Consider the following 114909-nt stretch of genomic DNA (forward strand, 5'->3'; position numbering starts at 1 on the left):
GCTGGACCGTCTGCTCACCACGGCGGGTCCGACCCGTGTGGTGGTGACCGGCCTGGGTGGGGTCGGCAAGACCGGCTTGGCGGTGCGTTGGCTCGACGCGCACCACGAGCGCCACGCCGACGGCGTGCTGTACGTCGACCTCAACGGCTGGAGTGGTCATCCGCCACCGACCGCATCGCAGGTCCTCGCCGGGTGGCTCCGTGCGCTCGGTGTCGCCGCCGATGACCTGCCAGGCGAGGCGGACGAACTGGTCGCCTTGTACCGGACGTTCACCGCCGACAAGGCAGTGGCCGTGCTGGTCGACAACGCCCGCTCCGCCGAGCAGGTGCAGCCCCTGGTACCCGCCACAGCGCGCGGCACGATCCTGGTCACCAGCCGCCACCGTCTCGCCGGACTGGCTCTTGCAGGTTTCCGCCACCTTGACCTCGACTGCTTCCCCGCCGCCACAGGTGCCGCGCTCCTGGCCGGCCTGCTCGACGAGGACCGACAACCTCCGGGCGAAGACTTCCTGCACGCTCTGGCCGCCCGCTGTCACGGGCACCCATTGGCCCTGACCATCGCCGGAGCCCACCTTGCCGCGCATCCCCGGCGCGACCCGGCTCGCCTGGTTACCCGCCTGAGCCACCTCGCCGAGGCGTCCGCCGCCTCGGACCCGCACGAGCTGTCCGTCGAAGGAGTGCTGCAGATGAGCTACGAGGACCTTGACGCCACCACCGCCCGGCTCTACCGCGGCCTGGCCGAACACCCCGGCGCCGAGTTCACCGCCGGGCCGCTCGCCGCCGGGCTCGACGTGTCGATCAGTGCGGTCGACCGCGGACTCGGACGGCTGGTGGAGGCCAACCTCGTCACCGAGACCGGCGACGAGCGCTACCGGCTGCACGACGTCCTACGCGAACACGTGCAGGCCATCGCCGACCAGGACGACCAGGGCGAGCGGCTGGCGGTCCGTCGCCGGATGATCGAGTGGTACCTGCGGCGCGCGGCAGCAGCCGACAAGGTCATCAACCCTTTCCCCCGCCGGTTCAGCGACGTCTACGCCGACCTTGACACGGGCGTGTTCGACGACGCGAAGGCCGCCTTGGACTGGGCCGACACCGAACGCGCCAACCTCCTCGCCGCTCAGCAGGTCGCCGCCGACCAAGGCTGGACGGAGCTGGTGTACCAGTTCGGCGAGGCCCTGTGGAACCCGCTGCGCCCCAACTACACCGCCGGTGAGCTGGTGCGCTCGCAGTTCCTCGGGGCCAACGCCGCCGCCGACGCCGGGCACATCCTGGAGGTCGTCTGCCACACCCGCCAGGGCTTCGGCCTGACCAACTTCGGCCACCACGAGGCTGCCGTCGACATCTGCACCATCGCCGTCGAGCGCGCCGACGAAGTCGGCGACCCGTGGCTGCAGTCCGGCGCGCTGTCGACGCGCGCCCGCGCCCACCTCAAGGCCAACGACCCGCACGCCGCCCTGCCGGACCTGCAGCGGTCCCTGAGCATCGCCGAGGAGATGAACGACGCCCGCAGCATCGCCCTGCGGCACCGCCGCCTCGGCGAAACCGCGCTACACCCCAAGATCGCCGACGCCCGGCTGGCGGTCCACCACCTGCGGCTGGCGGCGAGCATGTTCACCGGCATCGGCGACGACATCGGCCACGCCCGCACCGTCCTGCACTTGGCGCGGGCCCTGACGCTGAACGGGCAAGCCGCCGAGGCGCTGTCCGAGCTGGCCGCGATCGAGCAGGCCGTGCACGACTACGGCTCGGTCGGCTACCTCGCCGACCTGTGCGCCGTGCTCGGAGAGGTTCACGCCGCGCTTGGCGACACCGCCCAGGCCGATCGCCGCTACGGCGAGGCCATCGACTACTACACCGCCGCCGGCCCCGGTGCCGACAAGAGCAAGGCCGCCGTCATCGACCGGCGCGCCGCCCTCGACCAACCGACCGCCTGAACCGCGAACAGGAGCGACCGGCATGACCGCACACACCACGATCAAGGGGAAGCGGATCACCGGGGAGGCCCGCGTCAAGATGGCCGCCGACCTGAAGAAGAAGTACGAGAAGGGCGCCAGCATCCGAGCGCTGGCCGAGGCCACCGACCGCTCGTACGGCTTCGTACACCGGATCCTGTCCGAGTCCGGCGTGGTGCTGCGCGGGCGCGGCGGCGCTACCCGGACCAAAACCAAAGCCTCATAGCCCCGCGCCAGCGGGCACGAGAACGGCTCGCGACACCAGCCCAGCCGATACGCGAGCGGAGATCATGATGCCCAGACGGGTCTTGCGGGGCTACCGCCTGGGAACACCCACCGGCGAACCGGATCGCGAGGCTCGGCCGGCACCGCGGGTGCAGGTCCGCTTCGCGTGCCGCAGAGGGCACGAGTTCACCGTGCCGTTCTCGACCGACGCCGAGATCCCCGCCGTCTGGACATGTCCCCGACACGGCATCGAGCACTGCCTCCGCATCGACGACGATTCCGACTGGCAACCACCCAAAGGCAAGCCTCCACGCACGCACTACGTCATGCTGCTGGAGCGACGCAGCGTCGCCGATCTCGAGGTCCTCGTCGACCAGGCCCTCGCGGGCATCCGCCGACAGCGCAGCTCGCCCTACGGTCGCGTTCCCATCGGCGACCGGAGCTACGGCTTCCGCTTCGAGCCGTGACCCCGCGCTGCCCGAGGCGTCGCTCGGGCAGCGCGGATCGTGAAGTTGGTGCTGCGTTCGACATGCTCGCTGGTTGTCGGCGTGCGCGTTCGTACGGCACGCGCACGCCGGCCAGTTGGCATTACCCGAGCACTATGACCACGACGATGAGCGCGACGACCGCCAGCAGGAGCGCAACGAGCAGCGTGGCGTTCACCGAAGAGGTTGTTCGCGCACTCGTCCCGCTGGTCTCCTCGGCCCGCACCGGTCGATTGATCACCGGCGAGGGGATGCTGCGGCGGACAGGACGGTTGCGCTCGGAACGTAGACGTTCCCACGCCATCAGGAAGTGCTCGACGTCGTTCGGGCGTCCGGCGTGTTCACACAACACAGTCAGCAAAACCCGTACGCGGTCCTTGTTCGCTGGCAATGACGGCTCGTCCGCGTCGTTCGCGGACAGGTACCTGCTCAGAGTCGATCGTTCCCAGGTGTGCTTCGGATTCTGCTTCCGCATCTTCTCCGAGAGCTCCCGAAAGGTCAGCTCGTCCTTCATCGACCTCAGCGCGTCTCTGAACAGCGCTTTGGTGGTGAGAGCGGCGATGTCTGGCGGCAGCGCGTCGCGCCGCGGGAGATGCTCTGCCAGCTGTCGATATGTGCGCTGGCAGACGGCGACGTCATCCTCGTCGGCCCACAGCTCGCGCAGGATCGTGGCGTAGACCTCCCACTCGACCAGCGGCGGGGCGGCGGCGAAGGCGGCTCGCACGTCTTCGAGCGGAAGGCCGGTGCGATTGGCGAGCAGCACGTCGGTCCAGGTCTGCCCGTCCTTGGGCTGCTCGTAGAGGCTGTTCAGCACGGCCTGCAACGGCCGTGCGTCGGGCCATCTGCCGCCGCCGGCACCGAAGCCTCCGGGCCAACGCTGGTTGAAGTTCGATTCGGGCATGTCGATCGTGGTCACCTCGCTGCGCCGTCGCGCGCAGGGCCCACCTGCTTGGTGGTCGTCGATCGCACCGCCGTGGTGATGAGCCAGGCCGCGACACCGGCCGCGCCCGTGAGCGGTTGGCCGAGCAACACCAGGACGACGACGAACGCCGCGGCGATGGTGAAGGTGCCGATCTGGACGAGGGGGGTCGCGCCGCAGCTCGTGCGAGGCGTGATCGCCAAGGGTGCCGGAAGCACGGACATCGGATGGTCTCCAAAGGGTTGGACGTCGGGTGAACGGTGAAGTCCCGATCGCGAGGGCAAACCGACTGGTGGTGGCCGCCACCGCCCCGCGAGGGCTTCACCATCTTCACCGACTTTCCGGCGCCAACACCGACCTGGACCGAAATTCGATGTGCCGACATCAAGGTGGGCTGCCTCACACTTTCTGGGGCTTGGCGATGAGGGCGTTGGATGCGCCGGAAATGCGCCTCTACCTGGGAAAACTTGGGGCGGGCGCTGACCGTCTGCCCGTTACCGCTGCTCAGACGGGGTGCCTGGCCTGTCCCATGTGCCCTCGTTCAGGGGCGCCGACGGTGACGGCACGGCTTACTGTGGAGGCGCCCTCCGGACAGACCGATGGCCGTATGCAGGGCGAACAGGTTCCGAAGGCACTCTTCTCAAAGGACGTCGGGTGAACTTCGGGCTCAAGGGTTGGGCGTTCCTCGTGGCCGCGAGGGACGCCCAACCTGTCCCATTCCGCTGGTCAGATGGCCTGTAGCGAGCCGGACCGCATGTAAAGTGCCTGTTCAGCGCATTGCGTTCATCCAAAAAGGACGGTCTGAAGCCCGCATCACTGCTGGTCAATCCACTTCTTCGAGCGCGCATTCGGCGAGAAAGCCCTGGCCAAGGCTGGTCCGCTCTCCTCATCGGGCTTGTCGAGGTGCCAAACTACGCGCTCAGACCTCTCCGGACGCCCCGAAACCGCTGCTCACAGGCCATACCCGCCTTCTCGACGTGTGCCGCCTGCCGAACCGTGACGCCGGAAGAAGAGCCGTGTTTCCGCAGGTCACGATCGTTTGACTTGCTTTCGTGGTCTTGAGGCTTGCCGATCGAGGCTCGGCACGACGCGAACAGAACCCCGTCGCCGAAGGCGAACGTCCGATAAAACCGCTGTTCAATCCCGGTATACGGGTATCGGCAAGGCCCCGGATCGAGGTCAGCCGGCGCCGGGCTGAGGGCGAATAAGCGGGCGTTGCTCAGCCGGTCGCGGCATCAAGCCGCGGTCTGGAGCCGTCGATGGGCAGGAGGTGGAAGCATTCGCGGCGGGAGGCCGGGCCCAGCAGGTCAACGCCTCGGTCGGGGTCTACGTGGACTTCGAGAACCTGGTCTGCGGCGCGGGCCGAGGGCTGCCCGGTCGAGCCAACCCGGTGCCGTACGCCGCGATCACCCGGCTGTGCCGGGACTACGGCAACGCGGTCATCCGCCGCGCGTACGCGGACTGGGCGAATCCGCAGTTCGGGCGCTATCAGCAGGACCTGGCGATGAACGGCGTCGACTTGATCCAGGTGGTCCGTTTCGGCGCGGCCCGCAAGAACGCCGCCGACATCCGGATGGCCGTCGACGCGATGGAAACCCTGATCACCCACCCCGAGGTCAGCGTGTTCGTGCTGGTCGCGGGCGACGGCGACTACACCCCGCTGGTGCAGCGGCTACGGGAGTTCGGCAAGCACGTGGTCGGGGTGGGGACCGAGGCCAACGCCAGCCCGCGGCTGGTGTCGGTGTGCTCGGAGTACAAGTACTGGGGCACCCTGGTCGCGCAGGTCGAGCCCGAGCCGGGCGACCACCTCGCCGACGAGTTCGACATCGCCACCGCCGAGAATCTGCTGGTCACGGTGATGGAGCAGGCCACCGTCACCACCCCGACCGCCGGGTGGGTCAAGAACAAGATGACGTCCCTGGACCCGGCGTTCGACGAGCGCAACTACGGCTGTCGCAGCTTCCGCGACTTCCTGGCCCGTATGGCGCACCGAGTCACCGTGGTCGGCGCGTCGGGCGGCGACATCACCTTGGCACTCACAAGCCCTGACCTGGTAGACCAGCCGGAACAGCCCTGAACCCGCGCCGACTAAGACGCCGATCCGCCAGGGTACGAGGTCGTCGAGGCCGAAGCGCTGCTCGTCCCATTGCCGGCGCAGCTCGACGAGTCGTGCGCGGTCGGTGACCACGACCTCGGCGCTGGCTTCGTCGGACAGTCGGCTGATCAAGCCGAGTCCTTCCAGGAACAGCAGGGCCCTGCGCAGGCGGTGCGTGGCATAGCTGCCCTTCTGCCTGGCGGCGGTGACCTGCGCTGCCGCGGAATCCAGGAGGTCCGGGGTTCGCTGTTTCCACAGCTCGGCCAGTTCGGTTCGAGCACACGCGGGCCGGGTGTGATCGGTGACGTCGAGGAGCAGGTCGACGACGTCCACGGTTTCCCCGAAGACCGGTAAGCCCTCGAACTGGATGGGGTCCTCGCTCGCCCGGCGCGCGGGTCCGCGGCGAGCGCGTTCGGCGGCCACGGCATCGGCCAGGACGCGCCGCTCAGCGCCGGTGGTCGTCGGCCAGGGCAGTAACCGCAGCCTCGCCCACAGCGCGGTGTCAGCCAGCGATTCCTCCCCGGCGTGCGCGTCCTGGTGCTCTGCAACGGCGACGGCCAACGTGAGCAGCACCTCGCGCAACGACTCCGTGACGGCATCCCTGCGGGTGGCCCGGACCTTCTCAACAGCCAGGTCTAGGTACTGCCGCAGGACGCCGTCGAAGACCAAGGACCGTTCCCGCCACTGCGCGTACTCCCGGTACTTCTCGGCGTACCGTGCCGCGCTGATCAGGCCCGCGTCCCGGTCGGCTTCAGCCGACTTGATCGCCTCGCGGTGGTGCGCACGGGTCTGGGTCGCCCCGGACTCGATGCGTCGCAGCACCCGGTAGGTCTGCACCACACGATCATCGGCCAGCAACGCGAGCCAGTTACCACGCTGGGACCGACGCAGCGCCTCGCGCACGTAGATTTCGGCCGCGGGGTCATCGTCGGTGCCGTACGGCAAGGGCTTGCGCATCATGCTTTCCAAGAATTGGAGCGGGCAGACGTTCGAGGGTTCAGTAGTTCGAACTCGTGGGCTTCACGGTTGCGGTGGAGGCGCGGTGTCCCAGATGTGCACCCTGTCCGTCGTGACGAGAGGTTTGTCGGCGGGCCCTTTGATGTGGGCGGGCACGACTCGCTCCTCGTGTTCGCATCCGCCCTCGGCGTGGGCGCGCGGGTTGAGGCACGTGTTGCGCCGGTAAGGGCGAACTGGCCAGCGGCGGGTCCACTGCGGTGCCCGGCGGCCGTGGGAGGCTGCCGTGTCCTCGGCGCTGGCCTGCGCCGAGGGCCGGTGGCGAGTGTGCACCCGAACCAGCTGCACGGCGCCGGACCCGAGGATGTCGGCCCGCCGGTCGCGTTTGAGGCCGTGACGTGGACGAGGCACGGTTTCGGTCTCGGTGAGCTGGGCGTTACCGGTCTGTCCCATCAGTTGTCACGCGGTGTAAACCACGTGCGCCCACTGGCTGCCGTTGTCCGGATCGGGGCGGGGCAGTGGCTGGTCGAATCTCAGGACGAGTTCGTCGTAGGTCTGCAGCCGGGCGAGCCCCGCCTGAGCTTCTCGTGCGGCCATGTCTACAGCGGTGAGCGTTCCGCCCGTGTGCTTGTCGATGGCCAGCGGCCGGTCCAAGGGGAGGCTGTCCCAGCCGTTGCTGCCCGTGGTCCAGAAGGTCAGCCAGACGCCGTCGAACTCGGGCGTCAAGGGCGCCGCGCCCTGCGGTGTGCGGGGTGTCCAGCGGATCTTGCCGGGTTCTCCGTCCAGGTCGAGGTCGGCCGGGCTCCATCGCGACCACGAGACGCCCACGACGGGAAAGGCCAGCCGCAGTTCTTCGTCCAAGTCGGAGACCGCGGTGGTCCACGGGCTTGTCAACGCTGCTGCGAGATCGACATCGTGGCTGCCGATGGGCTGGGCGAAGAGCATCAGCCCCGCTTCGGCCGGCATTCGACGAGCTCGGACTGGCTCGTGGGACGGGGTGGCCGCTGCGGCGAGCGCCAGCGAGGTCATGTCCTCGTCGACCCAGTACAGCTGCGCCTGGCGCAGCCGTCGCTGCTCGCTGCGCGCCATCAGTACCCCGCCCATGATGCCGCTGGCGGCCGTCTCCTCGGGCGGGCCGGAGATCATCGGGACCAGCGGGCTGCTTCCGCCGACGATACGCATCATGAATTCGTGACAATGGGGTGGCTTGAGCACCTGCTCGCTCATCTGAATGCGCAGGTCGGGCAGTCCGGAGGGATGCGGCGCGACCCACGCCCCCACATGGGTGGAGGTGGTCACCTCACGGCTCGGACGTGCGGCGCGGTCGGCGTTCATGGAGAGCCCGTTCTGGTCAGATGCGACGCAGCGCCTCAAGGACGCGGTCCAGAAGCGCGAGATGCTCGTCGTCGGAGCGCTGTCCTTGTAGCGCGGCCCGGAGCGCCGCGGCGCGCTCCTGGTCGACGTCCAGTGGCTGAGCCAGAAGTCCTGCTGCGGGGAGGTCTCCCAGACTGGGTAGGTATTGCGTCAGCTCGCTGTGGTCGACGTTGGGCGCGGGAGTGTCGGCGGTTTGCGCCGGTACGGGCGGGCGCACTTCGGACGAGCGGCGCTGAGTCGGCAGGATCACCACGGCGGGCTCCCCTTCAAGGCAGCACTTCCGTTTCGAGAGGAGCGGCCCGGTGATCGAGGTCGTGCGGTTCGTTGTCGTCGGGCCAGAAGCGGCTACCGCGCAGCACCCGCAGGAGCGGCAACACCTCGTCCTGAAGCCCTGGCATCATCGCGATCGCGCAGCGCGACCTGGTCGAGTGCGGACTGCCGTCGGCGTCGAGCACGAGGGCACCGGCCTCGCGGGCGATGACGGCGCCAGCCGCGGTGTCCCAGGTGTGGTTGCCGAGCAGCACGCAGGCGTCCAGGGTGCCGTCCGCGACCCACACCAGGTCCAGCGCGGAGGAGCCGTACCGGCGCAGCCCTTGCGCTCGGGCGGTGAGTTCGCGGTCTACGGCGGCGCACAGCACGTCGCGCTAACCTTCGTCGGCACCGCTGCCGTAGTCGCTGAACCCGACCAGGGCCTTGTTGAGGACGTCGGTGGTAGAGGCCCTGATCGGGTCACCGTCGCGGTAGGCACCTTGGCCGTGGGCCGCCCAGTAGCGGTGGCCGAGGAAAGGAAGCGCGGTAACGCCGAGGACAGGCTGGTCGCGGTGGACCAGGCCGAGCGCGATAGCGCACAACGGGTTGGCGTGCTGGTGGTTGATCGTGCCGTCGATGGGGTCGAGCATCCAGTAGGTGTCCGGGTTTCCAACCGCTCCGGTCTCTTCCCCCACGAACCCGATCTCGGCGTGGCCGCGCGCGCTCAGTCGTTGCCGGACAAGGTGTTCGACGGTCTCGTCTACCTCGGAGACCGGGTTGCGGTCGCCCTTGTACTGGATGTTGCGTGGAGGGTGGCTGAGTACGTGCTCGACCGCGAGGTCGATCGCGACGTGGGCCGCCGGCAGGGCGGCGGTGAGGTCAAGTGCCGACGACATGGTTCCTTCGGGGCTTCTTGGCGGGACTTTGCGCCGGACGAATGTTCGGCGGACGTCCATCAGGGCAGGGCGGGCCACCACGGTTGCTCGCGGGTCGGTCCGCCACTGCGCAACCGATCTGCGAGGGCTGACGGCCGCAGGTCCAGGTGGCCGAGTTCGATGTCGGTGGCCCAGCGCGCTTCGCCGTGGTCAACCCGGACCGCACTGGGGTCGGTGAGAGTCACGTCGAACAGCAGGGCCAGCTCGAAGACGGTGGGTTGCGTGCCCGCGTACTGCTCGCGCAGTTCCACGACGGCGCAGAAATCCAGGTGGGCCGCGCAGGCGTCGAGCCCTGTCCGCAGGTTGCGCCGCAGGGCGTCCTCGACAGCTTCACCGGCTCGTACGAGGCCGCCCGGCAGCCGGTAGGCAGTGGCGTCGGGGTCGCGGACGACCAGAAGACGCTCGTCGTGTCCGACGAGGCCGTACACCCCGACGAGCGGGCCGAGGGCGGGCGAGGTGGTGGTCATGGTGCTCTCACGATCAACGGACGAGGGAGATGTCGAAGCGGTGCGTCAGGTCGGGCCTGACCGTGTTCGGCGGCGTGTGCCGAGGGGGCGTTCATCGCGTCGCCGCGGGCTCGTAGACGGCTGTGTTGAGCCGCGTCTCACGGACCAGGACCCGTTCGACCATCGCGCCGTCGGAGCGTGGGAGCCCGGCCAAGACGCTTTCGGCGACCCGGCCGAGTAAGACCGCGACGGCCTCCACGGTGGGCCACGGCAGTCCGTGGCCGTACTGCTCGGCAACGTCCGACGGGCGCTCGACCCCGAAGCAGAACACCCGGCTGCCCTCCGCGATCAGCGGCTCGATCAGCCGGTCGCGCGCGCCGAGCATCGTGGCGTGGTCGAGGTGCTCGTCGATCCACCGTCGTAGCCCGACCTTGAGCGCGCCGAACTCCACAACGGTCACCTCGGGGCTCAGCTCCGGCGCACTCACCGTCACCGCAGTCGACCAGGAGTGGCCGTGCAGATTCACGCACTTGCCACCCAGGTGCGGCAGCCGGTGCCCGGACTCGAACGAATGCTCGACGGTGATCTTGTGCGGCATCAGCGAACCACCGGGCTCGACCGGTCGATCGACAGGGGCGAGTGCGGCAGCATCACCTCGTGCATCTGCACTGAACCAAGCTCACTTTCCGCAAAGTCAGGCGGTCGGGATCAAATACGGCCCGCGGTGACCGGTCGGGGGTCGGCCACCGCAGGCCCGTGGCCAGTCAACGGCGTCGCCCACCGCGATCACCAGAGCGACCGTGTGGCGGCTGCGAGGCGTCCACGGGGCGGCACCCCGGCTGAGCAGGGTTTTCATGGCGAGAACGGGGGTGTCGTCGAACGAGTGCGGGGAGCGGGTGTTCGGCGTCCGGCCGTGGGTAGTTGCGGGGGTCGGCCGCAGGGCGACGGTGAGGCACGCATGGGGCGACACCGGCCATACGCTGCGAAAACGAGCGAGTACTGTGCGCTATAGAGGGACGGGAGGAAGCGATGGCGGCACGGCCACTCACTCCGCTGGCCGCTGCTCGCGAAGCCGCCGGATACACCCAGGAAAGCCTCGCCGTCACGCTGAAGGTCGAGCGCACCACCGTCGGCCGATGGGAACGAGGCGTCCAATCGCCCCAGCCGTGGCAGCGGCCCGGCCTCGCCAGTGCCCTGCAGATCGCCCTCGACGAGTTGGACGACCTGCTGCGCCGCACCGCTCGACACTCCACCAGGCCCACCTCGGCTGCGGTCCTGGCCTCGGCACCGATCGGCCTCGAGCTGGTCCCTCCGGCACCACCCACCGGCGACCGCCACGAGCGCGAACCCGTCGCCGAGATCGACGTCATCCACGCCGCGATCCCGCGCCTACGCCGCGCCCTCGACCGATTGGACCTGCCCGACGACGGGCCCACCAGGACCCCGGCTGACCTACACGGCGACATCGCCCGCGCCAGCGACGACCGACTGCAATCCCGCTACGGCAACCTCGCCCGCCGCCTACCCGACCTCATCACCGAACTCGCCCGCGCCGGCCAGCTCGGCGACACCGCCGACCGCCGCCACGCCGCAGCCCTGCTCACACTGGTGCTGCGCGCCGCCGACGGGGTCGCCTTCAAGCTCGGCTACCTGGACCTATCCGCGCGGCTGATCGACCTGATGCGCTCGGCTGCCCAGCTCGCCGAGGACCCACTGCTGCTGGCCGCAGTGGCGTACGTGCGCACCGAGACCTTCTTCGCCAACGGCGACCTGGACACTGCGGCCCGCGCCCTCGAACTCGCCGCCGACCACGTACCCGGCCTCGAGACCGCTTCCGCCTCGGCTGCCTTCGGCGCCCTGCACATGCGCGCCGCGGTCGTCGCGGGCCGGGCTGGCAAGCCCGATCGCGCCTCCGACCACCTGCGCGAAGCTCGCCGCGCCGCAACCGCCGTCCCCGAGGGCGTCTACCAGGGCACCGCGTTCGGCCCGGCCTCCCTACGCATCCACGAACTCGCTGTCTCGGTCGAACTGCGCGATCCCCCGGGCATCGAACGGGCGGCTGTCTGGTACCCGCCTGACACCCTGCCCGCCGAACGTCGCTCCCCACTACTTCATCGACCTCGCCCGCGCCCAGCTGACGCTCGGCCGTCACGAGGACGCCTACCTGTGCCTGCAAGCCGCCCGCCAGGCCGCGCCCATCCCCAGGTCCGCCGTTCGTTGTCGACCTTGCTGCGTACTCACGGCGCACCGAGCACGGGACTGCTCGACCTCGCTGCCTGGGCTCGTGCTCGTTGATCCCCTGCCGGGCTTTAGTGCGGCGCCAGCAAATTGGGAAGGTCGTGCAGGGAGTCGATCACCCAATCGGCGTCGCGACGCACCAGCGGGTCGTCAGCCCAGAGGTAGCCCCAGGGGCCGCGCCGGATCAACGCCGTGCGAAACCCCGCCGCCTTCGCCGCGACGACGTCGTTGTCCCGGTGATCACCCACGTACACCGTTTCGTCGGGGCCGTCGGGCACCATCTCAGCGACGCGGGTGAAGAACTCAAGCGAAGGCTTGGCGACGCCCCACTCACCCGAGGTCGCGACCTGGTCCACCGGCAGGCCCAGCGCACGCAGCAGCTCGGCTGCGCGGGCGGTCTGGTTCCCGGCCACTCCTACCCACAAGCCGAGCTCCCGCAGCCTCGCCAGGCCGGGCCTGACGTCGGGATAGAGGTCGCTGTCCTCGATGTGCTCACCCAGGCCGGCCTCTTCCCGGCGCCGCCGTTCGCGGGCGAGGTCGAAGCCAGGCTTGAAGTACTGGAACGTCTCGGCGTTGTCCCGACCGGCAGCGGTGACCGCACCCAGCACGGCAGAGAAGGTATGACGTGGCACGCCGATCCAGTCGGCCCACGCACCCCACTCGCGCGAGTCGTCCAGCAACGTCTCGCCCACGTCGAGCACCACCGCGGTCACCATGCTCCTACTCCTACGTCACCCACGAACGCCGCGCCACAGAGGGCCCCTCCGGCCCGCGCAGCTCTCGCTGACTTCGCCGCTGCGGAAGCCGGTCCGGCCAGCGCGTGGTCTGCCGCCACGCCGGACACGCAGCCTGCGCCGAAATGCGCAGACCGGGGCTGCCATCCTGAACCGATGAGCACCTCTGGTCCGGGCCGCGGTCGCGACGACTTGGGACGCGCGCTGTTGGCCCAGCACCCTCGTGGCGAGCAATGGCGCCAGCTCGATGTGACCATCGCCAACCTGACCTTCGATCAGATCACCCGTATGGGCTCCCTTGGTGAGGAGCACGCCTCCGATCGCCAGGCGGTTCGAGACAGGATCATCGCCGGGATCACCGACCCCGAGCTGGCCGGGCGGCTCGCCTCACGGTGGATCCGATGGAAGGACACCTTCGGGCTGCCGATGCCCGCCGAACTCGACGACCCAATCGCGGTGCTGCACCACCCCTACGTGCTGGCTCGGCAGGCTGCACCAAACCACTCCGGCTGGCACAAGGTGGTCCTGCCCGTGTTCGACGCCGGACTGGCGATCGCAGCGGCAGGCCACGACGACGAGGGAGTCGCCGACTACGAATTGCTCACCGCACCGTGGCGACAGACGTGCCTGCCCTCGCGATACACCGCAACTAGCGCCTACGGCCCTCGCAGCCAAGCCGCGCTGCGAGTCCTGCGCCATGCCGAAGTCACGTCGGCGACGGTTGTGCGCCGGATGGGCCGAGCGTGCGCCGCAATCGACGAGCAACACTGGGAAGCGGCGTGTGCCGCAGTCACCGAGGCATCAATCGCGTGGGGGTTCCCGCTCCGGGCGCGTTGCCTGTACTGGGAGACCGTTCCAGCCGCCGAAGACGCAGTCGGCGAGTCACCTACGGACACGTCGATCGTCAACGCACTGTGGGGCGCGGCAATCTCGCAGGCGTTTGCCGGACGACTCGACTCCGACACCAGCGCGCTGTTGGCCAGCCCGTGGCGGACGGCAGGACTTCCGCTCCCTGGATGACCCACCTCGCCGCGCTCCACGGCAACGGTTAAGCCGAGCCCCTGCCTAACAGCGAGATCGTGGGCCCGGCGACGAGATCACCCGGTGGGGTCGTAGGTGAGGACGAACCTGCTGTGGGTCTTGTCGATCGCGGGGCCCGCCAGTTCGCTGTCCGGAGTACCCGCCGGGTAGACGATGAGCGATGGCGTGTGCTGGTTCCGCTTGGGCGCCCAGGATCGGATCTCGTCGCAGAGGTACTCGGTCAGCTCGGAGGCGGCCGAACCGTGACCGATCGCGCCCAACTCCCAGCGCACCTCGTCGCCGGATTCCAGTCGGCGGGCGGTGAGGTAGACCAGCGTGTCGCCGTCGACCAGCGCCATGCGCCACCATCCCCTTACCGGGTCGCACACCTCGGGTGGGACGTCGGCGTGGACCTTGATCCGGCACACGCGCGGGTCGGTGACGGTCAGGCGGAGCCAGAGCCCGTCATGCGACTCGTTCCTGCCGATCGTGGTCCCGGACCAGGCGGTGACCCGCGACTGGTCAAGCACCCCGCGCAGCGCATCGAGGTCCACGGCCTGATCGCGGTCCCAGTGGAGCGACACCAGCTCGTCGTCGGTGATCGGACCGCTGAGTTCGCCCTCGCCGTCACCGACCAGGTACACGAAGCCGCACAGGTGGAGCGAGTCGGAGACCAGGCGGCCGTCGGTGTAGGTGAAGGCGACGCTGCGGCCTTGGCCGCGCCAGCGCAGTTCCCTATTGAATGTCCGTGTTGATCTACTTCGGGAGGGACGGTGGCGTGCCGGGCTGGCGGGTGTTCTGGGTGCCGCAGGATGCGGTGCGTGGTGGGGTGCGGCGAGCGATTTTGGCGGATTGGGCGGATCTGGCGGTGAGGGAGGACGAGGCGGGGGTACGAGCGGGGGATCCGATCTTCTTGTCGCCGGACCATCGCGTGGATCCGCTGTTGAGTCAGTACGGGCAGTCGAAGAGGTTCCGCGAGTACACGACGGAGACGCGGCGGAACTACGCCACGGACATCTGTTTGTTTCTGACGTTTCTGTCCGGTCGCGGTCGGGTGTGGACGGCGGCGACGGAGCGGGATGTGGAGGATTACGAGCATTGGCGCCGGTTCGCGGAGGGGAATCCTCACCGGGTCGGTGGCTCGAAGTGGGATCGAGAGCTGGCCGCGTTCGCCAGCTTGTACCGGTGGGCGGTCATCAACCATTACGTGCGGCGCAGCCCGCTGGCGATGAAGCAGGTGGTGGGTCGTGAGGGCGCGGTGTTGACGGTGCCAGCAGCCAGGGCCAAGGATGCGCGGCCGAGCAATGTGCACTGGCTGACGCCGCGGACGTGGCGGCGGTGGATCGAGGTCGGGCTCCGTGGTCACTCCCGTGATGGGGCTCCGGAACCGGGTTGGGTGGGGCGGCTGGAGGACCGCAATGTCGCGTTCGTGCGGCTGTTGGTCACCTCAGGTTTGAGGCGGGCGGAGGGCGGGTCGTTGCTGACGTTCGAGGTGCCGGTGCGTCAGGTGGACGGTGCCCGCTACTACCGCGGCAAGGTTGCTGCCGAGGTGACGCGGTCGAAGAAGCCACGCACGTTCTACGTCGCCGCTGACGCGGTCGGGGAGATTGAGGCGTATGTGGAGTCCTCGCGGGCGTGGGTGGTGCGGCAGGCGCAGAAGAAGGGGCGTTACGACCGATTACGGGGCAGGCGGGTGGTTACCGAGGTGACCAGGGGCCGCAAGCCGATGGTGCGCTGGCGTGACGAGACAGGCGTCACGGGTGAGCGGGCGCTGGATGATCTGACGGCACGGGAGCGGATGCGGCTGTTCGCTGAGGGGCCGCGGGGGCTGGAGCCGTTATGGTTGTGGCTCAACGAGCAGGGCCTGCCGTTCCAGGTGCATTCCTGGGAGGGGGTGTTCACCGCCGCGAACCGGCGCTGTGAGCGGGTGCTGACCCCGCCGAACCGGATGGGCTTCGACCCCCACCAGGTGTTCGCTCCGTACGCCACACCGCATTCGGCGCGGCACTCGTTCGCGCTGTTCATGTTGGTGGTGTTGAACACCTTCATGGATCTGAAGTACGGGTTAAGTCCGGAGGAGCGGCGGGATTTCCGGCAGCTGTACGGGGATCCGTGGTTCATGGTGCAGTGCTTGTTGGGGCACGCGTCGCGGGAGACCACTGTGGACCGGTACCTGGCGCCCGTGGCAGACCTGCAGCTGCGGTCGATGCTGGCCGGTGCTACCGAGGCTGCCGGCCCGACGGCGGCGCCGATGCCTGAGCTGGACGTGGTGTTCGCGCGGATCGCGCGCGAGTCGGAGGGCATCCAGGACCTCGACGATCGCATGTGGACTGCTGGCGGTGGGATCGCGTGAGTCACAGCGTGAGTTCCCGTGCGAGTCGCCGTGGGCGCAGTGCGTCCCTGCCGTCGGCTGACCATGCCCGCCCGGAGTATGTCGCGCCGGATGGCCTGGTCGTGCATCACCACAACAGCGCTGGCCGGGTCAAGGAGTACGACTTCTCCACTCTGCCGGTCGCCGAGCCGATGCAGCGCTCGCTGGCCACGCTGTTCGCGGCCCGCTGCATACCGCGCCGGTGGACTGTGCACGCCAGTTCCACGATGTACTGGCGGCAGCTGGAGATGTTCACGGCGTTCCTGTCCCGGCAGATGCGGCCACCGCGCGACGTAGACGAGCTGACCGCGAGTCTGATCGAACGTTGGCGGGAGCATGCGTTGGCCACTGTGGGTGGCTACACCACGTTCACCGCGGTGACGAGCCTGCTGCGCGGCGACCTCCGGCTGCAGACGGCGCCGGTCGCGGACACGCTGTCCCGGCGCGCCCCGCGACCCCGCAGCGGAATTCAGTCCTACAGCGAGGCCGAGTTCGACCGGATCAAGCTCGCCGCTCGGCGGATGTTCCGTGCTGCGTTGCTGCGGATCGAGCACAACGCCGCCCACCTGCACCGCTGGCAGGCGGGCGAGTTCGTTGAGGACAGCCGCGACTGGGCGCTCGGTGAAGCCTTGGACGTCCTCGCCCGCACCGGCGATCTCATCCGCCACCCCGGCCACCGCACGAGAGGCGGGCAAGGCATCGTCTACAAGTACCGGAAGGCGTTCGGGGGCATGGCCGCGGCGGTGACGTGGCAGCGGCTGTTTCTGTCCAGCATGGAGGCCACCGCGCTCGGGGTGCTGCTGCTGGCCGAGTTCGGTTGGAACCTCTCGGTGATCGACCGGGCCGCGATCCCGCGGGCGTTGCCCGACCCTGGGGAGGATGGCCGGCCGACGTACCGCATCCCGATCGAGAAACGGCGCTGCGGCGCGGGCCACTTCTACGAGACACGCAACGTCACCGACGACGGTGCCGCCTCGCCGGGCCGGCTGATCACCCACGCGTTGGCGGCTACCCGGTTTGCCCGCGCCATCGTCGCAGACCGGTCGCCCGAAACCGATCTGCTGGTGGTGTGGCGCACGCACGTCGCCGGTCGGGAACGCGCCGACGGTGACCGGCAGCCCCCGGTAGGTCCGTTCCATTTCGGGGTTCATCGCGACGCCGGTGCACGGTGGGCCCGCACGGTGGGGTTGCGCGGATCGCCGTTTCAGCGGGGACGGCAGACGGTGAACGCGCTCGACCGCCGTGAGCCGGGCCAAAACAGCCAGGACACGCACGACCGGCACTACGTGCTGGTCGACAAGCGAGTCCGGGCCGAGGCTGTCGCGATCGTCGCGGCCGGTGCGGAAGAAGCGACCGAGCACGCACGTCGAGCGGTGCTGGTGGCTGAACTCCAGGACGTGCCTGACCCCGGCGACGTGGAGACCGCGACCGCGGACTGCGCCGACATCGAGCACAGCCCCTACCCGGCACCTGGCGGTGGTTCTGGTGGTCGTTGCGGGGCGTCGTTCCTGATGTGCCTGGGCTGCGTGAACGCCCGGATCCATCCCGGCCACCATCCTCGGCTCGCCCATCTGCACGACGCGGTGGGCAACCTGCGCTCCGTGCTGGCCCCGACCGTGTGGGAGGTGGACTGGGGCGCGACCCACGCCCGCCTCGACGACCTGAAGACCAAGCTCGGCACCACCGGATGGACACGAGCGAAAGCCCAGCTCACCGACACCGACCGGGAACTGATCGACCTCATGCTGACCGGAGACCTCGACTCGTGACCGCCCCGGAGATCAACGCTGACATCAACTCCGGTGACCGGTATCTCCTGCCGCTGCCCGAGCCTGGCACTCCGGTGGTCCTGCCTCAGTTCGTCGTGGCGATGCACACCCACCTCAACGCCTGCTACGCCGACGCCGCCTGGCCGCTCGGCCCGCTGACGGCCAACCCCAGCACGTACCGGAGGGTGATCTACTGGCGCAACTGCCCGGCGGTGTTCGCCGACGAACTGCGGCTGGCCGCCTGGACGATGATCAACGGCCACCTGCGGCCCACGTTCCTGCAGACTCGCGGCGCCCGGCTGCGCTCCCGCCTCAGCGCCGCACAGATACACGAGACGATCTCGGCCTGGATACGACTGGCGATCTGGCTGCAGGCGCGCGGCATCCGCCGTCTCGCCGACTGCACCACCGGCGTCCTGCACTCCTACGGGCAACACCTCTTGAGCTACCACACCAACCGCAGCCACACGCACAAGATGTTGGGCGCGGTAACCCGGCTGTGGGCGTTCGACCAGCTCAGTGCCCGGCCCGCCGGGATCGGGCGGGCCCCGTGGGACGAACGCGGAGCCGATGACTACCTCCCCGCCGCCACGACAACCGGTGGGGAGAACGAGACCGAGCCACTGGCCGAACAAACGATGGGCCCGCTGCTTGTGTGGGCGATGCGCATGATCGACGACCTGGCCGAGGACATCCTCGCCGGCTGGGCCGAGACGCAGCGGCTGACCCAGGCCGCCCGCACCACCACCGGGACACCGCACGGGAAAGCCACATTGGAGGCGTTCCTCGCGCCGCTGCTCGCCGCCGGATCCCCGTTGCCCGCCGGCCGGACCCAGGGCGAGGTCTGTCTCGCCGCTACCTACCTCAGCGGCATCACCGGAGCCTCACGCTCCCAGATCGACAAGCTGAACCAGCGCGAGGGCCTCGCCGAGGCCGCCGCGCAGCGTCCAGGGCCGTGTCCGTTGAACGTCCCGGTCGCCGGCCGGATCGCCGGAGAGCCGTGGCGGCAGGCGCTGGACTTCGCCGAGGCCCCGGTGCTGATGCGACACCTCGGCACAGCGGCGTTCATCGTCTGCGCCTACTTGACCGGGATGCGCACCGGTGAGGTTCTGGGCATGCGCACCGGCTGCTGCCCCGACCCGAAACCCACTACCGGCGAGCACGCGGACGGCAACAACGCCGACGCGAACACGGGGCGGCACCTGATCCGCACCCACGAGTACAAGAACGCCGTCGACGCGGACGGCAACCACCAGTCCAGCGGCGTGGAACGCGACGTGCCCTGGGTGGCGATCACGCCCGTGGTCAACGCGATCCGTGTCCTGGAACGCATGGTCCCCGACGGGAGCCTGCTGTTCGACGGCCGGGCACATGATCTGCGCTACCACCGGCCCGGCACCGGGTCGCTGAAACCGGCGGCCATCCGGCACCGGATCGAGGACTTCGTGGCCTGGGCGAACACCGAGGCCCTCACACACCACATACCAGGCGAGGCGATTCCCGCCGACCCGCACGGCCCGATCGGCACCGCCCGGTTCCGCCGGTCGCTGGCCTGGCACATCGCTCGCCGCCCCAACGGACTGGTCGCCCTGGCCATCCAGTACGGCCACCTGCGCACCTCCGTCTCCGGCGCCTACGCCTCGCGCGGTCGCGGCGGCATTCACGAACTGCTGGACATGGAGACCGTCCGTGCGGTCGCTGACAGCGTCGCTGACCTGCACGACACCCTGGAAAACGGCGGCGGTGTCTCTGGTCCCGCGGCACGACGAGCCATCCGGGCCGCCGCGACGGCCCCGCGCTTCGCCGGCACCGTGATCACGGTCCGCACCGCACGGCGCTTGCTGGCCAACGAAGACGCCATGATCTACGACAACCCGCAAGCCTTCCTGCTCTGCCAGTACAAGCGCGAGCAGGCGCTGTGCCACCGCGACAGCGTCAAGCACACCGTTAAGGACACTCCCGGCCTGGACCACTGCGTCCCCGGCTGCGGCAACATCGTCCGCACCGACCAGCACGCCGCGCTGCTCCGCGACCGCGCTGCCTTCCTCGACACACGCGCACGCCACACCCCACATCCGGTCGCCGAGCGTCTGCGCACCACCGCCGGTCGACTCCGTGCCTACGCCGACACCCACGACCAGACCCGGACCACGCTGGAGGACACCACAGGATGAACCCCGCACCGAACGACGACGACAGGGAACGCGACCGCATCCGCGCCGCGATGGAACGCATCCTGGCCGGCACAGCCGAGAACTCCAACGGCGCCCTGACGATCGTCGCTCTCGCCCACGAGGCTGGCGTCTCCCGCAACGCGCTCACTCAACGCCACACCGACCTCAAGAACGAGTTCTACACGCGCGTCCGCGAACGCGGTGGCCCCTCCGAGGTGGAAGACCGGCTACGCAAGACCACCGCACGGCTCAAGAACACCATCGCCAACAAGAACACCGAACTCGAACAGCTCCGCGCGGACGTCCCGGCACTGGTCCGAACGATCAACGTGCTCACACTGGAAAACCAGCAACTCCGCCAAGCGCGCGAGCACAACCTCCCGACCGTCATACCGCTCCGGGATCGACCGCGCGCACCCCGCACGTGCGGATGATCCCCGCCAGGGACGACCCGTACAGCCCTTCAGCCCGTGGTTTCGAACCCCCACTGGCGTGCCAGTTCGAGTGCACCGGATTCGTGCCTGATCATCATGGTGGTGAGCCAGCGGTCGAACTGGGCGCCGCGGCGTGGCCGAGCGGCGCATGTTCTCGTGGGCCTCGCGCCGACATCGAGACGCCGCGATCCCATTCGTTGGCGTGGTTGGTGGTGGATTCTCGCGCGTCCCGTTGCCCTGTTGGCCACGGGGGCGAACTGAACGATCTCCTCGCTCAGGGTTTGGCGTGGCTTAGTGCGCGGTGCTTTCGGCGAGCGCCGTGGCGAGCAGGATGACGCCGAGTGAGCCGACCAGTGCGGTGATGGAGGCGGCTCTGGCCTTGCCGGGCTGGTGCCTGGCTTGGGCGATGCCGTGCAGCGCTGCGGCGACCATCACGAGGGTGAACAGGAGCAGCTTGGCGGCCAGGATGCGGCCGTAGCCGGGCTGCAGGAGCGTGGCCCAGGTGACGCCGTGTTGCCAGGCCAGCAAGACGCCGGTGGTGACCTGGTTGGGCAGGAAGACCGCCATGGTGATGATCGCGAATCGCTTGCCGACGGTGCGCAGCATGCCGGCTCGATCGTCCGCGGAGAGCATGCGGCGCACGGGCGGGAGCACCACGATGGTGATGGTCAACTGTCCGCCGACCCAGATGATGGCGCCGAGGACGTGCAGAAACCGCACGATGGTCCAGATGTCGATCACCGGTGTTGCTCCGTGACGGTGAACAAGCCGTGGGCGCCGTTCTCGGCGTGGCGCATGTCGTGGTCGACGAAAGGGTAGTGGCCGGGTTCGGGGAAGGTGAGTTCGACGAATCCGCCCTGGGCGGGGGCGAGGTCGAGGACCTGGGCGCCGCCAGCGGTCTCGGACGGGCGCAGCAGCCGGGCGCCCTCTTTGTAGACGGTGTCGAACTGGGCGCCGACGACGTGGAAGGCGGTGCTGTCGCCGGGGCCGGCGTTGACCAGCCAGATTCGGATGCGTTGGCCGGGGTGGGCGGTGAGCGGGGCGTGGTCGTACTGGGCGGCCATGCCGTTGAACATCCACCCGTCCGGTTGCCCGGCCTGGATTTTTCTGACCTGGTTGTCACTGCCGGGGGCGCCGAGGTAGAGCTGGGAGCTGACCATCAAGTACTCGTGGTCGACGGCGGGCAGATCGGGTGGGTCGATAATCACCGCGCCGTACATGCCGTTCGCGATGTGCTGGGACATGGGCATGGTGCTGCAGTGGTAGAGCCAGGCACCGGCGCGGGTCGCGGTGAACCGGTAGACCAGGCGCTCGCCGGGCCCGATGGTCCGCATCGGACCGTCGGGAGCGAGGGCGCTGGCGTGGAAGTCCATGCCGTGGCCGATAGTGGTGTCGTTGATCAGGGTGATCTCGAACTGGTCGCCGACCCGCCCGTGCAGGGTGGGGCCGGGTACGGTGCCGGGGCTGGTGTCGGCGAAGGTCCAGCGGCGTTCCCGTCGTCCGGGGGCGACCTCCAGGTCCTGTTCGGTGGCGCGCAGTTCGATCCGGTGCAGCGTGGCGGTCGTGGGGGCGAGGGTGGCGTCGCGGGGTACCCAACCGGGCGTCGGGTCGGCGGCCAGGTCGAGACCCGCGGTTGGCGCGGTGTCGCTGTTGTTGCCGTTGTCGTCGCTGTGGCTGTCCGGGGTGGTGTGCTGGTGGTCGCTTGGGGTGCGGATGGTCATGGTCATTCCGGCGGCGCGGTGTCCGGCCACGGTGCACCAGGCGTGCCGGGTCTCGCCCACTGGTCCGACGTCCAGCAGCGCGGTTTCGCCGTGGTGGAGCCGGGGTGTGTGCTGGCCGGTGTCCAGTCGCAGGTCGTGCGGCATCGCTTCCTGGTTGGTCACCCGCAGCACGAGGCGGGTACCGGCCGGGACGTCCACGGTGTCTGGGTGTACTCGCATCCCGGTCAGCGTCACCTCGACCGTGTGCGTCGGCGCGGAGACCGGGGCCGTGGCGGTGGTGTCCTGTCCGCTGCCGGCCACGGCCACGGCAAGCGCCACGGCGATCAGCCCGGCGAGGACCCCGCTGGTGGTGCCGTGGGCCTGCTTCTGGGCGGGTTCGAGGGGGAAGGCGCCGCGCCGCGCTACTGGGATCGCCACGCGCAACGCCAGCACGAGGAAGGTCGCGACGCTGAGCGCGGCCAGAGCCCATCCCAGCTGCGGCAGCGGGCTCGGCAAGCCGACGGCGACCAGCGGGACCGCGAGGTTCGCGGCGATGAGCCGCAGCTGCCAGCCGCGGGCGAGGATGTCGGCGATGGCTCTGTGTTCGGCCGGGCCACGCCCGAGCACGACCGGCAACAGCTTGGTGAGGGCGCCGACGAGCACCTGGGCGGCGAACCCGACGGCCAGAACCGGCATCACCGTGGTGACCACGCCGGGGAGGTCCTCGACGGACCCGGCGACGAGCAGGCGGACGGCGTCGAGGAGCACGGAGATGCCGAGCCAGGCAGTGGCGGCGGCGAGCATCCACGCCGCCGGTCCGTGCGGTGTGGTGGCGGGTCGCAGGGGGATGATCGTCAGGACGATCCCGGCCGTGTAGCAGAGCAGACCGGCGACGGTCACCCACACGGTCGCGGTCAGCATGCCGGCGACAGCGGCCAGTAGCCCCGCCGCGAGTGTCGGCAGCGCGCGGCGCGCGGCGGTCAGGGTGCTGTCGGTGATGCGGGTTCCGGTCGTGGTCGGCCACAGCGTGAACAGCGTGCCCAGGACGGACAGCCCGACCCAGCCCAGCAGGGTGAGATGCACGTGCGCGGTCCACAGCCGGACGTACCACTGGGCGGCTCCGATCGCCAGCGCGGCGCCCGACAGCGCCCCGAGGACCAGTGCGGCGCTCGCGGCTGTGTAGTAGCCGACCAGGTAGCCGAAGCGCCCTGGCAGGGCGGTGCGCGTCATCCGGAACAGGGCGATGGTGTGCACGGTCGCGATGACCGCGACACCCGCCCCGCCCGCCCCGGCCACGACCGTGGCGTCGGCGGCGACTCCGATGAGCGCGGCGGTGATGAACAGGTTCAGCACCGTCAGTCCGAGCGCGAGCCGCCGCGGCGGAGGACCGGGCACGCGACACAGCGTCACGACGAAGTGCTCCGACCAGATCACGATCGCGTTGGTGACCGCCCCGAGCAGCAGTGCGTGCAGTGCTACCCAGACCGGCAGGCCGAGCACGTCGTGCACGGCCAGCAGGGCGACGGCCAGCGCGAGCCAGCCGAGCACCACGATGTTGGCCCACACGAACACCGATCCCCGCGGACCGCTCCGGCGGCCCCGCGCCGGGGGCGGGATGAGGTCAACGAACTGCGTCACCGGAGCTCCCCACCGCGCCGACACTGCCCCGACCCGTGCCCGGACTGGTCCAGACGACAGGCCGTGATCCCGGCCTGGTGCGGCCCGCAGCGCGCCTGACCTGGCTTGTTACACCCGGTTTGGTTCACGCGTTTCAGGGAACCCGGTGATCGTTGCGCCGGGTAGGGACGTTGGTCCTTTCGAGTACCAGTCCCTCGCCCCTATATCGGCCGTGGGTGGATGATCCACGCTGGAGACGCTCACCGACCGGTGGGGCAGACACGAGTGCGCAACCGAGGGCCGAGACCGCCGATGACCTCGACACACCACACGACGGGGAGAACGCCAGCAGTGCAGCAGCCGGGCTCCCGACCGATGACCTCCAGTGGCCCGCCGACCGGGAGCCCGCCGACGAGTTCACCAGCGAGTTCGTCGGCGACCGGGCGGCGGGTGGTGATGCTGAGCCTGGCCACGGTCGGGTTCGCGATCAACTTCTGGGCGTGGGCGCTGCTGAGCCCGCTCGGGCCGCTGTTCAAGGACTCCCTGGGATTGAGCGCGTTCCAGCAGGCCCTGCTGGTCGCCGTGCCCGTGGTGGTCGGGTCGGTGGGGCGGATCCCGGTGGGGGCGCTGACAGACCGGTTCGGTGGGCGGGTGATGTTCCCGCTGATCTCGGCGGTCACGATCGTGCCGGTGCTGTTCCTCGGGCTCCTTGGGCATTCCTCATTGGTCGCGCTGCTCGTGGGTGGGTTCTTCCTCGGGCTGGGTGGTACTGCGTTCGCGGTGGGGGTGCCGTTCGTCAACGCCTGGTTCCCGCCCGAGCGGCGTGGGCTGGCGATCGGGGTCTTCGGCGCGGGTATGGGCGGGACCGCGATCAGCGCCCTGACCACCGTGCGGTTGGTGGACACCGGCGGGGTGGCGACACCGTTCGTGGTGACCGCGGTGGTGCTGGCCGTGTACGCGGTCGCCGCGGCCGTGCTGCTGCGGGACGCTCCGGGGCGGAGTGTGCCGACCGAGCCGGTGGCGCGCCGTCTGGCCGACACCGTGCGGCTGCCGGTGACCTGGCAGGCGTCCTGGTTGTACGCGGTGGCCTTCGGCGGGTATGTGGCGTTCTCGGTCTATCTGCCCGCCTATCTCAAGACCGCCTACGGGCTGGCCCAGGCCGACGCGGCCAACCGGATGGCCGGGTTCGTGCTGCTCGCCGTGGTGCTGCGCCCGGTCGGTGGCTGGTTGTCCGACCGGTTCGGCCCGATCCGGGTACTGGTGGCCGTCTTCGCGGTGGTCACCGCCGGTGCGGCGGTGCAGGCGTTCACCCCGCCGTTGATGCCGGTGGGCACGATCGCGTTCCTGTCCATGGCCGCCGCGCTCGGCGCGGGCAGCGGTGCGGTGTTCGCGCTGGTCGCGCTGCTGGCGCCAGGGAACAAGGTCGGCTCGGTCACCGGCGTGGTCGGCGCGGCCGGCGGCCTGGGCGGGTTCATCCCGCCACTGGTGATGGGCGCCCTCTACGGCGCGTTCAGCTCCTACGCGCTCGGGCTGGCCGCGCTGGCCGTGGTCGCCGCCATCACCCTCGCGTTCACGATGACCACCGTGCGGCGCTCGCTGCACGCCCACCAGCCTGGCGAATCGGCGGGAGCACGACGTGTGTGAGTACTGCGGGTGCCTGGCCCTGACCGCGATCGCGGACCTGACCCGCGAGCACGACCAGGTCGTCACACTGATCAGCCACATCCGCGCCGCGCACACAGGCGGTGACCTCGCCGCGATGGCCACCGCCGCGCGGCAGATCGCCGCGGTGCTCGGCCCGCACACCGCCGTGGAGGAACAGGGCCTGTTCCCGCCGCTGGCCGCCGAGTTCCCCGACCACATCGCCGACTTGACCGCCCAGCACCGGCACATCGAGAGTGCTCTCGGCGAGGCCACCGACGGGGTGCCTACCGACCCGACCTGGCCGGCGCGGCTGCTCGACGCCCTACACCTGCTGCGCGAGCACATCCTCGCCGAGCAGGACGGTGTGTTCCCCGCCGCCCTGAGCAGCCTCGACACCGCCGACTGGGACGCCATCGAGGTGATCCGAGCCCGCGTCGGCACCACGGCCGCCGCCACGACACCGGCCTCCGCCGGGTAGATCGACATGGAGGTCGACGTTCGGCCGACGCGGCCGGCGAAGCGATCTGCGACCCCGGCGGCCGGCAACTATGGTCGAACCCGGCCCTGTCGATCAACACTCCCTGCCCCGGATTGCCAGGAGGACCCACCCGGTGAGCACTGACACTGATCCCACCACCACCTCCAGCCACGCCGGCCTGGACAACGACCTGACAGACGCCCTGGTCCGCACCCGCCGATTCTTCACCCGCGCCGAGGTCTCCTCGGATCTGCGGACGTTGCACAAGATCGGCGGGCGGCAGGCGGACGAGTTCTACCGGGACCGGTGGAGCCACGACAAGGTCGTCCGCTCCACGCACGGGGTGAACTGCACCGGGTCGTGCTCGTGGAAGGTCTACGTCAAGGACGGGATCATCACCTGGGAGGCCCAGCAGACCGACTACCCCTCGGTCGGCCCGGACAGCCCCGAGTACGAGCCGCGCGGCTGCCCGCGTGGTGCGGCGTTCTCCTGGTACACCTACTCACCCACCCGCGTGCGCTACCCGTATGTGCGCGGTGTGCTGCTGGAGATGTACCGGGAAGCGAAGTCCCGCCTCGGCGACCCGGTGCTCGCCTGGGCCGACATCGTCGAAGACTCCGAGCGGGCCCGTCGCTACAAGGCCGCGCGTGGCAAGGGCGGGCTGGTTCGCGCGTCGTGGGACGAGGCGACCGAGATGATCGCCGCCGCGCACGTGCATACGATCAAGACCTACGGCCCGGACCGCGTCGCCGGGTTCTCCCCGATCCCCGCGATGTCGATGGTCTCGCACGCCTCGGGCGCCCGGTTCGTGTCGCTGCTGGGCGGGACGATGCTGTCGTTCTACGACTGGTACGCCGACCTGCCGGTCGCCTCACCACAGGTGTTCGGCGACCAGACCGACGTGCCCGAATCCGGGGACTGGTGGGACGCCGGCTATCTGATCATGTGGGGCTCCAACGTCCCGGTGACCCGCACACCGGACGCGCACTGGATGGCCGAGGCCCGCTACCGGGGCCAGAAAGTGATCGCGGTGTCCCCGGACTACGCGGACAACGTCAAGTTCGCCGACGAGTGGCTGGCCGCCCAGCCGGGCACCGACGGCGCGTTGGCGATGGCGATGGGGCACGTGATCCTGCGTGAGTTCTTCGTGGACCGGCAGGTGCCTTACTTCCTCGACTACGTCAAGCGCTACACCGACCTGCCGTTCCTGATCCGGCTCGACGAACACGGGAACGTGCACCGGCCGGGGAAGTTCCTCACCGCCGCCGACCTCGCCGACCACGCGGGCGCGGAGAACGCGGCGTTCAAGACCGTCCTGCTCGACTCCGCCACCGGTGGCCCGGTCGTGCCCGGTGGCTCTCTCGGGTTCCGCTACGGGGAGCAGGGCGCGGGCCGCTGGAACCTCGACCTCGGTGAGGTCGACCCGCTGCTGTCGGTCCACGGCGACGAGGCGGTGGTCGTCGAGCTGCCGCGTTTCGACTCGGCCGGCGGCGCGGACGGTTCGATGGCCGTGTTGCGCCGCGGTGTACCGGTACGCCAAGTCGGCGGTCACCTCGTCACCACGGTGTTCGACCTGCTGCTCGCGCAGTACGGCGTGCACCGCGACGGCCTCCCCGGCGACTGGCCCACCGGGTACGACGACCCCGAACAGCCGTACACGCCGGCCTGGCAGGAAGCCATCACCGGCGTCCCCGCGCAGGCAGCGGCGCGGATCGGGCGGGAGTTCGCCGCCAACGCGGAAGAGTCCCGCGGCCGGTCGATGATCATCATGGGGGCGGGCACCAACCACTGGTTCCACTCCGACACCATCTACCGCGCCTTCCTGACGCTAACTACACTCACCGGCTGTCAGGGCGTCAACGGTGGCGGCTGGGCGCACTACGTCGGGCAGGAGAAGTGCCGCCCGATCACCGGCTGGTCCCAGCTCGCGTTCGGGCTGGACTGGTCGCGCCCGCCGAGGCAGATGATCCAGACCGCCTACTGGTACCTGCACACCGACCAGTTCCGCTACGACCACTTCGGCGCCGACACCCTCGCCGCCGCCACCGCCGGCGGGCAGTTGGCGGGCAAGACCACCGCGGACGTGATCGCCCAGTCCGCGCGGATGGGCTGGATGCCCTCCTACCCGACGTTCGACCGCAACCCGCTGGACCTGGCCGACGACGCGGAGCGGGCCGGCGTCCCAGTCGGCGAGCACGTGGTGAGCGAGTTGAAAGCCGAACGACTCCGATTCGCCTGCGAGGACCCGGACTCGCCGGAGAACTTCCCCCGCGTGCTCAGCATCTGGCGGGCCAACCTGCTCGGCTCCTCGGCGAAGGGCAACGAGTACTTCTTCAAACACCTGCTGGGCACCGACCACTCGCTGCGCGCGCAGGAGACCCCGCCGGAGGCGCGGCCGAAGGACGTGGTCTGGCACGACGAGGCGCCGGTCGGCAAACTGGACCTGCTGCTGTCCCTCGATTTCCGGATGACGAGCACCACGATCTTCTCCGACGTCGTGCTGCCCGCGGCGACCTGGTATGAGAAGCACGACCTGAACACCACCGACATGCACCCGTTCGTGCACTCGTTCAACCCCGCCATCGCACCACCCTGGCAGACCCGCACCGACTGGGCCGCCTTCCAGGCCATCGCCCAGGTCTTCGGCACACTGGCGGAAAAGCACCTCGGGACGCGCAAGGACGTCGTGGCCACCCCGCTGCTGCACGACACCCCCGACGAACTGGCCACCCCGCACGGGCGAGTGCTGGACTGGAAGACCGGGGACTGCGAACCGATCCCCGGCGTCACCATGCCCAAGCTCACCGTGGTGGAGCGCGACTACACCGCGATCGCGGCCAAGATGGGGGCGCTGGGCCCGCTCGCGGACTCGCTCGGCGCCACCACCAAGGGCGTCACCTTCCAGGTGGAGCGGGAGGTGGAGTACCTGCGGCACAAGAACGGCGCCATCCGCGGCGGCCCCGCCGACGGCCGCCCGTCGCTGGTCCGCGACGTGCACGCCTGCGAGGCGATCCTCGCGCTATCCGGCACCACCAACGGACACCTCGCCACCCAAGGGTTCCGCACCCTCGAACAACGCACCGGCACCCAGCTGGCGGACCTCGCGGCCGAACACGAAGGCAAGCAGATCACCTTCGCCGACACCCAGTCAGCACCGGTCCCGGTGATCACCTCGCCGGAGTGGTCCGGCTCCGAGACAGGCGGTCGCCGGTACTCGCCGTTCACCATCAACGTCGAACGCCTCAAGCCCTGGCACACCCTCACCGGCCGCCAGCACTTCTTCCTCGACCACGACTGGATGACCGAACTCGGCGAGAACCTGCCGGTGTTCCGACCACCGCTGAACATGCACGCCCTGTTCGACGAACCCCGCATCGGCGAACAGGGATCACTGGGCATTACCGTCCGGTACCTGACACCGCACTCGAAGTGGTCGATCCACTCCGAGTACCAGGACAACCTGTTCATGCTCAGCCTCTCCCGCGGCGGCCAGACCATCTGGATGTCCCAAGAGGACGCAGCGAAGATCGGCGTGCATGACAACGACTGGATCGAGGCGGTCAACCGCAACGGCGTCGTCGTCGCCCGCGCGATCGTCTCCCACCGCATGCCCGAAGGCACCGTCTACATGCACCACGCCCAGGACCGGCTCATCGACGTCCCGCGCACCGAAACCTCAGGCAAACGCGGCGGCATCCACAACTCCCTGACCCGGCTGCTGATCAAACCAAGTCATCTGATCGGCGGCTACGCGCAGCTGTCGTTCGCCTTCAACTACCTCGGGCCCACGGGCAACCAGCGCGACGAGATCACCGTCATCCGCCGCCGCAACCAGGAGGTGCAGTACTGATGCGCGTCATGGCGCAGATGGCCATGGTCATGAACCTCGACAAGTGCATCGGCTGCCACACCTGCTCGGTCACCTGCAAACAAGCATGGACCAACCGCTCCGGCGTCGAGTACGTCTGGTTCAACAACGTCGAAACCCGCCCAGGGCAGGGATATCCACGCACCTACGAGGACCAGGAACGGTGGCGCGGCGGCTGGACGCTGGGCAAGCGCGGCAGGCTCAAGCTCAAAGGCGGCGGTCGGTTGCGCAAACTGCTGACCATCTTCTCCAACCCCAAGCTGCCCAGCATCAACGACTACTACGAGCCCTGGACCTACGACTACGACAACCTCACCAGCGCACCGCTGCAGGAACACACCCCGGTCGCCCGACCGCGATCGCTGATCAGCGGCGAACCCACCAAGATCACCTGGTCGGCCAACTGGGACGACAACCTCGGTGGCTCACCCGACCACGGCCACAAAGACCCACTGCTCAAAGGCATCGCCGACAAGGTGAAGTTCGAGTTCGAGCAGACCTTCATGTTCTACCTGCCCCGCATCTGTGAGCACTGCCTCAACCCCTCCTGCGCCGCGTCCTGTCCGTCGGGGGCGATCTACAAACGCAGCGAGGACGGCATCGTCCTAGTCGACCAGGACCGCTGCCGGGGCTGGCGGATGTGCGTGTCCGGCTGCCCCTACAAGAAGGTCTACTTCAACCACCGCACCGGCAAGGCCGAGAAGTGCACCTTCTGCTTCCCCCGCATCGAGGTCGGCATTCCCACCGTGTGCGCGGAAACCTGCGTGGGCCGGCTGCGCTACATCGGGTTGGTCCTCTACGACGCCGACAAGGTCCTGGAAGCCGCGTCCACACCGGACGAGAAGGACCTCTATGAGGCGCAGCGGCAGGTGTTCCTGGACCCGCACGACCCCGTCGTGGCACGCGAGGCCGAACGCGCGGGCATCCCGCGTGACTGGATCGACGCCGCCCAGCGGTCCCCGATCTACTCGCTGATCAACACCTTCAAGGTGGCGTTGCCGCTGCACCCCGAGTACCGCACCATGCCGATGGTCTGGTACATCCCGCCGCTGTCACCCGTGGTGGACATCGTCCGGGACACCGGCCACGACGCCGAGGACCACGGCAACCTGTTCGCCGCGATCGAGGCGCTGCGGATCCCGGTGGAGTACCTGGCGCAGCTGTTCACCGCCGGGGATGTCGAGCCGGTGAACGCGGTTCTGCGCCGGCTGGCCGCGATGCGCTCCTACATGCGCGACATCAACCTCGGCCGCGAACCCAGAGAAGCCATCGCGACCAAGGTGGGCATGACCGGCGAGCAGGTCTACGACATGTACCGGCTGCTCGCCCTGGCGAAGTACGACGAGCGTTACGTCATCCCGCCCGCCCACGCCGAACAGGCCCACGGCCTGGAGGAACTGGCCACCGAGTGCAGCCTGGACTACGAGGGCGGTCCCGGCATGGGCGGCTCCGGGCCCTTCGGCGAGAGCTCCGGTGGGGTGTCGCCGATCGCGGTGGAGAACTTCCGGATGCTGCGCGATCGGCAGACCAGCGACACCATGGCTGCACCGGTGGACAAGGGCGCGCGGGTGAACCTGCTCAACTGGGACGGCAAGGGCCGCCCGGACGGGCTGTTCCCGCCGAAGGAACAGCCAGGCGGCGGGGATCCGGCCGGTGAGGTGGACCCGAAGCCATGACCGTCACCGGCACCCACCGCGCCGCTGCCTGGCAGGTCCAGTCTCTGGCGATGAGCTACCCCGACGAGCAGTTCGTGGACCGGCTGCCGTTGCTGCGGGCCGCGGTCCGGACATTGCCGGAGCCGCTCGCCGCGCCGCTGACCGCGTTCTTCGACCACGTCGCGGCCACCCCGCTGACCGACCTGGCCGCGGACTACGTGGCGACCTTCGACCACCGCAAGCGGTTCAGCCCCTACCTGACCTACTTCGCCTACGGCGACACCCGCAAACGCGGCATGGCACTGCTGCGGTTCAAACACGCCTACCGCGCCGCAGGACTCGAACTCGACGACAGTTCCGACGGCGCTGAGCTGCCCGATCACCTCGCCGTTGTACTGGAGTTCGCCGCCACCGGTGACCCGGTCGTGGGGCAACGGCTGATGATCGAACACCGCGCCGGCCTGGAACTCATCCGCCTGGGCCTGCGCGAGACCGGCTCGCCGTGGGCGCACGTCCTGCAGTCCGTGTCGGCGACCCTTCCCCCACTGGGCCGCCACGAGCACGAGGCGGTCGCCCGCCTGGCTGCGGAAGGCCCGCCCGAGGAGGAAGTCGGTCTCGCGCCGTTCGCTCCTCCCGAGTACATGCCGCAACCGCAAGGAGGCCCCCGATGACGCCCCCGACGACAGCGACGGCGGCGACGACGCCGTGGCTCACGGCTCAGGAAGCGGGTACGACGTCGTCGAGCACACTGGACATCATGCTGTGGGTGGTGGTGCCCTACGTGTCCATCGCGGTGTTCATCGTCGGGCACGTATGGCGCTACCGCTACGACAAGTTCGGCTGGACCACCCGCTCCTCCCAGCTCTACGAGAACCGCCTGCTGCGGTTGGGAAGCCCGCTGTTCCACTTCGGCATCCTGCTCGTCGCCCTCGGCCACGTCGGCGGCCTGCTCGTGCCCAAGTCCTGGACCGAGGCGGTCGGGGTGAGCGAGAGCGTCTACCACGCCGTCGCCGTCGGGCTCGGCGTGCTGGCCGGGGTGTGCACGCTGGTCGGTGCGGCGATCCTGGTCTACCGTCGCCGCACCGTGGGACCGGTGTTCTCGGCCACCACCCGCAACGACAAGATCATGTACGTGCTGCTCGTCGGCACCATCGTCCTCGGCCTCGGCACCACCGTGCTGGGCAACCTCACCGACCACCCCCACGACTACCGCGAGTCGGTGTCACCGTGGTTCCGATCCATCTTCTACTTCCAGCCCGAACCCAGCCTGATGGCCGCCGCACCGCTCGGGTTCCAACTGCACGCGCTCGCCGCGTGGGCACTGTTCGCGTTCTGGCCCTTCAGCCGCCTGGTGCACGTGTTCTCCATGCCGCTGGGGTATCTCACCCGCCCCTACATCGTCTACCGCAGCCGCGACGAACGACAGTTGGGCAGCCGCGCGCCTCGACGCGGTTGGGAGCGAGCCCGATGAACAACCACACCACCGTCACCGCGGTCGACGCCCTCGCACCGGAACTACTTGCCGAAGCGCGTCAGCACGCCTCACACCGGGCCGCCCGGACACTGGTGTCCGGAACCTCGCAACGAGCCACGCTCATCGCCTTGACCCAGGGCGCTGAACTGGCCGAGCACGACTCACCGCCGGCCGCCACCCTCCACGTGATCACCGGAACGGTGCGCCTGCACACCCACGACACCGAGTGGACGCTCGACAGCGGACATCTCGCGGTCATTCCGCCGCAGCGACACGGACTGGCCGCCCTCACCGACGCCGTCGTCCTGCTCACCGTCGCCCTCCGCTAGTGCGATGACTACTCACGATCACCGGTTTGGCGACACGCCGTGGGATCAACAGTGGTCACCGCACCGTCGACGCCGCCTACCCTCGCAGGGCTCCCGCTAGGTTGGTGACGAACGCGATCCGGCCGTGAGGAGGTCTGGTGGTGCTTGACGATTCGGCCAAGGCGTTGATGACCTTCGGGATATCACGGCGTGCGGCGAAGGCCGCCTCGCGGCTGGTGCGCGGACAGTCACCACCTTGATGTGCTCGTTGCTTCCTCATGTCGAAAACAGCCCGGCACTAACGACCTTCGTCAAAGCGCAGGCCGGTCTCACTCCGGTGCTGCCCCAGCTGACCGGGAAAGTGGTTCCCCGCATGGTCGGCATGGAATCCCGGCCGAACTGGGCCAACGTCGCCACGGTGCCGATGCTGTGGTTGGAGGCGATCACGAGTGAGCTAATCCCACGCTCGCTCGCCAACCTGGAGTTGGCTGGCCCGATGACCAATCAGCGGCCGACCCCGGTGGGCGAGCTGGTTGATGCCCGGCGCGACGATGGCCGCCGCGCCATGGAGCAGTTGGCCGAGCATGCCGGAGAGGAATCCGCTCACCGGATCAAGACCAGGTGGGCCGCGTGCTTGCCTTCACCGCCTACCGCACCGGGCAGGCATTGATCACCACAGCTGCGCTGGACCTCATCGACATAGCCGAACGCGCACTCTAACCCATCCAACGACCCCACTCCTGGCACAAGCGGTTGCTGTGTCTTCGATGTGGTCCTTCGCCTCAGGCAAGGTCAAGAGTGGACCCGCACCACCCTAAGATCACGCGCCCACCCGGCGTGCGCCGCCCACCCGGTGATCGTCAGCGGTCACCGCAGTAGCCAACCAGGCCAATCATCCTGTCCGACGACCTCGCCCGCCAGGGCATGTCCGGCGCGGAGAACCCAAGGGCACACGCAGCTCGGCTGCCGGCTGGCCTGATCAGGCGGTAGCAGCCAACGGCGCATGCAGGCGACGCCCGGTCACCTTTTGGGTCTGGACGCGGATGAAATGGTCACGGCGGCCATCCACCCACGGCTGCAGCCACGTCCCGGCCACGTCCACGAGCTCGGCGACGTCGGTGATCAGGTTCGCGTGACCGACCACGGTCACGCTCCACCCGGTCCGCAGGTCGGGGTCGAGCTCGTCGGCCTGGAAGGCCACCACGATATTGCCGGTCGCGGCGGCCAGCTTCGCGCCACCGGCAACCCGGATCACCACCTGCCCCCGATAGAGCCGGAAGTTCACCGGCTGCACCGCCGGCAGGGCATCTTCGGTGAAGACCAGACGCCCCACCCGCACGGTCTGCAGCAGGCCCAGGCACTGCTCGCGGTCCAAGACCTCAAGCTGCTGTCGATCTGACACGACGACTCCACATACGCGACGGGACAACAATCACCCTTCGAGGATGCGCGCCGCGTCCCACTGCCGGTCAGGGCCAGAGGTCCCGCGCCGGGGAGCCAAGCGACACCAACCACCCATGACCTGAGTTCGGTGCGCCGTGACCAGACAGACACCACGGCCGCTGTCGGCACCGCGTTATGGCGGTTCTACCGCGGGTAGCCATGATAGGACCGTCATGCCGATCGTTGCGGTGGAGGCGAGTGTGTCTGAACACGGCGGGCAACCCGAACAGCCGCTGATCCCCACCGATCTTCTCCAGTTCCCCGACGCCGCCCGGCTGGAACTCGACCACGCGATCGAAGTCCTGGTCCACCACGCCCAGACAGTCCGCAACGCGCAAGATCGCCTGCGGGCGCTGCTGCGCGCCAACCACCTCGTGGCCTCCCACGTCGACCTGCCAGATGTGCTGCGCCACGTCGTCGACGCGGCCAAAGACCAACAACACCGGCTGTTTACCGTCGTGCGCAAACTCGACCAAATCGTCCGCGACATCCGCGGAACCATCTTCGACCTGCACTCCCAACCGGCACCAGGCGAAACAGCCGCGCCCAGCCTGCGCCGCACCCTCACCGAGATCGTCCGCACCACCACCGACTCGCTCGGCTTCACCCCCGCCCTGCGGCTCGACGGCCCACTGGACACATTCGTCCCGCCGACGATCGCCACCGACCTGTCCGCCGTCGTCCGCGAAGCCCTGTCCAACACCGCCCGCCACGCCCGCGCCGCCACCGCCACCGTCCAGATCACCGCCACCCCCACCACCCTCATCGCCCGCATCGAGGACGACGGCCGCGGCATCGGCGACACCACCCGCCGCAGCGGCCTGGCCAACCTCCGCGCCCGCGCGGAGAAACACAGCGGCACCCTCACCATCGACAGCGCACCCGAGCACGGCACCACCCTCACTTGGACAGTCCCGCTGCCCCAGAACGACCAGACGATGTAGCCCGGCTGGCTCGACGACCACGCTCAGACACCCCGGAACATCGACTCACCGCCCGCCTGGCAGAAACCTCAACACGCTGACTTGACAGGGAAGCGCAGCGGGGCGACCAGCCGTCCTCCGGGCGCGAGCTGTTGCCACCATTGGGTGGGGATGTCCCACGGTGAGACCGTGGCGATCATGTGGTCGTACGGCGCGTGATCGGCGTAGCCGAGGCCACCATCGCCGGTGATGACGTGTACGTCGCCGTAGCCGGTCGCGGCCAGCGCTTGTGAGGCTTTCGCGGTCACGTCCGGGTCGATGTCGATCGTGGTCACCAGGTCCGCGCGGCCGGTCAGCTGGGCAAGCAGGCAGGCGTTGTACCCGGTGCCCGCGCCGATTTCCAGGATGCGGTTGCCGGGTTGGACGTGAAGCTGGTCGAGCATCGCCGCGACCAGCCACGGCGCCGAGGCGCAGGACAGCGACCGGCCGTCCTCGAATCGGTGAGTGATCACCGCTTGCCACGGGTCGTAGGCGACCACCGGATCAGCTTCCGGCACAAACTCGTGGCGTGGCGTGTCCAGCAGAACCTGTTCGACTTCGCTGAGCTCCGCGTACCCCGATTTGCGGACCTTGGCGACCATCTCCGCGCGCAGTGTCTCCGGCGACAAGGTGGCGGTATCGCTATCCATCGCTTCCCTCCTCCTAATTGATCATCTTGGCGGCTGTCTGCCGGGCGAGGGGCAGTCGCCATTCAGCCCTGGAGGACGCGCACCCGCTCATGCAGGGCGGTGAACTCCTCGACGCGCTTGGTGCGCTGCTTCCACAGCACGGCGAGCCACCGCAGCGCGATGGTGCGCCGCGCGGCCTCGAACCGGGCTCGGTTGCCCGGCGTGACGCCGAGGTCGGCTTCGGCGCTGGTCCAGATGTTGTCGGGAACGACGCGGGCGCTGATGTGCTCAATGTGGTCGGCGGCGTCGACAGCGACGTCAGAGAAGCCGCTGAACTCGAAGTCCGCCACGTAGGTGGACTCGCCGTTCTGGAGCCAGTTGAGCAGATTCGCGTCGCCGCGGGAGTAGACGTGGGGAACTGGCTGGGCGAGCAGTTCGGCATCGCCGCTGTTCTCCCATCGGTGCAGGAGAGCGAGCATCTCGGGGGTCTGGGGATCGTCGGCGGCGTCGGCGAGCTGGCCGGGCCAGACATCGGTGAGCCGGGCGATGTAGCGGCCGATGGAGTCGACGCGCTCCAGGTTGGCCAGCGGCTCTTTCAGTGGAACGCTCTGCAAGGCGCGGGTGGTCTTGGCCAGCGACTTGATGGCCGACGCCGGGTCGAGAACGTCGAGGATCGGGGAGCCGGGCAGCAGCGTCATGCCGAGGGCAGGCTGTTCGAGGTCCTCGTCGAGCCACAGCGGTTCCGGCGCGATGCCCAGGCCGGCGGCGTGGGCGAGGCCGTGCCACTCGCGCTCGACGCGTTGCCGGTCGCTCTTCAAGAAGAGCTTGATGCAGGTCGGGCTGGGGGCTGCGGTCCAGGCGAAGACGTCGTTGTTGCGTCCACCGTCGAGTGCGTGCAACCCGTGCTCGTCGAGCGTGGCGGCCAGTGCGTCGCCTCCGGCCGCACGCGCGGTACGCAGGGCGTTGAGCAGGTCGATGGGAGCGGTGTGCTCGCGGTGGCCGGCCAACGTGGTCATCGTTTTGGACTCTCGGCTTCGACTCGACACAGGTGGACGGGCTCTGGCGTGGCCAGCCTAGGAGAGGGACTCAGCGCTTTCGTGGTGCCCCGCACACTGGCTGAGGCCGATGTCGCCCGTCTGGCTGACCTGACGCAAGGTGGCGCGTCGGGGCAATGCCGTGCACGTGTGAATGAGGTGTCACCTGGCTTGACCTGCATGAACATAGCGACTCGGGGCTGGCGATTCCGCCATTCGGGGTCATCCTGCCTTCGGGCTGTTCATTCGCGGACTGGGACACGACGGGCGGTGCTCTCCGCAATGTCCGTGGCGGCTGCGACGTCGGCTTAGGCTGGGTCAGGTGATTGACCAGTTGACCGTGGACGCGGCGGTCGCCGATGCTCGCCTTGCTGCAATGGAGTTCGATGACGCCCGGGTGTGGCTGCGCGCCCATCAGACGCTGATGGAGCCGCTCGCGGCCGAGGTTTGGGTCACCGACCCGACGTACAGCCACGTGTTGCTGGTGCAGCACCGTGTGCGCGGATGGGTGCCGCCTGGCGGCAAGGTCGAGCCGGGCGAGACGCCGCGGGAAGCCGCAGCCCGTGAACTCGTGGAGGAGGCCGGCGTAGCGGGCAAGCTGCTGCCTGTGCCGGCCGCGGTGGCTGTCCGCTCCTTCCGTGCCGACTGGGCGCCGACGCTGAGCCTGTCCTACGGCGCCGTCATCGACCGCGACGTGCCGCTCGGCGGGGAGACTGGGCAGCCCTCGAGATGGGTCGATCTGGACGAGACGTGGGAGAGCGTGTTCCCCGAGGACCGCGAACGTATCCGCGCGTACGTGCACCGATTGGCAACGGAGAACGTAGTGGGGGCGCGCTGAGGCCCGTTGTCGGTGCACGGTCAGAGGACCTCTTCGATCAGGCTCAGGATGTCGTCGGGCAGCGTCACCAGGTGGAGCTCGTGAAGGAATCGCACCCACACCGGCTCCAAGCCGGGGTGCGCGCTGAACTGCTCCTCGCTCAGCTGCCCTTCGGCGTAGGCCGCGGTGCGGTGCGCGTGCTGCTGGAGCTGGTCTTGGTGCAGCCATCGGGGTGTGCGCACCTCTTGGGCCGAGGGGCGGATCGGGCCAGAGGTCTGGGCCCGATAGATCCACCACTGATGGCCCACGCGGTCGCTGGTCGGTCGGCGGCCGTGGTTGGGTCGCCATGCGGTCAGCAGCAGGTCAAGTGAGGTGACGGTCAGGCCGACTTCCTCGGCGACCTCAATGCGGGCGGCGTGCTCGGGGCCTCCGTGTTGGTCGACATGACCGGCGACCGGTGCGATCCCGGCAGGGGGCCTCGCGCGTTCGAAGACCAGCAGCCCGTCCGGTGAGGAGATGAGCACGCCGACGGCCGCGTGGTCGCAGTACTTGATCCCGCTGCCGTGGCTACTGGTCGGCGGCGGGGCGGTCAACGTAGTTCCCTGGGTCGCTGTGCGACCACCACGAGCCAGCTCGTCACGGTCGGCGTGTCGGGCGTGGTCAGCGCGTACGCCTTGTCGAGGATGTCCATCCGCTGAGTGTGGGTGAAGTCCCCGTCGGGGCGGGCGAAGACCGGAATCGACAGCCACGCCTTCTTCTCGGCCATCGTGCTGTGATGGGCGACGACCTCGGTGTCGAGCACGGTCAGTCCGGCGACCGACAGGTGGTCGGCGATCGTGTCCAGCGGCAGCTTCGGAGCTGGCTCGGCGGCGGGAGGCGGGGCGTAGCCGTGGTCACGGGCCGCAACCTGACGGATCAAGGTGTTCAGCGAGGGTCCGGTGCGCACGTTGGTCTCGTCGGGGTGGCGGACGCCGGCAAAGCCGCCGCCGACGTTGAACACGAACCGGCCGCCGGGTCGTAGGACCTGGTGGACGGCGGCGAACACCTGGGGCACGTCGGTCTTCCAGATCGCGGAGTTGCACACCACGGCGTCCGCCGCGCCGGGAACGTGGCTGGCCAGGTCTTCGGCTGGTGCGGTGACCCAGGTCAGGCGCGGGTCGACCAGCGTGCGTCGGCCAACGCGCTGCATGGCAGCGGCATTGTCCAGGGAGATGACCTGGGCGTCGATCGGGACGTGTTCGAGGATTGCCTCCGCGGTCGCGCCGGCTCCGCCGCAGAGGTCGACCACCAGCCGGCTGTCGGTGAGATCGGCGCGGCGGGCAAGGTCCCGGCTGGTGGCCGCATACATGGGGAAGGCACGGGTGAAGGCTGCGTACGCCTGTGCGGTGGTGTCCTCGTCCCAGCCGAGAAGGGCGTCCAGGGGTGCCATCGCGGGTACCTCGCTTCAGGGGCGCAGGCCAAGCTCGTTGCGGACGGACGCGACGAGCCGGGCCGGGGTCGGTTAGAAGAGGGAGTTCTGGAAGGCGGCGGCGGGCGAGGTGAACGGGCCGAGCGTTATGCGGCGACCCTTGAGGGTGCCGAGGTCGAGCACGTAGTCCACCTCGTCGTCACCGTCCAGGGCGGCCAGCACCTGGGTGCCGACGCACGAGACGACGGTGAAGCCGTGCTCACCGTCGCGTAGATCGTGTGGATACAGCATCCGCACACCGTTGGCGACGCGCAGTCGGTCGCCTTCGGCAGGAGGAGTCCACGTCTCCAGCACTACCGGAGTGTTCATCGCGGCGAGCGCGTCCGCGGCGTGGGAGACGTGCCGGTCGTGGGTCGCGCTCGCGGTGGACAGGTCGGTCAGGTTGGCCAGGGCCTTGAGCTTGGTTGAGGCCCGGATGGTCTGGGGCACCTGCAGACCGCGGGTGATGGCGTCTTCGAGGTGGCGTACGGCGCGGCCGTCGGGACTCTTGGTGAGGTAGGTGGCGATCAGGGCGCCTTGTTCGTCGAGGCGGGATTGCTTGCGTGGTTCGGCTGCGGTGCCGACCTTGGTGGCGCCGTCGGCGAAGGTGGCGAGGTAGAGCCAGTGTGGTTGGTCCATGTACTGGCGCAGGGCCGCGGGAACGCTGCCGTCCTGGTGGAACTGGTGGGCGAAGCGGAACTCGTCCTGGCACAAGCACCGGGCGCACTGGTCGCCCTGCTCGGTCGGCGCGCGGTCGGGGCACGCGAGGGCCTCGACGCGCACAGTGTCGGCGAACTGGTACCGGCCGGTGCACCATCGGCCGGTACCAACCGCGAAGCCGAGTCGTTGGTTCATGATCTCGGCGTAGACCAGCGGCCCGTCGGGCAGCGGGGCCAGCAGCAGCCGGGGATCTCCTGTCGCCCAGGTGATGCCGTGGCACACGTACTCGCCGTCGGTTGGTCGGGCCGCTGGCATGGCGCGTTTCCTCGTGGTGGCTGCGGTCGGGGTCAGATGGCGAGCTGGAGGCGGTCGGCGAGCGCTTCGGCGGCGGTCTTGAAGACCGCGTCGCGGTCCATGTCGGTCACGTCCATCGACAGCCATCCGCCGCGCTGCTCGTGCTCGCGCAGCTTCGCGAGAACGGTGTCCTGGTAGCGGATGAAGTCCTCGTCCGCGCCGCCGGAGTGGCCGGTCTCCAGGGAGCTGAATTCGCCCTTGCGGGCGAGCGCGTCGCGAGCGCTGATGCGCAGGAAGAACACCAGGTCGGGTTCGGTGAGGTGGGCGAAGACCTGCTCGGCCAGGCTGGTGGAGACGTCGGGATTCACCGCGTAGCGAGCGAGGATCTTGTGGTGGGCGTTGTCGAGGATCACGTGGGTTCCGGCGGCGAGAGCGGGCTGGATGACGAGCTTGTCCTGGAGGGTGTACCAGGCGGCCAGCGCCAGCAGCCAGTAGTGGTCGCCGCACGCCTGGGCGACGCGCGCGTCGCGGCGGTAGACCAGGGCGTTGAGCTGATCGACGTAGGCGGACAACTCCGGGTCCATCGGGACTTCGGTGCTGTGCTTGCCGATCAGGATCGTTTCGTGGCCGGCCTCGTTGAGCGCGTGGTGCAGGCGGGTGGCGAGGGTGGACTTGCCCGCGCCGTCGATGCCGACGACCGTGATCTCGCGTCCACGCGCGGGGTTGAAAAGTGGTGCTGTGTTCGTCATGTTGGTGCGCTCCAAGGGATCAGATCGGCCGGGCGGCCAGTCGGTTGGCGACGATGTCTTGAATCTGTCTGATGAGGACGGTGCGTCGCCGGACAACGTCGCTGTGACGCTCGTTGGACAAGTCCGCCGGGTAGTGACGGGCGAGGTTGTTGGAAATGACATGCAAGTAGCCGAAATCGATCCCGGCATCGCGTGCTGCGACTCCCATAGGGCCGATCTCGGGATCGACGAATGCGTGCTCGGCGTGCTCGGTCAGCCAGTCCCTGTTCTCCAGCAGGATCGAGGGTGACGTGACGTGGATGCCGGTGTGCACGCCTGGTTGGGCGGTGGCGAAGTCGCCGAAGAAGTCGGGCCACGCGACGAGGCTGCCGCCGACGAGGCTGGTGTTTCCGGTGGCCAGCCGCGTGTTGGGCTCGATGTCGGGGTTCAGCGCGCCGACTTTGCCGACGTAGACGACGTCGCCGGCGCCGAGGTCGGCCAGGCGCGTGACCACGCGTCCGGCGACGTCGCCCCAGATGCTGTGGAGGAACCCGAGGTAGACCACTCGTCGGCCGTGGATCTGAGCGCGTTGCCAGGCGTAGCCGTGCCCGTAGGTCCATGCTCCGTCGGCCGGGGCGAGGTGCGCCAGGCCCCAGCCGACGATCACGAGGTCGCCATCGAGTTCGAGGTCGAGCTTCGCCACCGCCTCGCGGGACAACGTCGGGTCGGGCAATTCGTAGGTGACCGTGTCGGCCGGTTTTCCTGTCATGGAAAGGTATGTGGCGATGATCAGCGCGTAGTGGTGGACGTAGTCGGCACCGGGGAATGCCTTGACGATGAGGTGGCGGCCGTGGGCCTCGGCGGTGGGGCGCTCGAAGTTGAATAGCTTGCCAGTCTTCTCATGTGCGGAGATCACGGCTCTGCGGTCGTAGCCGCCGACGACATGGATGGTGTCCCAGTCGTGGCCCTGGATCAGGTGGTGCACCTTGATCTGCAGGTAGCACAGAAGGCGGTCCGGGGCCATCGTGTGCCTGTCCACCGCGATGGGGGACGTGCGCGACGCCGAGCCGGGGCACGCAGTCGGAGCGGTGTTGGCGAGAAGGCTCATCAGGCCGCCTCCGGGATTCGTACGCTGCTGCCGGCCGCTTCACGGACGACGGCGATGTTGCGGCGTATCAGGCCGAACCTCTCTTCGGGGATTGGCCCCAGGTCCTCAATCCGCGGGGTCGGGGGCTTCTCGTAGGGACCGTCGGGCAGCATCTCGATGCCCATCGCGCCGAGGATGACCGGGGCGGCGCCGTCGACCGAGGCGATCCATTCGTGCTCGCGCTGTTCGACGAGTTCGAGGTGCCCGGTTCGGCCGAGGCCGAGCAGTCGATAGACGATCCGGTCCTCGACCATGCCGTGGTCTTCCAGGTACCGGGTGGCCGCCCAGCGGGTGCGGCAGAGCTGGTCTTCGGGCGCGGGGCGCCGGGAGGCCGGTAGCGCGATCGCTCCGACGTAGTCGCTGGAAGCGAAGTAGTCGTAGCAACGCAGCCACTCGTGATCGTCTGCCGCGTGCAGCACGACGCACAGGCGGAACTCGTCGCTGAGGTCGAGGATCTCGCGGGCGGCTTCGTCGCTGGCCTTGATGGTGGCGAGCCCGTCGCGCATGACGTCCGGGAGGATGATCTCGCGGGCGTCCACGATGCGGGCCGCCGCGATCAGGTCGGCGGCCGGCAGGGCGTGGCCGAGATCGAAGACCCCGTTGTCGACAATGATCTCCGCACCCCGCTGCGCCTCGCGGTGGAAGAACGCGCGGTAGGCAGCGTCGGTCAGAACACGCTGGGCCGCCACGTGGTGGACGGTGGCGGGCTCCTGCGCGACGAAGGCGTCCAGGTAGTCGGGCGGGGCGATCGCGGAGAAGGCGATGCTCTTGGCCATCAGGCGACCCTCCACCTGTCCGTGGCGAGGGCGAGGAACTGTTGGGAGAGCACCGGATCACTCTCGAATCGGCCACCGGCCTGAAGTGTGGTGGTACGAGCTGCCTCCATTCGCACACCCCGCGAGCTCATGCACAGGTGCGTACCGCGGACCGCGACGGTCACGTCGGGACTGCCGAGCACGACGGCGATCTCGTCGGCTACCTGCCGGGTGAAGCGCTCCTGCACCTGAAGGCGGCCCGCGTACTGCTGCGCGATTCGACCGAGCTTCGACAGGCCGATCACCTCGCCGTCCGGTACGTAGCCGACGGCGACGTCGAGATTCATGGGCAGCAGGTGGTGCTCACACAGCGACCAGACGCTCATGCCGCCGATCACCACCAACTGACCGCTCACGTGTTGCTCGGGGAACGAGGTCGGTGCGGCCGACGGTTCCGGGGAGAAGAAACTGCGCCACCATGCGGCGACCCTGGCCGGTGTGTCCGCCAGGCCCTCCCGTCCGGGGTCCTCGCCGATCGCGGCGAGGAGCTGGCCGACAAGATCGGCAACGCGCTCGGTGTCGACCGGCCCCGGCGGCACCAGGTCCTGGCGTTCGCTGGGAGCAAGCTTGTTGAGGGTGTTGGTCACGGACTTCGCCTCGCTTCCGCGGGTGGTGAATGGGTCAAGGACGTCAGTGGCAGCTCCTGATAGCGCCACTGCCCGCAGGCGCGGGGACGACATGCCGGGCGCAGCGACAGAGACCGCGAGCGCCGCGATCCAGTGCTCGGTCTGGGAATCGGCGTCACCGCGCTCCGGTCAGGATGTGCAGGCGGGTGGAGACGTTCCATCCGCGTTCAGTGGCCCGGTCGTAGAGCGCGTCCATGCCGGCCAGAACCTTCTCCCTCGTGGTGCCTTCCGGCATCACCCACACCGGAGTCAGGCGGTGTTCCTCGACGAGCTGGGCGATCTCGTCGAGGTCGCGGTCGGGCTCGGTGACAACGAACTTGAACACCGCGCGGTCTGTCGCGACCAACGCCGAGAGGGCTTCGGGCTTGATGCGGGTGGAGTAGGTCATGCCGGAGTTCGCGAGTTTCGGACTCACCACCCACAGGTCGACCAAGGAGGCGAGTTCCGGTGTGGGTGCGACTGTGCCGTTGGTTTCGACCTGCACCCGGATGTCAGCCAGGCCGCGCGCGAGGGCGGTCATGGCGGGCTGCTGCAACATCGGCTCTCCACCAGTGATCACCATCATGTCCACGCCGCGCTCGCGCACCCACGACACCAGCTCGGTGACGGGGACTCGGTCGCTGACCTCGGCCGGGTTGTACCTGCTCCAGTCCCAGCTCTCCGGGGTATCGCAGAAGCTGCACCGGAGGTTGCAGCGGGAGAACCGGACGAACACGCAGCGCTGCCCTGTCCAGGGACCTTCGCCCTGGAACGACTCGAACTTCTCCGTGAGGATTGCCGAACCCTCTACCCGCTCGGGAGCCAAGGTCAGCGTGTTCACGAGGCATCGCCTCGTTCCCACAGGCCGGTGGTGGCCCTCGAGTCGACCCGGACCGATACGAGTCGACCACGGATCTCCGGCTCGACGTTGTCGACGAACCAGCCAGCCAGGTGGGCGACCAGCGCAGGCCCGGCGGCACGTAGCCCCGCGTCGGCGGCAGGGGACTGGAGGTAAGCCCCGAACGGCTTCAGGTCGCCGAAATCGGTGATGAACCCGAACTCGTCGAGCCCGTCCGCCCCCAGCACCAGCGTGACGTCGCCGTGGCTGGTCGTGAAGGTCTTCGAGATCGTGACCTCGCCGGTGACACCGTCACAGCGTGCCGAGGTGGTCGCGGTCTCCGAAACAACCATCGCGACCAGCGTGATCGACGTCGCGGGTTCAACGTTGTCTCGGAACCACTTGGCAAGGTGAGCAGCGAGAAGCTCGCTCGTCGGGTGGAAGGTGACCTGCTCGTTGAGCAACCGGTGATCAAAGGTCGCGGTCAGATACTCCCCAAGGGGCGACAGGTCGCCGGGGGCGTCATCGTGCACGAGCGCCGAGACGGTCACCGTGTAGTTGTGGCCGTGGTTGCGGCTGCACTTGTGGCTGGTCGGCAACAGCCTGAGCTCGTGGCTGGCGCTGAAGTCGAACGACTGCGAGATGGTGGTCTGACCGTCCGCCTCACGCTTCTCCTCAGCGGCCTTCATGTAGCCCTCCTTCGTCGGTCATGCCGAACAGCACTCGGACGACGTGCGCCGGCGGCGAACTGCTCGTGCCGGGCCGGACGACGCAGTGGCGAAAGGTCCTGGGTGTTGAACCCGAGTCGTGACGATCTGTATTACCTTCTCCGTCAATGAACCTTACTGCGATACACGAAAGGTGACAAGGTTGGAGTCTGAGCGTCGAAGATGGCCTTGCTGCCTTACGACTAAGGTCAACGGCGGGAGTACCCCACGCCACGAGACGCAAGGAGGGCGAGCGATGACCGACGCCGGCCCGTGGACCAGCGTGTCGATGCCGTATGTAAGCGGCCATCGTGGTGACACCTGGGGCGCTGAGGCGGCAGAGCACGGCGGTACGGGAACCCAGAAGCTGCTGAGCGTTGACGAGGTGACCGCCTCGGCGACGGTGGCCGACATGCTCGGCCTGGCTGCGGGCGAGCCGGTCGTCGCGCGGCGCCGCCTCATCCTGTTCAACGACCACCCGGTCGAACTCGTCGACTCGTACTACCCGGTGGACATCGCTCGAGGCACCAGGCTGGCCGAGCACCGCAAGATCCCCGGCGGTGCCGTCGCCCTCCTGGCCGACCTCGGACATCGGCCGCGCCGCGTCCGTGAGGACGTCAGCGCGCGGCTTGCCACGCCGTATGAACGGACCACGCTGGAACTGGACGACCCGTCTTGCGTGCTGCTGCTCGCCCGCGTGCTCCTCACCGGAGACGAACGGCCTGTCGAAGCCAGCGTGATGACGATGGTGGCCGACGGACGGCGGCTGCGATACGAACTGACGCCATGACCGCTCTGACGACGTCCGCAGGAGCCGGTCTTGCCTCGCGCGCGTGACAGCCGGCCCCGACACCAGCAGATCGCGGCGGAACTGCGCGATCTGATCATGCGTGGCGAGCTGAGCCCAGGTACGCAACTGCCGTCCACCGCGCAGCTCGTCGAGCGGTACGGCGCGGCGAACGCCACCATCCAGCACGCGCTGAAGGCGCTGAAGGACGAAGGCTTCCTCGACAGCCGTGTCGGCAAAGGCGTCTACGTCCGCGACCGGCAGCCGTTTGTTATCGACGCCTCCGCCTACATCCCGCCCGAGCCAGGCCGGTTCCGCTACCAGCTGCTCAAGGTCGACAACGTCGTTCCACCGGCAGACATCGTCGCCGGACTGCGGCTGGCGCCGGGCGCTACCGCGATCGTCCGCTCCAGAACCCTTCTCCACGACGACCAGCCCGTGGAGTTGTCCGCCTCCTACTACCCCGCCGAGATCGCCGACAACAGCAGCCTGGCGAAGCCCGCGAAGATCCGCGGCGGAGCACCCCAGGCCCTCGCCGACCTCGGGTTTCCTCAGCGGACCTTCGTCGACCGGATTTCGGCACGGTCACCGACGGTGGAGGAAGCCGAGACGCTGGACCTTCCGGAAGGAACGCCCGTGATCCGACAGTTGCGTGTCATCTACAGCGACAACGAACGCCCTGTCGAAGCCTCGGTCCTCATCAAAGGCGCACACCTGTACGAGCTTCTGTACCACCAGACCGTAGAGACCGATCGGGGCTAGAGCCACGATGTCAAGGATTTCGATTACGGACACGACAACTGCATTGATAACGACTTCCTCATGACAACGCCCTAGGATTACGAACCGGCCTGAGAGCTCAACGCGGTATGTCGAGTGTGTCCGCTAACATGTGCGCGTGAACGGGAACTTTAATTGATGGGAGGGTGATCTCGTCACCCGACATCCCCGGCGACGCATTCTGGTGAAGGCGCTTCGAGTTGCTCGGGCTGCCGCCGAGGACGGAAACTCGCCCAGGTCGCCGCGACCCGAGTCAAGTGGGGACGATCAACGACAGCCAGAGCGAGGAAGCGGCGGCAATCTACTTGAACTGAAAAAACACTCATTTCGGCGTTGGTCGAGTTCCAGGGATGGCCGCACTTCCCTGCGACCCCCAGTGCACCGGCCGCCGCGCTCGGCGCAGCCGTTTGGACTCAATACGAGACGACCTCGCGTAGCCACTCTCGGCGCTCCACTTTGCGCAGAATCCGACGCCAGAGCCGTTTGCCGCTTTTTCCGCTCTGGCGGCGCGCCTTGAAGGGGCGAACAGTGTTTCCGCCGTCGTCATACCACGGGTCGTCGACACTGTGGATTCCACGATTACGCCTGCTTGCCAACATGGTCTTCGGCTCCCGGCTTCGCGGTTGAATGTCGTGGTCGGACACGTCCATTGACACTCCGTATGCGACGGATGTCAAGGACAGCAGGCCGTTGGGTACCGTGCTCTGGACCGCCTTTCCGGCGAGTCCGTCTCGCTGCGGTGTTCCGGAGGTGGAGTGGAGAAGCACGGAAACAAGGGTGACGCGCGGCTCTATACGGCTCCGACCTGGACACGACAAGGCGAAACCGACAAGCGCTCGGCTCGTGGCTCCCATTGCTGCCGAAGTGTCACAGGCCGTCGACCGTGAAAACGGATCGTTTCAGTGTCCCGGCTCGGTGGGCTGTTCGTCGTCTGGCCGGATCTCGAAGAGGTCATGGAAGTCGAAGGGTGCGAGTGCGACGAGGGCTCCGCCGATGAAGGCGCGGCCGGGCTGGAGTTGGCCGGAGCGGACGCGGGTGACGGTGGAGCGGTTGAGTTTCATGGCTCGGGCGAGGGCGCAGTCGGACTTCAGGCCGGCGAGGTTGCGTGCTTTGGCGAAGAGGTCGCGGCGTAGGCGGACGGTGTAGGACACGGTGGTCACTCCCGGTGGTCGGCGTGGCGCGAGCGGTCGTCGAGTTCGTGGGGGGCGAGGGCCGCGTCGTGGAGTCGGGTGAACAGGTCGAGGTAGTGGCTGATGTGGGCGGGGTCGGTGAGGGTGGCGGTGCCGCCCGCCGTGCCGATGACCACGGCGTCGGTGTCGTAGATGGTGAAGCCGCAGTCGGGGCCGGGGGCGGTGAGAGGAAGGATCCGGAGGTCGACGGCGTTGCGGGAGTTCGCTTCCCGCAGGTCGGTGGTGGCGGTGGGGACGCAGTGCAGGACGGTCTCGGCGAGGACTGCGGTGATGACCTGGTGGGTGGGCAGGTCGTCGAGCAGGACGTCGGGTACGTGCGACAGGGCGACCACCCGGATGGCCGAGGCGGTGCGGGACAGGCAGGACGGGCGGGCGGGGTTACGAGCGGCGTCGATGTGTGTGATCCGTCGTCGTCGTGCTTCCTCGGCGACCCGACGTGCGAGGGTGATCATGAGTGTGCGTTCGTCGGCCGTGGTTTCGTAGACGTCGGCGAGTGCGGCGACGTCGGCCGGCTTGGGTATCAGGCTCCCTGTTTCCATTTTGGACAGTTTGGCCTGGCTGAATCCGGCTTGTCGGGCCGCTTGTTGTCCGGTCAGTCCGGTGGGCAGGCGTGCCTTCAGCAGCAGGGTGGCCAGTTGTTCGTGGTTCCCGCGGAAGTCGGGTTGGCCGTGCTCGGCTCGCGGGCGGAGTTCGACCCCTTCCCGGATGAGAGTCGATCGGACGGTGCCGTAGCCGCGGCCGGTGAGGTCGGCCAGTTCGCGGATCGTGGCACCGGCGCGGTAGCCGTCGACCACGGTCCCGACGAAGTCGCCGCCCGAGCGGGTGGACGCGGTGGTGCTGTCGGCGGTCATGTCGTCGTGGTTCCTTGGTGTGGAGGTGTTCTGCCCGGTCACAGGCGGTGTAGTGCCCGCAGGACGCGGGTGAGGAACGTGGTGTACTCGTCGGTTCGGTCGTGTCCCGGGGTCGCGGTCGTTCCGGGTCGTCGCCCGACCTGGTGGTACGGGGGTCCGTGGAGAGGCAGTCGTCCGACGGTGGGGAGGTACTCGGTGGGTGGGCCGCCGTGGCGGTGTCCGGCCTTCGGAGACCGTGTCGAGGTATGGGGGTCAACGGCCACGGGCGTTTCCCCACAGCAGGATGTGCAGTCGGGAGGTCGGGTTCCAGCCGCGGGCGAGCACGGGGTCGGCCAGTAGCCGCAGGCGTTGCACCACCACGTCGCCGTCGATCCCTTCGGGCATGATCCACACCGGGGCGAGTCCGTGGCGGTCGGCGAGGACGGCGACTTCGTCGAGGTCGGACGGGACCTGTGCGACGAACTTCCACGTCGCCTTGCCGGACGCGGCGAAGGTCCTCAGGACGTCCGGGCGAAGCCGTTTACGTTCGGGTTGGGCGGAGTGCGCCAGTTTCGGTGACACGACGAAACGGGTGACGGCATCGGTCAGCACGGGGCCGGGAGCGATCGTGCCGGAGGTCTCGACTTCGACCTCGTCGTCGAGCCCCGTACTTCGGAGGTGGTCGAGCAGGTGCTCCAGCCCCTTTCGCTGGAGTAGCGGCTCGCCGCCAGTGATCACCACCAGGTCGCCGGGAACGGTGGTCAGCCAGTCCACGATGTCGGCGACGTCGCACTGTCGTCGTTCGGCGGACAGGTCGAAGCGGCGGGTATCCCAGGTCTGCGGGGTGTCGCACCAGGCGCAGGCCAGATGGCAGCCGGACAACCGGATCAACCGGGCCCGTCGTCCCTGGCTGGGGCCTTCGCCTTGGAAGGTCGGACCGAACAGTTCGTTGACCAGCAACGACGTGACGGCGTTCATCGTGGTGCCGACGGCTCGTGGATTGCGCTGTTGAGCCGGGTTTCGCGTACCAGTACCCGCTCGACGCGTGCGCCGTCGATGTGGGAAATCCGGGACAGGACGTTCTCGGCGACCCGGCCCAGCAACACCGTGACGGCCTCCACGGTAGGCCAGGGCAGCCCGGAGGCGAACGCTTCGGCGTCGTCCTCGGGATCGTCGGCCCCGAACCGGAACACCCGGCTGCCGGCGATGGTCAGCGGGGTGATCAGCGGGTCGTCGGTGCCGAGCATCGTGGCGTGGTCGAGGTGGTCGTCGATCCATCGGCGGAGCCCGGCTTTCAGGTCCCCGAACTCCACGACGGTCGCGGCGGGACTCAACTCCGACGCGCCCACGGTCACCTCGGCGGACCAGGAGTGGCCGTGGAGGCTGACGCACTTGCCGGTCAGGTGCGGCAGTCGGTGCCCGGACTCGAACGAGACCGCGACGACGATCTTGTGTGTCATCGGCCGTCCACTCCCGACCGGCGGGATGAGGCGGCCGACGGTGGAGGCGGTATCCGTTGCATCGGAACACGACTCGCTTTCCGGGGGATGGCGGGTGATGCGGACGCGAACCAGTCAACGGATCGTCGCGGGTCGGTACCAGAGCGGCGACGCGGCGCCGATCCGGCGTTCACACTGCGATATCGCGTCCGAGCAGCGATTCTTCGTAGGCATGGCCTGACAGGGGTCGGGGCTCCCCACTGCCATGGGAAGCCCCGGTGCCGGTGCCCACGTCCTGGTCGAATGCAACGGAGAGCGCCGGAATCTTCGGTGTTAACCACTTCATGCCGGTCGGAGGGGCACATCGAGGTGTTCGTCGAGGTGCCGGGGGTTCCATGTCCGGACCGCTGTGCTCACACCCGCGGCACGGCGGTCAGGCCACGTCGGATGGCCGAAGTCGGAGTCGACCAACGTCTCGGAGGGGGCCAGCGGGCTGCCGGGCATGGTCTGCGACATCCGGTGGGCCTCGTCCGCACCGACCTGGTCCACCATCGACAGGATGGTGGCTGCGGAACGGAAACGTCGTCGTGCCGCCTGGTACGCCCCGGTTTCCCAGGATGTCCGGCCAGCGCTGACGAGCGTGAGGGCCAGGGTGCGGCGGGCGAGGGGGCCGGGGAGCGGGTCGAGGATCGCGCGGGCACGATCGAGGTGGTCGATCGCCGCGTCCGGCCGTCCGACTTCGCGCATGAGCACGCCTTTCGCCCGCAGGCACGAGGCGAAGAGAACGGGCGAGCACTCGGGATTCATGAGCCTGTCCATCGCGTCCGCGCAGTCGAGGACCCGGTCCAGGCGGTCGGCGGAGCGGAACACGCGCGCGGCCAACCGGAGCGCGGACATCTCACCGAACCGGTCCCCGGCCTCCGACCGTGTCCGCCGGGCGAGCAACGCGAACATCGCGGCGCGGCGGTGGGCCGAGTGCGAGGCCAGGAAGATCGCGATGTGGGCGCACGCATCGGCGACATCCGCGCAGCGCGGTGCACGACGATGGGCTTCGTAGCCCAGTTCCATAAGGAGAAGGACGTTCTCCTCGTCGCCGGCGGTGATCGTCCGCGCCACCTGGATGAGCGATCGCGCGGCTTCCGCGCACGACCGGGATTCGAGCATCGCGCGAGCCCGCACCACGGAGTGGGTGGACCGGTCGGAGGGGCGGCCTGCCTTCACGACGACCGGTGAACCCATGTGGCCGACCTCGTTTCCCTACCAAAATGCAACAGTTGCCCAGGCCAAGGCCGAAGACTCGGAACCGGTTCACTACTCGTTCGGCCGGACTTCTATGCGCGGCGTCCGTCGCCGAGACCGGAGGCGCCTCGATTCCTGTGGATCTCCCACGGGAAGTAGTTCCGGTAGATGCCCCGGCGGTTGCACACGGAGATCACGCCGCCGAGAGCGCGGACCAAGGCTTCGTCGTAGGGCTGGACCCGGACGTGCAGCCACTCGCCGTCCTGCCGCACCCAGCCGAACTCTCCGGGCGCCACCAGGTCAGCCGACGCGGAGTCCCACGAGGGCGCCCGCATCACGGATCGACCCCGAGGTCCCCGCAACGGTGCCGGATGGCATCGCCTTCATGCTTCGGGCGATTCGACGCATTCCGGGGCACCACTGCGACAACCTCCTGCCGGAACCTCGCGCGTACCGCTCCGCCGGGCGGTTGCGAATAGGAAGACAGTCCACCGCCGCCGATCATCCGCGACCAGGGCGTACGGGCGGCGCGGACGAGGCGTGAACACGGCGTCGAAGTCTCTGGCCTGCGAAAACAGGAATTTACGGTTCGTAGTCCGAACGGGTATTCCCCGTCGGGCAGGTGGCGGAACCGGCGCGGAGTCCGGCTATCGTGATATCGAAACGACCGGGTCGGGGTGTTATTCATGTCTTATCGACGAGATGCTCTTGTCGCGCGTCGTGCACTGATGGGCTTTACCCAGGAGACGTTCGCGGAGGCGGTCGGGGTGGAGTTCTCCACCGTCGGGCAGTGGGAGCGTGGGGCCCTGACACCGCACCCCTGGCGACGCCCTCGGGTAGCGCGGGTGCTGAAGGTTTCCCTCGAAGAGTTGGACGATCTGCTCGGCCCCGGCTCGGCCGAGGCCACCCGGAAAGCGCCCGATGTCCCTCAGTCTGAGGAGGTCGTTGCGTCGACCCGCCGGTCCGACGTCGAAGGCGATCCGGTCGATTCCGGCGTGGTCCAGGACGTCGTGGCGTCGACAAGTCGCCGGGAGTGGCCTCCGCTGGGCATCGTGTCGGGGTTCGTGCTGACGTTGGGCAGGAAGTCGACAGGGCTGACCCAGGAGACAGTGGCCGAACTCGTCGGTGTCGACGTGGCCGTCGTGCGGGACTGGGAGTCGGGACGCCGCCCCTTGGCGGCGACCGGCGCCGGGGAACTTCTCGCGTTGAGCGCGCGGCTGTGCAGGGCGGGGGCGCCGGCGACGATCAGGCGGTACCTGCACGAGGCGATCGAAGCGGACCTGGTGCTGTCCACCGGCATCACCGCCGGTGCCACCTGGGTCGACCCGGACCGCCACCCCCTCGCCGCCGCCGTGCACCGCAGGAACGTCACCAACCTGATCACCTGGCCGCTCACCGGCCACACCCCACCGCAACTCGACGACCTCGTCCGGACAGCCCCGGCGGGGCCCGTCTCGGCGTATCCGCTGCTGCACCCGGACGAACGCACGCGGTTCTTCGACCACCTGCTGTCCACCGCGCAACGGGCAGGCCGCGCCGAAGAGCCGCTGCTGCGGCGCCAGGCGGTGTACCTGGTCGGCTTCGACCGACGCGGCCAGGTGGCCGACTGGCTGCGTGACGAATGGCACCGGGCCGGACACCGCACGATCACAGACGGCGACGTCACCGGCCTGCTCGAAGCGCGCTCCGCCTCCGTCGCCCTGGCCTCCACCGGCGAGAACGAACACATCCACGACTTCGTGGACCGCACCTCGGGCACCCAAGCCGAAATCGCGAACCTGAACTACTGGGCCTACTGGATCGGCGAGCTGCGCGACGTGCGCACCGACGACTCCTTCATGACCGACGAGGACAGTCGCGCCTGGCACGGAGGCGCACTGCTCACCCACCTGGCCGGGCGCCTCGACCCCGCCTCGCCCCACCTCCCGCTCAACCTGCATACCCTCCACACCCTCGTCGCCTCACGCCCCGGGCTGCTCGACACCCACCGGCGCCTCCGGCCCGCGCTCACCACGGCCCTCGACACACTGGCGGCCGGTGATGTACTGACCAGGACCGGGCGCGACCGGGTCGCCGGCCTGCGCTACGCCCTCCGCCTCTCCGGCCGCTAGGGAGAACTCTTGTCCGACTCCGATCACGCCCTCGCCGCCTTCGGCTTCGAACTCGGCGTGCTCAAACGCATGCGCCGCGCCGGGTGGTGGCACGCCGGTGTCCGCGACCCGGAGTCGGTGGCCGAGCACACCGCCCGGGTCGCCCAGCTCGCCACCTTGATCGCGGCCGAGGAGGGCGCCGACCCGGCCCGCGCGGCGTTGCTCGCGCTGTGGCACGACACCCAGGAGACCCGCACCGGCGACCTGCCCCACACCGCCGGCGACTACCTCGCCAAACCCGACCCGCAGGCCATCACCGCCGACCAGACCGCACGACTCCCACAACGGTCCCGCGACACCGTCCGCGACGCCGTCGCCGAGTTCGAGGCGAAGGACACCGTCGAGGCCCGGTGCGCCCGCGACGCCGACAAGCTGGAGATGCTCCTGCAGGCCGTCGAATACCGCGACACCGGCGTACGACGCGTCGACGGCTGGATCGACTCCGCTCTCAAGGGGCTCACGACCGACACCGCCCGGCGGATCGCCGAGGCAGCGGTCGCCCTCTCGCCGCTGGCCTGGCGAGGCCGATAGACCAACATCAAGAAGGCTGCGAACAAGAGGCCGCAAAGGAGTTTTGTGGCCGTTTCGGGAGGAAATGAACGTGAGTGTGTCCGGTGCCAAGCGGGAGGCGTTCGCGGCTCGGCGTGGGGCGATGGGGTTCACCCAGGAAAGCCTGGCGGAGGCGGTCGGCGTGGAGTTTTCCACCGTCGGGCGTTGGGAACGTGGTGTTCTGACCCCTCAACCATGGCGCCGCCCTCGCCTGGCAAGGGTGCTGAAGGTTTCCCTCGAAGAGTTGGACGACCTGCTCGACCCCGACGTGGCCGGTGTCCCGGTGAGCAACTCACTACAGGTAGCGGAACATCAGACGGCTCCAGGGAAGCCTGACAACGGCAGATTTGGCCAGTCGGGCACCGCGCCCGTTCCGGGGAATGAATTGCAGGAGGCTGACGTAGGGAAATCGCCCTCCCCGGTCAAGTCGAGTGAACCGAACCGCCGAATTTTCTTGAAAACCAGCGGAATCACCGCAATCGGAGCCACTCTATCCACGCCGCCCGCAGTGCTGCAGGCGCTGGAAATTGTGACTTCACAGGATGCCGACACTCTCGACATCGCGGCAGATTGCCTCGAAGAACTAGTCTGCCACTACTCCGAAAAACTACCCGTCGCGCCGCCGTCGGAGGTGTACGGCGACTTGCTCGCAGTAAGAAAATTTGCCGATTCACTGTTGGTCCGATCGGATTCTTCGACTCGCCGACGCGCAGACGTGATTGCCTCCACCGGCTGGATATCAAACCTCCTTGCCGTCGCGACAAGTTATATGGGTAATCACGGGTCGTCGCTCGTATGGTGTCTCGACGCGGAACGACACGGCCACAACTCGGGAAATCGCGACATCGCAGCATGGGCGACCTTCACTCGGGCGACGATGGCCTACTATCAAGGGCGGACCAATAGCTCGGCCGAGTTGAGCGGAACTGGTCAACGGATCGCATCACCGGGAACGGTGGTATTTGCCAAACTGGCTTCCCATGAAATGCGTTCCGTTGCGATGGTCGGAGATGTCAGAAGGATGCAAGAAGCCAAGAAGCGCGCTACGGCAGCGATTGAGGGGCTGCAAGCATCGACCACGAGGAGCGGCGTTTTCTCGATCGCACTTTCGGAAGATCCGCCGTATACGGCTACGTCGCTGCTACTTCTACAGCGGTTCGAAGAGGCCGCCCTCGCCACGGAAAGGGTTATCGAGACTGCATACGGGGCCGATGCGGGCGACCATGGCGGCCTGTCGTCCAACCATTCGCGGACCCTGTTGATTCTTGGACTTGCCAGGGCTGGAATCGGCGATGTCGATGGCGCCGTCGCGGCAGGACGTCAGGCCCTTGACGGGAGCGTGGTGTGGCCTACGCTCGTACTTGCCCGAAAGCTCGACCAGGCCCTGATGCGCACCCACAGATCCCTTCCCGAAGTTGTCGAGTACCACGAACTATGCCGGAGTTTGGCGGACAGTGTCACAGTCGGAGGGAACGAATGAACGGGGAGCGGTACACAAGTGCGCAGGTCGCCGCGATCACGGATTATGTCGATGTGACCGCGCCACCACCAGGAATTGCGGCACACTTTATTTTCGGAACCAATCAGGCGACGCCGGTCGACCTGGTGGTCGACCGGTACAACAAGGGACTGGCGCCACTCGTCATCGCCACGGGCGGAGTGAACCGGCGCAACGGAATTGTGGAGGCGCGCGAGTTCCGTCGTCTGCTTCTCGAAAACGGGGTGAACGATTCTGGCATCCGACAGGAGGACCGGTCGGCGAACACCTGGCAAAATGTCGAGTTCTCCTTGCCGTATCTCCGTGAAGCCGTGGATCGCGATCTACCCGTCGCCGTCGTATGCAAGTGGTACCACCGCCGCGCCATCCACTGCCTTCGTACGCTGTTTCCTGATGCGAGAGAAATCTATGCGATCACTTACGAGCCGATCTATTCCGATGTCCCGATCACTCGCGAAAACTGGTATGAACACCCGGACGGAAATCGGCGAGTGATCCGAGAGTGGGACGAGGTTTCACGCCGTGTCGCCGATGGAACTTTACAGCCGCTTCGCCGCTCTCGCGGCGCGTGGCGGTGACAATCGATGCTCGTCAAGCGGAAAGTCTCGGCCGGGCCATTCGGTCCGAACGGCTGCGAGCGAATCTTCGGCGGAGGAAAGAAGCCACCCTGGTGACGTTGCAGGCCATCTTCGACCGGGAGACTGCCGGGAACCCGGTGATCATCCGTACCCGGGACGAACTCGACGTCGTGATCGAGCGCGTGCGCGCGCTCTCGGCCGGCCACCCGTGTCCGGCGATCGTGGAGATCACCGATGCCGACGATCCCTGGAACCGGCCGTTCGTCAACGCCGGGATCGGCGAGCATCGTGGCTTCGTGCAGGAGAACTGGGAGCCTCCGCGGGCGACCCTGGGCGATCCGGGCGTTGAAGGCGTGGTGGTCTACGACATCCAGGGAAATCGTGCGGAGATCCCGGCAGACCAGGAGGTCTCGCTGGACGTGGTCCGCGAAGTCCTTGCCGCGCACCTGTCAGGGGGAGGTCGTGCACCTGACGACTTCCCGCTTCTCCGCGTCGTCGACCAGGTCGACGAAGTCGCGGCTGGCGTCGAGCGGACGTCCGTCCAGGGACTCGGTCAGCGTGATCCCGCTGTAGGGCAACACGGTGTCCACCGGCGGGCGCCACACGACCCGGTGGTCGGCACCCAGATGCGGAGTGCCGTCGAGGATCGCGGGATCTCGTGAGTACGTCTCGTAGGGCAGGTTGTGGCGGAACCCGACCAGCACGCTGGTGTCCGTGGCGCGGGCAGCGACGTCGGTGACCACGTGGCGCGGGACGACCATGTCGCCGTCCAGGTACAGCACCGTCTGCCCGCGCGCGAGCACGGTGCCGACGTTGCGCGCGGTGGCCGCGCCCATCCGACGGGGAAGCCGCACCGCCCGGTCGACCCGTCGATGCCGGGTCGCGATCGTGAACGTGTCGTCGGTGCTGGCATCGTCCACGACGACGACCTCGAACGGGTACCGGTGGTGCTGGTCGTCCACCGCGTCCAGCACGGTCCGCAGGCAGTAGCCGACCTGGTGGGCGGGGATGACCACGGTGACCGTGCGCGCGTCGGCTGTGCGGCAGTCGGGTGGGGTGGGCCGGTGCCAACCGATCCCGTCCGCCGACGCCTCCCACAGGCGGGTGCTGAACCCGTGGTCGTTGCCGTGCCGCACCAGCTCCTCGCCCAGCGGCACCGGCTGGTCCGGCGCGGTCACAACCATCCCCATTCCGACAGCACCGCGCTGGTCCCCGACCAGTCCAGCGGGTCCGGCAACAGGGTGATGCACTCCGGCATCCGGTCGAACAGGCATGAGACGGCGGACTGGTACAGGGGTTCCAGTGCCACCAGCACGTGTCGCACCGTGCGCAGGTCGAGGTCCAGGTGCGGGGCCACCCGCGAGCGCAGCGCCACGGCGGCGCCGAGGGTGCGCAGCTTGCTGTCGTAGGTGCCGACCAGGTCGTCGGGGCGCAGCAACCCGTACGCGGCGGACAGGATGCGCACCCGCGCCCGGTACTCGGGCGCGAGGCCTCGCAGGCGCGGGACAAGTGCTCCCTGGTACAGCTCGGCGGCCGGGACCGGGGTGGTGGTGACGAGCTTCTCCCTGCTGCACGAGACGACGATCAGCCCCTTGGCGGGCGCAAGTCCGGTGTGGAGGGTCGTGGTCACGACGTGCGTACCACCCTCATGCCGATGCCGGGTGAGGCCAGTTCGACAGGGGCGGCGTTGAGGAACGTGGTCCGCGCGTACAGCCGGGAGCGATGAGTAGGAACCACCGCGGTCGGGAACCGGATATGACAAAGCGGGCCAGGCCGCCACGTCCCTTCCGCCAACTGGCCGGCGAGCCTGGGAAGGAGTCTGGTCGCGCACTCGCGCAACTGCCCCAAGGTCATCCCGTCCGCGCCCGGAGCAGACAGGCGCCGCCCGCACTGGCGCAACGCGATGCGCAGATGCCGCTCGTCCAGGTGGGGCATCAACGAGTGTGTCCGGCGTACAGGGGTTGCCGTCGTGGTATCCGGGTGCGCTAGGGTCGGAATCGCTTGGGCGGCAGGCACGATCCCCCGATCACCGTGACGAGGTTCGCATCCCGACACGCGCGAGCCGTGACCGGAGGAAAGACGGCCCCGCTCAGGTCCGGAAACCCCGGGGCCCACGGTCATGACTCCTCCGATGCCTGCTCGGCCCGGTACACGGTCGGGTCTTCGATGTCGTTGCCCCGGAACGCTTCCCGGCGTTCGGTGCACGTTCCGCAGGTGCCGCAGTGCGTGTCCCCGCCCCGGTAGCAGGACCAGGTGAGCGCGAACGGCACACCCAGCGCCTTCCCGACGCGGACGATGTCGTGCTTGGTCAATGCCAGGAACGGGGCCATCACCTGGAACCCCGGCGCCAGCAGGCCCTCATTGGCCGCCCGCGTGCTGCGGGTGAACAGGTACACGAACTCGGGTCGGCAGTCGGGGTAGACGGCGTGGTCGCCGCCGTGCGCGCCGAACGCCACCGCGTCGGCCCCCAGCCCGACGGCGTAGGAGACCGCGATGTCGAGCATGATGGCGTTGCGGTTGGGCACCACGGTGACAGCCATCGAGCCGTCGGTGTAGTGGCCGTCCGGCACCGCCACCGTCCTGTCGGTCAACGCCGAACCGGTCGTCAGCTCACCGAGGCAGGTCAGGTCGACTATCCGATGTGGACTTTCCAGTTGCCGTGCGATCCGTGCGGCGTGGTCGAGTTCGACGCGGTGCCGTTGCCCGTAGTCGAACGAGAGCAGGGTCAGACGGCTGTGTCGGGCGGCCAGCCAGTAGGCCAGGACGGTGGAGTCGATGCCTCCGGAGGCGATGACGACCGTGTGCTCGGGATGGCGGCGCGCCGTGTTGTCGATCGACATGGCCCGGTCACCAGGCCCCGGTCAGGGCGCGGCGGATCGCGCCGACCAGAGCCGCCCACTCGGGAAGCGCGGCGCCTTCCTCGGGGCATTGCACCCATCGCGAATCCTCGTGGTGGGTGGAGGGGAACGGGATGGAGCCGGGGTCGTCGTACCACCAGACCTTCGCGGCGATGAGGTCGGCGATGGTCGACTGGCTCATCGGTGTGCGTGGTCCGGTCAGAAAGATCCAGTCCACGCTGTTGCGTCGTGGTACGGCGATGATCGGTGCGCGCAGCATGGACTGGACGAGTCGGTGGTTGACCTCGCCGCCGAATCCGGCGCGCATGACCAACGCGCCCAGCAGACGGTCCTCGCCCGCGTCGGGATCGAGCCCGGTCGACTGCGGTGGTGGGCCTGTGATGGTTGCCGTGCTCATGCGGAACACACCTCCGTGGCAAAGGGGGTTGGCACGGCGGAACCGGGGCGCCTTCGAAGGGTTGGCCCCGGCCCCGCCGTCGATCGGATGGCGTGGCGACAACGCCACGCGGGCGACGCCTGGGAATGCCTGAAGTCCTTGCCGGTAAGGGATTCGGCGTCAGCCGTCAGAGTTTCCGGACGGGCGGGTCATCGCGAATGAGTCCCAGCCCGTGTGTTCCGGCGGTCCTCACCGCCCGCCGCAGCGCACGCGTAGGAGGCCGCTTCGGCTCGCGCCAGTGCCTTCCCGCCCGCGCCGCGAGCCGATGCCGTCCGACGCCGGCCTTGTGCGCATCGGGTCGTGGGGACCGCAACAGGAGGCCGAAGAACACCAGGGGCATGGTCGTGGTGAGCACCATGACCGGTGACATCACACGGTCCCTGTCCGAGTCGGGGAGGCCGCGGCGGAACCGGCCGGGGTCCCGGTTCCGCCGCGACATGACGGTGAAGCGGGACGTCCTGCGACGGCGGGAGGATGTCCGTCGCCGTACCGCGTCACCGTGCTCGCCGTACCGTCGACTTCTTCGCAGGGAAGGGTTCCACCGGGCGCGGAGGTGGCGGCCCCTGCGGCGGCCAGGGTGATGACGGAGAGGAACCGTTCGGCTTCGGCAAGGTCGAGCGTGGCCACCTCACCTGGAGGTGCCACCAGCACGACCGTCGAACCGCGCACGAACACCATCACGCCCCGAGGGCGGCCTACGACGTCGTGGCACGTCGTCACCCAAGGGCTGCTGCTGTTGTTCATCGTGCGCCACCGCCCTGGGCGGTGGTCCGACTCCGTACCCACACCGGCTGCACGAGGAAGAGCTGCACAGCGAGCTTGGTCTGTGGGCATCGCGGAACCGGAGGTTCCACGAATCGCTGGGAGAGCTTCATCGTCCACTCCGGTGGTCAGCGAGTCCCGATTCATTTGTGTCCCCGACGCGGGCATGGCCGTTGACCGTGCCGACGCGGGCGGCGTCCGGTGGTGCCGGAACCGTCCGGCTGTCGTGGACCCCGCTGACACAGACAAACACCCGGCGCGCGGACGAACCATGGCGTTCACGCACCGTCGATACGACGTCGACCTGGCGTCCTATGGGTTGACCTGCGGATACGACGATCCCGACGGTCGGCTCCGTCCGGGTGAAAGCGAATGGGACCGTCCGGATATCGGAAAGGCGGCGACGGCCAGAAAGTCCGTCGCCGCCTGGAACAATATTCGGCCGCGGACGGCCGGACCAGTGGTCGTTTTCGTTTGTCTCACCGGTTGTCAGGGCTGGGTCAGCGAGCAGATCCGGTGGTCGCCGAGGTCGAGCAGGGTGGGAGGGGTGGTGACGTAGTAGGCGTTGACGACCCGCTCGTGCGGCCAGAACGGCAGTTCGGTCCAGGGGCCGAGGCATCGCGTGTAGGGCCCGTGGTCGGTGTCGACGCGGACGAGGACGAACGAGTCGGCGCAGTGGCGGTAGACGGCGGTGGCGCCGTGGTGGTGATCGGGGTTGACGGACGTGAACCCGCAGACGGCGGGCAGCGCCGACGCCGCGGTCGGGCTCGCCGTGCCCAGCACGACGGCAACGGCAGAGATAAAGGCGGATCGTGTGTAGGACATGGTGTCTCCGGGCGTGGCTCGAATCCTGTCGATGGGTTCGAGCGTTCGCCTGGTGACGTCCGGGTGGCAGTGTTTCCCGTTGCCCTGCCTCGCGGAGTAGGAATACCCGCCGAGCCGAAGGCTCAGGTGAGCGCGGAGAGAAGCCTGTCCAGGACGATCGGGGCGTCGACGGCGGTCGCGACGGCGACGGGCGCGCGGTCGGTGATGACGCCGGGAAGGTCGGCGTCCTCCGCGAGGAGGCGGAGGTCGGCGACGAGCCGGCCGCGGGTGTGGGTGCCGGTGAGTTCGACGGCGACAGGCAGCATGCGGTGCTCGGCGAGGGCGGGGTCGAGGGTGAGGACCGCAGCCAGCGGGTCGTGGAGGGTGTACTCGGGGCGGCCGAGCACGGTCTCGTAGAAGGTGCCGTAGTGGCGCAGGATCGCGGTGGCGAACCGGGCCCGCCGGGTACCGGCGTGGGCGAGGGCGTCGTACCAGGCGCGGTCGGCGCGGACGGATTCGGTGACGTCGAGCGGGACGAGGGTGAGGTCGAACCCGGCGGCGAGGACGAGGTCGGCGGCTTCGGGGTCGTGCCAGAGGTTGGCTTCGGCGTACGGGGTGATGTTGCCCGGCACGGCCAGCGCGCCGCCCATCGCCACGACCCGGCCCACCAGGTGGGGAAGCTCGGGTTCCAGGAGCAGGGCGAGGGCGAGGTTGGTCAGCGGGCCGAGGGCGAGCAGGGTGAGTCCGCCGGGATGGTCGCGGGCGAGGCGGACGAGCTGCTCGGCCGCCGAGGTTCCCGCCAGGTCCCGTGTGGATGGTGGTCCGGGATGTCCGCCGAGCCCGTCGGGGCCGTGGACGAACTCGGCTGTGTGCAGGGGTTGGGCCAGTGGGCGGGCCGCGCCGACGGCGACGGGGACGTCCGGGTGGTCGGCGATGTCGAGGACGCGCAGGATGTTGAGTGCGGCCTGGTGTGCGGTGGTGTTGCCGTGGACGGTGCCGATCGCGACGATCTCGACCTCGGGGCGGGTGGCGAGGTAGAGGATGGCCAGGGCGTCGTCGATGCCGGGGTCGGTGTCGATCACGAGGCGCACCCGTTCACCCAATCAGCCGGTGTCCGTGCCCGCCATCGCCCGATGGAGCGGTCGGAGCCGTAGGTTCGCCGGGTGCGCATCTGTGTCTACTGCGGGTCCTCCGACGCCTCGCCCCAGTTTCTCGCCGCCGCCGCCGCGGTCGGTCGGACGTTGGCCGAACGCGGGATCGGCGTGGTGTACGGGGGCGCCCGAATCGGGACCATGGGCGCGGTCGCGGACGCCGCGTTGGCGGCCGGCGGCGAGGTTGTCGGGGTGATCCCCGGGTTCCTGGTCGACCTGGAGATCGCCCACACGGGGCTGACCGAACTGCGGGTGGTCGGGACGTTGCACGAACGCAAGGCGTTGATGTTGGAACTGTCCGACGCGGTGGTGGCGTTGCCCGGCGGGACGGGGACGTTGGACGAGCTGTTCGAGGCGTGGACCTGGGCGCAACTGGGCCTGCACGACAAACCGGTCGGGGTGCTCAACCTCGACCGGTTCTACGACCCGCTGGTGGCGATGGTGGACGGCATGGACACGCACGGATTCCTCAAGCCCACGGCACGGGATCGGCTGCTGGTGGAGGACGATCTGGACCGGTTGCTGCACCGGATCGGCGGTCACCGCTCGCCGGACCGCGCCTGACCGATCGGAGCCGTGTCCGGCGGTGACGGCCTGGGCGACGGGGTCGTCGGGTCGAGGCGTCGACGGACGGCGTCGGCACGGGGGTCGTCCAGTTCGTCGAGGATCGCCAACGCGATCCGCCACTGGTCCGCGGCCCTGCCATGGGCGCCTTCGGCGAGCAGGGCGTCACCGAAGGCGATGTGCGTGTCGGCCTCGCCCCAGCGGTCTCCGCTCTCCCGCCGTGCCCGCAGTCCCTGGTCGAACCGGCGTGCGGCTTCGTCGTGGCGGCCCAGCAGGTGCAGGGTGCTGCCGATCCTGGTCAGGGTGAACCCCTGGCCGAACCGGTCGGCGGCGGCGTCCATGACGGTCAGCGCGTCGGACAGGTACCCCAACGCCTGTTCGGGATGTCCCGCGAGGCGGGCCGCCTCACCGAGACCACCGAGTGCGATCGCTTCGCTGTACCAATCGTCGACCCGGCGGAACAGCGTGAGGGCGTCGGTGAACCGGGTGATCGCGGCGTCGGGGCGGCGCTGTTCCAGATCGAGGAAGGCCAGCGCGACCGTCGACCACGCCTGCCCGGTAACGTCCCCGATCTCGACGCGCATCCGCAGCGCCTCGTGGCTCATGACCTCGGCCTGCTCGCGATGGCCGCGCTCGCGGTAGGCGTGGGACAGGTTGTTGAGCACCCACGCCTGCCCGAACACGTCACCACCGGCACGTGCGGCGGCCAGGCCGCTCTCGTGCGAGGCGGACCAGGCCGACCAGTGCTTGCGCAGGTAGAAGAAGTTCCACTGGCACACCGGCAGCTTCCACGCCCGGTCCCACAGTCCCGCACGGTGTGCGTCGTCGGTGACCGCGACGATGTTGGGCAGTTCGCGCTCGCACCACTGCAACGCCTGTGTATAGGTCCACCCTTCCGGCGGGGAGGGCACGCCCGCGACGGGCGGTCCGAGTTCCGGGTCGCGCCGGTGGGGAGCCAACACCTGGTTGGCAGCCCGGGAGGTGTGCAGGTACCAGTCGACCATGCGCGTGGTCGCGGCCAGTGCCTGGGCAGAGTCCTCCTCGGAGTGGACGCGTTCGACCGCGAACGCCTTGAGCAGGTCGTGTTGGCGGTACCGGTGTTTTCCCACTTCCTCCAGCAGTCGCAGCGCCACCAGGCGGTCGAGCGCCCGCACCGCGTGCGACAGTTCGATGCCGGCGAGCGCGGCGGCGGCCTCGGCGGAGAACGCGTCTCCGGAGTGCAGGCCCAGCAGTCGGAACAGACGCGCGTCCTGGGCGTCGAGCCCGGCGTAGGACCAGGAGAAGACGGCGCGGATGTTCCCGGCCTCGCCGGAGAGCACGTCCAGGCGGTGGTCGATGGCGGACATCTCGTCCGCGAGGTCGGCGAGGCTCCCGTGCGGGTGGACGATCGCGTGGTTCCCCGCGATCCGCACGGTCAGCGGCAGGTAGGCGCACATCCGCAGAATCCGCGCTGTGGCCTCGGGTTCCGTGTCGACCCGTTCCCTGCCGACCACCTCGCGCAACAAACCGGCCGCGGCGTCCTCGTCCAGCGCGTCCACGTGCACGCACACGGCGTCCTCGTGCACGGCCAACGAGGACAACCGACGCCTGCTGGTCACCACCACCAGACTGTCGGCCGATCCCGGCAACAGCGGTCGGACCTGGTCGTCGTCGAGGGCGTTGTCCACCACCAGCAGCGTGCGGGTGTCGGCCAGCACGGTCCGCAGCATCGCCGTCCGCCGGTCCGGGGTGGTCGGGACCTCGGCCGCGTCCACCCCGAGATCGCGCAACAACCCCTCCAGGACGGCGAACGGGTCGACCCGGCCCGAGGTGCCGTGCCCGGCCAAGTCGACGAACAGGATGCCGTCCGGGTAGTCGTGACGGACCCTGTCCGCCCAGGCCACGGCACACGCGGTCTTGCCCACCCCGCCCTCTCCGTCGAGCGCGATTACCGGTGCCCGACCCGCGCTGCGCGACCGGGCCAGCACGCGGTCCAACTCCTCCAGCAGCCCGTCGCGCCCCATGAGAGGGACCGGCCTGGGCAACTGCGCCGGAACCCGACGCGTCGTCGGGTTCCGGGCGGGTTTCCGGCCCACGTCCACCAGCGCGGTCAGCACGTCGTCGGCGCCCAACGCGGCATCGCAGGCACGGGCGAACTCCGGACTCGGTGATTTGATCCCGTTCTCGACGTTCGCGATGTGGCTGGGGCTGTAGTGCGTGCGGTCGGCCAGGTCACGACGGGACATGCCCGCCGCTTTCCGCAACCGCTGCAACTCGCCCCCTATATCCGTCGCCTCCGGAGCCTTCTTCCCTATTCCGTTCACCAGAGCAACCTTCCCCCCTTGTTCCCCCGCACCTGCCTGGCCATCGTGGTCACAACCGGCGGACAACGGGTCCTCGGCGAAACCGACGATATGCGGATCATGGCCTCCCGGACGGTGTCCGAGTCGTGATTTCGCATGAATCTTCACTCGAACGAGGCCGGTTTTCCGACTCGTGGAACGGAGAGGTGATCATGTCCGGTGGTATCTGGCCATTGGTGGGAGCGGTCGCCGCACCGCTCATCGCCTCCAGCGGGCCACGCCAGGCGATCGTCGCCGTGTTCCCGCCGCGAGGCCGGTCGGTGTGGGAGATCGCCGCGATCGGCCTGTCGCTGGCCGGTGCCCTGATGGCGGTGGAGAACAGGTTCGCCGGATCGCCGCTCGCGGACGCCTGGTGCTGGCTGGTCCTCGTCGGCGCCTGGCTGGCCTGGTCCGACTGGGTCCGCCAGCGGATTCCCACATTCGGCACGGTCGCGCTCGCGGTGGTCGGACTCGCGCTGCTCGCACGCTCCGGCGACGACCAGGCCCTGATCCGTGCGGTCGTGGCGGCGACCGTGGTGTTGATCGCGGCGATCGCCGTGGCGACGGTGGCTTCGCTCGGCGGCGGCGACGTCAAACTCCTGGCTGCGGTGAGTGCCTATACCGGGTGGTGGGGATGGTCGCACGTCCTGACCGCCGTGATCGGCGCACTCGTCCTGGCGGCGGTGACCGGAGTGGTCCTGCTGATTCTCGGTCGAATCACGCCCGGCACGCATATAGCCGTTGGGCCCGCAATCATCGGCGGCGCGTTGTCGTCGGTTCCGGCACTGTGAGGTGAACCGCCATGTGTCTGCCGTTCGTCCACGACGATCCCGAATTGAGGAAAGACATGCCGCGATTCCAGGCCCTCGCGACCGTGATCGTGGTGGCGATCGTCCTCGCCTCCTGCGGGCCCGCCATGCCGACGGACACCCCACACCCGACAACCACCACCGAGACCATCGACGCGACGACTGCGGAACACGGTGACACCACCGCCGGACAAGCAGCCCTGACCGCCTACCGGGGCATGTGGAAAGCATTCGCCTCGGCGGGTACGACCGCCGACTGGACCTCCCCGGAACTGGCCCGATACGCAGGCGGGACCGCTTTGTCCACGCTCACGACCGGGTTGCGCGACGACCGGCAGCGCGGGGTCGTGTACCGCGGCGAGCCGACATTGCATCCGGAGGTCGTGGCCGCCGCGCCGACCAGCGTGATCGTCGAGGACTGCGGCGACTCCACGAACTGGACCAGCCACGACGCGGCCACGGGCGACGAAGTCGACCGGGAAGAGCGCGGGCGACGTCGGATCGACGCGGTGGTCGAACTGCAAGGTGACGGGCAGTGGCGTGTCACGGACTTCGGCGTTCAGGCGGTGGGATCGTGTTGAGGACCCTCGGGGCGGTGTCAGCCGGTGTCGTGTTGATCGTCGTGGTGGCGCCGGTCGCCACTGCCGGGCCGTGGAGCAGCGTGGACTGTGCGCAACACCCCACAGCTGCCTGCGAACTCGCCGCCGGCACCACCTCGTCTTCGCACACCGGAACAGTGTCGGGTTCGGCGATCACCACACCGCCGCACCTCGAACAGCACGCCGAACCATCGTGTCGAGAGATCCCGGTCGACCTGCCTCCTCCCGACACTGCGACGACGCCGGGCAGGTGGGTCGTGACGAGATGCGGCCCGGACGGCAAAGACTTCCAAGGTCTCATGTGGACTCCCGCGGACGACACCGGGACGACGAGCCTGGATTCGCCGGAGTCGCTGGCGCACGCCGCGTACGACCGTCTGCAACCGCCCACGCCGGTGATCGTCGCGAGTCCACCGGGTGATCAGTTGGTGAACCTGCCGACGTGGTTGTGGATCGACCAATGGAAGCCGGTGTCGGCGTCGGCGTCGACCCCCGGGGCGTCGGTGGCGGCGACCGCGACACCGACCTCGGTGACGTGGACGACGGGTGACGGAAGCACCGTGACCTGCGTCGGCCCCGGCACGCCCTACACGGTCGGAATCGACCCGATGTCGACCTCGCCCGACTGCGGCCACGTCTACCGCCGCTCCTCGGCGAGCATGCCGGGGCAGACGTTCCCGGTGACGGCCACGGTGCACTGGACGGTGACCTGGTCCGGCGCGGGGCAGGACGGCACCTTCCCGGACATGACCACCACCGGCAGCGCCGGTTTCCGCGTCGCGGAATCGCAGGCGTTGAACACCAGCGGCGGCTGACCACCCCGTCCCCACCGGTCCACCAGCCACGGCAACGCCCACACCGGTTCCGCTCGCTGATCACCCTTGGGCGACGCGGCGCACTGCCCCATGCCTTCGGAGGTCCAGGCGTGAACACCAACACCGCCCGACCGGAGACCGGCCGGCCCTCGACCGCGGCCGACAACCTCTGGATCGGCAACGACAGGAAGCAACCTGCCTCGCGGTTGCGCGCCTCCAACCACCGCAGCCTGCCGTACTTGCTGCTCGGTGTGCTGCTCGTCTTGGTCTGTGCGGGCGGGTTCGTCCTGATCTCGCTCGACTCCGGCGACCGCCGGGCCGTGCTCGCACTGGCCCGCGGCGTGCCGGTCGGGCACGTACTTACCACCCAGGACCTGCGGCAGGTCAACGTCGCGGTCGACCCCGGTGTCGCGGTCGTCGGCGCGGACCAGGCGGCCATCGTGGTCGGCAAGCCGATGGCCACCAGCCTGTCGGCCGGAGCACTGCTCACCCCGGACGCCGTCGGCGGCGCCGCGCTCCCGGAGAACGGCCAAGCCATCGCCGCCCTCGCGCTCAAACCCGGCCAGTTCCCCGCCGAAGTCGGACCGGGAGCTCGCGTGTCGGTGGTGTTCGTCCCCGGCCAGGCCGGAACCGTGACCAGCCCACCCGCCGACGGCGGCACCGTCTGGCCTGCGGTGGTGACCAGCGTGACCACACCGGCGAACGACCAGAACACCGTGGTCTCGGTGCAGCTGTCCGAGGCCGCCGCCCGCCAGGTCGCCGCAGTGCCGGCCGGTCAGTTGTCGATCGTGATGCTCTCCGCTGGAGGTCGCTGATGTTGATCTCGATCCTGTCCCTGAAAGGCTCACCGGGCGCCACCACGCTGGCCGTGGCCTTGGCCGCCCGCTGGCCCGCCCCGGCACGCGCACTGGTGGTCGAGGCCGACCCCTCCGGCGGAGATCTCGGCCTGCGGTTCTCGCTGTCCTCGACACCGGGCCTGGTCAGCCTCGCCGCCGCCGCGCGCCGCGGTGGTGACGCCGACCTGGTGTGGCGGCACACCCAGCAGCTTCCCGGCGGCCTCCCGGTGATCTCCGCCCCACCCGATGCCGACCAGGCCCGCGCGGCGCTGGCGGCCTTGGCTCCCGACCCAACCAGCGGGCTCGGTGTGCTGCGCGCGGCGGCCAACCAGCCGGGCACAGTGGTCATCGCCGACTGCGGGCGCGTGGACCCCGGCTCGCCCGCACTACCGATCGTGCGCGCCTCCGACGCGATCGTGCTGCTCTCGCGGGCTCACGCCGACGACCTCGCGCACCTGCCGCGTCGGCTGCCCACCGTCGGCCGCTGGAGCCCCAACCCCGTGCTGCTGCTGGTCGGCGAGGGCTACTCCACCGCCGAGGTCGCCCGCGAACTCGGCGTCCCGCCGCTGGGGCGCGTGCCCGACGACCCGAACGGCGCGGCCGTGCTGTGCGGACGGCCGAACAAGCTGCGCTGGGGTCGCAGCGGCCCCGCACATTCGGCGCTGGGCCGCTTCGCCCACCGGGTCGCCACCGAACTCGCCACCCGCGAGCGCACACCGGCCAGCCGAGCACAACCCCGGCCCCCTGAGCCGGTGACCCAAGTTCCGCTCCTGCGCTCGGTGCCGGGTGTGCCACCCGGTGCGGTCTCGTCCAACGGCATCCGCGTTGCACCAAGCCCCGCCGCCGACCATCGCGACCAGCAGGGAGGGCAGGCATCGTGACGTACCCGACCAACCAGTACCCCGCGCCAGTGCCGCTTCGCCCCCACCAAGAGCAGCCCGGACCGCCCCCGTTCGGTAACGCCGCGCCTGGCTCCGACGCCGGTATGCCGCCGCTGGGATGGGAACCCGACGAAGAGACAGCCGATCTGTCGGCCGCCACGACGCGGCTGCGGCAGCACCTGCGGGAGCGGTTGAACGCCGAGCTTCCGCAGCGGGTTGCCGATCAACAGGACCGCACCGGGACCACCGCCACCCGCGAGGCCCGGCGCGAACTGGCGCGCGGCATCCTCGACGAGGCGCTGCGCGTGCACACCGAGAACGAACTGGCCGCGGGCCGGCAGCTGCTGCCCCGCGAGGTCGAGCAGCGGGTCATGGGCGAGGTCGTCAACGAGCTGTTCGGCATGGCCGGGCTCCAACCGCTGCTGGACGACCCGACGGTGGAGACGATCAACGCCAACCGCTACGACCGGGTCTTCGTCCAGTACAACGACGGCCGCCGCGCCCCGGTCGCCCCGATCGCGGGCTCCAACGAGGAGCTGACCGACCTGGTCCGGCTGCTCGCCGCTCGCGCCAGCAGCCAGGAACGCCGGTTCGACCAGGGCTCCCCGGCGGTCAACCTCCAGCTCCCCGGCGGGGAGCGGCTGTTCGCCGTGATGGGGCTGACCGCTGGGGGCGTCACCGCGCTGTCGATCCGCCGCCACGGCTACCTCACCGTCACCCTCCCGGAGCTGCGCCGCCGAGGAACCCTCGACCCCGGCCTGGAGGCGTTCCTCCGGGCGCTCGTCAAGGCCCGCAAGAACGTCTTGATCACGGGCGGCACCGGTGCGGGCAAGACCACCCTCCTGCGCGCGCTCGCCGGCGAGATGGACCCGCTGGAGCGCATCGTCACCATCGAGGACGCCTTCGAACTCGGCCTGGACCACGACCCGGACATCCACGCCGACGTGACCGCCTTCCAGGCCCGCGAAGCCAACGTGGAAGGCGAGGGCGCGATCAGCCAGGCCGAACTTGTCCGGTGGGGCCTGCGGATGAGCCCGGACCGGGTGATCGTTGGAGAGATCCGCGGTCCCGAGGTCATCCCCATGTGCAACGCCATGAGCCAGGGCAACGACGGCTCGATGGCCACCCTGCACGCCTCCAGCTCCCGCATTGCCTTCACCCGCCTCGCCTCATACGCCGCCCAAGGCGTCGAACGGCTCCCACTGGAAGCCACCAACCTGCTGGTCGCCTCGGCGGTGCACTTCGTGGTGCACCTGGCCCGCGCCGAGGACCGACGCACCCGCGTCGTGTCCTCGATCCGCGAGGTCGTCGGCGCCGACGGCCCGCAAGTGATCTCCAACGAGGTCTACCGCCCCGGCCCCGACCGCCGCGCCCGCCCCGTGGCCGGGGCCCTGCGCAGCGACACCCTCGACGACTTGGTCGACGTCGGCTTCGACCCCGGCGTGCTGGAGAACCCCGAGGGCTGGTGGGGGCCGTGAACATCACCCTCAGCCCCACCACGGCCGCCGCGGCGCTGCTCGGTGTCGGCACCGGGCTCGGTCTGCTGCTGGTGGTTCTCGGCTGGCGCGGCACCGACCCCCAGCGTCAGCGCCGCACCCGGACCCGCGCGGCCCGGACCGTCGACCAGCACCGCGGCCTGCGGATCGCCCTCGCCATCACGGTCGGGGTGGTGACCGGGCTGCTCACCGGCTGGGTCGTCGGCGCCGTCCTGGTCGGCCTCGCCGCCTGGGCACTCCCGCGGGTGCTGGGCCGCGATCCCGAGCACGCCCGCCGTGTCGCGCGGATCGAGGCCATCGCCACCTGGACCGAGATGCTCCGCGACACCCTGTCGGCCGCCGCTGGGCTCGAGCAGGCCATCCTCGCCACGGCGCCGCTGGCGCCGACAGCCATCCGCGGCGAGGTCGGCGAGCTCGCCGCCGGGATCGAGAACGGCGACCGGCTCGCGCCCGCACTACGTCGCCTGGGCGAACGCTTGGACGACCCGGTTGGCGACCTGGTCATCGCCGCCCTGCTGCTGGCCGCCGAACAACAGACCCGCCAGCTCGCCGACCTGCTCGGCTCGCTGGCCGACGCCGCCCGCGGGCAAGCCTCGATGCGGATGCGCGTCGAGGCCGGCCGCGCCCGAACCCGCACCTCGGTACGCGTCATCGTCGGCACCACCCTGGCCTTCGCCGTCGCCCTGGTGCTGCTCAACCGCAACTACATGGGCGCTTACGACAGTGCCGCCGGGCAGATTGTGCTGCTGGGCATCGGCGCGCTGTTCGCCGCCGGGTTCGCGTGGCTCAACCGCATCGCCCGCGTCGTCCGGCCCGACCGCTTCCTCTCCACCGCCGATCAGGACCCGGTGACCAGCCCGGCACCGGTCCTCGTCACCGCGAGGCAGGAGTGAACACCGTGATCACCTACATCGCCCTGGGCATCGGATCCGGGATCGGTCTGTGGGCCTTGGCGGTCTACCTGTTCCCGCCACGACCGGCCCTCGGCGCGGTCCTGGCCCACGCCACCGCACCACCCGCTCCGGCGCCCATCCTCGCCACCGACGACACCGGCTGGGCCGTCCGGCTCGGCCGACCCGCCGTCGCCCCCTTGCGCGCGTTGGGGCTCCCTGGTCCGCGCTTGGCCAAGGACCTGGCGGTCATCGGTCGCTCGACCTCGACCCACCTGGCGGAGAAGGCCACGCTCACCGTCGCCGGACTGCTGCTCCCGGTCCTGCTGACCGTGGTCCTCACCGTGGCCGGGCTCGGACCGGGCTTCGAGTTTCCGATCATCGCCGGACTCGTCCTGGCGGCCGTCGGGTTCGTCCTGCCGGACCTGCAAGCCCGCTCCGACGCCGCGAAGCTGCGCACCGGGTTCCGCCACGCCCTCTCGGCCTACCTGGACCTGGTGTGGATCACTCTGGCCGGGGGAGCCGGGGTCGACAGCGCGCTGGGCGACTCGGTCAATATCGGACGGGGGTGGGCGTTCGAGCAGATCCGCCGCGCCCTGGACACCGCCCGCCTCACGCGCACGACCCCGTGGGCGACGCTACGCCAGCTCGGCGAGGAACTGGACGTGACCGAGCTCGCCGAGCTCGCGGCCTCGGTCAGCCTGGCCGGCACCGAGGGCGCCAAAGTCCGCACCTCCCTGGCCGCCAAAGCCGGAGCACTGCGCACCCAGCAGATCACCGAGGCCGAAGGCGACGCCCAAGCCGCCACCGAGCGCATGAGCCTGCCGGTGATGGCGCTGTTCCTCGGGTTCCTGGCCTTCATCGCCTACCCCGCGCTCACACAGGTCCTCAATGGACTGTGACATCTCGCGCGCACAACGACCAATCGCAAAGACAAGGAAGGAAAACACGATGCGCACTCAAGCCGAGGCATTGTGGACGGTGGTAGAGGCACGGTGGGAGAAGCTGCGCCGCCAGCCGGAGGCCGGGTACTCGACCGAAACCGTCCTGGTGACCGCGCTGCTCGTGGTGGCCGCGCTCGCGGTGATCGCGATCGTCATCGCGAAGGTCACCGAGAAGGCCAACGGCATCACCATGTGATCCCCATGAGCCACAAGCACAACACTCGGTCACGGGCGACTCGCGCGGGATGGTGTCGGGTCCGTCGCGCGCTGCGCGGTGATCGCGGCTCGGTCAGCGCGGAACTGGTCATCGCGACACCCCTGCTGTTGCTGATGCTGCTGGCCATCGTGCAGTTCGCGCTCTGGTCGCACGCCACCCACATCGCCCAAGCCGCCGCCTCCCAAGGACTCGCCGTGGCACGGTCCCAGAACGGGACCGCCGCAGCCGGCATGTCCAGCGCGCGGCAACTGCTCGACCAGCTCGCGAGCGGCCCGCTCACCGACTCCACAGTCGCCTCTGACCGCAACGCCGCCTCGGCCTCGGTCCGGGTCAGCGGGACCGCGACCTCGGTCGTGCCGTTTCTGAGCCTGCCGGTGCACGCCGAAGCCGTCGGGCCCGTCGAACGCTTCGTCCCCGACCTGGCAGGCCGGTGATGGCGATGGCCCGGCACACCGCGCCCGTCACGGGCCCAGGACGGCGTCACGGCCGCGCCCGGCCCGGTCGGCAGGGGTGGGCGGCCTGGTGGCGTGCTGATGACGGGTCGGTGGCGGCCGAAGTCACCATCGCGGCGCCGTTCCTGGTCATGCTGCTGGTGTTCGTCGGGGTCGTGATCCACCGGGGGGTGGACGCGCGGATCCGTATCGACGACGCCGCCCACCAGGCTGCTCGCGCCGCCAGCATCGAACGCACCCCAACGGCCGCGACGACCGCGGCTCAGTCGACCGCGGCGAGCGCACTGTCGTCAGCGGGGGTGACATGCGCGTCGTTGTCGGTGAGCACGTCGACCGGCGGCCTGCGTCCCGGTGGCACGGTCAGCGTGACTGTGTCCTGTGCCGTCGACTTCGGCGACGCGCTCATCCTCGGCTTACCCGGCGGCAAGACCCTCTCGGCCACCTCGATCGAACCCGTGGACCTCTGGCGTTCGACCCTAAACACCGGGAGCGGGACATGACCCGGCGAGGCCGACACTCGCGGCGCAGCTGGTGGTCGACCTCGTGGTCGACATGGTGGCGCACACGCCTGCGGTGGTGGCGCGCCGACGAGGGCCGGGTGACCGCGTTCGTCCTGGCGATGACCGTCGGCATCCTGGCCTTGGCCGGCCTGACCCTCGACGGCGGCCTCGCGCTGGCCGCCAAAGTGCGGGCCAATGGCCAGGCCGAGGCCGCCGCCCGCGCGGGCGCCCAGGCCATCGACCTCACCGCCTACCGCGGCAACGGCCGCCTGCAGCTCGTGCCCGCCCAGGCGGTCGCCAACGCCCAGGCCCACCTAACCGCCGAGGGCGCCACCGGCGCGGTGACCGTCTCCGGCGACACCGTCACGGTCACCGTCACTGCCTCGCAACCCACCCAGCTACTCGGCCTGGTCGGCATTGGATCGCTCCAAGTGCACGGGCAGGGCAGCGCACACCCGCAGCGCGGGGTGACCGCGATCGATCCATGACCACATCGTCGTCCGCCGTGAACACGGCATCGCAGAGAAGGGGAAGCAGCATGGCAACGCCCGAGGAGATTCGCCAACGCGTCGAGGAGGCCGACACCGCCCGCAGTGCGCGGCGGGCTGCCGCCGCGCAGCAGGTCGGTGAACTTGCGCAACGCCGAGCCGAGATCGTCGCCCAGCTCGCCGAGGTCGAACGCGAGCTCGGCGAGGTGGTGGCCGGCGCCCAGGACGTCATCGACGTTGACGAGTTGGCGGCTTTCACCGATCTCAAGCCATCCGACCTCACCGGGTGGCTCGCGGGGCGCAAGCCCAGCCGCGGCAAGCGAAGGAAGGCCACGACCACGACCGGCGCGCACGGTGACGTGCCCTCTTCGTCTGGATCGAGAGCACAGGCACCCGAGCAGAGGCGCAGCTCCGGCGACAGCCCGGTCGCTGCCCGGACGGACACATCCGAGCTGATCGGTGCCCGCGCGAGCTGATCGGTACCCACGTTGGCGTCGCCCGTGAGGTTCATCTACGGCACGGCCCCCATGCCGTCGCTTTACCAGGACGGCGAGCGACTACGCCCAAGTCTGTTGAGGAAACGAGCACGTCATGGCCACAACCCCGCATTCCTCCCGCCGCAAGTCGCGTCGGCGAACGCGAGGCCGGGCGTGGAAGGGCGCCGGGCGGGTGCTCCGCGCGCTCGGCCGGCTGGTGCGCGGCGTACTGGCGGCCACCGTGCTGGCCGCGTTGCTGGCCGGGCTGCCGTGGGCATTGACGCACTTCGTCGGCTGGCCCCTGCCGGACCACCTGCCCTCCTGGGCGGAAGTCCAGGGTGTCCTGCTCGGCCCGATGACCACCACATTCCTGCTGAACTTCCTCGCCTGCGCGACCTGGCTCGTGTGGGCCTTCTTCACCCTCGACGTCGCCCGCTGCGCGGTCGAGATCGCCCACGACGCCCGGATGCCCGACCTGTCGGCGGCCGGACCAGTGCACCGGATCGCGGCCGTGCTCGTCGGCGCGGTCCTGATCTCCATCCTCGGTCAACGGGCCAGCCTGCCCGCCACGAGCCCCGCTGCGGGTGGTGCGGCAGCTGAGGTGGTGGCGACGGCTCCCGCCTGGAGCACACCCGCCGAACAGGGGAAATTCGCGGTGGTGCGACCGGCCGCCTACAGCGCGCCAGAACACCACGTGGCGACCAGAGCGGTCGAACAGGCCAGCCGCGTGAAATCCGCCGTGGTGCTTCCGTACAACCCCGACACCGGCGTGTACGACTCGCTGTGGCGGATGTCGGAACGCACCCTCGGCGACGGCAACCGCTGGCCGGAGATCTACGCGCTCAACAAAGGCAAACCCCAACCGAACGGCGGCACCTTCACCCGACCCAGCCTGATTTTCCCCGGCGAGGAGATGGCCCTGCCTGACGATGCCACCGTCAGCTCCCCACCAGCCCCCGCCCCGGTGCAACCGCCGATCATCCCGCCCCCTGCACCCGAGCCGCCACCCAGCAGCACGGCCACACCGGCCCCCTCCACGACCCAACCACCCGTCACCACCGAAGCCCCACCAACCACGCAGGCCCCATCGGCGACCCAAGCGCCGCCGAGCACCGACGCGGCAGGCGAGCCGGGGATCAGCTGGGGCGAAGAACTGTTCGTCGGCCTCGGCCTGGCCGCGGCGGTCAGCGCCGCCCTGGTCGCAGCCCGGCGGCGGAATCGACGCCGGTACCAGCCGGGCAGCGGCGACCGCAGCGACCTACCCGTCGCCCCGGTCGTCTACCAGCTGCGGCTGGCGCACCTGCGCGCCGACCACGACACCACCAGCGCTAACGACGAGGTAGACCTCGACTGGCCGACCGAACGTCCACCACGCGCACCGGCACCGCCGCTCGTACTCGGCACCCACGCCGACGTTTCCGACGTCCTCGACGACCAAGCAGCGGTCCTGCCGGTCGGTGTCCGGGACGGCCGCGAGATCGCGGTGGACTTGGCGTCCGCGCACGGCCTGGGTCTGCTCGGCGCGGGCGCGCCTGCCGCGGTCCGTGCGTTGCTCGTGGCCATCCTGAGCACGGCCGCCACCACCGACAGGCCGGCCACGGTCATCGTGCCTGCCGACGCCCTCGCGGTCCTGTTCGGCAGGCGCGTGGCGCAGGCACCGCTTCCAGCGGGTGTGCGCGTGGCAGCCGACCTCGACGCCGCGCTGGACATGCTCGAATCCGAGACCCTGGTTCGCGTCGGTCAACTCCCGCCCACCGGCCAACCTTGGGAACCCGTCGTGCTGGCGGCGCGCGCACCCGGCCGCCAGGCCCGCAGGTTGCAGGCGGTGTTGGACAACGGCTCGACCGTCGGCGTGACCGGACTGCTGCTGGGCCAGTGGAGCAGCGGGGTGACCGCCTACGTTCGCGACGACGGCACCATCTCCACCACCAGCCCCGGCCTCGGTGAGCCGCTGTGCGGCGCGCGCGTGTTCCGACTGGGTGACGACCACCTCGCCGACCTGCTGGACCTGCTGCATCAAACCGACCCGGACGTCGAGCCCGAGACCGCCGTCGACGAACCACGTCCAGCGGTCGTACCGCGTCCTCACGTCGTCGTGGACGATCCCGGTCCCGGCGCGAGCACCGACGACCGCGGCCCCGCAGGTAGCGAGCACACGCGCGCCGAGAGCACCATCCAGGCGCCGGTCGCCGACACAGACCTGGAGCTGCTGGCAGCCTCCGCCGAAAACGACCGGCGAAGCGACGGTGAGCTGGAGATCCTTCGGCCGGAGCCCGCACCAGCGACGTCACTCGGTCTCCGGCTGCGCCCTGTCCAACCCGTTCGCTCCGACGTCGACCCAACAACCCAGAACGCCGGTGAAGGCCACCAGCCCGGCTTGTCGGCGGGGAGCAGGCCACAGGGCCCCGCTGAGCCGCGCGAGGGAGCGTCTGCGCCGCTGCACGTCAGCGTGCTCGGGCCGCCGCGGGTGTGGTGGCGTCCCACACCGGCAACACCCGACGGCGAGACCGCCGAACGCGAGATCACCTCGGCGTTCCAGCCACGTCTGCGCGAGCTGTTGGTCTTTCTGGCGCTGCACCCCGACGGCGCCAGCCGCGAGGCGCTCATCGCCGCGCTGTGGGCCACGAGCCCGCCGGAGCGGACCACCAACGCGATGAACACCGCGCTCTCACGTCTGCGCCGCGCCTTGGCCGCCGCGACGGGCAACGCGTTGTCGGACCTCGTGGTGGTCGGTGAGGGCCGCTACCAGATTGACCCCGAACTGGTGGAGGTCGACTACCACCACTTCGCCGCCGCCGTGGCGGCCCGCCGCGCCGCCGTCACCGACGCCGATCGGGTCGAGGCGTACCGGCGGATCGTCGACTGCTACACCGGGCCTCTGGCCGACGGGCTTTCCACCGACTGGATCGAGACCGCCCGCGAGGCCATCCGCCGCGACGCGATCGACGCCGTCGCCGCCCTGGCCCGCGCCCTGGTCGAGGACGACCCCCAGCAGACGCTGGACCTGCTCGAGATCGCGCGCGCGTTCGACCCGCACAACGAGCTGATCTACCGCGACATCATGCGCCTGCAGGAACGCCTCGGACAGCTCGACGCCATCCCACGCACCCTGACCCTGCTCACCACACGGCTTGCCGAGGTCGACGATCGGCCCACGCACCAGGCCGTCGACCTGGCCGACCGGCTACGTCGTCGCCACGAGGCCCCCGGCGAACCGGGACGAGCCGACCGCGGGCACAGCCGAGCGGGTTGAACCCCGCCGGCGGCCTCCTGCGCGGCGTCGGGTCACCCGACGCCGCCACCGGCACGAGGGCGACGGTCGGCGGAGTGGAATCGACCGGCCCCGGCCGGGGAGTCGAGATCGACCACGTCATCGAGAATAGCCGTCTCCGCACCACTTTGACGGCTGTGCGCTTGCGCCTGCGAGAGCAATTCCGGATGCGCACGAGTCCACTCGATCAGAGGCTCTGCCAGCGTCAACACCTCCGCGACCGCTGGAGTCAACGAGTACGCGACCTCCGGCGGAAAAGACTTATCGAAACTCTCGCGGACGATGAGACCCTGTTCGCGCATCTTTTTCAATGTGCGCGCCAGAATGCTATCGTGCAGGACAGCGTGTTTGTCCGTCCAATTCTCGTCGATGGAATACGAGTTGACCGTGGAAAGAATCTCTACCCGACGCAGCGGGCCGTCCCGGAGTGCTACCAGGATGGCGGGTACCCACTTGTCCCCGAAAAGGTTCTTCAGGTCATACAGTCCGCGAAGGACCCTGTCATCTCGCTCCGTCACCGCGCCTCCCCGTGTTCGCTGACCGGCCCCCACTGCGCGCCCGCTCGCCACGTCCTGCGGCAGGCCCTTCCCCGAGTCTGCCGTCGAGGCGATCGTGCCTGCTCAGCGCGACCGCTCCCTCACCCCCCGCCTCCCCTGGCGACGAGTGTCGAGCTTCCCGCGCTACGCCAAACGGCCGACGTCGCCCACCGTATTCCTACTCAGCTCGACCCCGGCGAAATGTCACTCTGTGTAGTCATTGTGGAGATCGACAGCGCGTACGGTCACTTCCGTTGGGGGTTCACACGGGGGATCACATTGGGGATCAGGTTGGAGATCCTGTTAGAACGCCACCCCCTCCCGGCAGTAAAGACGCCGGTCAGGAGCCCCGTAGGGGGATCCGCTGGTATCCCAGACTCGCTTGGTCACGAGCCGGTGAACACATCGGGGCGGGCTGGTGGCCGGCTGTCTGCCGTGTCGGCTCCGCGGGTGCTCCCGGCTTCTTATTGTCGTCTTTCTCGTTCAATTACCCCCGACTTAATATCCCTTAGCCCCTTTCTTTTTGCATTCGGCGCGTGTCGCCGGCTTTCGGTCTTCTGGTCGCCTTTCGTCGCTCGTCGCCTTCTGGCCTGCGAAAACGTGATCGCATTTCGATTTGAAATGCGCGGTCGCGCGCGGGGTTGGGATTCCGGAATGGTGGCGACGGGGTCGAACGAAAAGAGTCTTGAAAATGAGCTGCCAAACCTATTGCATGACGCGCGGCGCAGAGTCATAATTGAATTGTCGCCGGGGGAACCGGAAACCACACCGAATACCACGCCCGGCGCGAGCCATGTCGAAAACGGGGAGCCAATTATGTGTTACGCCGACACCCTGACGAATGACGACGGAACCGCCACCGCGTTTTGCTACTGCGGATGGTCGGCGGACCACGCCACCCCGGAAGCGGCGGACACCGACGCCGAACGCCACCAGACCGCCGCCGACGCCGCCGAGTCCGCGCTCGCCGCCTGACCCGCCGCCCCGCACACCCGAAAGGAACGCCCGCGATGACCACGCCCACCCCACCCGCCGCACCACCCGCCCCGGCACCGACCACCACGCCGACCACCCCGGCGGGCGCGCCGAAACGGCTCGGGAACGGTGAACTGCGCGCGATGGTCGCCAAAGTCCTCGCCGACAACGCGGGCACCGACCTCACGCCCCGCACCATCGCGCACACCCTGAACCGGTCATCCGGGGCGGTCGGCAACGCGTGCAAGGTGCTCGCGGACCGGGGGGAGGCCGAGGTCGCTTCCACGTCCCCGCTGGCCTACCGGGCGACCGCGACCACGGCGTCCGCCGCCGCGCCCAGGATCACCCCCGCTCCACCGCGCACGCCCCGCCCGAAGCCCCCGAAACCGACCACCAGCGCGCCCACGCCCGCCCGGTCCGGTGCGGGCGGGTCCGCCGCCCGGTCGGCGGGCGTGGTCACCGGTCCGGTGAAACGCCCGAACGGGATGGACTACCACCCCCGGTTGCTGTCCGGGATGCCGGACGTGACCGCGTTGCGGCGGTTGCGTGACGCCGGGGTCGCCGCGCTGTTGTACGGACCGCCCGGCACGGGCAAGACGTCGGTGGTGGAGGCGGCGTTCCCGGACTGCATCACGGTTCAGGGTGACGGGGACACCGTGGTCGCCGACTTTGTGGGCGACTACACCAAAACCCCGGACGGCGAGTTCGTGTTCGTGCACGGTCCGCTGGTCCGCGCGATGCGGGACGGGGTGCCGCTGTTCATCGACGACGCCACCCTGATCCCGCCGACCGTGCTCGCCGTGGTCTACCCCGCGATGGACGGACGCCGCCAAATCGTGATCAAGGCCAACGGTGGCGAGGTCGTGGACGCCGCGCCGGGGTTCTACGTGGTCGCCGGACACAACCCCGGCGTGCACGGGGCGGTGCTCACCGACGCCCTCGCGTCCCGGTTCTCCGTGCAGGTTCAGGTGTCCAGCGACTACGACCTCGCCGACCAGTTGGGCGTGGACAAGAAGGCGGTGCGCGTGGCGCGCAACCTCGCCACCCGGCAGGAACGGGGCGAGGTCGGGTGGGCACCACAACTGCGGGAACTGTTGGCGTTCAAGAAGATCGCCGCCGTGTTGGGCACCGACGCCGCCGCCGGAAACCTCGTGGGCATCGCGCCGGAAGAGGACCGCGCCACCGTCACCGCCGTGGTGCGCGACGCGTTCGGGCGCACCGTCACCCCGCTCGCCCTCGGTGCCCGCATCACACCGAAACCCTGACCACCCGACCCACCCCGCGAACCGCGACCGTCGCGAAAGGACCGCCACCGTGAGCACCCACTTCACCGCCGACCCGACCGCCACCGGTGCCGCCGTGTTCCCCGCCCGCCCGGAATGGCTGACCCTGTCCGCCGCCTTCGCCGACGAGGTCCCGATCATCGCCGACCGCGACGACCTCCTGGTCACCGTCGCGCCCGGCGCGGGCGGGGGTGCTCCGGCGTGTTTCTACCCCGCCCGCGCGCTGATCGAGGTCGACGGCGACCACCTCGGGGTGGACCCCGCCACCGTGGACCCCGCGAACCTGTCCGACCGCCCCCGCTACGCCCCGGCGTGGGGTGCCCTGACCCACGAATGCGGGCACGCCAAACACACCGCGTGGGAACCCCCGGACGATGCCCCGCCCGGCGTGGTCGCCGCCGCCATGCTGCTGGAAGAGCCGCGCATGGAAGCCGCACAGGTCCGCCGCCGCCCGGACGACCGCCACTGGTTGCGGGCGTGCGTGAAGGGCATCGTCGCCGCCGATCTGCACCTGTTCGCCGACCCCGCCACCGCCCCGCAGATGACCCCCGCGCACGCCGCGCACACCGCCGCCCTGTTGCTGGGACGCGCGGACGGCGGGGTCCTCACCCGCACCGAGGTCGCCCCCGTCGCCCGTGTTATCGAAGACGTGCTCGGGGCCGACACGTTGGGCAAGTTGCGGGCGGTGTGGCGCAAAGCGTTGCGCACCGCCGACGACGACGGCGAGACCATGCTCGCCCTCGGGCGGCAGTGGTGCGAGATCCTCGGCACCGACCCGGACACCGACCCCAACACCCCCGCCGACCCGGACCCCGGCGCGGCACCCGACCCGTCCGGCACCCCCGACCCGTCCGGCGGCACCCCCGGCACCGGTAGCGGCAACGCCCCCGCCGATCCGTCGCCGTTGGCGGACGCGATCGCCGCCGTGCTCAACGGCGTGGCGGCGAGGGTGGCGCGGGAGAAGGCACCCGAGGACCCCGCCGCCGTCGCCGCCGCCGAGAAGGCGAAGGCTGACGCCGCCGCCGAGGAGGCGCAGAAGGCGGCGCGGCGGGTGTTCGCCGCTGGTGGTCCCCGGACCGGGACCACCCGGCTCGCGGGTACCCGTCCGCCCACCCCGGAGGAGTGCACCGCCGCGCGGGTGTTGGCGCGGGCGTTGGACACCGCCGGGGTGCGGGAACGGGTCGCGGTGAAGTCCTCCTCGGAGGTCCCGCCGGGGCGGTTGCGGATGCGCGGGGTGCGTGCCGCCGAAGCCCAACGTGCCGCCGGGGCGGTGGTGACCGCGCAACCGTTCACCCGCACCACCCGCACCCCGGTCACCGTGCCGCCGTTGCGGGTCGGGGTGGCGTGCGACGTGTCCGGGTCGATGCGGTGGGCGTGTGCGCACGTGGCCTCGGCGGCGTGGATTTTGGCCAACGCCGCCCGCCACACCAGGGTGCCCACCGAGACCGCGAGCGTGATCTTCGGGCACCACGTGCGCCCGCTGACCCACCCCGGCCGTCCGCCCGCCGAGGTCACCGAGTTCGAGTCCAACGACAACTGGGAGGACATCCCGGTCGCGTTGGACGCCCTCGACGGGGCCCTCGGGCTGTCCCGCCCCGGCGCGGCGCGGCTGGTGGTCATCGTGTCCGACGGCCAGTACCGCAACCAGCCCCGCATCGCGGGGCAGCGCAAGCTCGACCGGTTGCGCGCGTCCGGGTGCGCCGTGCTGTGGCTGACCACCGGCACCCACGACACCCCGCTCGACGGGTCCACCGTCCACGTGCTGACCGACCCCACCACCACCGCCCGCGCCATCGGGCACGCCGCCACCGCCGCCCTCCGCGCGACCGCCCGCTAGCCCGACCGGTCCGGGGGCGGGTCACCCCCGCCCCGGACCACCCACCCCGCACCAACCCACGACCACGAGGTGACCCGCCAATGACGCACGAACACCCCCGGACCGTGGGCGACCTGATCGCCGCCCTGTCCGGCTACGACCCCGCCACGCCGCTGCGGGTCGCCGCCCAACCCGGCTACCCGATGGAGCACCTTCTCGCGCGGGTGGTGTGCACCCCCGACGACGCCGAGTCCTGGGGCGTCCGGCCCACCGACCCGCCCGTGGTGTGGCTCGGCACCGGTGAGCAAGTCGGCTACCTGCCCGCGATCGCCGCCGATGCCCTCGGGTGGTCGGCATGACCACCGCCTCCACCGTGCTCGCGGAGCTGCCCTCGGCCGGCGAGGCCGCGGCGCGAGGCGCCGGCCAAAGGCCGGTGAGCTGAGGTCATGTCAACCAAGACCGACTTCTACCTCGGGCGCGGCCATGACGCCGAGTGGCTCGGCTCCCTGCAATGGGAATGCGAACCCGAGAACCTCCTGCGTGTCCCGCCCGGACGCCTCGCGCTGACCGCGACCGACGAGCCCACCTACCGCGCGGCCGTCGCCGACCTGTTCATCGTGTGGGAGACCGAGGAGCTCGGCGCGGCTTACCCCCGCCGAACCGGGTGGCCGTGGCCGTGGGCGACCAGCCACGTGAGCAGTTGGATCGTCGCCTTCGACCCCGCCGCTCCCGGCGTGTTCCTCACGGTCGGCGGCGGAGTGCGCTGGGAACCACTCGACCCGCGCAACCCTCGCGAACCCGCCGAGGACATAGGACCCCCGGACATCCACGCGTGGTTGCGCGCACCCGCCGACCCGCCCTCGGTCCCGCTCCCGCTCATGCGCGACCCCGCCACCGGACTGCCCACTGCCGCCGGACAGTGCCTCACCAACCCGCACGACACCCGACACGACACCGAAGGAGAAGGCCGATGACCGCACCCAACTCGCCCGAGGTCGACATCGTCGCGCGCAGCTTCACCGAGAACGGCTGCACGGTGACCTCGATCATCTACGACCCCGCCGACGCGCAGCAGATCTTGTACGGCACCGTCACCCGCGACGGCGTACTCGTCGGCAGCTACTACTGCGCTGACCGCATCCGCCAGCGGGACTGGCGGATCGTCACCGCCGACGGTCACGACCTCACTGTCGACGGCACTCCCGTCCGCCCGTTGGACGAGGGCTCCGCCGTCATCGTGCTGACCACCATCCTCACCGCGCCCAAGCACGAGATCGACCAGCTCCTTCGGGACGCGACTCGCCCGCCCCGGTGACCTCGGACCACCAGGCCATACCTCGGGGACACCACTCACCCCGCTGGAGGACAGCTGTGACCACGCACCACGGCGCGACGACGCCAACAATCCCCGGCACTCTGCCACCCGAGACGGTGTTGCTCGCCCCCACCGTTCCGCCCGCCGTGCCGATGTGCCCACCCGCCGGGGCGTGGGGGCTCGTGGTGGTCGCCGTGCGGACCGCCGACGCCGCCGGAGCCCCGGTCCGCTTCACCGGGGACGCCCCCGCACCCGATCCCGCGCACACCGACACCGCCGACCTGCTCGCCGGGGTGTGGCTACCCGAACCGCCGCCCGCCACCCTGCACACCGGAGACGTCGTGGTCCGCCCGCGCACCTCGACCACCGACCCCACCCTGACCGACATCGAGGTCCTCGCCGCGATCCAGGGCGAGTGGCGCACCGTGGGCACCTGGAAGGCGGTGGACGCGCGCTGGCCGCACGAGGTCGCCATGACGGTGCTCGTGCACATGCGCTACCTCGCCGACGCCGCATTTCAAGACGCGCAGTGGGCGACGCTGACCGGGCCGATCGCCGCCGCCATGCCCGACTGGCTCTCGCGCGGACTCGGCCTCGCCGGCGAGCCCGCGGCCTCGGCGCCTCGCCGCACACCCGACGGCCTCGCCGAGCTGCTCGAGGCCGGACTGCTCGCCGAGGGCGAGCAGGTCGTACTCGACGAGCACACCGCGACCGTCCAGGCAGGCGGGGTCCTCCACCACGGACCGGACGAGTTCGCCGTGTCGACCGTCAACGCCCTCGCCGCCCACCTCTGCGACTTCACCGCCAACGGCTGGCACCTGTGGCGACGCGTCCGCGACAACCGCCTGCTCGCCGACCTGCGCACCGAACTCGCCCGTCGCTGAACCTGACCACCCGGAAGGACTCCGAGATGACCACCTCGATGACCGAACGAGACGAGACCACCGGCACCAGCCCCGCACCACTACCACCACACCCGCACCGTCGAGATCGGCGGACGTACCGTCCGCGCCCACGTCGAACGCGACTTCTACATCAACCAGAGCCGCGCCGTCGCCGAGGTCCTCAACGACCAGATGACCTGGACCAGCCTCGCCGCCGACGCGCCCAGCGACTGGTGGCACAACACCCCGACACCAGGACCCGACATCGACGATCCCGCGCGGTTCCTCAGCCCGGTCACCGAACGCCTCCTTCAGCGCGTCGCCACGATCCTCGCCGCCCCGCCGACGACACGCACCATCTCGCCGCACCTGCACGGCGCGATCAGCGCACTCCTGGCGACCAGCTACGGCTACGACGCCGAGCACCGCATCGACCCCGACGAGATCACCTGGGCCTACACCCACGGCGGTGCGCTGCACATCATCGAACACCCCGACGGCAGCGTCACCTTCACCAAACACCACCGCGAGGACTGCCCCTTCATCACCAGCCGGGGCGCGCAGGAATGCGACGAGGACTGCTACTTCCCAGACCCCGCCGACGTCGAACGCGCACACGGCAAATGATCCCCACGACCGCCGACTTCTACGACGAAACCGGACGCCAAGCCCGCTGGCTCGGAGCTATCCACGGCAACGCCGACCCCGAAACCCTGCGGGGCCTCGACTCCGGCCGACACATGCTCGACGCCACGGACCCGACGACGTTCGCCGAGGCCGCACTCGACCTGCTCGAGGCGTTCTCCCAGCAGAACCTCGGGCACAGTCACCACCCCCGCGATGGCTGGCCGTGGTCATGGCCGGACAGCCGCAGCACCGACTGGATCTACACCTTCGACCGAGGCCGCACGTGGGTGATCACCGGGCGTATCTGGAGCTACACGATGCCGCGAGTTGACCACCCGCCACCACGACTCGCTGCAACCGGCCACGTCCAACCCGGCCCTACCCAGGACTCGACCGAAAGGCACGGCAACACATGCCCGATCTCCTAGACCTTTCCGAACCTCGGCCGCGCTGCCCGGACTGCGAGGCCGCTATCGGCCAGCCACACGTCGAGGGCTGCGATGTGGCCAGGTGCCTGCGCACGGGGCTCCAGCGCCTGAGCTGCGAGCGCAAACACAACTGCGGCAAGGACACCTGGTCCGGCCGCTGGCCCGGCGAGGTCGACTGCGAACGCCTCGGCTGGATGATCGGCCCCGGCCTACCCGACCTGAACCGGCTGCTCACCGAGGCAACCTGGAACCCCGCCACCCAGCAATGGGACGCCGCCTCCTAGCCGATCCGAACCACACACCCAACCCCAACGGGGCGGCCACACACGCCCCACCCACCAGCGACCCCAACGGGTCGCTGGTCGGCCTTCACGACCAGCCCACGCCCACACCGCCCCGCCAGCATCGGCCCCGCACAACAACATCGCGGGCCGCAACGCCTTTCCTCGCCTCGTCTTCCGTTGAACAGCCCGGCCCCCCAAGAGCCCCCCGGCTCCTTTTGGATTCGCCGGCCGAGGTCAAGTTTCCTGCGCCGCGAGATGGCTATAGAGACACGTGCTCGGGGGCGAACATCCGCATGGTGCCCCACGGGGGCTCCCTAACTCCCTGTGGCTCGAACCGGTGCGGAAGTTCTCGGGGGGAAGTAGGTAGATCGCGCCTGTTCGCCTGCTATCGGCTGAATGATCGCCCCGCGCGCCAATGGCGTCGGCTGCGCTTGCTCATCGAACTACCAAGCAGGCCAACGGTTCATACGATCGCGAAAGCCGCGATCGGACCCGCACAGGGTCGTCCACTTGCCAGCATTCCCTGGACGCTGTGGGTGACGAACAACCCGGAAACCCCTATGCAGGCACATGAACCCCAGGACGCCGTCGTGCCCCCAACGTGATCCGTTGGAGGCACGTGACGAGGTGACCCGCCTGATAACGGGGACGGCTACTCCGTTGTCGCCGCAGTCGTTGCGGCGCGCGAGTACTTCTTCGGCTTGTCACTGGTTCGCACGACGTAGCCGCTCTCGACCAGCTTCTCCAGCGCGTTGTGTACCGCACCAGAGGAACGGTTCAACGCCTTGCCGATCGCGTTCGGACTGAACTCGCCCGGATTGTCCTCCAGGTAGTCCTCGACCATGCCGCGCAACGCCCCCGGTGCCAACCGCTGAGGCTTCTCCGACTGCTTCTCCGGATCGACGTCGGTCGGCTGGTCGTCGGTCGGCTGGTCATCCGTGGGCTGGTCGTCCGTCGTGGTGATGGACCAGCGGTCGGCGGGGCGCGAACCACCGTCGGCGATCCCGGCGGTGCGTGTGACGAGGCCGTCGTTCTCCCAGCGGTTGAGGATCTTGGGCGCGGTCGACTTGCCGATTCCGGCGGCGGTGGACAGGGCGGTGGCGGTGCTGCCGGGGTTGTTCCGGAGTGCCTGCCACAGCTTCTCCTCGGTCTCTGTGCGCGGCTTTGCCTGATCGGTCGCCGGAGCGGGGACAGCTCGGAGGGTGCGGTTGGTGGACATGACTACCTCGCATTGGTGACGTTTTCGGATTGGGTGGTCATGCCCCGGCCGGAGCGGGTGCGGCCCCGGTGCGCATCCGGTGGTGTGTCGGGCCGCACGACTATGGACGCTTCCTTCGGCGCATGGAGTCAAGCGGTACATCAAAAAACCGCTTGTCTCCTGTGGACGGTTTGCCGGTTCGCGTTGCGTCGTTAGTACAAACCGGTCCACTTCGCACCCGTGCCGTGCACAGGCGTTGACACCTCCGCGCGCACGAAGCGTCCATACACGTCGACCCGACACAAACCGTTGGAACCAAGGGGGTTGACCGAATGCGCGACCTGAACGAACTCGCCACACCCGCGCGCCGGCCGCGGCAGGGCCGCGGTGCCCACAGCTCGGACCGACACCTTGCGCGCATGGGTGAGGCCGCAAGAGGCAGGGGTGCGGCGTGATCGCTGTGACGGCGCGGGACGTGCCCGAGATCCGCGCACGCATGACCGACTGGGCACGCGACCCCACGCTCGACGGCGCGGACAACTGGTTCCGCTTCTTCCTGGGACCGAGTCCTGACGGTGCCACCGAATCACGGGTGTTCGACCGAGTCGACGATGTGGGAGCCACCATCGCCGGAACGCTGGCGGTCCAGCTTCCGGCGGCGGAGTTGTTCTACGTCTCCGCCGACATGACCGACCTTGCCCGTCACGCCGCCGACACGCTAACCGACTACCGCCTGCACCCGGAGGACCTGCCCGCGCAGATCGGGGTCATGGTCTACGAGCACCCGCCGGTGCAAGGAACGGCCGCCGCACGCCACAACGCGATCTCAATTGTCACGTGGGGACCGGGGCGCGGCGGCTTGTGGGTGCACACATGGGCGACGACTTCCCCATCACAGCAGGGCATCGTCCGTATCGGACGCACTCTCGCGCAGCTACCCCGTGACGAAGTGCTGGAGCGAGCGAGAACGGCCGCCGCGAGGAATCTGCCCGAGCCGACGCCGGAGAACAAGCCCTCCGACAGCGACGAGACCGCCGACCGAGTCGCCGATCACGTTCTCGCCACCTTCCTGCCGAATCTCGAACGCGCTCCGGTGCCGCCGTCGTTCGTCCCGCCGCACGGGTACGAGTGGTGCGCGCTCACGCCGATGGAGTTCACCGAGATGGAGGGCTGGCCGGACGGCGTCTCCCACCCGAGCAGGACCACGGTAGGTCGGGCGACCACCACGTCGCCGACCTGGAGGTGCTGCTGGCCTACCGAGGCCGGTGGATGCCCATCGGGCGCTGGACGGGGTTGGACGAGCGCTGGCCGTGGACCCTTGCCCCCACAGTCGCCGCCGTGATGCACCTCTACATCGACGCCGCCGAGACGCTCAGCCGGGAGGCGGTGCTGACCTCCGATCGGCCCGGATCCTCACCGTTGCGCTGGGCGGGCACGGTCCTGAGAGACCTGATGTCGGCCGACCTGCTGACCTACGGCGAGGAACTCGTGTGGGAACGCTGCGCGGGCGAGGTACGCCACACCGCTCGACTGCGGATCGACGGCACCTTCCTGCTCGCCGACGGCGAGCGGGTCTTCGCCACCCCGTCAGCCGCCGCGACCGCCCTGAGCGGCAAGCACCACCACGGCTGGAGCGCGTGGCGACGCACCTCCGACGGCCGCTCGCTGGCCGACCTGCGCGCCGACCTCCGTACCCGGCGGGACCGGTAGCCCACCCACCACTCGACATCACTCCCGAGTCACAAACGCCGTGTCGGACCACCCGACTGTGGGCGGGCGGTCCGACGGCGTGCACTCACGAAGGACTCGTCATGGCTGAACCTGACGTCCCGGCGGACCTGCAGGTGGTGTGGGGCGCGCGGGTAGAGATCGAACGCGGCTACCGGCTGGAGGCGATCGCCGTGGCACTGTCCGCCGACATCGCCGAGCTACGCGAGGACGGCGGACTTCCCGGCCACATCCACACCCGCATCACCGTGCTGCCCCAGCACCGGCTGCTGGAGATCCGGGTCGAGGGCCTCTCGGTCGAGACCGACCCGGACCGCACCACCAGCCGCGAGGTGATGAACACGCTCTTCGAGCTGGCCAGCGACCACAACATCATCACCCTCGACACCGTCTCGCCGCCGCTGTTCACCCAGCGGATCGTGCTGGTCGACCCCTACGGCCAGCCCTTCGCCGCCAAGGTCGGCGCGGGGATGGGTGAGCCCGAACCGTTCACGCCGCGATAGAGGCCGCCGGGCGGGTCGCCCCGGCGTAGTCGTCGCCGTTGTAGCGGTATTTGTCGATCTGCACGGGTTGGCCGAAGGTCGGAGCGTTGATCATGAGTCCGCCGCCGATGTAGAGGCCGACGTGGTGGATGTTGCCGGGTGTGCCGTACAAGACGAGGTCACCCGGCAACAGCGGCTGCCCCGCCGGGACGCGCGGGCCAGCGTCGTACTGGGTCTGGGCGGTGCGGGGCAGGTTCACTCCGGCGGCGGCATAGGCGGCCTTGGTCAGCCCGGAGCAGTCGAAGCCCGCGTGTCCGCCGTCGGGTCCGTTGCCGCCCCACACGTAGGGCAGACCTCGTTGCCCGCAGGCGTAGTTGATCGCGGCGAGGGTGATGGCGTTGGGGGCTCGGATGGCGTTGCAGTCGCCGTTGCCGACGCTGGTCGCGGCGGCCTCGGCGTACTTGGCAGCCTGTTCGAGGACCTTGTCGACGTACCAGTTGGCGTGGTTGTAGGCGAAGATCGCCGCCCGCAGGTCGCCTCGCCGGACGCCTTCGTCGCAGAGCAGGAAGGCCGCGGCGTGGATGGCGTCGTGGGGGTTGTACCGCGAGGGCGGGCTCGCGCCGCCGGGCGGGATCTGGTGTTTGGCGATGACGCCGGTGAAGGTCGGGGCGAGAAACTGCATCGGCCCGCCGGCCCCGGCGAAGTTCTCGCCCTCGGTCACGCCGGGTGCCTTCAGCCGACCGTGGTCGGTCTCGACCTTGCCGATCGCGGCGAGCACCGTCCAGTCCAGGCCGGGACAGTCCGGGGCCGCGGCGACGTAAAGCAGGCAGTACTCGGGCGGGATGTCGGCGATCGGTGACGTGCAGTCGATGGTGGTGTTCGAGGAGCTGCCGAACAGCGCGTCCACCACGGCACTCACGCTCTGGCCGATCATGACGGGAATGAGCAGCAGGATGGCCGCGGCCCCGATAGCGATCTTGGCGAGCACCTCTCACCACCTCCCCGGCCGGCCCGCCCCGCGCGACGCCCGTGAGCTGGTCGAGGTAGGCGGCATCGGCGAGGGCGGCGGCGACATCGGCTGCGGCGAGTCCGCACCCGCCGGGGCCTCCTCGTTGGGCGTGACCGGCGGCGGCACGTGCGGCCAGGCGTCGGGCAATCCCGACAGCGGTCGCCGGGACGCTCCGGCAGGGGCGTTGAGCGGCAGCCAGACCTCGTCGGCCGGGCTCGGATGCGTGGCCTCGGGATTGAGCAGCTCGGCCGCCGCGGTGGCGATCGGCACCGAGCGCCGGTCGTCGAGCTCACGCCACGCCTTCGCGAGCAGCCGCCGGGCGGCGGCCTCGCGCCGCGAGGTCGGCAGCCACACCAACAGCGGCGTGGTAATACCGGTGGCTTGCGCGAGGGCGGCGTAGCCGGCCAGTTTCCCGGCGAGCTTGCTCAGCGGCTCGGTGCCGAAGTCGTACTCGAGGAACCACTCGACCTGCCGTTCACCTGACCTCCAGCGGCCGTAGCCGTCGGGTTTGATCAGGTCACCGAAGTGGCGGGCGCAGCGGGTCTCCGACCACCACGCCGCCAGCTCGACCTGCTCGCCGGGGTGAGGGTTGCGGGCGCGGTCGACCAGGGCGGTGAACCACTCGTTGACGCCGACGGTGTGGGCCAGGCGCAGGCTGTGGGCGACGCCGAAGACCCGGTCGTGCCGGTAGCCGAGTTCCTTGACGTCCAGGCCGTCCTCGGCGGCGAGCACGGCCGCACCGGCGGGCGCCAGGACGTAGTGCATCGGCGCGGTGCCGAGGGTGACGAAGGGCTGGAAGCGGTCGACGACGCCCCACAGGTAGAGCTCGCGCAGCCGCATCCGCCCGGATCGGAAGCTGGGGAAGGCGAGCGCGGTGATCTGGTGGGCGGTGAGGACCTTGTGCTCCCAGAGCATCCGGGCGATCCACTTGTCGCGCGGGGTCAGCCGCCACGCCAGCACGGCCTGGTGCTCGGCGGTGTTCGCGACACGCGGGGTGGGCCGGGTCGGCTTGTGGCCGCGCAAAGCACGCTGCCGGGTGGGATTGGTGATCATGGTGGGCACCTCCGGGTGGGCAGGGCGAAACCGCCCCGGCGCGAAGCGCGCCGGGGCGTGATGGGCGGGTGAACGAGCGGACGAGCGGGGCGGTCAGCCGTTGCGGCGGGGGTCGGCGCTACGCGGGCGCGCGACGGGCTCGTTCCGGTTCGCGGGTCGGGCCGGACCTGACGAGCTGCGTGGTGGCCGGGTGCCGGCGGTTGCGGGCCCGCCGGTGGCGGCCTCGGTCGCGCGGATCCGCGCCGTGCGGCGCGCCACGCCGCGGATCTCCCGTGCCCTGCCGGGGACGGCGGGCGGGAGGGGCTGGGTGAGCATGGTGAACGGCTGGGCTTCCTCGCCGTTGAGCACCAGTCGCACGGCGGCGTGGTAGACGCCGAGGTGGGCGAGGTCGTGGTCGGACAACCTGGGTGCGGTGTGGCGGGAGAGCTCGCGTGAGTCCTCGGGGCTGGCGTTGAAGAAGATCTTCGAGCGGGCGTTGGTGGACATGCCTTCGCGCAGTTCGCGGGGGAGTTGGCCGAGGTGCTGGTGGGCCAGGGTCATCGCGACTCGAAACCCGCGGGCCTCGGCCAGCATGTCCTCGATCGGGTAGGGCAGGTTGAGGAAGTTGTGGCACTCGTCGATGACCAGGCTCGCGTCCCTGCGTTGCCGTTGCGGGGTGCGGGCCCGGCCCGTGGTGGCCTGCCACGTGCGGGCGACCACCAGCGACCCGACCAGCCGCGTGGTCTCCTCGCCCAGCGAACCCTTGGGGATGCGCACCAGGCAGATGCCGCCGTCGAGGACCTGGCTCATGTCCACTGTGGAGTGTCTGCCCGCGATCGCGTCCCGAACAAAGGGCCGCAGGAGGAACGCGCGAAGTTTGTTCATCAGCGGGCTGATGACCTGGGAGCGGGACGAGTCGGTGAGGTCCTCGTACCAGGACCAGAACCCGCGCAGCACAGGGTCGGTGATTCCGGCGGTGACCCGGCTGCGGAAAGCCTCGTCGGCCAGGAGCTTGGGCAGGTCCGCCAGGGTGGCGACGCCTTCCTGGTTGCGCAGGGTGAGGCAGGCGGCGCGCATCACGTCGTCGGTGCGCGGTCCCCAGAACGCCGAGTACACCCGCCGGAACACACTGACGAGGTTGTCCACCGTCAAGTCGGTCTCGCCGCCGTCCAAGGGGTTGAGGCACGGCGGCCGGGACTTGCTGTCGGCGTCGAAGATCACCATCCGGTCCGCGGCGGAGCGGGGCAGTCGCGAGAGGACGTCGGTGACGAGGTCGCCCTTGGGGTCGATGAGCACGATCCCCCGACCTGCCTCGGCATCGGCCAGGATCATGTTGCCGAGCAGGGTCGACTTGCCCGAGCCGGTCGCGCCGATGACGTGCAGGTGGTGTCGGGCGTCGGGCACGCGCAGGGCGACGGGGCGCTGGTGGCCGGTGTCGGTGACCCCGAGTGGCTTGGCCTCCGGGCCGGGCGTTGCGATCCCAGGCGGCGGGGCGATGGCGCGGGCTCCGGCGCGTTGGATGCCAGGGATGGCCTCGTCGGTGGGCAAGTGCGCGATCGCCGCCAACTCCGGCACCGACAACAAGTCGCCGCGCCCGAGCCGCCGGGAGTCCACCACGGCGCCGGGGTGGCGGATGCGGTTACGTGTGTAGTGGTTGTGCTCGGTGTAGGAGGCGAACGACGCCGCCAAGGCGTGAGCCCGTCCGCGGGCCACTTCCCGCGCCCGGCGGACCTCCGCCTCATCGGTGTCGGCGGGCAGCAGGGTCGCCACGGCGTAGCGCACGACCGTCTCGAACTGGCTGCCTCGCTGCTTGCCGACGATCGCGCGGTTCTGCGCGGCGTATTCCAATGAGGTCTGCGGGTCGCTGTGCAAGGCCCCGGTCTTCGTCCACGCGGAAGCCGTACGCCGCGAGCGGCTGCCCGTGCCGGGGGTGATCGCGTCGAGCACGCGCCCGACCAGCCGGGTCGAGCCGCCGGTGTGGACCCGCCGGGCGGCGCGCCGCGCCTTCTGCACGCGGCGGCCGGTGACCGGGCGGGCCAGCACCTGCACACAGGCGAACTCCTCACGTCCGAGACCGACCGGCGCGCCGATCAGGGCGCGGATCGGGTCGGCGTCGAAGTCGCTGCGGATGGGCAGCGCCTCGGGGCGGGCCAGCCTCAGTTCGCCGCCGACTACCAGTCGCCGCTGCCCCTCGTTCGGTGTCGGCAGGGGTGGCTCGGCCGGGCCGACGCGGGTGTGCGCGCCGGGCCAGGCCGCCTCCACTGCGCGTTCGACCAGGCCGGGCGGGATGAGGCCGGGCACCCACAGCCGGATCGCGACACCGGCCTCGGAGAAGACGTACTCGCACGCCACGTGCGGCTGGCTGGTGAACGCCCGCCGCCACCCAGGGCGCAGCAGCCCGACCAGGTTCGACCACAGTGCCGCCCCGCCCGCGGGATCCACTTGGGGTGGGGCGAGCACGGTGACCTGACGGGCGTCGGCCAGCAGCAGCTCGTGGCAGCGTCGGGCCCACCAGCGCCGGCCGAGCACGATCCCGGTGATGAGGACCGCGAGGACCGGCGCCGCGATCGGGCCCCAGTCCAGGGCGAGGTCCCGCAGCCGGGCCAGCAACGCGAGTAGCGCGCCGCCGGGATCGCGCAGGTAGTCCTCCAGCCACCCGGCGGCGACAGGGGCCGTCGAGTGCGGGCGCGTTGTAGTGAGGGGTAGTTCCGGTGGCTGGTCGAGGGCAGGCGGTACCCACGTCGGTGTTCGGGGCAGCATGAACGAGTCCCTTCACGGGAGGGGTGCGTACGGGTGGTGGCGCTCAGGCGGCGTCGAGGTGGATCTGGTCGTCGCCGGAGTCGGAGTCGAACTCGTCTTCGTCGAAGCCCAGGTCGACGAACGCGGTGTCGGCCTCGTCGACCGGTTCGGCGGTGTCGGCGTAGGCGGCGATTTCGGCCGGGTTGCTGGTGACCAGGTAGTGCTCGGTCGGTGAGGCGATGCTCTGGAACGCCACCCTCTGCGTCCCGGCCGACAGCAAGCCCTGGCCACGGTCGGCGGAGAGCAGGAACGCGCGTTCCCCGGCGGAGAGGTCGAAGGTCTGGGTGATCTCGTCGATGGCCTGCGACGCCTGCCGCAACAGGATCTGGGTCGCCGCGTTCGCCACGACCGCCTTGCCCAGATCGCTGCCGAGCACGTCGGCGGTGTCCTGCGTGGCGACGGTCAACCCGGCCCAGTGCTTGCGGGACGCCTTGGCCATGCGGAACAGGAACTCGGCGCCGGACTTCTCCTTCATCAGCAGCCACGCCTCGTCGACCACGACCAGGCGCGGGCGGCGGATGGCCGGGTTGGACACCCGTCGCCACACCGCGTCCAAAGTCAGCAGGGTGCCGATGCCCTTCAGCTCGTCGGGCAGATCGCGCAGGCTGAACACGACGAGGTGGCCTTCGGGGTTGACGCTGCTGGGCCCGTCGAACAGCTGCTTGAACGCGCCCTCGACGAACGGATGAAGCCTCGCTGCGAGCTCACCCGCGGCCCGGTCGCTGGCCTGCCCGGCGCCCGCGAGCTGATCCCGCAAGACCCGCAGCGTCGGGGACGGCCGGGTCCAGGTGCGGGCGTCGGCGGTGATCCCGACGCTCTGGTAGGTCGCGGCGATCGCCCGGTCCAACGCCGCCCGCTCCGCCGCCTCCAACTCGCCACCGACGAGGACGGCGATGACGGTGTGCAGGAACAGCGACCGGCGCACCAACGCGTCCTTCGGTGCGGTGCGGCGGCCGTCGGCGCGGGTGTGGATCGGCAGGTCGAACGGGTTGAGGCGGACGCCGCGCGCGCCGAGGTGGACGTAGGTGCCGCCGACCGCGGCGGCCAGCCGGGCGTACTCGTCCTCGGGGTCGACCACGGCGATCTCGATGCCCCGGTACAACGACCGCAGCAGCTCCAGCTTCACCAGGTAGGACTTGCCCGCGCCGGAGCGGCCGAGGATCACCGAGTTGTGGTTGTGCATCCCCTCTCCGAACCGGTCCCAGTGCACCAAGCCCTGGGAGCCGACGTTGTAGCCGTAGAGCACGCCCGAGGGCGCGGCCACGCTGGTCGGGTCCGGTGCGGGCAGATCCGGGCTGGTGAAGGGGAACGCCGCTGCCAACGCCGAGGTGTCGAACGTGCGGCGCATCCCGATGAGGTCCAGGCCCATCGGCAGTGTCGACACCCAGCCCTGCAGGGACCGGTAGGTGGTGTGCTTGGCGTCGAGCAACAGGCTCGCGCACAGCGACCGCAAGGCGGCCACCTCATCCGTGAGCGTCTTCTCGGAGGCGGCGTGGATGGTCAGGTACAGCCCGACTCGAAACAGCTTTCCCTCGCCTCGGGCGACGCGGGAGGACAGGTCGTAGGCGTCCTCGGTGACGGCCTCGACTTGGGGGTCGAACAGGCGGCCGTGTTCGGCGGTGTGCCGGCGCCCGGCCTCCAATTTCGCGAGCTGCTTCTTCAGTCGTGAGGCGGCGGTGGCGGGGTCGATCGGCTCGATGTGCACCGAGACGTCCAGGCGGCCGGGGTAGGTCAGCAGCGGGGCGAGCCAGCCTGGGTGCACCTCGCGGGGGAAGCCGACCACGGCGAAGCTGGCGACCCACTCGCCTCCGACCTCCAGGTGCCGCGCGGCCACGGACAGGGCGTCGGGGGTGAACGCGGCAGCAGCCGACGAGGCTGCTGTCGGAGCGGCCGGGTTGCCGTTGGTCTTGCGTGTGCGGGAGGCCATCAGGACCGCCCCCTCTCGTCCTCGTAGTCCCAGTCGTCCCCGTACTCGTCCCTGTCCTCCGACCTCCCTGACGGCGCGCGGCTGGGCATCGTGGCGCGGTGCGCGAAGTAGGAGCCGCCGTCGATGTCGTCCTCGGTGAGATCCGCGCCGGAGGTGGTGATGACCTCGTCTGCGCCGGCCAGTCCTGCCGAAGGCGGCAGCAGGCTGTCGGGGTTGCACGCCGAGGCCAGCACCGCCGTGGCCTGCCCGGCGTCCAGCGGGGTTACCACGATCCCGGCCGGGGACAGCAGCTCGATCGCCTCGCCGAGACGGCGCACCAGGCGCGACTCCGCCGCCCGGCGGGTTCCGGCGTCGACCTGTTCACCTGCCTGCTTGCGGCGCTTGCCCGCCATCGAGCTGAGCACCGCCATCGGGCCGGGCCCGCCCAACCCGTCGGTCGGCGCGGCGACGCCGAGCGGCTCGCGGAGCACGAGCAACACCTGACGGCGCAGCAGGTCCGACTGCTGCCCGAGCTGGACCAGGTAGTCGGCGTGCTCGACCGCGGCGGCCTCCAGCGCCGGGTGCGGCAGTCCGCCCGCCCGCTCGCGCAGTTCGGCGATCTGGGTGGAGAGGTCGAGGCGTTCGGTGCGCACGAGCACCTGCACCGGCGCGGTCAGCGAGTGCAGGTAGCGGCCGAAGCTCGCGACGAGCGCTTCCTGTTCGTTCGGGGTCCGCAGCGCGAAGTTCACCGTGGAGGCAACCGCGATCACTGCCAGGCCGTCGGTGCCGAGGTCGACCACCCCGGTCTCGGTGACAGCCTCGGCCGGCAGCCGCAACGCCGAGGGCGAAACCTGCTCGGGCTGCCCGGTTCGGCTCTTGCCGCCCTTGCGGCGGCCTGCTGCCTGGTCGGTGTCCGGGGTGAGCCAGGCAGGTGCCGGGCGCACGCCCTCGGGCGCGGCGACCCGGTGCCGGGGTGCGACCCGTTGCCGGATCGCGGCGACGAGCAGCTTGTCCATCGGCACGCCGTCGCGCTTGCCCAGCGCGAGCATCGCCGAGGCCGCGCCGACGGGGACGGCGAAGGCCAGGAACACCGGGATGGGCATGAAGGCTCGGGTGGCCGCCCAGGTCAGGTAGAGCACCGCCCCGGCGGCGGCGAGGATGGCCAGTTGGCGTGCGGTCAGCGGCCCGAGGACGCGGTCGTGCATGTCGACATCGGCCGGGATACGAACGGGGGCGGTCATGAGGACTTACCTCCTGGTTTGGGACTCGGTGGCGCCGGTGGCGCCGGTGGTGACGGTGGTGAGCTGAAGACCGGCGTCGTCGGTGGCTTGGCTGGTTTGGGCAGGTCCAGCGGCAACCGCAACTGCTGTCCCGTTCGCGGGGACGGGCGAGGCGAGGCCGGCGGTGGCGGAGCGGGTGCGGGCTTGGGCGCCGGAGTCCGGCGCACGCCGTCCACTGGCAGTGGGTACTGGCCGCCGCGGGTCGCCCGGTTGCCCTTGTACGGGTCGAAGGGCAGCTCCGGCTGGACCACCCGACGCCCGCTCGGGTGTGGGCTCGGCGGGGGCGGCGGACTCGCCGGACGCGGCACGCGGCGCACCCCATCCAGGGGCAGCGGGTACTGCCCGGACCGGTTCGGGCGGTTGCCCCGGTAGGGGTCCAACGGCAACTCGAGCTGCTTGCCCCCGGCCGCACGGGTGCGACGACCGCCGGTGTCCGTCCCGGTGGGTGAGGCCGGTGGTGGCGTCGTGCGCTGGACGTCCAAGGGCAGTCGGTACTGCCCATCGCGGCCGAGCACCGGCTTGTTCTCCGGCCAGTCGTCACCCAACGGCAGTGCCAGCTGGCGGCCCTGCGGACCGGAGGACTTCGAGGCCGGACCGGGCTTCGGCTTCGGCGCGGGCTTGCCCGTCGGGCGGGTCCGGCGCACACCGGGCAGCGGCAGAACGTACTGCCCGTTCGCGGTGGTTTGCGCGTTGGCATACGGGTTGGACGAACCGCTGCCGCCGCTCGAACTTCCGCCGCCGTTGCCGCCCCGGCCGCCGCCCGATGGGCGGGGCTTCGGGCTCTTGGCGCCACCGCCGCCGAGCAGACCGAAGGTCTTGTAAGCGACGAACGCCCTTACCAGCGACCCGATCAGACCGCGACCGCCGCCCCCGCCACGCACCGAGGACAACACCCAGAACGGGATCTTGAACAGGATGTACATCAGCGCGAGCGCGACCAGGAGGTTGACCAACCCGGACATGGTCGGGCCGAAGATGGTGAACCCGCCGGGGGCGAGGAACACCTTCATCGCGGTGATCAGCGTGAGGCTCTGGCCGAGTTGGATGCCCAGGCAGCCGCCGTAGGCTTTCCACCACCAGTAGGCGATGCCCTCGGTCTGCGGCAGAGCGTGGAACATCAGCGCCAGCGGCGCCCCGGCGATGAGGATGATGGTCAGCGCGACCCGCACCACGTAGGTGATGAGCAGCGCGACGAGCATCCCGGCGAGGAAGATGCCGATGAAGATGATCCAGATGCCGCCGTTGAGACTGCCCAGCACGAGGTTGCGCAGCGTCTCGCCCGCGGAGTTCGCGTCGACCCCGCCGCCCATGATCGCCGCGACGAGGGCGTTGGCGATCTGGATGCCCTTGGTCGCCACCCACAGGCTCAAGGCGCCGGCCAGGAACCCGACCACCAGGCGGGGTGCGAGTTCCTTGATGGAGTGTCGGGTCTGGACGGTCTGGTAGCCCATCGCGATGACCCCGGCGATGAGGACGAGCAGGCCGTAGGAGATGAGCAGGATCTGCCAGGAGTTGTCCCACAGCTCGCCCACGCGCGGCAGCGAGTCCGGCATCGGCGTGGTCAGCAGCGTCTTGGACAACAGGTCCAGCAGCGGGTTGAGCGCCTCGGTGACGATGCCCCGGAAGAAGGCGTTGATGGCCTCGGTGATGCAGGCACCGATGTCGGTGATCCCGCAGTCGTCCTCGGGTTCCTCACCCTGACCGGGCTGCCCGGTGCCGGGGTTGGTCGGTGGCGCGGTGGTGGTGCCGGGCTGTGGGATGCAGCCCTCACCGGAGCACGGTGTCGGCGGGGTCGTGGTGCCGGTGGGCGCACACTGCTGCAGCGGAATGGCCGGGTCGCACGGCGGCAGCGTCGGGACCTCGGTCGGCAGCGGCAGCCCCGTCATCGGAGGCGTCGTGGTCGGCGTCGGCAGGGTGCAGATCGGCAGCGACGGCGAGCCCGGACCGCAGGGGTCCGGGTCGACCGTCGGAAGCGGAAGCGGCGGCAGGTCGGTCGGCGGCGCGGGCTGCGCCGCGGCAGCCGGGACCACCCGCGTACCCGAGTCGGGACTGAGCGCCGCCGAGGCGAGGGTGCCGCCCACCAGGACGACCAGGCTCACCGCCAACGCCACCAGCGCCCGGCTCCGCGTGACGCGAAGGAGTCGCCCGATCCGGCGGGTTCGCCGGGTGCTCGCGGTCGGAGGCGCGAGCATCTCCCGGTGGTCCGCCGACACCGTTCCGCGTCGCGCGGTGGGCGTTGTGTCGTGCAGTGAGCCGACGGTGGGGCCGACCGATGTGCGGCGTGGGGCAGACCTGACCGGCCTGTTCGGCGGGCGCATCGGTCAGGCCCCCACGATGCCCTTGAGCACCGTCACGACCAGCGGTGCGAGCGCGGCCAGGGCGTAGCCGATCCCGGCCGCCTTGAACGCCTCTTTGGACTTCTCCTGCTCGCCGGGGTCACCGCCGCCGAACACGCGGCGGACACCGCCGATGGTGAGGAACACCGTCGCCAGCCCGGCGAGGATGCCCATCAGCCAGTTGCGGATGTTGGTCAGGACCTCGTCGACGCTGCCCGCGATCGCGAGCACCACCGTGTCGGCGTGCGCAGTCGCGCCGGAGGCCAGCAGCGCCACCGCGACCAGTTCGGTGACCAGCAGGACGCGGCGGCGGATGCTGCTGCGGCGGTCGCTGCGCTTGTCAGAGGTCGGAGGTGTGTTGCCATCGTTGGCCAGCTGCCGCAGGCCCGCGCACGTCGGTGTGTGGGCTCGCGAGGTCACCTCGCGACGACCGACGACAGGTCCGCGGTGAGGCCGGTTGTCACCGGGCTGGCAGTGGTTGTGAGGACGAGCAGGGGTACGAGTCAGGCGCATCGCGACACTCCCGGAGTCGTGCCCGACGGCCGCTGTTCCGAGTGCTGTGTGGACTCGCGCGGCGGCGTGGGCGAAGAGGTGGTGTGCGCGGGGGTGGCTGGTTTCCTCCCGCACCCCTGAACTCCGGAAAATCGGCCCTGCGGGGACACGCGGTCGCCGACTTTCTTCGCCGTGCGCGCCGCCAGATCAGTGACGCTGCGTGACAGCGAAGCGTCGGCGATCGAGTGCTGGGCGGCGGCGGTGATGGTCACCGCGTCGGCCACCTGGTTCGCCACGTCGCCCTCGTGGGGACCGGTGTGCGGGGTGTCGGTGGTGTCGTCGAGCAGGTAGGCGACCAGGCGGCGCTCGGCGCGTTGGCGTGCCTTCTTCGCCGCTTGGTAGGAGAGGTTGCGTTCGGCTGCGGCGTCGGCCAGCGGGACGCCTTCCAGCCGGGTGGAGCCGATGAGTTCGGCCTCGGCGGCGGTGATCGCGTGCTCGGCGACAGCGCGGGCGAGGACGAAGTCCGGGTGGCCCCACGGGGGCGGCGGCATCGTCGAGCGGAACCCGTGTCCCGAGGGCACCGGCGCGTCCAGCGCCTCGCGCACGGCGGTGTGGCCGGCGCGGTAGGCGGCCCACCGCAGACGCAACATGACGCGCGGGCGGCGCAGGTCGATCTCGCCGAGCTCGGCGACGAAACCGGCGAGCACCGCGGCGTGGATGTCGCTCGGGTCACCGGCGAACTTCGCCGACAAGGTGGCGGCGATGGAGGTCAGTGCGGGCAACGCGACCCCGACCGCGCCGACAGTCCAGGTGCCGCCCTCGGTGCGGGCGAGCAGGACCAGGTGTGCCCACGCCGCGTCCCGCAGCGTCTGGGGGCAGCGGCGGCGCAGCAGCAGGTCGCGCAGCTCGTTCAACGGCACCCGCCGTGCCGGGAGACCGGGGAACAACCGGCCGTCCACCGACACCGGATGCGGTCCGGCGACCAGCCACTCGAACGCCGAGCGCGCCGCGTCCAGGGGCATGGAGTCGCGCTCGAAACCGGAGCGCGGAATAGCCTCGCGTGAACTCATGGAATGGCTCCCGAAAGCAAGTCGGAATCAACGACTTGCCCAGGACGCCACGGCGGGTAGTACCAACCGATAACCAAACTGGTACCGAACTAGTACCGCAGAGGTACCGACGATCACCACGCCCGCTCCACAGGCGTCACAAGATCGACTCTGACCCTCGTTGTGGATCACAGAACATGCGCAGTCAAGATCGAATCGACTTGCTCGGTAATACCCATCTAGCTGGCAATATGGGCTTCCGGTACTAGTTCGGTACCAGTTTGGCAAGAGCCGTGAGCGAGCCGTCACGTGCTGCGATAGGTCGGAGTGCTCGCGATCTACGGCGGGCTCGGAAAAAGTGCTTGGTTCGCTTCTGCTGGACCCGCCGCCTCCCTCCGTGCAGGCACGCGCGCGCGAGCCTTTCCCGGCTATTCGCGGCCGTATAAAGCGGTTGAAAAAAGTGACTGGGGCGTGTCCCCAAAGGGGCTGTATTTCGGAGTTCAGGGGTGTCATCAGCGCCTCGCACCGACAGGCGCACCCAGCCTGGCGAAGGGACACCCGTGACCCAGCCCGATAACTCCGCCCGCCGCTCGCACGGACGGCGCACGGACTCCACCCACCCGGCTCCGGCCCGCCCCGGCGGGCGCCGAGGCGGCGACCGCCGAGCCTGGCCGACCGCTCCCACCACCACCCGCGTCAGCCCCGGCAAGCCCGCGAAGACCACGGCCGGCACCGGCCGCTCGCGCTCACGCGGGTCGGCCTCGACCCCGACTCCGGCGACCGTCTGGACCGCCGGTTCCGCACCGATCGACCTCGACGCCACCTGGCCCGCGGCCCTCGTCGAGCGGATCGTCACCTCGTTCAGCAAGCCCGCCGAACGGGTCGTGCTGCTGGACTGGCCGACCCCCGAGCGCACCCGCCCGACGCTCGGCGTGGTCGGTGCCGACGGCGTCATCGACCACGCCCCCGGAACCGAGTCGGACCCCGAACTGGCCCACGCCATCGCCGCTGTCGAACGCCTCCACCGCGTCGCGCGCGTGGAGCGCGTCCCGGTCGATCCGACGTCGACCGGCCCAGCCTCCCGCCCGTTCTGGGCCGACCTCGTCGGCGGGGCGGGACCGGCTTCCGCGACCCTCCCCACGGCACCGGAGGTCGCTGTCGAGGTGCCCGTCCCGGACGCGGTGACCGAACGCGCGGACAGCGCCGACTTGATCGTCACCAGCCTGCCGACGCACCGCTTCGGCGACCACGGTCACGGCAACACCGCCGACCTCATCGCGCTCTACGCGGCACGGCGGCTCCGGGTCGGCGGCATCCTCGTCGTGTTCACGCACTGTGACTGGACGTCGGGCGAGCTGACCGACCCGACAGGCGCGGTAGTGACCGCAGGACAGAACGCCGACCTGCTCTACCTCCAGCACATCGTCGCCCTGCACACGCCCGTCCGCGACGGCCGTTTCCACCTCGCCGACGCCCACTTCGATGCTCACTCCGACGGCGTCGACGGTGAGCGCTACATCGACGACGGCGACGCGCGTGCGCGTCACCGCGCCTTGGTGCGCGGACTGCCCGCGCCGCATCGGCGCATCCACTCCGACGTCCTCGTCTTCGCCCAGCCGCACGACCACCAGCCGACGCCCCTGGCGTCGCCGAGTGCGTCCACGGACGCGGTCTCGCAGCGCGAAGACCTCCGATGAACACCGCGCCCGACTCCGCGCCGAACGACGACTTCGCCCACCCCGGACCGCTCCGCCAGGAAGGCACGCCCGTGACGCACGACGCCACCCACCAGCCCGCCGCCGAGTCCTCCGCTGCCTCATCCGAACTGACCGCCGCAGCGGTCGGCGACGAGCCGACCCAGCGCATCCCGCGCGCGCTCATCGCCGCGCTCGACACCCCGCCCACCGCTGTGGACAACCCTGTGGACAGCGGTGAGCAGAACGGCAGTGCGGAGCCGCGCGCGGTGTCGGTGTGGACGACCGCGCAGTCCTCGCCGGCCGCCCAGCGCAAGAACAAGTATACGCCCGAGTCGACCGCGCATCCGGCCAAGATGTTGCCCGAGGTCGTCCGCCACGCCGTCACCCATTACACGAAGCCGGGCGAGCTGGTGCTCGACCCGATGTGCGGCATCGGCACCACCCTCGTCGAAGCCGTCCGCCTCGGTCGCCGCGCCGTCGGGGTGGAGTACGAACCGCACTGGGTCGAGGTTGCGAACGCGAATCTCGACGTCGCACGGGAGCAGGGCGTCGGCGGCGAGAAGGGGATCGACGCGCGGGTGTTCCACGGCGACGCCCGCCAGCTCGTGACGCTGCTGCCGCCGGAGTACGTCGGGCAGGCGGCGCTGGTGGTGACCTCCCCGCCCTACGGGCCCTCGACCCACGGGCAGGTGTCGGTCGCACCGGGCGCGGGGGTGCAGAAGTACCACCACCTCTACGGCAACACACTCGACCGCGGCAACCTCGCCAACATCGGCCACCACCGCCTGCTGGCCGGCTTCACCCGCATCCTCGCCGCGCTGCGCACCTTCCTGCGACCGGGTGGGCACATCGCCATCACCATCCGCCCCTGGCGCGAGCACGCCGAGCTGATCGACCTGCCCTCGCAGATCCTCGCCTGCGGACGCGCGGCCGGCCTGATCCCCGTCGAGCGCAACGTCGCGCTGCTCGCCCGTGCCGCCGAGACCGACCTCGTGGCCCGCGGCAGCTTCTTCCAACGCGACTTCATCCGCAAGCAGCGGGAGGCCGGACTGCCGCTGCACCTGATCGCCCACGAGGACGTCCTCGTCTTCCGCACCACCCTGCACAAGTCCGCCGGAAGCACCGCGGCCGGTACTTCGGCGGAGGACGTGGTGGACCTCGCACAGTACCGCTCGCGGCGGTCCGCGACCGCCGCGAGCAGCAGTGCGGGTGAGCGAGGCCAGGCGGCATGACACGCCGTTCACCGCGCTCACGCCGCGAGCGGGCGGCCCGTCCGCTCACTCTCGTCCCGGTCCCGACTGTGACGCCGGGGCCGGGACGGCGGGCCCGCCCTGTCACCGAGCCCGGTCCGGTCGTGGGCTCGTTGTGTACCGGCTACGGCGGCCTGGACCTCGGCGTGCTGGCCGCGCTCGGCGGTGGCCGGATCGCCTGGGTCTCCGACCCCGACCCGCACATCACTCAGATCCTCGACGCCCGGACACCGGGCATCCCGAACCTCGGTGACCTGCGGCACGTCGACTGGGCCGCGGTCGAACCGGTCGACGTGCTCGTCGCGGGGTTCCCCTGTCAGGACATCTCCGCCGCCGGGAAGCGGGCGGGCATCGAGAAGGGAGTCCGCAGTGGGCTGTGGGCCGACATCGTGGCGGGCCTTCGCGTACTACGACCCGCGCTCGTCGTGGTGGAGAACGTCGCCGCGCTTCGCTGGCGCAACGGAGGACTCCACCGTGTACTCGGCGACCTGGCCGAAGCGGGGTATGACGCGCTCTGGCGTAGCGTCCGCGCCGCCGACGTCGGCGCCCCGCACCGCCGCGAGCGGGTGTTCCTGCTCGCCTGGCTGCGCGAGCCCCGCGCCGACCGACGAGGCGGAGATGCTGCCGACGCCGACCGCGCACGACGGCTCGTCGAATGGCATCAGCGCCGCCAGCAGGCAGGGCGGTCCGTCGCTGCCGGACCAACTGCGGCTGTTGCCGACGCCGACGGCCTCGGACGCGAAGAACTGCACGCACCGCGCGCAGACCGGTGGCCTGTCGCTGCCGGATGCAGCGCGGTTGTTGCCGACCCCGCGGGCCTCGGACACCGGCACGGCGGGCCGCAAGGCGGGGGCGGGGTTCCGGCCACCGCTGTCACAGCAGGTGCTCCCGCTGGTGGACCCCGAGGCATTCCTGCCGACGCCACGAGCGACGGACGGGACGAAGGGCTGCCCAGCGCAACGCGGCTCCAAGGGCGACCTGATGCTGCCCTCGGCGGTCATCCGCCTGCTCACCCCACCGGCGCACCACCGAACCGACGGCAACGAGACCGACGACATCTCGTAGCGGCCCCCGACCGCGACAACACGACGAGTCGGGCATCCGGCGTCGCGTCGGCACCGGTGAACTGGGGTGTCTACGAGGCGGCGATCCACCGTTGGGAAGCGGTGCTGGGCCGCTCGACACCGCACCCGACCCAGCCCGGCAATCACGGCCGCCCGGTCCTGGCGCCCGCCTTCGTCGAGCACCTCATGGGGCTGGCCGAAGGCTGGGTCACCGACCTTCCGCTGCCCCGCACCGCACAGCTCCGTGCGCTGGGCAACGGCGTGGTTCCCCAGCAAGCCGCCTACGCGGTGGCCCTGCTGCTGGACGACTTCGCCGAACTGCTCGACATCAGCACCGACACCGACGACCGGTCGCCGACCGGACAGGAGGTGACCGCAGCATGACCACGACAAGCCTGAAGGCCACCGACACCGGGCCCGCCTTGCGACTGCTGTCCCTGGGCGCTGGAGTGCAAAGCACGACCGTGCTGTTGCTGGCGTGCGAGGGCGAGATCGCGCGCTTCGACGTCGCCCTGTTCGCCGACACCGGCTGGGAGCCGCGCGTCGTCTACACGAACCTCGACCGCCTTGCCTCGCACGCCGAGCGCAAGGGCATCCCGGTGCGCCGGGTCTCGGCCGGGAACATCCGCGCCGACGCCCTTGACCCACGCCACCGCTTCGTCTCGATGCCGCTGCACACCCTCAACCCTGACGGGTCCCGAGGGCTCGCCCGTCGGCAGTGCACTTCGGAGTACAAGATCATTCCACTGAAGAAGGCGGCCCGCGAACTGCTGGGCTATCCGCATCCGCGGCGGGTGCCGCGAGGGGTGTTCGCCGAGCAGGCCATCGGCATCAGCATCGACGAGTTCCACCGGGCCAAGGACTCCGGGCTGCGGTTCCTGCGGAACTTCTTTCCGCTGCTAGAGCTGGGCTTCGACCGGGCCCGCTGCGTCGACTTCCTCGCCGAACGCGGCTTCGGGGAGACGGTCAAGAGCGCCTGCGTCGGGTGCCCGTTCCACGGCAACGCGGGCTGGCGCTGGGTACGGGACAACGACCCGCAGGGCTGGGCGGAGGCGGTCGAGTTCGACCGCGCCATCCGCCACGGCTACCCGCACGCCACCACCCATGGGCAAGAGCTGCGCGGCCAGTACTTCCTGCACCGCTCCTGCCTCCCGCTGGATGAAGTCGACCTCGACGCGCCCACCAAGTCCAGGAGTAAGAAGCACTTGCGACTGATCACCTCCGACTCGGCCGACGTGGCAGCGGACAGCGTGGAGGAGGACGGTGATCCAGATGGGTGCTCTCCCTGGTCATGTCGCTCTGGCACCCCGACCACCTCGGAGCGTGCAGCGTGACGACGAGCCACCCGATGTCCCACTCCCCGAAGCGACACACGACAACGTCGGATCTGGACCGCCTGCTTACTGACCTGCCGAAAGTGTGGTCGAGCTTCCTACGCGACTGGGACCGCATCCTTCGATCGCGCAACCACCCGATGACGACCAGGTACAACTACATCCTCGCTGTATCCCAGTTGGCCCGCTACCTGGCGGCAAGGTCTGTGGACGGCGATACCTGGGCTGCAGCACAAGACCCCACCGCAGTGGAGAAGCAGCACATCGAGCTGTTCCAAGCCTGGATGATCGACAGTCGATCAGCCGCCACGGCGTTGAACAAGCACAAGGCCCTGCAGCAGTTCCTCAAGTGGCTCCAACTGGACGAGGAGGAGATCGAGCGCTCACCGATGGATCGGGTAAAGCAGCCCCGGACAGATGAGCTTCCCCCGGTAACCCAAGGTGGTTGTTACCTGGATCGGGTCGGTGATGCCGGGATGGTAGTCGGTTCGGCCTGGGTGGCGTGCCAAGCGGCTTCGTACTCGTCGGGACTGAGCCAGCCGAGGTCCTTCTGGATGCGTTCGGTGTTGTAGAACCCGTCGATATAGCGGAACAGCTCGTTCTCGGCCTCGTCGCGGGTGCGCCAGGAGCGGCGGTAGACCAGCTCGATCTTGAGCGTGGAGAAGAAATTCTCCATCAGGGCGTTGTCGTAGGAGTCGCCGACCGACCCCATCGAGGGCAGGATTCCGTTGTCCGCCAACCGTTCCGCGAAACGGAAGGCCGTGTAGGTCGACCCGCGGTCGCCGTGGTGGATCAGCTGTCCGTCGCGCACGTCGCGGGACCAGATCGCGTACTCCAGGGCGCCGAGCACGAGGTCGGTGTCGCAGCGGTCGCTGGTCTTCCAGCCCACGATCCGGTTGGAGAACGCGTCACGGACGGCCGCGAGCCAGAAGACGCCCTCTCCGGTGCGGATCCGGGTGGCATCGGCCACCCACAACCGGTCCGGCGCGGGCGCGGTGAAGTCCCGGTTCACCCGATCGGGCGCCGGTGCCGCTCGTGGATCCTGCCTCGTCGACGGGGCGCGCCACTGTTTGCGCAGGAAGGCGCCCTGCAGGCCGGCCTGGCGCATCAGCCGCTCGACCCGCTTGCGCGACACGCGGATGCACCGACGACGCAGCACCCGGTGAACCCGCGGACTGCCGTAGGTCCCGCCCGAGGCGGTGTGGATGTCGACGATCTCGGCGGTGATCGCCTCGTCCTCGTGTTCGCGGCGGGACGGGTTGACCTGCCGGGCCACCCAGCCGTGGTAGGTGGAGGAAGCGACACCGAGGACCCGGAGGACGAACTCGACCCCGAAGCGGCCGCGAAGCTGCTCGACGAGCTTCACGACCGTCGCCGGGTCGGGTCGAGTTCGGCCGCGAAAAACGCGGACGCGGTCTTCAGGATCTCGTTGGCGCGCTTGAGTTCCGCGTTCTCCTTTCGCAGCCGGCGCAGCTCCTCGGACTCGGTGGTCGTGGGCCGGTCGCCACGTTCGCCGTGGTCGGCCTCGTCCTGCCGGATCCAGTTCCGCAACGCCTCCGGGTGCACGCCCAGCTGCTCGGCCAGACGCCGGATCACCGGCTTGGGATCCGACTCCCGGTACAACCGGACAGCACGAGCCCTCAACTCGTCGGGGTACTTCTTCGGTGGTGCCACGGACGACTCCCTTCAGGCCCTATCGGACCATGTCTGGAAAGACTCCGGGCTACCGGGGGAAGCTCACTTGTGGCGCAACCTCTGCGACAAGGTGCTGCTCGAGGTCCGCGCGCACGCCGGGTGTCGGGCCACGGTCAACCCGCCCCGCCCCGGCGGGGTTCACGAGCAGACCGTCCGCGAACGCCGGGACAAGGTCCACGAGCTGCTCGATCAAGGTGTCGGCCTGCTCGACTGCACACGGCGCCTGGGCGTTGCCCTCGACACCGTCAAACGCTACGCCCGCATGCCCGAACCCCACACCACGCGCATCGCCCCCAGCTACCGTCCGACGCTGGTCGACCCCTACCGCGAGCATCTACGCGCCCGTCGCGCCGCCGACCCCGCGATCCCGGTCACCCGCCTGCTCGCCGAGATCCGCGACTTGGGCTACACCGGCAGCGCCAACCTGCTGGTCCGCTACCTCGACCAGGGCCGCGCCGAAGGCGAGCGCCCCGTCACCACCACCCGCCACGCAAGCTGTCTTCTACTCGCCAAACCCGAGAACCTGCGCCCGAAAGACACGGAGTTATTGGAAAAGATCACCGCGGCCTGCCCGGAGATGACCACACTCGCCAGCCTGGTGCGCGGTTTCGCCGTCCTGCTGAAGCCGGCCGCGGGCAACGACGCGAAACTTACCGAGTGGATCGCGGAGGCCCGCGCCGTCGACTTACCGTACTTGCGCGGTCTCACCAACGGTCTGGGGATCGACCGGTCCGCTGTGGACGCTGCCGTGACCCTGCCCTGCCACAACGGCCGCACCGAAGGCGTCAACACCCGCACCAAAAGGATCATGAGACAGATGCACGGGCGCGCCGGATTCGACCTCCTCCGCCACCGCATCCTCCTACCCTGACAGACACCCAGCGTCACCACCGACTACGGGCCAGAGCCAAACGAGCGGTGTAACTCTGGTTGTGAAGGGCTACTTGCGTCCGGCGGCCGTCGAAGGCGATCTCGAAGGCGTTCCGGTAGTTGTCAAGTCAAGTGAGACACGTTGTGTCTATGGGGCCGGTTGTGGTTGGTCGAGGGGTTGGTTGATCCAGGCCACCTCGGGCAGCGCGGGTGGGCGGGGTCGGCGGGCGAATCGCTCCGGGTGTCGGGCGTGGGCGCGGTCGAGAGTGGCCTGGCGTTGATCGCGGATCCGTCCGGCGGTGCCGAAGTGCACCGAGGCCGGGGTGTGCATGCCGATGCCGGAGTGGCGGTGCTCGTGGTTGTAGGCCAGGAAGAATCCTTCGCAGAACAGGCGGGCGTCGGCGAGGGAGCCGAACCGGTCGGGGAAGTCGGGCATGTACTTCAGGGTCTTGAACTGCGCTTCGGAATAGGGGTTGTCGTTCGAGGTGCGGGGGCGGGAATGCGAACGCAGGACGCCGAGGTCGGTCAGGAGTTCGGAGACCGGTTTGGACACCATGGCGCCGCCTCTGTCGGCGTGGATCGTGTGCGGTTCGGTGCCGTTGCGGGCGATGGCCTCGGCGAGGAAGTCCTTCGCCAGGACGGCGTCCTCGGCGGCGGCGACCAGCCAGCCGGTGACGTAGCGGGAGAAGATGTCCAGCACGACGTAGCACTTGTACCAGACGCCTTTGACCGGTCCTTTCAACGCGGTGATGTCCCAGGACCACACCTCGCCCGGGCCGCGGGCGGACAGCTCGGGCCGGGTCCGCGGCGGGTGGGTGGCGATCCGGCGGCGTTCGCGGACCTGGCCCTGGGCGCGGGCGATCCGGTACATCGTCGAGATCGAGCACCAGTAGCGGCCCTCGTCCAGTTCGCGCGCCCACACCTGCGGGATCGCCAGATCCCGGTAGGCCGGTGACGTCAGCACCTCCAGCACCCGGGCGCGCTCGTCGGCGTCCAGGGCCTGGGGTGGGGGTGTCCGCGCCGGCCGTGGCCCGTGGATCGGGCCTGTCGGGTTGAGGTGCCGGTAGTGCGTCGCCCGGGAGGTCCCGGTCAGCGCGCATGATTTCTTCACCGAGAGACCGGCCGCGCGCAGTTCGGTGAACGCGGTCGTCAGGATTTGCGAGGCGGCGTGTCGTCCTCCGCGCTCCCGGACAGTTCCTCCAAGAGCGCGTGTGCTTTTCCCATGATGTCCAGTGCCATTCGGGTCTTCGCGAGATCGGAGGCGAGTTTCTCGTTCTGGCGGCGCAGTCTCTCCAGTTCGACTTGTTCGGCGGATTTCCTCGCCGGTTTCGTCTGGGCGCCGGGTTCGGCCGCCTGGCCGGTCAGGCGTCCCGCGTCGCGTGCCCGGGTCCATTCGATGATGTGGGAGGAGTAGAGGCCCTCGCGCCGCAGGATCGCTCCCTTCTCCCCGGCGGGGGCGTTCTCGTACTCGGTGACCACGGCCAGTTTGTAGTCCGGGGTGAACACCCGGCGCGACGGACGTGGCGCCGGGTCGGCCTGGTCGTCGCGGGAGGGCCGGGACTGCTTGTCGGATGGCGAGGACACGGTCATCAGGATCTCCGATCCCGCCCTCGATCATGAACCCACCCTCACACAGGGTGTCTCACGTAAGTCTGACCAAGAGGGTTCAGGGCGGGTTTCCAGCGCATGGTCCAGCGTTTGCGTCCGGTGCGGGTCGGATCGAGACTCACGACCGCCATGTAGACACACTTGAGCGCGGCCTGTTCGTTGGGGAAGTGGCCCCGGGCCTTGACCGCACGGCGGATGCGGGCGTTGACCGACTCGATCGCGTTCGTGGAGCAGACGATCCGTCGGATCTCGGTGTCGAACGCGAGGAACGGCACGAACTCGGCCCAGGCGTTGTCCCACAACCGCACGATCGCCGGATAGCGGGCGCCCCAGGCGTCGACGAACTCGGCGAACCGCTCCCTCGCGGCGGCCTCGGTGGGTGCGGTGCAGACGGGCTTGAGGGCCTTGGCGACGGCGTCCCAGTGCTGACGTGCGGCGTAGCGGAAGCTGTTGCGCAGCAGGTGGACAACGCAGGTCTGCACGACCGTGCGCGGCCAGACCGTGGTGACCGCGTCGGGCAGTCCGGTCAGCCCGTCGCAGACCACCATGAGCACGTCGGCGACACCGCGGTTGCGCAGCTCGGTAAGCACGTGCAACCAGTACTTGGCGCCCTGGCCGCCGTCGCCGGCCCACAGTCCGAGGAAGTCGCGGTGCCCCTCGACGGTCACGGCCATCGCCATGTAGACCGGTCGGTTGGCGACCTGCCCGCCACGGATCTTGACGTGCACGGCGTCGATGAAGATCACCGGATAGACGACGTCCAGAGGCCGGTCCTGCCATTCGACCACCTTGTCGGTGATCGTGGAGATGGTCTGCCGGGAGACCTCGGCACCGCAGACCTCGGCCAGGTGCGCGCTGATCTCGCCGGTGGTCAGACCCTTGGCGGACAGCGAGATGACCATCTCGTCGACGCCGGTGAGGCGCTTCTGCCGCTTGGCCACGATCCTCGGCTCGAACTCGGCGTTGCGGTCACGCGGCACGTCGATCTCCACCGGCCCCACATCGGTGAGCACGGTCTTGGAGCGGATGCCATTGCGCGAGTTGCCCGTCCCGCGACCAGCGGGATCGTGCTTGTCATAGCCCAGGTGATCAACTGGCGCGGGCACCAACCACGTATTGTCAAGAAGGCCTTGTCTCGCTGACCTCGAAATTCAGCGCCCGCTCCGCGCTGTCGAGCAGGTCGTCGTAAGTGAGGACTTGGACGCGGCTGAGGTGTGCGTTGTAGGAGCGAAGCGTCTGGTTGACCTGTTCTCTGGTGACACCAGCGGGACACGCTCGATCTTGGTGGCCGATTACGACGGTCCCCTTCGCACGTCGGTAGTCGTAGTCGAGCCCCAGTTCGTTGTGATGAACCGTCTGGAGGGTCGTTCCCATGTCGTCGAGGGAGCGAAGGTAGTTGATGCACTGGCTGACTGCCTCGTGTACCTCATCGGCCACGATGAGGTGGTTTCGATGTTTGCGGACGACCTTGCAGTCTGGCCCTTTGAGTTCCACGATATGCAAGCTTCGGTCCGCGCAAACCAGTGGGATGTCGTACTGGTCCAACGGCATCAGCGTGCGCCTGGCAGCGATGCCGACGTACTGGCCGCCGAAAACCCAATAGCTGGTTCCCAAGGCGTTATGCATCTTGGTCTCGGTGACATGGTCAGCCAAGGCCAGTTCGCGTAGCCGCGCCACAAGCTGCCGCCGATGCTCGATGACGGCGGCTTCAGCTGCGGACAGGCCCCGCGGTGTGGAGGTGATACCGAGGATTACCTTGCCGAGGTCGTCGCGTTTCGCCAACTCCCGCCCGAACTCGACAGGGTCGAGAGCACTGTCCTCTCTCAGCTTCCTGATCTCCACGACTCGATCTGCGATCGACTGGGCGAATCGACCGAAGCCCATCTCGTCGCGCGGCTCGCTTACGGAAGGCTGGTCCGATGGCGTGGACGCCAGGTAGCAGATCGCGTCATACCTGCCGTCTTGGACGAGCCGCTCGAAGAAGATGCCGTACCTGTCCTTGTAGGAGGCCCCCTCGGGGAAGCCGAAATCATCCGCGAAGTGCCCGCGTCGGGTCTGGATGGGGCCTGCCGAGCTCTCGCAGTCCTCAAGCACGAAGCAGAGTGCCAAGCAGGGCTTGAAACCCGTCAATGCTTCAGGCTCATAGGGGCGGCCGAGGTTCACAGCGTCTCCGAGAATCTGCTCGACCCGGTTGTTGAAGTTGTTGCCGAAGGATGGGCCGGTGGCGGCCCTGAAGCCCACAGCGGCAACGGGAATCCCGTCCTCGACGACGACCAGATCCCACCTCCGAGGGGCAGGGTTGTAGGCGCCGGGGAGCGCTACAGGCTCGTCCCTGCGGATAGTCGATCGATCCAGGCCCGCACGGACGAGCTCGCTTTCGATGAGGCTCACCAGCGCTTCCTCCTGCCGCTCGCCAGCTCGCCCGCCAGCTGGTTCCGGCGCGGTCCACAACCGCATTCGCGACGCTCGCGTCGCCCAGAATTCGCCAAGCGCGTTCGCCGCAGGATGTGCAGTCATCGAGCCCCCTGGTCAACATCGTCCCATCGGATCTTGTCTATTGTCTCCGATGTCGAGATCCCAGGTCCTGCTGGCCTCACACGAGACAAAGCCGATGAGCCTTGGGAGCACGGTGTGGGAGCAGATTGGGAGCAGCCCCGCGTGTTGAACGTGCCGGAACGGTCCTCAATGGACCTGAATAGGCCCGCGCCGACCTGCAAGAGTGCCGTTTTCGCAGGTCAGCGCGGTTTGCATGCCATAGTTCACACCGAAGAGGTCACTGGTTCGATCCCAGTATCGCCCACAGTGTGTTTTCACTGGTCAGACGGCTCGTCGATGATCTCATCGGCGGGCCGTTTGCGTTGTCGTGGGAGCAAATGGGGAGCACGGCATCGAGACCACATTTCCGATACCGAAGTGGTCACACCGCGTCCGGGTGCTCTTCGCGCTGGTTCCACCGCCACCCGCCGTCGGTCTCCCATCGGTGTTGCAGGGCCTTCAGCATCCTGGCGATCATGACGTCGGTCACGTGCGAGTAGTCGTCGTCGACGTCCTTGCGCTTGTGCCCCAGGCGCTCCAGCCGCAACACCCGCGGCACCCCCTCCTCGATGAGCCAGGTCTCGTGGGTGTGACGCAGATCGTGGAAGTGCATCTCCCGGTTCAGCGGCGCCCACCCCCGGGTCTCGTCGCCGGCCAGGGCCGAGAGCCAGACGCGCTGCCGGAAGTTGGACCGGCGCCGCAAGGCGCCCCGCGCTCCGGGGAACACGAACCGGGAGTCGGGGTTGCGTTCGCGATGCGCCCTCAGCTCCTCGGCCAGGAACGGCGGCAGGTGCACCAGGCGGGCGCTGGCGGCTGTCCTGGGCGGGCTGAGTTCCAGTTCCCGCCCGCGGACCTCGTGCAGGGCACCGAACTCCGGGTCCACGCGGATGCGCGGGTTGTCGTCGAGACGGGTCCTCGTCCACTGCAGCCCGGCCAGCTCACCCCACCGCATGCCCGTGTAGGCGGCGGTGGTCGTCAGCAGGCCGTCGTCCGGTTCCATTCTTGCCGCCAGCGCGTCGACCTCGTCGGTGGTGGCGTGCGGGCGTTCGGGTCGGGGGTCGAAGGTGATCCGCAGCTTCCGGCACGGGTTGGTTCCGATCATGCCCTCGCGGAACCGGAGTCCCACCGCATTGACCTCGGTTCGCCGCGATCGCTGCGCCTGCTTTCGCATGCAATACAGGACTGCTACGTCTCGACTGCTTCGGTGGTAGCAGCCGCAGCAGGCCAGAACCTCACCACCTCTGGCGAGCCACGGCGTCGCGATGTCAGGGGCTTGGCGCACGACGAGCCCCGGCAGCTCAGGACCTCAGTCCCGAAGCCAGGTCGTCCGCCATCAGTTCGTCGCGCTGCTCCGGAGACAGCCACTTCGCATTGCTGCCCCTGGGTGTTTTCTCGACCATGAGGATGTTCTCGAAATTGTCCGCCACGTCTCGCATGTGACTGATCACCGCCACCAAGCGGCCGTCGCCCGCGTTGCGATGCGACTCGCTCAGCGCCTGATGGAGCGCGTTCGTGTCGAGAGTCCCGAACCCCTCGTCCAA

General features: G+C 69.5%; 113 protein-coding genes and 5 pseudogenes (2 of these 118 cut by a window edge). 64 read left to right on the plus strand and 54 right to left on the minus strand.

The window, feature by feature from the left end; translation table 11 throughout:
- The 3 genes from F4559_RS20490 to F4559_RS20500 all read left to right on the plus strand — a co-directional run.
- A protein-coding gene (locus tag F4559_RS20490) for a helix-turn-helix domain-containing protein (RefSeq protein ID WP_184671038.1) crosses the window boundary here: on the plus strand, positions 1-1936 show its 3' portion. 179 nt of this gene lie to the left of the window's left edge; only the last 1936 of its 2115 coding nucleotides appear in the window; its start codon lies off the left edge, out of view; its stop codon occupies positions 1934-1936.
- Positions 1937-1958: 22 nt separating this feature from the next.
- Positions 1959-2180, plus strand: coding sequence for a helix-turn-helix domain-containing protein (locus tag F4559_RS20495; RefSeq protein ID WP_184671040.1), 222 nt, complete (start codon positions 1959-1961; stop codon positions 2178-2180).
- Between the two features lie 67 nt (positions 2181-2247).
- Entirely contained in the window at positions 2248-2646 is a 399-nt protein-coding gene (locus F4559_RS20500; RefSeq protein WP_184671041.1) for an RNA polymerase-binding protein RbpA, read from the plus strand.
- A gap of 121 nt (positions 2647-2767) precedes the next feature.
- Here the strand turns inward: F4559_RS20500 and F4559_RS20505 are convergent, their stop codons facing one another.
- Together F4559_RS20505 and F4559_RS20510 are read right to left on the minus strand one after the other, a co-directional pair.
- Positions 2768-3580 (minus strand): hypothetical protein, encoded by an 813-nt coding sequence (locus F4559_RS20505; protein ID WP_184671043.1) that lies wholly within the window; start codon positions 3578-3580, stop codon positions 2768-2770.
- Positions 3577-3807 (minus strand): hypothetical protein, encoded by a 231-nt coding sequence (locus tag F4559_RS20510; protein ID WP_184671044.1) that lies wholly within the window; start codon positions 3805-3807, stop codon positions 3577-3579. Before F4559_RS20510 ends, F4559_RS20505 begins: the two co-directional genes overlap by 4 nt.
- 1046 nt (positions 3808-4853) lie before the next feature.
- Between F4559_RS20510 and F4559_RS36465 the strand changes: the two genes are divergently transcribed.
- Positions 4854-5660: an NYN domain-containing protein gene (locus tag F4559_RS36465; RefSeq protein ID WP_184671045.1), complete on the plus strand. Its 807-nt coding sequence runs from the start codon at positions 4854-4856 to the stop codon at positions 5658-5660.
- A 69-nt stretch (positions 5661-5729) separates the two neighbouring features.
- Positions 5730-6032 carry a hypothetical protein gene (locus tag F4559_RS20520; RefSeq protein ID WP_184671046.1) on the plus strand — a complete coding sequence of 101 codons (303 nt, stop codon included), beginning with the start codon at positions 5730-5732 and terminating at the stop codon, positions 6030-6032.
- Between the two features lie 1059 nt (positions 6033-7091).
- On the opposite strand, the gene F4559_RS20525 is transcribed toward F4559_RS20520, so the two are convergent.
- From F4559_RS20525 to F4559_RS20545, 5 genes and pseudogenes are all read right to left on the minus strand, one after another.
- A complete protein-coding gene (locus F4559_RS20525) occupies positions 7092-7967 on the minus strand; it encodes a hypothetical protein (protein ID WP_184671047.1) in 876 nt (291 codons plus the stop codon).
- Positions 7968-7983: 16 nt separating this feature from the next.
- The gene (locus tag F4559_RS20530; RefSeq protein WP_184671048.1) at positions 7984-8259 is read right to left on the minus strand and encodes a hypothetical protein; all 276 of its coding nucleotides are present in this window, start codon (positions 8257-8259) and stop codon (positions 7984-7986) included.
- Between the two features lie 13 nt (positions 8260-8272).
- Positions 8273-9211, minus strand: a pseudogene (locus F4559_RS35315) (inositol monophosphatase family protein).
- The gene (locus tag F4559_RS20540; RefSeq protein ID WP_184671049.1) at positions 9211-9657 is read right to left on the minus strand and encodes an NUDIX domain-containing protein; all 447 of its coding nucleotides are present in this window, start codon (positions 9655-9657) and stop codon (positions 9211-9213) included. The pseudogene F4559_RS35315 and the gene F4559_RS20540 overlap by 1 nt, the downstream one beginning before the upstream one ends.
- A gap of 91 nt (positions 9658-9748) precedes the next feature.
- On the minus strand, positions 9749-10234 hold the full coding sequence (locus F4559_RS20545; protein WP_184671051.1) for a 6-pyruvoyl trahydropterin synthase family protein: 486 nt from the start codon (positions 10232-10234) through the stop codon (positions 9749-9751).
- Between the two features lie 431 nt (positions 10235-10665).
- Between F4559_RS20545 and F4559_RS20550 the strand changes: the two genes are divergently transcribed.
- Positions 10666-11931, plus strand: coding sequence for a helix-turn-helix domain-containing protein (locus F4559_RS20550; protein ID WP_184671053.1), 1266 nt, complete (start codon positions 10666-10668; stop codon positions 11929-11931).
- 14 nt (positions 11932-11945) lie between these two features.
- Here F4559_RS20550 and F4559_RS20555 read toward each other — a convergent pair whose 3' ends face one another.
- Positions 11946-12590, minus strand: coding sequence for an HAD family hydrolase (locus F4559_RS20555; RefSeq protein WP_184671055.1), 645 nt, complete (start codon positions 12588-12590; stop codon positions 11946-11948).
- Positions 12591-12764: 174 nt separating this feature from the next.
- Here F4559_RS20555 and F4559_RS20560 point away from each other — a divergent pair, with 174 nt between their 5' ends.
- Entirely contained in the window at positions 12765-13628 is an 864-nt protein-coding gene (locus tag F4559_RS20560) for a hypothetical protein (protein WP_184671057.1), read from the plus strand.
- 77 nt (positions 13629-13705) lie between these two features.
- Here F4559_RS20560 and F4559_RS20565 read toward each other — a convergent pair whose 3' ends face one another.
- The gene (locus F4559_RS20565; RefSeq protein WP_184671059.1) at positions 13706-14272 is read right to left on the minus strand and encodes a hypothetical protein; all 567 of its coding nucleotides are present in this window, start codon (positions 14270-14272) and stop codon (positions 13706-13708) included.
- Between the two features lie 104 nt (positions 14273-14376).
- Between F4559_RS20565 and F4559_RS20570 the strand changes: the two genes are divergently transcribed.
- The 4 genes from F4559_RS20570 (at position 14377) to F4559_RS20585 (ending at position 20376) form a co-directional block, all read left to right on the plus strand.
- Entirely contained in the window at positions 14377-15981 is a 1605-nt protein-coding gene (locus F4559_RS20570; RefSeq protein WP_221447310.1) for a site-specific integrase, read from the plus strand.
- Between the two features lie 101 nt (positions 15982-16082).
- Positions 16083-17768, plus strand: coding sequence for a hypothetical protein (locus tag F4559_RS20575; protein ID WP_184671063.1), 1686 nt, complete (start codon positions 16083-16085; stop codon positions 17766-17768).
- Positions 17765-19942: an integrase gene (locus tag F4559_RS20580; RefSeq protein ID WP_221447311.1), complete on the plus strand. Its 2178-nt coding sequence runs from the start codon at positions 17765-17767 to the stop codon at positions 19940-19942. Before F4559_RS20575 ends, F4559_RS20580 begins: the two co-directional genes overlap by 4 nt.
- Entirely contained in the window at positions 19939-20376 is a 438-nt protein-coding gene (locus F4559_RS20585; protein WP_221447312.1) for a hypothetical protein, read from the plus strand. The genes F4559_RS20580 and F4559_RS20585 overlap by 4 nt, the downstream gene beginning before the upstream one ends.
- A gap of 291 nt (positions 20377-20667) precedes the next feature.
- Here F4559_RS20585 and F4559_RS20590 read toward each other — a convergent pair whose 3' ends face one another.
- Positions 20668-21117 carry a hypothetical protein gene (locus tag F4559_RS20590; RefSeq protein WP_221447314.1) on the minus strand — a complete coding sequence of 150 codons (450 nt, stop codon included), beginning with the start codon at positions 21115-21117 and terminating at the stop codon, positions 20668-20670.
- The gene (locus F4559_RS36470) at positions 21114-23714 is read right to left on the minus strand and encodes a multicopper oxidase domain-containing protein (RefSeq protein ID WP_221447315.1); all 2601 of its coding nucleotides are present in this window, start codon (positions 23712-23714) and stop codon (positions 21114-21116) included. Before F4559_RS36470 ends, F4559_RS20590 begins: the two co-directional genes overlap by 4 nt.
- Before the next feature lie 435 nt (positions 23715-24149).
- Here F4559_RS36470 and F4559_RS20600 point away from each other — a divergent pair, with 435 nt between their 5' ends.
- From F4559_RS20600 to F4559_RS20635, 8 genes are all read left to right on the plus strand, one after another.
- Entirely contained in the window at positions 24150-25337 is a 1188-nt protein-coding gene (locus tag F4559_RS20600; RefSeq protein ID WP_184676015.1) for an MFS transporter, read from the plus strand.
- Complete coding sequence (locus tag F4559_RS20605) at positions 25330-25815, plus strand: hemerythrin domain-containing protein (RefSeq protein ID WP_184671065.1); 486 nt, start codon at positions 25330-25332, stop codon at positions 25813-25815. Before F4559_RS20600 ends, F4559_RS20605 begins: the two co-directional genes overlap by 8 nt.
- A gap of 178 nt (positions 25816-25993) precedes the next feature.
- Positions 25994-29665: a nitrate reductase subunit alpha gene (locus tag F4559_RS20610; protein WP_184676017.1), complete on the plus strand. Its 3672-nt coding sequence runs from the start codon at positions 25994-25996 to the stop codon at positions 29663-29665.
- Positions 29665-31359: a nitrate reductase subunit beta gene (narH, locus tag F4559_RS20615; RefSeq protein WP_184671067.1), complete on the plus strand. Its 1695-nt coding sequence runs from the start codon at positions 29665-29667 to the stop codon at positions 31357-31359. Before F4559_RS20610 ends, narH begins: the two co-directional genes overlap by 1 nt.
- On the plus strand, positions 31356-32009 hold the full coding sequence (gene narJ, locus F4559_RS20620; RefSeq protein ID WP_184671070.1) for a nitrate reductase molybdenum cofactor assembly chaperone: 654 nt from the start codon (positions 31356-31358) through the stop codon (positions 32007-32009). The genes narH and narJ overlap by 4 nt, the downstream gene beginning before the upstream one ends.
- Positions 32010-32095: 86 nt before the next feature.
- Positions 32096-32809, plus strand: a complete 714-nt coding sequence (narI, locus tag F4559_RS20625; RefSeq protein WP_184676020.1) for a respiratory nitrate reductase subunit gamma — start codon at positions 32096-32098, stop codon at positions 32807-32809.
- On the plus strand, positions 32806-33141 hold the full coding sequence (locus F4559_RS20630) for a cupin domain-containing protein (RefSeq protein WP_184671072.1): 336 nt from the start codon (positions 32806-32808) through the stop codon (positions 33139-33141). The genes narI and F4559_RS20630 overlap by 4 nt, the downstream gene beginning before the upstream one ends.
- A 235-nt stretch (positions 33142-33376) precedes the next feature.
- On the plus strand, positions 33377-33790 hold the full coding sequence (locus F4559_RS20635) for a hypothetical protein (protein WP_184671074.1): 414 nt from the start codon (positions 33377-33379) through the stop codon (positions 33788-33790).
- A 309-nt stretch (positions 33791-34099) separates the two neighbouring features.
- Here F4559_RS20635 and F4559_RS20640 read toward each other — a convergent pair whose 3' ends face one another.
- Positions 34100-34495, minus strand: a complete 396-nt coding sequence (locus F4559_RS20640) for a pyridoxamine 5'-phosphate oxidase family protein (protein WP_246445279.1) — start codon at positions 34493-34495, stop codon at positions 34100-34102.
- A gap of 241 nt (positions 34496-34736) precedes the next feature.
- Between F4559_RS20640 and F4559_RS20645 the strand changes: the two genes are divergently transcribed.
- Positions 34737-35507, plus strand: a complete 771-nt coding sequence (locus tag F4559_RS20645) for a sensor histidine kinase (RefSeq protein WP_184671079.1) — start codon at positions 34737-34739, stop codon at positions 35505-35507.
- A gap of 68 nt (positions 35508-35575) precedes the next feature.
- On the opposite strand, the gene F4559_RS20650 is transcribed toward F4559_RS20645, so the two are convergent.
- Positions 35576-36175 carry a methyltransferase domain-containing protein gene (locus tag F4559_RS20650; protein ID WP_184671081.1) on the minus strand — a complete coding sequence of 200 codons (600 nt, stop codon included), beginning with the start codon at positions 36173-36175 and terminating at the stop codon, positions 35576-35578.
- Positions 36176-36237: 62 nt separating this feature from the next.
- Entirely contained in the window at positions 36238-37170 is a 933-nt protein-coding gene (locus F4559_RS20655; RefSeq protein WP_246445280.1) for an aminoglycoside phosphotransferase family protein, read from the minus strand.
- A gap of 340 nt (positions 37171-37510) precedes the next feature.
- Between F4559_RS20655 and F4559_RS20660 the strand changes: the two genes are divergently transcribed.
- The gene (locus tag F4559_RS20660) at positions 37511-38026 is read left to right on the plus strand and encodes an NUDIX domain-containing protein (protein ID WP_312865735.1); all 516 of its coding nucleotides are present in this window, start codon (positions 37511-37513) and stop codon (positions 38024-38026) included.
- Positions 38027-38046: 20 nt separating this feature from the next.
- Here F4559_RS20660 and F4559_RS20665 read toward each other — a convergent pair whose 3' ends face one another.
- The 9 genes from F4559_RS20665 to F4559_RS20705 form a co-directional block, all read right to left on the minus strand.
- Positions 38047-38598: an NUDIX hydrolase gene (locus F4559_RS20665; RefSeq protein WP_221447318.1), complete on the minus strand. Its 552-nt coding sequence runs from the start codon at positions 38596-38598 to the stop codon at positions 38047-38049.
- Positions 38595-39434 carry a class I SAM-dependent methyltransferase gene (locus F4559_RS20670; RefSeq protein WP_184671083.1) on the minus strand — a complete coding sequence of 280 codons (840 nt, stop codon included), beginning with the start codon at positions 39432-39434 and terminating at the stop codon, positions 38595-38597. Before F4559_RS20670 ends, F4559_RS20665 begins: the two co-directional genes overlap by 4 nt.
- 72 nt (positions 39435-39506) lie before the next feature.
- Positions 39507-40427 carry a DUF2797 domain-containing protein gene (locus F4559_RS20675; protein WP_184671085.1) on the minus strand — a complete coding sequence of 307 codons (921 nt, stop codon included), beginning with the start codon at positions 40425-40427 and terminating at the stop codon, positions 39507-39509.
- Between the two features lie 32 nt (positions 40428-40459).
- Positions 40460-41155, minus strand: a complete 696-nt coding sequence (locus F4559_RS20680; RefSeq protein ID WP_184671087.1) for a dTMP kinase — start codon at positions 41153-41155, stop codon at positions 40460-40462.
- 19 nt (positions 41156-41174) lie between these two features.
- A complete protein-coding gene (locus F4559_RS20685) occupies positions 41175-42242 on the minus strand; it encodes a hypothetical protein (RefSeq protein ID WP_221447319.1) in 1068 nt (355 codons plus the stop codon).
- Positions 42242-43057, minus strand: a complete 816-nt coding sequence (locus F4559_RS20690; RefSeq protein ID WP_184671089.1) for a hypothetical protein — start codon at positions 43055-43057, stop codon at positions 42242-42244. Before F4559_RS20690 ends, F4559_RS20685 begins: the two co-directional genes overlap by 1 nt.
- Positions 43057-43776, minus strand: a complete 720-nt coding sequence (gene folE, locus F4559_RS20695) for a GTP cyclohydrolase I (RefSeq protein ID WP_184671091.1) — start codon at positions 43774-43776, stop codon at positions 43057-43059. Before folE ends, F4559_RS20690 begins: the two co-directional genes overlap by 1 nt.
- A gap of 61 nt (positions 43777-43837) precedes the next feature.
- Positions 43838-44542: a 7-carboxy-7-deazaguanine synthase QueE gene (locus F4559_RS20700; RefSeq protein ID WP_221447320.1), complete on the minus strand. Its 705-nt coding sequence runs from the start codon at positions 44540-44542 to the stop codon at positions 43838-43840.
- Positions 44539-45228: a 6-carboxytetrahydropterin synthase gene (locus tag F4559_RS20705; protein ID WP_184671093.1), complete on the minus strand. Its 690-nt coding sequence runs from the start codon at positions 45226-45228 to the stop codon at positions 44539-44541. Before F4559_RS20705 ends, F4559_RS20700 begins: the two co-directional genes overlap by 4 nt.
- 274 nt (positions 45229-45502) lie before the next feature.
- Between F4559_RS20705 and F4559_RS20710 the strand changes: the two genes are divergently transcribed.
- Positions 45503-46036, plus strand: a complete 534-nt coding sequence (locus F4559_RS20710; protein ID WP_184671095.1) for a GntR family transcriptional regulator — start codon at positions 45503-45505, stop codon at positions 46034-46036.
- 30 nt (positions 46037-46066) lie between these two features.
- Positions 46067-46795, plus strand: coding sequence for a GntR family transcriptional regulator (locus tag F4559_RS20715; RefSeq protein ID WP_184671097.1), 729 nt, complete (start codon positions 46067-46069; stop codon positions 46793-46795).
- 431 nt (positions 46796-47226) lie between these two features.
- Here the strand turns inward: F4559_RS20715 and F4559_RS20720 are convergent, their stop codons facing one another.
- From F4559_RS20720 to F4559_RS20750, 7 genes are all read right to left on the minus strand, one after another.
- The gene (locus F4559_RS20720) at positions 47227-47463 is read right to left on the minus strand and encodes a hypothetical protein (RefSeq protein ID WP_184671099.1); all 237 of its coding nucleotides are present in this window, start codon (positions 47461-47463) and stop codon (positions 47227-47229) included.
- Positions 47464-47712: 249 nt separating this feature from the next.
- A complete protein-coding gene (locus tag F4559_RS20725) occupies positions 47713-47964 on the minus strand; it encodes a transcriptional regulator (protein ID WP_184671101.1) in 252 nt (83 codons plus the stop codon).
- A gap of 5 nt (positions 47965-47969) precedes the next feature.
- Positions 47970-48854 carry a Scr1 family TA system antitoxin-like transcriptional regulator gene (locus F4559_RS20730; RefSeq protein ID WP_184671103.1) on the minus strand — a complete coding sequence of 295 codons (885 nt, stop codon included), beginning with the start codon at positions 48852-48854 and terminating at the stop codon, positions 47970-47972.
- 252 nt (positions 48855-49106) lie between these two features.
- Entirely contained in the window at positions 49107-49811 is a 705-nt protein-coding gene (locus F4559_RS20735; RefSeq protein WP_184671105.1) for a 7-carboxy-7-deazaguanine synthase QueE, read from the minus strand.
- The gene (locus tag F4559_RS20740; protein ID WP_184671108.1) at positions 49808-50293 is read right to left on the minus strand and encodes a 6-pyruvoyl trahydropterin synthase family protein; all 486 of its coding nucleotides are present in this window, start codon (positions 50291-50293) and stop codon (positions 49808-49810) included. The genes F4559_RS20735 and F4559_RS20740 overlap by 4 nt, the downstream gene beginning before the upstream one ends.
- A 321-nt stretch (positions 50294-50614) precedes the next feature.
- A complete protein-coding gene (locus tag F4559_RS20745) occupies positions 50615-51511 on the minus strand; it encodes a hypothetical protein (protein ID WP_184671110.1) in 897 nt (298 codons plus the stop codon).
- 92 nt (positions 51512-51603) lie between these two features.
- Positions 51604-51849, minus strand: a complete 246-nt coding sequence (locus tag F4559_RS20750; RefSeq protein ID WP_184671112.1) for a hypothetical protein — start codon at positions 51847-51849, stop codon at positions 51604-51606.
- Positions 51850-52197: 348 nt separating this feature from the next.
- Here F4559_RS20750 and F4559_RS35325 point away from each other — a divergent pair, with 348 nt between their 5' ends.
- The 5 genes and pseudogenes from F4559_RS35325 to F4559_RS20775 form a co-directional block, all read left to right on the plus strand.
- On the plus strand, positions 52198-53622 hold the full coding sequence (locus tag F4559_RS35325; RefSeq protein WP_281386339.1) for a helix-turn-helix domain-containing protein: 1425 nt from the start codon (positions 52198-52200) through the stop codon (positions 53620-53622).
- 9 nt (positions 53623-53631) lie between these two features.
- On the plus strand, positions 53632-54192 hold the full coding sequence (locus tag F4559_RS20760) for an HD domain-containing protein (RefSeq protein WP_281386340.1): 561 nt from the start codon (positions 53632-53634) through the stop codon (positions 54190-54192).
- Positions 54193-54256: 64 nt separating this feature from the next.
- Positions 54257-55690, plus strand: a complete 1434-nt coding sequence (locus F4559_RS20765; RefSeq protein ID WP_184676036.1) for a helix-turn-helix domain-containing protein — start codon at positions 54257-54259, stop codon at positions 55688-55690.
- Positions 55687-56286: a YdcF family protein gene (locus tag F4559_RS20770; RefSeq protein ID WP_184671114.1), complete on the plus strand. Its 600-nt coding sequence runs from the start codon at positions 55687-55689 to the stop codon at positions 56284-56286. Before F4559_RS20765 ends, F4559_RS20770 begins: the two co-directional genes overlap by 4 nt.
- Positions 56287-56468: 182 nt before the next feature.
- Positions 56469-56699 (plus strand): annotated as a pseudogene (locus tag F4559_RS20775) (Imm1 family immunity protein); the annotation flags it as partial.
- Positions 56700-56735: 36 nt separating this feature from the next.
- On the opposite strand, the gene F4559_RS20780 reads toward F4559_RS20775, so the two are convergent.
- The 6 genes from F4559_RS20780 to F4559_RS20805 form a co-directional block, all read right to left on the minus strand.
- Positions 56736-57476 (minus strand): glycosyltransferase family 2 protein, encoded by a 741-nt coding sequence (locus tag F4559_RS20780; RefSeq protein ID WP_246445283.1) that lies wholly within the window; start codon positions 57474-57476, stop codon positions 56736-56738.
- On the minus strand, positions 57461-57916 hold the full coding sequence (locus F4559_RS20785) for a DUF6884 domain-containing protein (protein ID WP_184671116.1): 456 nt from the start codon (positions 57914-57916) through the stop codon (positions 57461-57463). Before F4559_RS20785 ends, F4559_RS20780 begins: the two co-directional genes overlap by 16 nt.
- A gap of 487 nt (positions 57917-58403) precedes the next feature.
- Positions 58404-59126 (minus strand): 7-cyano-7-deazaguanine synthase QueC, encoded by a 723-nt coding sequence (queC, locus tag F4559_RS20790; RefSeq protein ID WP_184671118.1) that lies wholly within the window; start codon positions 59124-59126, stop codon positions 58404-58406.
- A gap of 7 nt (positions 59127-59133) precedes the next feature.
- Positions 59134-59541: a hypothetical protein gene (locus tag F4559_RS20795; RefSeq protein ID WP_184671120.1), complete on the minus strand. Its 408-nt coding sequence runs from the start codon at positions 59539-59541 to the stop codon at positions 59134-59136.
- A 1290-nt stretch (positions 59542-60831) separates the two neighbouring features.
- Positions 60832-61167 (minus strand): DUF6355 family natural product biosynthesis protein, encoded by a 336-nt coding sequence (locus F4559_RS20800; protein WP_184671122.1) that lies wholly within the window; start codon positions 61165-61167, stop codon positions 60832-60834.
- A gap of 122 nt (positions 61168-61289) precedes the next feature.
- On the minus strand, positions 61290-62228 hold the full coding sequence (locus tag F4559_RS20805) for a nucleoside hydrolase (RefSeq protein ID WP_312865736.1): 939 nt from the start codon (positions 62226-62228) through the stop codon (positions 61290-61292).
- Between the two features lie 81 nt (positions 62229-62309).
- Between F4559_RS20805 and F4559_RS20810 the strand changes: the two genes are divergently transcribed.
- Entirely contained in the window at positions 62310-62861 is a 552-nt protein-coding gene (locus tag F4559_RS20810) for an LOG family protein (RefSeq protein WP_184671126.1), read from the plus strand.
- On the opposite strand, the gene F4559_RS20815 is transcribed toward F4559_RS20810, so the two are convergent.
- The gene (locus F4559_RS20815) at positions 62837-65164 is read right to left on the minus strand and encodes a tetratricopeptide repeat protein (RefSeq protein ID WP_184671128.1); all 2328 of its coding nucleotides are present in this window, start codon (positions 65162-65164) and stop codon (positions 62837-62839) included. The two genes, F4559_RS20810 and F4559_RS20815, sit on opposite strands and share 25 nt — an antisense overlap.
- A gap of 191 nt (positions 65165-65355) precedes the next feature.
- On the opposite strand from F4559_RS20815, the gene F4559_RS20820 reads away from it, so the two are divergent.
- The 14 genes from F4559_RS20820 to F4559_RS20885 all read left to right on the plus strand — a co-directional run bounded on the left by F4559_RS20820 (position 65356) and on the right by F4559_RS20885 (position 77838).
- Positions 65356-65973: a prepilin peptidase gene (locus F4559_RS20820; RefSeq protein ID WP_184671131.1), complete on the plus strand. Its 618-nt coding sequence runs from the start codon at positions 65356-65358 to the stop codon at positions 65971-65973.
- Positions 65974-66029: 56 nt separating this feature from the next.
- Entirely contained in the window at positions 66030-66572 is a 543-nt protein-coding gene (locus F4559_RS20825; RefSeq protein WP_184671133.1) for a hypothetical protein, read from the plus strand.
- 317 nt (positions 66573-66889) lie between these two features.
- The gene (locus F4559_RS20830) at positions 66890-67405 is read left to right on the plus strand and encodes a hypothetical protein (RefSeq protein WP_184671135.1); all 516 of its coding nucleotides are present in this window, start codon (positions 66890-66892) and stop codon (positions 67403-67405) included.
- A 110-nt stretch (positions 67406-67515) separates the two neighbouring features.
- Positions 67516-68220: an SAF domain-containing protein gene (locus tag F4559_RS20835; protein WP_184671137.1), complete on the plus strand. Its 705-nt coding sequence runs from the start codon at positions 67516-67518 to the stop codon at positions 68218-68220.
- Positions 68220-69122, plus strand: a complete 903-nt coding sequence (locus tag F4559_RS20840) for a MinD/ParA family ATP-binding protein (RefSeq protein WP_184671139.1) — start codon at positions 68220-68222, stop codon at positions 69120-69122. The genes F4559_RS20835 and F4559_RS20840 overlap by 1 nt, the downstream gene beginning before the upstream one ends.
- On the plus strand, positions 69119-70600 hold the full coding sequence (locus F4559_RS20845; RefSeq protein ID WP_376774649.1) for a TadA family conjugal transfer-associated ATPase: 1482 nt from the start codon (positions 69119-69121) through the stop codon (positions 70598-70600). The genes F4559_RS20840 and F4559_RS20845 overlap by 4 nt, the downstream gene beginning before the upstream one ends.
- Entirely contained in the window at positions 70588-71511 is a 924-nt protein-coding gene (locus F4559_RS20850; protein WP_184671143.1) for a type II secretion system F family protein, read from the plus strand. Before F4559_RS20845 ends, F4559_RS20850 begins: the two co-directional genes overlap by 13 nt.
- Positions 71512-71516: 5 nt before the next feature.
- Positions 71517-72410: a type II secretion system F family protein gene (locus F4559_RS20855; RefSeq protein ID WP_184671146.1), complete on the plus strand. Its 894-nt coding sequence runs from the start codon at positions 71517-71519 to the stop codon at positions 72408-72410.
- A 49-nt stretch (positions 72411-72459) separates the two neighbouring features.
- Positions 72460-72648 carry a hypothetical protein gene (locus F4559_RS20860; protein ID WP_184671148.1) on the plus strand — a complete coding sequence of 63 codons (189 nt, stop codon included), beginning with the start codon at positions 72460-72462 and terminating at the stop codon, positions 72646-72648.
- A gap of 5 nt (positions 72649-72653) precedes the next feature.
- Positions 72654-73103, plus strand: coding sequence for a TadE/TadG family type IV pilus assembly protein (locus tag F4559_RS20865; RefSeq protein ID WP_184671150.1), 450 nt, complete (start codon positions 72654-72656; stop codon positions 73101-73103).
- Positions 73104-73213: 110 nt separating this feature from the next.
- The gene (locus F4559_RS20870) at positions 73214-73621 is read left to right on the plus strand and encodes a pilus assembly protein TadE (protein ID WP_312865737.1); all 408 of its coding nucleotides are present in this window, start codon (positions 73214-73216) and stop codon (positions 73619-73621) included.
- Positions 73618-74109, plus strand: a complete 492-nt coding sequence (locus F4559_RS20875; protein WP_312865738.1) for a pilus assembly protein TadG-related protein — start codon at positions 73618-73620, stop codon at positions 74107-74109. Before F4559_RS20870 ends, F4559_RS20875 begins: the two co-directional genes overlap by 4 nt.
- A gap of 50 nt (positions 74110-74159) precedes the next feature.
- A complete protein-coding gene (locus F4559_RS20880; RefSeq protein ID WP_184671155.1) occupies positions 74160-74585 on the plus strand; it encodes a hypothetical protein in 426 nt (141 codons plus the stop codon).
- Positions 74586-74700: 115 nt separating this feature from the next.
- Entirely contained in the window at positions 74701-77838 is a 3138-nt protein-coding gene (locus tag F4559_RS20885; protein WP_184671157.1) for a BTAD domain-containing putative transcriptional regulator, read from the plus strand.
- Between the two features lie 32 nt (positions 77839-77870).
- Here F4559_RS20885 and F4559_RS20890 read toward each other — a convergent pair whose 3' ends face one another.
- The gene (locus F4559_RS20890; RefSeq protein WP_184671159.1) at positions 77871-78374 is read right to left on the minus strand and encodes a winged helix-turn-helix transcriptional regulator; all 504 of its coding nucleotides are present in this window, start codon (positions 78372-78374) and stop codon (positions 77871-77873) included.
- Positions 78375-78992: 618 nt separating this feature from the next.
- On the opposite strand from F4559_RS20890, the gene F4559_RS20895 reads away from it, so the two are divergent.
- From F4559_RS20895 to F4559_RS20940, 10 genes are all read left to right on the plus strand, one after another.
- On the plus strand, positions 78993-79367 hold the full coding sequence (locus F4559_RS20895) for a hypothetical protein (protein WP_184676561.1): 375 nt from the start codon (positions 78993-78995) through the stop codon (positions 79365-79367).
- A gap of 35 nt (positions 79368-79402) precedes the next feature.
- Positions 79403-80632 carry an AAA family ATPase gene (locus F4559_RS20900; protein ID WP_184671161.1) on the plus strand — a complete coding sequence of 410 codons (1230 nt, stop codon included), beginning with the start codon at positions 79403-79405 and terminating at the stop codon, positions 80630-80632.
- Positions 80633-80681: 49 nt separating this feature from the next.
- Complete coding sequence (locus tag F4559_RS20905; protein WP_184671164.1) at positions 80682-82487, plus strand: VWA domain-containing protein; 1806 nt, start codon at positions 80682-80684, stop codon at positions 82485-82487.
- An 80-nt stretch (positions 82488-82567) separates the two neighbouring features.
- Positions 82568-82825 carry a hypothetical protein gene (locus F4559_RS20910; RefSeq protein ID WP_184671166.1) on the plus strand — a complete coding sequence of 86 codons (258 nt, stop codon included), beginning with the start codon at positions 82568-82570 and terminating at the stop codon, positions 82823-82825.
- 87 nt (positions 82826-82912) lie between these two features.
- Positions 82913-83440: a hypothetical protein gene (locus F4559_RS20915; protein ID WP_184671169.1), complete on the plus strand. Its 528-nt coding sequence runs from the start codon at positions 82913-82915 to the stop codon at positions 83438-83440.
- Positions 83437-83781, plus strand: coding sequence for a hypothetical protein (locus F4559_RS20920; protein WP_184671171.1), 345 nt, complete (start codon positions 83437-83439; stop codon positions 83779-83781). Before F4559_RS20915 ends, F4559_RS20920 begins: the two co-directional genes overlap by 4 nt.
- Positions 83782-83837: 56 nt before the next feature.
- Positions 83838-84665, plus strand: a complete 828-nt coding sequence (locus F4559_RS20925) for a restriction system modified-DNA reader domain-containing protein (protein ID WP_312865739.1) — start codon at positions 83838-83840, stop codon at positions 84663-84665.
- 192 nt (positions 84666-84857) lie between these two features.
- Positions 84858-85292, plus strand: coding sequence for a hypothetical protein (locus tag F4559_RS20930; protein WP_246445286.1), 435 nt, complete (start codon positions 84858-84860; stop codon positions 85290-85292).
- Positions 85289-85720 (plus strand): hypothetical protein, encoded by a 432-nt coding sequence (locus tag F4559_RS20935; RefSeq protein WP_184671173.1) that lies wholly within the window; start codon positions 85289-85291, stop codon positions 85718-85720. The genes F4559_RS20930 and F4559_RS20935 overlap by 4 nt, the downstream gene beginning before the upstream one ends.
- 74 nt (positions 85721-85794) lie before the next feature.
- Positions 85795-86004, plus strand: a complete 210-nt coding sequence (locus tag F4559_RS20940) for a hypothetical protein (protein ID WP_246445287.1) — start codon at positions 85795-85797, stop codon at positions 86002-86004.
- A 652-nt stretch (positions 86005-86656) separates the two neighbouring features.
- Here the strand turns inward: F4559_RS20940 and F4559_RS20945 are convergent.
- Entirely contained in the window at positions 86657-87223 is a 567-nt protein-coding gene (locus F4559_RS20945) for a MarR family transcriptional regulator (protein ID WP_184671177.1), read from the minus strand.
- Positions 87224-87677: 454 nt separating this feature from the next.
- Between F4559_RS20945 and F4559_RS20950 the strand changes: the two genes are divergently transcribed.
- From F4559_RS20950 to F4559_RS20960, 3 genes are all read left to right on the plus strand, one after another.
- Positions 87678-88544, plus strand: coding sequence for a hypothetical protein (locus F4559_RS20950; RefSeq protein WP_184671179.1), 867 nt, complete (start codon positions 87678-87680; stop codon positions 88542-88544).
- A complete protein-coding gene (locus tag F4559_RS20955) occupies positions 88544-88912 on the plus strand; it encodes a DUF4357 domain-containing protein (RefSeq protein ID WP_246446139.1) in 369 nt (122 codons plus the stop codon). The genes F4559_RS20950 and F4559_RS20955 overlap by 1 nt, the downstream gene beginning before the upstream one ends.
- 101 nt (positions 88913-89013) lie before the next feature.
- Positions 89014-89433 carry a hypothetical protein gene (locus F4559_RS20960; protein WP_184671184.1) on the plus strand — a complete coding sequence of 140 codons (420 nt, stop codon included), beginning with the start codon at positions 89014-89016 and terminating at the stop codon, positions 89431-89433.
- Here the strand turns inward: F4559_RS20960 and F4559_RS20965 are convergent.
- The 8 genes from F4559_RS20965 to F4559_RS21000 form a co-directional block, all read right to left on the minus strand.
- Positions 89420-90346: a C40 family peptidase gene (locus tag F4559_RS20965; RefSeq protein WP_184676049.1), complete on the minus strand. Its 927-nt coding sequence runs from the start codon at positions 90344-90346 to the stop codon at positions 89420-89422. The two genes, F4559_RS20960 and F4559_RS20965, sit on opposite strands and share 14 nt — an antisense overlap.
- A 57-nt stretch (positions 90347-90403) precedes the next feature.
- Positions 90404-91474: a replication-relaxation family protein gene (locus F4559_RS20970; RefSeq protein ID WP_184671186.1), complete on the minus strand. Its 1071-nt coding sequence runs from the start codon at positions 91472-91474 to the stop codon at positions 90404-90406.
- A gap of 93 nt (positions 91475-91567) precedes the next feature.
- Positions 91568-94213 (minus strand): type IV secretory system conjugative DNA transfer family protein, encoded by a 2646-nt coding sequence (locus F4559_RS20975; protein WP_184671188.1) that lies wholly within the window; start codon positions 94211-94213, stop codon positions 91568-91570.
- A gap of 43 nt (positions 94214-94256) precedes the next feature.
- Positions 94257-96179: a VirB4 family type IV secretion system protein gene (locus F4559_RS20980; RefSeq protein WP_184671190.1), complete on the minus strand. Its 1923-nt coding sequence runs from the start codon at positions 96177-96179 to the stop codon at positions 94257-94259.
- Entirely contained in the window at positions 96179-97399 is a 1221-nt protein-coding gene (locus F4559_RS20985; protein WP_184671192.1) for a PrgI family protein, read from the minus strand. The genes F4559_RS20980 and F4559_RS20985 overlap by 1 nt, the downstream gene beginning before the upstream one ends.
- Positions 97396-99630, minus strand: coding sequence for a TrbL/VirB6 family protein (locus F4559_RS20990; protein WP_246445288.1), 2235 nt, complete (start codon positions 99628-99630; stop codon positions 97396-97398). The genes F4559_RS20985 and F4559_RS20990 overlap by 4 nt, the downstream gene beginning before the upstream one ends.
- Before the next feature lie 129 nt (positions 99631-99759).
- Positions 99760-100074 (minus strand): pilin, encoded by a 315-nt coding sequence (locus F4559_RS35330; protein WP_246446140.1) that lies wholly within the window; start codon positions 100072-100074, stop codon positions 99760-99762.
- 203 nt (positions 100075-100277) lie between these two features.
- Positions 100278-101336, minus strand: coding sequence for a hypothetical protein (locus F4559_RS21000; RefSeq protein ID WP_184671194.1), 1059 nt, complete (start codon positions 101334-101336; stop codon positions 100278-100280).
- Positions 101337-101875: 539 nt separating this feature from the next.
- Between F4559_RS21000 and F4559_RS21005 the strand changes: the two genes are divergently transcribed.
- The 7 genes and pseudogenes from F4559_RS21005 to F4559_RS36045 form a co-directional block, all read left to right on the plus strand.
- Positions 101876-103012, plus strand: coding sequence for a hypothetical protein (locus F4559_RS21005; RefSeq protein WP_184671197.1), 1137 nt, complete (start codon positions 101876-101878; stop codon positions 103010-103012).
- Positions 103009-104244, plus strand: a complete 1236-nt coding sequence (locus F4559_RS21010; RefSeq protein WP_184671199.1) for a TRM11 family SAM-dependent methyltransferase — start codon at positions 103009-103011, stop codon at positions 104242-104244. Before F4559_RS21005 ends, F4559_RS21010 begins: the two co-directional genes overlap by 4 nt.
- A pseudogene (locus F4559_RS35335) lies at positions 104241-104795 on the plus strand (DNA cytosine methyltransferase); the annotation flags it as partial. The gene F4559_RS21010 and the pseudogene F4559_RS35335, both read left to right, overlap by 4 nt.
- Before the next feature lie 265 nt (positions 104796-105060).
- Positions 105061-105327 carry a hypothetical protein gene (locus F4559_RS35340; protein WP_246446781.1) on the plus strand — a complete coding sequence of 89 codons (267 nt, stop codon included), beginning with the start codon at positions 105061-105063 and terminating at the stop codon, positions 105325-105327.
- A 56-nt stretch (positions 105328-105383) separates the two neighbouring features.
- Entirely contained in the window at positions 105384-105710 is a 327-nt protein-coding gene (locus F4559_RS35345; RefSeq protein WP_246446783.1) for a hypothetical protein, read from the plus strand.
- The gene (locus F4559_RS21020) at positions 105707-106660 is read left to right on the plus strand and encodes a hypothetical protein (RefSeq protein ID WP_184671203.1); all 954 of its coding nucleotides are present in this window, start codon (positions 105707-105709) and stop codon (positions 106658-106660) included. Before F4559_RS35345 ends, F4559_RS21020 begins: the two co-directional genes overlap by 4 nt.
- Before the next feature lie 14 nt (positions 106661-106674).
- Positions 106675-107004 (plus strand): annotated as a pseudogene (locus tag F4559_RS36045) (phage integrase N-terminal SAM-like domain-containing protein); the annotation flags it as partial.
- A gap of 104 nt (positions 107005-107108) precedes the next feature.
- Here the strand turns inward: F4559_RS36045 and F4559_RS35350 are convergent.
- Both F4559_RS35350 and F4559_RS36475 read right to left on the minus strand, forming a co-directional pair.
- A complete protein-coding gene (locus F4559_RS35350) occupies positions 107109-108026 on the minus strand; it encodes an IS3 family transposase (protein ID WP_312865741.1) in 918 nt (305 codons plus the stop codon).
- Positions 108023-108334 carry a transposase gene (locus F4559_RS36475; RefSeq protein WP_184671205.1) on the minus strand — a complete coding sequence of 104 codons (312 nt, stop codon included), beginning with the start codon at positions 108332-108334 and terminating at the stop codon, positions 108023-108025. The genes F4559_RS35350 and F4559_RS36475 overlap by 4 nt, the downstream gene beginning before the upstream one ends.
- 67 nt (positions 108335-108401) lie before the next feature.
- Between F4559_RS36475 and F4559_RS21035 the strand changes: the two genes are divergently transcribed.
- Positions 108402-109226 (plus strand): transposase, encoded by an 825-nt coding sequence (locus F4559_RS21035; RefSeq protein ID WP_184671207.1) that lies wholly within the window; start codon positions 108402-108404, stop codon positions 109224-109226.
- Positions 109227-109373: 147 nt separating this feature from the next.
- On the opposite strand, the gene F4559_RS21040 is transcribed toward F4559_RS21035, so the two are convergent.
- The 5 genes and pseudogenes from F4559_RS21040 to F4559_RS36480 all read right to left on the minus strand — a co-directional run.
- A protein-coding gene (locus F4559_RS21040; protein ID WP_246445289.1) for an IS3 family transposase occupies positions 109374-110815 on the minus strand; the annotation gives its coding sequence in 2 pieces (ribosomal slippage) (positions 109374-110416 and positions 110416-110815; 1443 coding nt in all).
- A 38-nt stretch (positions 110816-110853) separates the two neighbouring features.
- Positions 110854-111924: pseudogene (locus F4559_RS21050) on the minus strand (IS256 family transposase); the annotation flags it as partial.
- Between the two features lie 28 nt (positions 111925-111952).
- Positions 111953-113350, minus strand: a complete 1398-nt coding sequence (locus tag F4559_RS35355) for a Shedu anti-phage system protein SduA domain-containing protein (RefSeq protein ID WP_312865742.1) — start codon at positions 113348-113350, stop codon at positions 111953-111955.
- 400 nt (positions 113351-113750) lie between these two features.
- Positions 113751-114494: a tyrosine-type recombinase/integrase gene (locus F4559_RS21065; protein ID WP_184671209.1), complete on the minus strand. Its 744-nt coding sequence runs from the start codon at positions 114492-114494 to the stop codon at positions 113751-113753.
- Between the two features lie 172 nt (positions 114495-114666).
- A protein-coding gene (locus F4559_RS36480) for an SbcC/MukB-like Walker B domain-containing protein (RefSeq protein ID WP_221447323.1) crosses the window boundary here: on the minus strand, positions 114667-114909 show its end. 657 nt of this gene lie beyond the right edge of the window; only the last 243 of its 900 coding nucleotides appear in the window; the start codon falls outside the window, past its right edge; it ends in the stop codon at positions 114667-114669.

This window comes from Saccharothrix violaceirubra (genome assembly GCF_014203755.1).
In the GTDB taxonomy this organism is placed as follows: domain Bacteria; phylum Actinomycetota; class Actinomycetes; order Mycobacteriales; family Pseudonocardiaceae; genus Actinosynnema; species Actinosynnema violaceirubrum.

Coding starts and splice junctions, on each gene's coding strand:
- F4559_RS20495 (WP_184671040.1), top strand. CDS start 1,959: ATGACCGCACACACCACGATCAAGGGGAAGCGGATCACCGGGGAGGCC.
- F4559_RS20500 (WP_184671041.1), top strand. CDS start 2,248: ATGCCCAGACGGGTCTTGCGGGGCTACCGCCTGGGAACACCCACCGGC.
- F4559_RS20510 (WP_184671044.1), bottom strand. CDS start 3,807: ATGTCCGTGCTTCCGGCACCCTTGGCGATCACGCCTCGCACGAGCTGC.
- F4559_RS20525 (WP_184671047.1), bottom strand. CDS start 7,967: ATGAACGCCGACCGCGCCGCACGTCCGAGCCGTGAGGTGACCACCTCC.
- F4559_RS20540 (WP_184671049.1), bottom strand. CDS start 9,657: ATGACCACCACCTCGCCCGCCCTCGGCCCGCTCGTCGGGGTGTACGGC.
- F4559_RS20545 (WP_184671051.1), bottom strand. CDS start 10,234: ATGCCGCACAAGATCACCGTCGAGCATTCGTTCGAGTCCGGGCACCGG.
- F4559_RS20550 (WP_184671053.1), top strand. CDS start 10,666: ATGGCGGCACGGCCACTCACTCCGCTGGCCGCTGCTCGCGAAGCCGCC.
- F4559_RS20555 (WP_184671055.1), bottom strand. CDS start 12,590: ATGGTGACCGCGGTGGTGCTCGACGTGGGCGAGACGTTGCTGGACGAC.
- F4559_RS20560 (WP_184671057.1), top strand. CDS start 12,765: ATGAGCACCTCTGGTCCGGGCCGCGGTCGCGACGACTTGGGACGCGCG.
- F4559_RS20585 (WP_221447312.1), top strand. CDS start 19,939: ATGAACCCCGCACCGAACGACGACGACAGGGAACGCGACCGCATCCGC.
- F4559_RS20600 (WP_184676015.1), top strand. CDS start 24,150: ATGCTGAGCCTGGCCACGGTCGGGTTCGCGATCAACTTCTGGGCGTGG.
- narH (WP_184671067.1), top strand. CDS start 29,665: ATGCGCGTCATGGCGCAGATGGCCATGGTCATGAACCTCGACAAGTGC.
- narJ (WP_184671070.1), top strand. CDS start 31,356: ATGACCGTCACCGGCACCCACCGCGCCGCTGCCTGGCAGGTCCAGTCT.
- narI (WP_184676020.1), top strand. CDS start 32,096: ATGCTGTGGGTGGTGGTGCCCTACGTGTCCATCGCGGTGTTCATCGTC.
- F4559_RS20630 (WP_184671072.1), top strand. CDS start 32,806: ATGAACAACCACACCACCGTCACCGCGGTCGACGCCCTCGCACCGGAA.
- F4559_RS20645 (WP_184671079.1), top strand. CDS start 34,737: ATGCCGATCGTTGCGGTGGAGGCGAGTGTGTCTGAACACGGCGGGCAA.
- F4559_RS20650 (WP_184671081.1), bottom strand. CDS start 36,175: ATGGATAGCGATACCGCCACCTTGTCGCCGGAGACACTGCGCGCGGAG.
- F4559_RS20655 (WP_246445280.1), bottom strand. CDS start 37,170: ATGACCACGTTGGCCGGCCACCGCGAGCACACCGCTCCCATCGACCTG.
- F4559_RS20670 (WP_184671083.1), bottom strand. CDS start 39,434: ATGGCACCCCTGGACGCCCTTCTCGGCTGGGACGAGGACACCACCGCA.
- F4559_RS20675 (WP_184671085.1), bottom strand. CDS start 40,427: ATGCCAGCGGCCCGACCAACCGACGGCGAGTACGTGTGCCACGGCATC.
- F4559_RS20680 (WP_184671087.1), bottom strand. CDS start 41,155: ATGACGAACACAGCACCACTTTTCAACCCCGCGCGTGGACGCGAGATC.
- F4559_RS20685 (WP_221447319.1), bottom strand. CDS start 42,242: ATGAGCCTTCTCGCCAACACCGCTCCGACTGCGTGCCCCGGCTCGGCG.
- F4559_RS20690 (WP_184671089.1), bottom strand. CDS start 43,057: ATGGCCAAGAGCATCGCCTTCTCCGCGATCGCCCCGCCCGACTACCTG.
- folE (WP_184671091.1), bottom strand. CDS start 43,776: ATGTCGTCCCCGCGCCTGCGGGCAGTGGCGCTATCAGGAGCTGCCACT.
- F4559_RS20705 (WP_184671093.1), bottom strand. CDS start 45,228: ATGAAGGCCGCTGAGGAGAAGCGTGAGGCGGACGGTCAGACCACCATC.
- F4559_RS20710 (WP_184671095.1), top strand. CDS start 45,503: ATGACCGACGCCGGCCCGTGGACCAGCGTGTCGATGCCGTATGTAAGC.
- F4559_RS20720 (WP_184671099.1), bottom strand. CDS start 47,463: ATGGACGTGTCCGACCACGACATTCAACCGCGAAGCCGGGAGCCGAAG.
- F4559_RS20730 (WP_184671103.1), bottom strand. CDS start 48,854: ATGACCGCCGACAGCACCACCGCGTCCACCCGCTCGGGCGGCGACTTC.
- F4559_RS20735 (WP_184671105.1), bottom strand. CDS start 49,811: ATGAACGCCGTCACGTCGTTGCTGGTCAACGAACTGTTCGGTCCGACC.
- F4559_RS20740 (WP_184671108.1), bottom strand. CDS start 50,293: ATGACACACAAGATCGTCGTCGCGGTCTCGTTCGAGTCCGGGCACCGA.
- F4559_RS20745 (WP_184671110.1), bottom strand. CDS start 51,511: ATGGGTTCACCGGTCGTCGTGAAGGCAGGCCGCCCCTCCGACCGGTCC.
- F4559_RS35325 (WP_281386339.1), top strand. CDS start 52,198: ATGTCTTATCGACGAGATGCTCTTGTCGCGCGTCGTGCACTGATGGGC.
- F4559_RS20765 (WP_184676036.1), top strand. CDS start 54,257: ATGAACGTGAGTGTGTCCGGTGCCAAGCGGGAGGCGTTCGCGGCTCGG.
- F4559_RS20770 (WP_184671114.1), top strand. CDS start 55,687: ATGAACGGGGAGCGGTACACAAGTGCGCAGGTCGCCGCGATCACGGAT.
- F4559_RS20780 (WP_246445283.1), bottom strand. CDS start 57,476: ATGGGGATGGTTGTGACCGCGCCGGACCAGCCGGTGCCGCTGGGCGAG.
- queC (WP_184671118.1), bottom strand. CDS start 59,126: ATGTCGATCGACAACACGGCGCGCCGCCATCCCGAGCACACGGTCGTC.
- F4559_RS20795 (WP_184671120.1), bottom strand. CDS start 59,541: ATGAGCACGGCAACCATCACAGGCCCACCACCGCAGTCGACCGGGCTC.
- F4559_RS20800 (WP_184671122.1), bottom strand. CDS start 61,167: ATGTCCTACACACGATCCGCCTTTATCTCTGCCGTTGCCGTCGTGCTG.
- F4559_RS20820 (WP_184671131.1), top strand. CDS start 65,356: ATGTCCGGTGGTATCTGGCCATTGGTGGGAGCGGTCGCCGCACCGCTC.
- F4559_RS20825 (WP_184671133.1), top strand. CDS start 66,030: ATGCCGCGATTCCAGGCCCTCGCGACCGTGATCGTGGTGGCGATCGTC.
- F4559_RS20830 (WP_184671135.1), top strand. CDS start 66,890: ATGTGGACTCCCGCGGACGACACCGGGACGACGAGCCTGGATTCGCCG.
- F4559_RS20840 (WP_184671139.1), top strand. CDS start 68,220: ATGTTGATCTCGATCCTGTCCCTGAAAGGCTCACCGGGCGCCACCACG.
- F4559_RS20860 (WP_184671148.1), top strand. CDS start 72,460: ATGCGCACTCAAGCCGAGGCATTGTGGACGGTGGTAGAGGCACGGTGG.
- F4559_RS20865 (WP_184671150.1), top strand. CDS start 72,654: ATGAGCCACAAGCACAACACTCGGTCACGGGCGACTCGCGCGGGATGG.
- F4559_RS20875 (WP_312865738.1), top strand. CDS start 73,618: ATGACCCGGCGAGGCCGACACTCGCGGCGCAGCTGGTGGTCGACCTCG.
- F4559_RS20880 (WP_184671155.1), top strand. CDS start 74,160: ATGGCAACGCCCGAGGAGATTCGCCAACGCGTCGAGGAGGCCGACACC.
- F4559_RS20885 (WP_184671157.1), top strand. CDS start 74,701: ATGGCCACAACCCCGCATTCCTCCCGCCGCAAGTCGCGTCGGCGAACG.
- F4559_RS20900 (WP_184671161.1), top strand. CDS start 79,403: ATGACCACGCCCACCCCACCCGCCGCACCACCCGCCCCGGCACCGACC.
- F4559_RS20910 (WP_184671166.1), top strand. CDS start 82,568: ATGACGCACGAACACCCCCGGACCGTGGGCGACCTGATCGCCGCCCTG.
- F4559_RS20915 (WP_184671169.1), top strand. CDS start 82,913: ATGTCAACCAAGACCGACTTCTACCTCGGGCGCGGCCATGACGCCGAG.
- F4559_RS20920 (WP_184671171.1), top strand. CDS start 83,437: ATGACCGCACCCAACTCGCCCGAGGTCGACATCGTCGCGCGCAGCTTC.
- F4559_RS20930 (WP_246445286.1), top strand. CDS start 84,858: ATGACCTGGACCAGCCTCGCCGCCGACGCGCCCAGCGACTGGTGGCAC.
- F4559_RS20935 (WP_184671173.1), top strand. CDS start 85,289: ATGATCCCCACGACCGCCGACTTCTACGACGAAACCGGACGCCAAGCC.
- F4559_RS20945 (WP_184671177.1), bottom strand. CDS start 87,223: ATGTCCACCAACCGCACCCTCCGAGCTGTCCCCGCTCCGGCGACCGAT.
- F4559_RS20955 (WP_246446139.1), top strand. CDS start 88,544: ATGCACCTCTACATCGACGCCGCCGAGACGCTCAGCCGGGAGGCGGTG.
- F4559_RS20960 (WP_184671184.1), top strand. CDS start 89,014: ATGGCTGAACCTGACGTCCCGGCGGACCTGCAGGTGGTGTGGGGCGCG.
- F4559_RS20965 (WP_184676049.1), bottom strand. CDS start 90,346: ATGATCGGCCAGAGCGTGAGTGCCGTGGTGGACGCGCTGTTCGGCAGC.
- F4559_RS20970 (WP_184671186.1), bottom strand. CDS start 91,474: ATGATCACCAATCCCACCCGGCAGCGTGCTTTGCGCGGCCACAAGCCG.
- F4559_RS20975 (WP_184671188.1), bottom strand. CDS start 94,213: ATGCTGCCCCGAACACCGACGTGGGTACCGCCTGCCCTCGACCAGCCA.
- F4559_RS20980 (WP_184671190.1), bottom strand. CDS start 96,179: ATGGCCTCCCGCACACGCAAGACCAACGGCAACCCGGCCGCTCCGACA.
- F4559_RS20985 (WP_184671192.1), bottom strand. CDS start 97,399: ATGACCGCCCCCGTTCGTATCCCGGCCGATGTCGACATGCACGACCGC.
- F4559_RS20990 (WP_246445288.1), bottom strand. CDS start 99,630: ATGCTCGCGCCTCCGACCGCGAGCACCCGGCGAACCCGCCGGATCGGG.
- F4559_RS21000 (WP_184671194.1), bottom strand. CDS start 101,336: ATGAGTTCACGCGAGGCTATTCCGCGCTCCGGTTTCGAGCGCGACTCC.
- F4559_RS21010 (WP_184671199.1), top strand. CDS start 103,009: ATGAACACCGCGCCCGACTCCGCGCCGAACGACGACTTCGCCCACCCC.
- F4559_RS21020 (WP_184671203.1), top strand. CDS start 105,707: ATGACCACGACAAGCCTGAAGGCCACCGACACCGGGCCCGCCTTGCGA.
- F4559_RS35355 (WP_312865742.1), bottom strand. CDS start 113,350: ATGACTGCACATCCTGCGGCGAACGCGCTTGGCGAATTCTGGGCGACG.